This is a genomic window from Brevundimonas sp. ABV4_179 (assembly GCF_056311945.1).
Window position 1 is genome coordinate 1,343,640 of sequence record NZ_CM149976.1, and the last position, 109,729, is coordinate 1,453,368.

Annotated in this window: 112 protein-coding genes and 1 pseudogene (2 of these 113 only partly in view); 68 read left to right on the top strand and 45 right to left on the bottom strand. The window is 67.8% G+C overall.

The annotated features are described in order from the left end of the window. Positions 1 to 142, top strand: partial view of a methyl-accepting chemotaxis protein gene (locus ACYX4P_RS06480; RefSeq protein WP_248117708.1) — the end only. It extends 1,352 nt beyond the left edge of the window; only the last 142 of its 1,494 coding nucleotides appear in the window; the start codon falls outside the window, past its left edge; its stop codon occupies positions 140 to 142. Positions 143 to 184: 42 nt separating this feature from the next. Here the strand turns inward: ACYX4P_RS06480 and ACYX4P_RS06485 are convergent, their stop codons facing one another. Continuing rightward, on the bottom strand, positions 185 to 1,087 hold the full coding sequence (locus tag ACYX4P_RS06485) for an EamA family transporter (RefSeq protein WP_248117706.1): 903 nt from the start codon (positions 1,085 to 1,087) through the stop codon (positions 185 to 187). Positions 1,088 to 1,171: 84 nt separating this feature from the next. Here ACYX4P_RS06485 and ACYX4P_RS06490 point away from each other — a divergent pair, with 84 nt between their 5' ends. The 7 genes from ACYX4P_RS06490 to ACYX4P_RS06520 all read left to right on the top strand — a co-directional run bounded on the left by ACYX4P_RS06490 (position 1,172) and on the right by ACYX4P_RS06520 (position 6,226). Beyond that, complete coding sequence (locus ACYX4P_RS06490) at positions 1,172 to 1,654, top strand: Lrp/AsnC family transcriptional regulator (RefSeq protein WP_476070228.1); 483 nt, start codon at positions 1,172 to 1,174, stop codon at positions 1,652 to 1,654. 122 nt (positions 1,655 to 1,776) lie between these two features. Then, positions 1,777 to 2,757 (top strand): cysteine synthase A, encoded by a 981-nt coding sequence (gene cysK, locus ACYX4P_RS06495; RefSeq protein ID WP_248117702.1) that lies wholly within the window; start codon positions 1,777 to 1,779, stop codon positions 2,755 to 2,757. 173 nt (positions 2,758 to 2,930) lie between these two features. Next, positions 2,931 to 3,491 (top strand): hypothetical protein, encoded by a 561-nt coding sequence (locus tag ACYX4P_RS06500; protein WP_248117700.1) that lies wholly within the window; start codon positions 2,931 to 2,933, stop codon positions 3,489 to 3,491. Then, entirely contained in the window at positions 3,488 to 4,132 is a 645-nt protein-coding gene (locus ACYX4P_RS06505; RefSeq protein ID WP_248117698.1) for an OmpA family protein, read from the top strand. The genes ACYX4P_RS06500 and ACYX4P_RS06505 overlap by 4 nt, the downstream gene beginning before the upstream one ends. Positions 4,133 to 4,134: 2 nt before the next feature. After that, on the top strand, positions 4,135 to 4,383 hold the full coding sequence (locus ACYX4P_RS06510; RefSeq protein WP_248117696.1) for a hypothetical protein: 249 nt from the start codon (positions 4,135 to 4,137) through the stop codon (positions 4,381 to 4,383). Positions 4,384 to 4,425: 42 nt separating this feature from the next. After that, positions 4,426 to 5,646: a DUF2336 domain-containing protein gene (locus ACYX4P_RS06515; protein WP_292046513.1), complete on the top strand. Its 1,221-nt coding sequence runs from the start codon at positions 4,426 to 4,428 to the stop codon at positions 5,644 to 5,646. Between the two features lie 151 nt (positions 5,647 to 5,797). Then, a complete protein-coding gene (locus tag ACYX4P_RS06520; protein WP_248117692.1) occupies positions 5,798 to 6,226 on the top strand; it encodes a Ros/MucR family transcriptional regulator in 429 nt (142 codons plus the stop codon). A 252-nt stretch (positions 6,227 to 6,478) separates the two neighbouring features. Here the strand turns inward: ACYX4P_RS06520 and ACYX4P_RS06525 are convergent, their stop codons facing one another. The 4 genes from ACYX4P_RS06525 to ACYX4P_RS06540 all read right to left on the bottom strand — a co-directional run bounded on the left by ACYX4P_RS06525 (position 6,479) and on the right by ACYX4P_RS06540 (position 10,929). Then, positions 6,479 to 7,594 carry a DUF2336 domain-containing protein gene (locus tag ACYX4P_RS06525; protein WP_248117690.1) on the bottom strand — a complete coding sequence of 372 codons (1,116 nt, stop codon included), beginning with the start codon at positions 7,592 to 7,594 and terminating at the stop codon, positions 6,479 to 6,481. Continuing rightward, the gene (locus ACYX4P_RS06530; RefSeq protein ID WP_248117688.1) at positions 7,591 to 8,583 is read right to left on the bottom strand and encodes a hypothetical protein; all 993 of its coding nucleotides are present in this window, start codon (positions 8,581 to 8,583) and stop codon (positions 7,591 to 7,593) included. Before ACYX4P_RS06530 ends, ACYX4P_RS06525 begins: the two co-directional genes overlap by 4 nt. Before the next feature lie 73 nt (positions 8,584 to 8,656). After that, a complete protein-coding gene (locus tag ACYX4P_RS06535) occupies positions 8,657 to 9,697 on the bottom strand; it encodes an ABC transporter substrate-binding protein (RefSeq protein WP_248117686.1) in 1,041 nt (346 codons plus the stop codon). Between the two features lie 44 nt (positions 9,698 to 9,741). Beyond that, on the bottom strand, positions 9,742 to 10,929 hold the full coding sequence (locus ACYX4P_RS06540; protein ID WP_248117684.1) for a TonB family protein: 1,188 nt from the start codon (positions 10,927 to 10,929) through the stop codon (positions 9,742 to 9,744). A 719-nt stretch (positions 10,930 to 11,648) separates the two neighbouring features. On the opposite strand from ACYX4P_RS06540, the gene ACYX4P_RS06545 reads away from it, so the two are divergent. Next, positions 11,649 to 14,540, top strand: coding sequence for a PAS domain S-box protein (locus tag ACYX4P_RS06545; RefSeq protein WP_248117682.1), 2,892 nt, complete (start codon positions 11,649 to 11,651; stop codon positions 14,538 to 14,540). Here ACYX4P_RS06545 and ACYX4P_RS06550 read toward each other — a convergent pair. Next, positions 14,537 to 15,505 (bottom strand): alpha/beta hydrolase fold domain-containing protein, encoded by a 969-nt coding sequence (locus ACYX4P_RS06550; protein ID WP_248117680.1) that lies wholly within the window; start codon positions 15,503 to 15,505, stop codon positions 14,537 to 14,539. The genes ACYX4P_RS06545 and ACYX4P_RS06550 overlap by 4 nt on opposite strands. 89 nt (positions 15,506 to 15,594) lie before the next feature. Continuing rightward, positions 15,595 to 17,409 carry an ABC-F family ATP-binding cassette domain-containing protein gene (locus tag ACYX4P_RS06555; RefSeq protein ID WP_248117678.1) on the bottom strand — a complete coding sequence of 605 codons (1,815 nt, stop codon included), beginning with the start codon at positions 17,407 to 17,409 and terminating at the stop codon, positions 15,595 to 15,597. An 83-nt stretch (positions 17,410 to 17,492) separates the two neighbouring features. On the opposite strand from ACYX4P_RS06555, the gene ACYX4P_RS06560 reads away from it, so the two are divergent. Together ACYX4P_RS06560 and ACYX4P_RS06565 are read left to right on the top strand one after the other, a co-directional pair. Next, positions 17,493 to 18,071, top strand: a complete 579-nt coding sequence (locus ACYX4P_RS06560) for a TetR/AcrR family transcriptional regulator (RefSeq protein WP_045810458.1) — start codon at positions 17,493 to 17,495, stop codon at positions 18,069 to 18,071. Next, on the top strand, positions 18,068 to 18,406 hold the full coding sequence (locus ACYX4P_RS06565; RefSeq protein ID WP_045810457.1) for a DMT family transporter: 339 nt from the start codon (positions 18,068 to 18,070) through the stop codon (positions 18,404 to 18,406). Before ACYX4P_RS06560 ends, ACYX4P_RS06565 begins: the two co-directional genes overlap by 4 nt. A 95-nt stretch (positions 18,407 to 18,501) precedes the next feature. On the opposite strand, the pseudogene ACYX4P_RS06570 reads toward ACYX4P_RS06565, so the two are convergent. Then, positions 18,502 to 18,732: pseudogene (locus ACYX4P_RS06570) on the bottom strand (endonuclease domain-containing protein); the annotation flags it as partial. Between the two features lie 102 nt (positions 18,733 to 18,834). On the opposite strand from ACYX4P_RS06570, the gene ACYX4P_RS06575 reads away from it, so the two are divergent. The 9 genes from ACYX4P_RS06575 (at position 18,835) to ACYX4P_RS06615 (ending at position 25,695) form a co-directional block, all read left to right on the top strand. Next, positions 18,835 to 19,296, top strand: a complete 462-nt coding sequence (locus ACYX4P_RS06575; RefSeq protein WP_248117676.1) for a YcgN family cysteine cluster protein — start codon at positions 18,835 to 18,837, stop codon at positions 19,294 to 19,296. A 23-nt stretch (positions 19,297 to 19,319) separates the two neighbouring features. Beyond that, a complete protein-coding gene (locus ACYX4P_RS06580; RefSeq protein WP_248117674.1) occupies positions 19,320 to 19,859 on the top strand; it encodes a hypothetical protein in 540 nt (179 codons plus the stop codon). Next, positions 19,747 to 20,997: a DNA-packaging protein gene (locus ACYX4P_RS06585; RefSeq protein WP_292074565.1), complete on the top strand. Its 1,251-nt coding sequence runs from the start codon at positions 19,747 to 19,749 to the stop codon at positions 20,995 to 20,997. Before ACYX4P_RS06580 ends, ACYX4P_RS06585 begins: the two co-directional genes overlap by 113 nt. Before the next feature lie 162 nt (positions 20,998 to 21,159). Continuing rightward, positions 21,160 to 21,447 carry a spike base protein, RCAP_Rcc01079 family gene (locus ACYX4P_RS06590; RefSeq protein ID WP_292048302.1) on the top strand — a complete coding sequence of 96 codons (288 nt, stop codon included), beginning with the start codon at positions 21,160 to 21,162 and terminating at the stop codon, positions 21,445 to 21,447. Continuing rightward, complete coding sequence (locus tag ACYX4P_RS06595; RefSeq protein WP_314136459.1) at positions 21,447 to 22,574, top strand: SGNH/GDSL hydrolase family protein; 1,128 nt, start codon at positions 21,447 to 21,449, stop codon at positions 22,572 to 22,574. The genes ACYX4P_RS06590 and ACYX4P_RS06595 overlap by 1 nt, the downstream gene beginning before the upstream one ends. A gap of 38 nt (positions 22,575 to 22,612) precedes the next feature. Beyond that, entirely contained in the window at positions 22,613 to 23,683 is a 1,071-nt protein-coding gene (locus ACYX4P_RS06600; protein WP_292048316.1) for an acyltransferase family protein, read from the top strand. A gap of 151 nt (positions 23,684 to 23,834) precedes the next feature. Then, the gene (locus tag ACYX4P_RS06605; protein ID WP_292048326.1) at positions 23,835 to 25,007 is read left to right on the top strand and encodes a phage portal protein; all 1,173 of its coding nucleotides are present in this window, start codon (positions 23,835 to 23,837) and stop codon (positions 25,005 to 25,007) included. Beyond that, positions 25,004 to 25,237, top strand: a complete 234-nt coding sequence (locus ACYX4P_RS06610; protein WP_292048334.1) for a hypothetical protein — start codon at positions 25,004 to 25,006, stop codon at positions 25,235 to 25,237. Before ACYX4P_RS06605 ends, ACYX4P_RS06610 begins: the two co-directional genes overlap by 4 nt. 14 nt (positions 25,238 to 25,251) lie before the next feature. Next, positions 25,252 to 25,695 carry an HK97 family phage prohead protease gene (locus tag ACYX4P_RS06615; RefSeq protein WP_292048340.1) on the top strand — a complete coding sequence of 148 codons (444 nt, stop codon included), beginning with the start codon at positions 25,252 to 25,254 and terminating at the stop codon, positions 25,693 to 25,695. Between the two features lie 219 nt (positions 25,696 to 25,914). On the opposite strand, the gene ACYX4P_RS06620 is transcribed toward ACYX4P_RS06615, so the two are convergent. Continuing rightward, entirely contained in the window at positions 25,915 to 26,718 is an 804-nt protein-coding gene (locus tag ACYX4P_RS06620) for a hypothetical protein (RefSeq protein ID WP_312571733.1), read from the bottom strand. An 89-nt stretch (positions 26,719 to 26,807) separates the two neighbouring features. On the opposite strand from ACYX4P_RS06620, the gene ACYX4P_RS06625 reads away from it, so the two are divergent. The 8 genes from ACYX4P_RS06625 to ACYX4P_RS06660 all read left to right on the top strand — a co-directional run bounded on the left by ACYX4P_RS06625 (position 26,808) and on the right by ACYX4P_RS06660 (position 30,562). Then, entirely contained in the window at positions 26,808 to 28,034 is a 1,227-nt protein-coding gene (locus tag ACYX4P_RS06625) for a phage major capsid protein (protein ID WP_292048352.1), read from the top strand. Positions 28,035 to 28,205: 171 nt separating this feature from the next. Further along, positions 28,206 to 28,472, top strand: coding sequence for a head-tail connector protein (locus ACYX4P_RS06630; protein WP_292048358.1), 267 nt, complete (start codon positions 28,206 to 28,208; stop codon positions 28,470 to 28,472). Beyond that, positions 28,469 to 28,765 carry a head-tail adaptor protein gene (locus ACYX4P_RS06635; protein ID WP_292048362.1) on the top strand — a complete coding sequence of 99 codons (297 nt, stop codon included), beginning with the start codon at positions 28,469 to 28,471 and terminating at the stop codon, positions 28,763 to 28,765. The genes ACYX4P_RS06630 and ACYX4P_RS06635 overlap by 4 nt, the downstream gene beginning before the upstream one ends. Next, positions 28,762 to 29,175, top strand: a complete 414-nt coding sequence (locus ACYX4P_RS06640; RefSeq protein WP_292048367.1) for a DUF3168 domain-containing protein — start codon at positions 28,762 to 28,764, stop codon at positions 29,173 to 29,175. Before ACYX4P_RS06635 ends, ACYX4P_RS06640 begins: the two co-directional genes overlap by 4 nt. After that, a complete protein-coding gene (locus tag ACYX4P_RS06645; protein WP_292048371.1) occupies positions 29,172 to 29,582 on the top strand; it encodes a phage major tail protein, TP901-1 family in 411 nt (136 codons plus the stop codon). The genes ACYX4P_RS06640 and ACYX4P_RS06645 overlap by 4 nt, the downstream gene beginning before the upstream one ends. Continuing rightward, positions 29,582 to 29,866, top strand: coding sequence for a GTA-gp10 family protein (locus tag ACYX4P_RS06650; protein ID WP_292048372.1), 285 nt, complete (start codon positions 29,582 to 29,584; stop codon positions 29,864 to 29,866). Before ACYX4P_RS06645 ends, ACYX4P_RS06650 begins: the two co-directional genes overlap by 1 nt. Beyond that, a complete protein-coding gene (locus ACYX4P_RS06655; RefSeq protein ID WP_292074568.1) occupies positions 29,863 to 30,039 on the top strand; it encodes a phage tail assembly chaperone in 177 nt (58 codons plus the stop codon). Before ACYX4P_RS06650 ends, ACYX4P_RS06655 begins: the two co-directional genes overlap by 4 nt. Continuing rightward, a complete protein-coding gene (locus ACYX4P_RS06660) occupies positions 30,029 to 30,562 on the top strand; it encodes a phage tail tape measure protein (protein ID WP_292074571.1) in 534 nt (177 codons plus the stop codon). Before ACYX4P_RS06655 ends, ACYX4P_RS06660 begins: the two co-directional genes overlap by 11 nt. Positions 30,563 to 30,665: 103 nt before the next feature. Here the strand turns inward: ACYX4P_RS06660 and ACYX4P_RS06665 are convergent, their stop codons facing one another. The 3 genes from ACYX4P_RS06665 to ACYX4P_RS06675 form a co-directional block, all read right to left on the bottom strand. After that, positions 30,666 to 31,373, bottom strand: a complete 708-nt coding sequence (locus ACYX4P_RS06665) for a DUF805 domain-containing protein (protein ID WP_292074575.1) — start codon at positions 31,371 to 31,373, stop codon at positions 30,666 to 30,668. Positions 31,374 to 31,485: 112 nt separating this feature from the next. Next, positions 31,486 to 31,608 (bottom strand): hypothetical protein, encoded by a 123-nt coding sequence (locus ACYX4P_RS06670; protein ID WP_292046011.1) that lies wholly within the window; start codon positions 31,606 to 31,608, stop codon positions 31,486 to 31,488. Between the two features lie 2 nt (positions 31,609 to 31,610). After that, on the bottom strand, positions 31,611 to 32,114 hold the full coding sequence (locus ACYX4P_RS06675; protein WP_292046010.1) for a DUF805 domain-containing protein: 504 nt from the start codon (positions 32,112 to 32,114) through the stop codon (positions 31,611 to 31,613). Between the two features lie 84 nt (positions 32,115 to 32,198). On the opposite strand from ACYX4P_RS06675, the gene ACYX4P_RS06680 reads away from it, so the two are divergent. The 9 genes from ACYX4P_RS06680 (at position 32,199) to ACYX4P_RS06720 (ending at position 43,013) form a co-directional block, all read left to right on the top strand. After that, positions 32,199 to 32,813 carry a DUF2460 domain-containing protein gene (locus ACYX4P_RS06680; protein ID WP_292046009.1) on the top strand — a complete coding sequence of 205 codons (615 nt, stop codon included), beginning with the start codon at positions 32,199 to 32,201 and terminating at the stop codon, positions 32,811 to 32,813. Between the two features lie 32 nt (positions 32,814 to 32,845). After that, positions 32,846 to 33,532: a baseplate hub domain-containing protein gene (locus ACYX4P_RS06685; RefSeq protein WP_292046007.1), complete on the top strand. Its 687-nt coding sequence runs from the start codon at positions 32,846 to 32,848 to the stop codon at positions 33,530 to 33,532. Beyond that, positions 33,529 to 34,017, top strand: a complete 489-nt coding sequence (locus ACYX4P_RS06690) for an NlpC/P60 family protein (protein ID WP_312571741.1) — start codon at positions 33,529 to 33,531, stop codon at positions 34,015 to 34,017. The genes ACYX4P_RS06685 and ACYX4P_RS06690 overlap by 4 nt, the downstream gene beginning before the upstream one ends. Positions 34,018 to 34,021: 4 nt before the next feature. Next, on the top strand, positions 34,022 to 37,753 hold the full coding sequence (locus ACYX4P_RS06695) for a baseplate multidomain protein megatron (RefSeq protein ID WP_476070229.1): 3,732 nt from the start codon (positions 34,022 to 34,024) through the stop codon (positions 37,751 to 37,753). 87 nt (positions 37,754 to 37,840) lie between these two features. Beyond that, positions 37,841 to 38,773 (top strand): DnaJ C-terminal domain-containing protein, encoded by a 933-nt coding sequence (locus tag ACYX4P_RS06700; RefSeq protein ID WP_248117671.1) that lies wholly within the window; start codon positions 37,841 to 37,843, stop codon positions 38,771 to 38,773. Positions 38,774 to 38,796: 23 nt separating this feature from the next. Then, positions 38,797 to 39,951 carry a phosphoserine transaminase gene (locus ACYX4P_RS06705; protein WP_248117669.1) on the top strand — a complete coding sequence of 385 codons (1,155 nt, stop codon included), beginning with the start codon at positions 38,797 to 38,799 and terminating at the stop codon, positions 39,949 to 39,951. A 129-nt stretch (positions 39,952 to 40,080) separates the two neighbouring features. Continuing rightward, positions 40,081 to 40,716, top strand: coding sequence for an NYN domain-containing protein (locus ACYX4P_RS06710; protein WP_248117668.1), 636 nt, complete (start codon positions 40,081 to 40,083; stop codon positions 40,714 to 40,716). 121 nt (positions 40,717 to 40,837) lie between these two features. Continuing rightward, positions 40,838 to 42,133: an adenylosuccinate synthase gene (locus tag ACYX4P_RS06715; RefSeq protein WP_248117666.1), complete on the top strand. Its 1,296-nt coding sequence runs from the start codon at positions 40,838 to 40,840 to the stop codon at positions 42,131 to 42,133. 73 nt (positions 42,134 to 42,206) lie between these two features. Further along, positions 42,207 to 43,013 (top strand): response regulator, encoded by an 807-nt coding sequence (locus ACYX4P_RS06720; RefSeq protein WP_248117664.1) that lies wholly within the window; start codon positions 42,207 to 42,209, stop codon positions 43,011 to 43,013. 22 nt (positions 43,014 to 43,035) lie between these two features. Here ACYX4P_RS06720 and rpoH read toward each other — a convergent pair whose 3' ends face one another. The 3 genes from rpoH to ACYX4P_RS06735 form a co-directional block, all read right to left on the bottom strand. Beyond that, positions 43,036 to 43,923, bottom strand: coding sequence for an RNA polymerase sigma factor RpoH (rpoH, locus tag ACYX4P_RS06725; RefSeq protein ID WP_087120666.1), 888 nt, complete (start codon positions 43,921 to 43,923; stop codon positions 43,036 to 43,038). A gap of 251 nt (positions 43,924 to 44,174) precedes the next feature. Next, complete coding sequence (locus ACYX4P_RS06730; protein ID WP_292046003.1) at positions 44,175 to 44,480, bottom strand: GNAT family N-acetyltransferase; 306 nt, start codon at positions 44,478 to 44,480, stop codon at positions 44,175 to 44,177. A gap of 13 nt (positions 44,481 to 44,493) precedes the next feature. Further along, positions 44,494 to 45,540 (bottom strand): RluA family pseudouridine synthase, encoded by a 1,047-nt coding sequence (locus ACYX4P_RS06735; protein ID WP_374322059.1) that lies wholly within the window; start codon positions 45,538 to 45,540, stop codon positions 44,494 to 44,496. A gap of 64 nt (positions 45,541 to 45,604) precedes the next feature. Here ACYX4P_RS06735 and ACYX4P_RS06740 point away from each other — a divergent pair, with 64 nt between their 5' ends. After that, positions 45,605 to 46,240 (top strand): DUF2799 domain-containing protein, encoded by a 636-nt coding sequence (locus tag ACYX4P_RS06740; RefSeq protein ID WP_248117662.1) that lies wholly within the window; start codon positions 45,605 to 45,607, stop codon positions 46,238 to 46,240. Positions 46,241 to 46,246: 6 nt separating this feature from the next. On the opposite strand, the gene fba is transcribed toward ACYX4P_RS06740, so the two are convergent. The 3 genes from fba to gap form a co-directional block, all read right to left on the bottom strand. Next, positions 46,247 to 47,332 carry a class II fructose-bisphosphate aldolase gene (gene fba, locus ACYX4P_RS06745; RefSeq protein WP_248117661.1) on the bottom strand — a complete coding sequence of 362 codons (1,086 nt, stop codon included), beginning with the start codon at positions 47,330 to 47,332 and terminating at the stop codon, positions 46,247 to 46,249. Positions 47,333 to 47,477: 145 nt separating this feature from the next. Next, entirely contained in the window at positions 47,478 to 48,674 is a 1,197-nt protein-coding gene (locus ACYX4P_RS06750) for a phosphoglycerate kinase (RefSeq protein WP_248117660.1), read from the bottom strand. Between the two features lie 619 nt (positions 48,675 to 49,293). Next, positions 49,294 to 50,301 (bottom strand): type I glyceraldehyde-3-phosphate dehydrogenase, encoded by a 1,008-nt coding sequence (gene gap, locus ACYX4P_RS06755; protein WP_248117659.1) that lies wholly within the window; start codon positions 50,299 to 50,301, stop codon positions 49,294 to 49,296. Between the two features lie 257 nt (positions 50,302 to 50,558). Between gap and ACYX4P_RS06760 the strand changes: the two genes are divergently transcribed. From ACYX4P_RS06760 to ACYX4P_RS06810, 11 genes are all read left to right on the top strand, one after another. After that, complete coding sequence (locus ACYX4P_RS06760) at positions 50,559 to 50,711, top strand: hypothetical protein (RefSeq protein WP_248117658.1); 153 nt, start codon at positions 50,559 to 50,561, stop codon at positions 50,709 to 50,711. 90 nt (positions 50,712 to 50,801) lie between these two features. Beyond that, the gene (gene ilvD / locus ACYX4P_RS06765) at positions 50,802 to 52,541 is read left to right on the top strand and encodes a dihydroxy-acid dehydratase (protein ID WP_476070230.1); all 1,740 of its coding nucleotides are present in this window, start codon (positions 50,802 to 50,804) and stop codon (positions 52,539 to 52,541) included. A gap of 4 nt (positions 52,542 to 52,545) precedes the next feature. Then, complete coding sequence (gene ilvC, locus ACYX4P_RS06770) at positions 52,546 to 53,559, top strand: ketol-acid reductoisomerase (protein WP_248117655.1); 1,014 nt, start codon at positions 52,546 to 52,548, stop codon at positions 53,557 to 53,559. 15 nt (positions 53,560 to 53,574) lie between these two features. Beyond that, complete coding sequence (gene ilvG / locus ACYX4P_RS06775; protein WP_313432028.1) at positions 53,575 to 55,302, top strand: acetolactate synthase 2 catalytic subunit; 1,728 nt, start codon at positions 53,575 to 53,577, stop codon at positions 55,300 to 55,302. Continuing rightward, positions 55,302 to 55,553 carry an ACT domain-containing protein gene (locus ACYX4P_RS06780; protein ID WP_248117653.1) on the top strand — a complete coding sequence of 84 codons (252 nt, stop codon included), beginning with the start codon at positions 55,302 to 55,304 and terminating at the stop codon, positions 55,551 to 55,553. The genes ilvG and ACYX4P_RS06780 overlap by 1 nt, the downstream gene beginning before the upstream one ends. A 61-nt stretch (positions 55,554 to 55,614) precedes the next feature. Then, positions 55,615 to 56,574 carry a branched-chain amino acid transaminase gene (locus tag ACYX4P_RS06785; protein WP_248117651.1) on the top strand — a complete coding sequence of 320 codons (960 nt, stop codon included), beginning with the start codon at positions 55,615 to 55,617 and terminating at the stop codon, positions 56,572 to 56,574. Then, a complete protein-coding gene (gene leuC, locus ACYX4P_RS06790) occupies positions 56,567 to 57,973 on the top strand; it encodes a 3-isopropylmalate dehydratase large subunit (protein WP_374322070.1) in 1,407 nt (468 codons plus the stop codon). Before ACYX4P_RS06785 ends, leuC begins: the two co-directional genes overlap by 8 nt. A 149-nt stretch (positions 57,974 to 58,122) precedes the next feature. Further along, the gene (gene leuD, locus ACYX4P_RS06795) at positions 58,123 to 58,707 is read left to right on the top strand and encodes a 3-isopropylmalate dehydratase small subunit (RefSeq protein ID WP_248117649.1); all 585 of its coding nucleotides are present in this window, start codon (positions 58,123 to 58,125) and stop codon (positions 58,705 to 58,707) included. After that, positions 58,707 to 59,813: a 3-isopropylmalate dehydrogenase gene (leuB, locus tag ACYX4P_RS06800; RefSeq protein ID WP_248117647.1), complete on the top strand. Its 1,107-nt coding sequence runs from the start codon at positions 58,707 to 58,709 to the stop codon at positions 59,811 to 59,813. Before leuD ends, leuB begins: the two co-directional genes overlap by 1 nt. 218 nt (positions 59,814 to 60,031) lie before the next feature. Beyond that, entirely contained in the window at positions 60,032 to 61,375 is a 1,344-nt protein-coding gene (locus ACYX4P_RS06805; RefSeq protein WP_282438802.1) for an ammonium transporter, read from the top strand. Positions 61,376 to 61,453: 78 nt separating this feature from the next. Beyond that, positions 61,454 to 62,149, top strand: a complete 696-nt coding sequence (locus ACYX4P_RS06810; RefSeq protein ID WP_248117645.1) for a TorF family putative porin — start codon at positions 61,454 to 61,456, stop codon at positions 62,147 to 62,149. A gap of 57 nt (positions 62,150 to 62,206) precedes the next feature. Here ACYX4P_RS06810 and ACYX4P_RS06815 read toward each other — a convergent pair whose 3' ends face one another. The 4 genes from ACYX4P_RS06815 to ACYX4P_RS06830 are packed head-to-tail and all read right to left on the bottom strand — an operon-like array spanning position 62,207 to position 69,094. Further along, positions 62,207 to 64,579, bottom strand: coding sequence for a glucan 1,4-alpha-glucosidase (locus tag ACYX4P_RS06815; protein ID WP_248117643.1), 2,373 nt, complete (start codon positions 64,577 to 64,579; stop codon positions 62,207 to 62,209). A gap of 8 nt (positions 64,580 to 64,587) precedes the next feature. Then, positions 64,588 to 65,529 carry an alpha/beta hydrolase gene (locus ACYX4P_RS06820; RefSeq protein ID WP_248117641.1) on the bottom strand — a complete coding sequence of 314 codons (942 nt, stop codon included), beginning with the start codon at positions 65,527 to 65,529 and terminating at the stop codon, positions 64,588 to 64,590. Then, the gene (locus tag ACYX4P_RS06825; protein WP_248117639.1) at positions 65,526 to 67,031 is read right to left on the bottom strand and encodes an MFS transporter; all 1,506 of its coding nucleotides are present in this window, start codon (positions 67,029 to 67,031) and stop codon (positions 65,526 to 65,528) included. The genes ACYX4P_RS06820 and ACYX4P_RS06825 overlap by 4 nt, the downstream gene beginning before the upstream one ends. Next, positions 67,028 to 69,094: a glycoside hydrolase family 97 protein gene (locus tag ACYX4P_RS06830; RefSeq protein ID WP_248117637.1), complete on the bottom strand. Its 2,067-nt coding sequence runs from the start codon at positions 69,092 to 69,094 to the stop codon at positions 67,028 to 67,030. Before ACYX4P_RS06830 ends, ACYX4P_RS06825 begins: the two co-directional genes overlap by 4 nt. Positions 69,095 to 69,197: 103 nt before the next feature. Here ACYX4P_RS06830 and ACYX4P_RS06835 point away from each other — a divergent pair, with 103 nt between their 5' ends. Further along, positions 69,198 to 70,223, top strand: coding sequence for a LacI family DNA-binding transcriptional regulator (locus tag ACYX4P_RS06835; protein ID WP_248117635.1), 1,026 nt, complete (start codon positions 69,198 to 69,200; stop codon positions 70,221 to 70,223). Positions 70,224 to 70,228: 5 nt separating this feature from the next. Here ACYX4P_RS06835 and ACYX4P_RS06840 read toward each other — a convergent pair whose 3' ends face one another. Genes ACYX4P_RS06840 through ACYX4P_RS06850 form a run of 3 tightly spaced genes read right to left on the bottom strand, consistent with a single transcriptional unit; the run spans position 70,229 to position 73,967 of the window. Further along, positions 70,229 to 71,872, bottom strand: coding sequence for an alpha-amylase family glycosyl hydrolase (locus ACYX4P_RS06840; protein WP_248117633.1), 1,644 nt, complete (start codon positions 71,870 to 71,872; stop codon positions 70,229 to 70,231). After that, entirely contained in the window at positions 71,869 to 73,677 is a 1,809-nt protein-coding gene (locus ACYX4P_RS06845) for an alpha-amylase family glycosyl hydrolase (protein WP_248117632.1), read from the bottom strand. Before ACYX4P_RS06845 ends, ACYX4P_RS06840 begins: the two co-directional genes overlap by 4 nt. Further along, complete coding sequence (locus ACYX4P_RS06850) at positions 73,674 to 73,967, bottom strand: hypothetical protein (protein WP_248117629.1); 294 nt, start codon at positions 73,965 to 73,967, stop codon at positions 73,674 to 73,676. The genes ACYX4P_RS06845 and ACYX4P_RS06850 overlap by 4 nt, the downstream gene beginning before the upstream one ends. On the opposite strand from ACYX4P_RS06850, the gene ACYX4P_RS06855 reads away from it, so the two are divergent. From ACYX4P_RS06855 to ACYX4P_RS06865, 3 genes are all read left to right on the top strand, one after another. Further along, positions 73,966 to 75,042 (top strand): TonB-dependent receptor plug domain-containing protein, encoded by a 1,077-nt coding sequence (locus tag ACYX4P_RS06855; protein ID WP_476070231.1) that lies wholly within the window; start codon positions 73,966 to 73,968, stop codon positions 75,040 to 75,042. The genes ACYX4P_RS06850 and ACYX4P_RS06855 overlap by 2 nt on opposite strands. A 32-nt stretch (positions 75,043 to 75,074) precedes the next feature. Next, positions 75,075 to 76,805, top strand: coding sequence for a TonB-dependent receptor (locus ACYX4P_RS06860; RefSeq protein ID WP_476070232.1), 1,731 nt, complete (start codon positions 75,075 to 75,077; stop codon positions 76,803 to 76,805). Between the two features lie 190 nt (positions 76,806 to 76,995). Then, positions 76,996 to 78,270: a sugar MFS transporter gene (locus ACYX4P_RS06865; protein ID WP_248117625.1), complete on the top strand. Its 1,275-nt coding sequence runs from the start codon at positions 76,996 to 76,998 to the stop codon at positions 78,268 to 78,270. A 74-nt stretch (positions 78,271 to 78,344) separates the two neighbouring features. On the opposite strand, the gene ACYX4P_RS06870 is transcribed toward ACYX4P_RS06865, so the two are convergent. After that, on the bottom strand, positions 78,345 to 78,809 hold the full coding sequence (locus ACYX4P_RS06870; protein ID WP_476070233.1) for a TetR/AcrR family transcriptional regulator: 465 nt from the start codon (positions 78,807 to 78,809) through the stop codon (positions 78,345 to 78,347). 275 nt (positions 78,810 to 79,084) lie between these two features. Here ACYX4P_RS06870 and ACYX4P_RS06875 point away from each other — a divergent pair, with 275 nt between their 5' ends. From ACYX4P_RS06875 to ACYX4P_RS06890, 4 genes are all read left to right on the top strand, one after another. Beyond that, positions 79,085 to 80,287 carry an efflux RND transporter periplasmic adaptor subunit gene (locus tag ACYX4P_RS06875; RefSeq protein ID WP_248117621.1) on the top strand — a complete coding sequence of 401 codons (1,203 nt, stop codon included), beginning with the start codon at positions 79,085 to 79,087 and terminating at the stop codon, positions 80,285 to 80,287. Positions 80,288 to 80,290: 3 nt separating this feature from the next. Then, positions 80,291 to 83,569, top strand: coding sequence for an efflux RND transporter permease subunit (locus tag ACYX4P_RS06880; protein WP_248117619.1), 3,279 nt, complete (start codon positions 80,291 to 80,293; stop codon positions 83,567 to 83,569). Then, positions 83,569 to 85,002 carry an efflux transporter outer membrane subunit gene (locus tag ACYX4P_RS06885; protein ID WP_248117617.1) on the top strand — a complete coding sequence of 478 codons (1,434 nt, stop codon included), beginning with the start codon at positions 83,569 to 83,571 and terminating at the stop codon, positions 85,000 to 85,002. Before ACYX4P_RS06880 ends, ACYX4P_RS06885 begins: the two co-directional genes overlap by 1 nt. A gap of 152 nt (positions 85,003 to 85,154) precedes the next feature. Then, a complete protein-coding gene (locus ACYX4P_RS06890; protein WP_248117615.1) occupies positions 85,155 to 85,361 on the top strand; it encodes a hypothetical protein in 207 nt (68 codons plus the stop codon). Here ACYX4P_RS06890 and ACYX4P_RS06895 read toward each other — a convergent pair. The 7 genes from ACYX4P_RS06895 to ACYX4P_RS06925 form a co-directional block, all read right to left on the bottom strand. Continuing rightward, positions 85,358 to 85,534 (bottom strand): hypothetical protein, encoded by a 177-nt coding sequence (locus ACYX4P_RS06895; RefSeq protein WP_248117613.1) that lies wholly within the window; start codon positions 85,532 to 85,534, stop codon positions 85,358 to 85,360. The genes ACYX4P_RS06890 and ACYX4P_RS06895 overlap by 4 nt on opposite strands. Positions 85,535 to 85,599: 65 nt before the next feature. Then, positions 85,600 to 86,694 (bottom strand): HlyD family secretion protein, encoded by a 1,095-nt coding sequence (locus ACYX4P_RS06900; RefSeq protein WP_248117612.1) that lies wholly within the window; start codon positions 86,692 to 86,694, stop codon positions 85,600 to 85,602. Positions 86,695 to 86,717: 23 nt separating this feature from the next. Beyond that, positions 86,718 to 88,421, bottom strand: a complete 1,704-nt coding sequence (locus ACYX4P_RS06905) for an MFS transporter (RefSeq protein ID WP_248117611.1) — start codon at positions 88,419 to 88,421, stop codon at positions 86,718 to 86,720. Then, entirely contained in the window at positions 88,421 to 88,996 is a 576-nt protein-coding gene (locus ACYX4P_RS06910) for a TetR/AcrR family transcriptional regulator (RefSeq protein ID WP_292047373.1), read from the bottom strand. The genes ACYX4P_RS06905 and ACYX4P_RS06910 overlap by 1 nt, the downstream gene beginning before the upstream one ends. 208 nt (positions 88,997 to 89,204) lie before the next feature. Beyond that, positions 89,205 to 89,714 (bottom strand): GNAT family N-acetyltransferase, encoded by a 510-nt coding sequence (locus tag ACYX4P_RS06915; protein WP_248117609.1) that lies wholly within the window; start codon positions 89,712 to 89,714, stop codon positions 89,205 to 89,207. Further along, positions 89,711 to 91,786 (bottom strand): S46 family peptidase, encoded by a 2,076-nt coding sequence (locus tag ACYX4P_RS06920; RefSeq protein WP_248117608.1) that lies wholly within the window; start codon positions 91,784 to 91,786, stop codon positions 89,711 to 89,713. The genes ACYX4P_RS06915 and ACYX4P_RS06920 overlap by 4 nt, the downstream gene beginning before the upstream one ends. A 173-nt stretch (positions 91,787 to 91,959) precedes the next feature. After that, positions 91,960 to 94,053, bottom strand: coding sequence for a S46 family peptidase (locus ACYX4P_RS06925; RefSeq protein ID WP_248117607.1), 2,094 nt, complete (start codon positions 94,051 to 94,053; stop codon positions 91,960 to 91,962). 224 nt (positions 94,054 to 94,277) lie between these two features. Between ACYX4P_RS06925 and ACYX4P_RS06930 the strand changes: the two genes are divergently transcribed. From ACYX4P_RS06930 to ACYX4P_RS06940, 3 genes are read left to right on the top strand one after another with little or no spacing between them, the layout of a single operon-like run. Beyond that, positions 94,278 to 95,444, top strand: a complete 1,167-nt coding sequence (locus tag ACYX4P_RS06930) for an ABC transporter permease (protein WP_248117605.1) — start codon at positions 94,278 to 94,280, stop codon at positions 95,442 to 95,444. Next, a complete protein-coding gene (locus tag ACYX4P_RS06935) occupies positions 95,441 to 96,196 on the top strand; it encodes an ABC transporter ATP-binding protein (RefSeq protein WP_248117603.1) in 756 nt (251 codons plus the stop codon). Before ACYX4P_RS06930 ends, ACYX4P_RS06935 begins: the two co-directional genes overlap by 4 nt. Positions 96,197 to 96,223: 27 nt before the next feature. Continuing rightward, positions 96,224 to 97,237: an HlyD family secretion protein gene (locus ACYX4P_RS06940; protein ID WP_248117601.1), complete on the top strand. Its 1,014-nt coding sequence runs from the start codon at positions 96,224 to 96,226 to the stop codon at positions 97,235 to 97,237. A gap of 72 nt (positions 97,238 to 97,309) precedes the next feature. Here ACYX4P_RS06940 and ACYX4P_RS06945 read toward each other — a convergent pair whose 3' ends face one another. Both ACYX4P_RS06945 and ACYX4P_RS06950 read right to left on the bottom strand, forming a co-directional pair. Further along, positions 97,310 to 98,125: a crotonase/enoyl-CoA hydratase family protein gene (locus ACYX4P_RS06945; protein ID WP_248117599.1), complete on the bottom strand. Its 816-nt coding sequence runs from the start codon at positions 98,123 to 98,125 to the stop codon at positions 97,310 to 97,312. Positions 98,126 to 98,242: 117 nt separating this feature from the next. Next, the gene (locus tag ACYX4P_RS06950; RefSeq protein WP_017505113.1) at positions 98,243 to 98,395 is read right to left on the bottom strand and encodes a hypothetical protein; all 153 of its coding nucleotides are present in this window, start codon (positions 98,393 to 98,395) and stop codon (positions 98,243 to 98,245) included. Positions 98,396 to 98,551: 156 nt separating this feature from the next. Here ACYX4P_RS06950 and ACYX4P_RS06955 point away from each other — a divergent pair, with 156 nt between their 5' ends. Further along, complete coding sequence (locus ACYX4P_RS06955; RefSeq protein WP_248117597.1) at positions 98,552 to 98,779, top strand: DUF1289 domain-containing protein; 228 nt, start codon at positions 98,552 to 98,554, stop codon at positions 98,777 to 98,779. A 58-nt stretch (positions 98,780 to 98,837) separates the two neighbouring features. Next, positions 98,838 to 99,356: a retropepsin-like aspartic protease family protein gene (locus ACYX4P_RS06960; RefSeq protein WP_248117595.1), complete on the top strand. Its 519-nt coding sequence runs from the start codon at positions 98,838 to 98,840 to the stop codon at positions 99,354 to 99,356. On the opposite strand, the gene pgsA is transcribed toward ACYX4P_RS06960, so the two are convergent. Genes pgsA through ACYX4P_RS07000 form a run of 8 tightly spaced genes read right to left on the bottom strand, consistent with a single transcriptional unit; the run spans position 99,353 to position 104,812 of the window. Continuing rightward, positions 99,353 to 99,982 carry a CDP-diacylglycerol--glycerol-3-phosphate 3-phosphatidyltransferase gene (pgsA, locus tag ACYX4P_RS06965; protein ID WP_248117593.1) on the bottom strand — a complete coding sequence of 210 codons (630 nt, stop codon included), beginning with the start codon at positions 99,980 to 99,982 and terminating at the stop codon, positions 99,353 to 99,355. The two genes, ACYX4P_RS06960 and pgsA, sit on opposite strands and share 4 nt — an antisense overlap. Continuing rightward, positions 99,979 to 100,428: a PIN domain-containing protein gene (locus tag ACYX4P_RS06970; RefSeq protein WP_248117591.1), complete on the bottom strand. Its 450-nt coding sequence runs from the start codon at positions 100,426 to 100,428 to the stop codon at positions 99,979 to 99,981. The genes pgsA and ACYX4P_RS06970 overlap by 4 nt, the downstream gene beginning before the upstream one ends. After that, a complete protein-coding gene (locus ACYX4P_RS06975; protein WP_248118052.1) occupies positions 100,425 to 100,673 on the bottom strand; it encodes a type II toxin-antitoxin system Phd/YefM family antitoxin in 249 nt (82 codons plus the stop codon). Before ACYX4P_RS06975 ends, ACYX4P_RS06970 begins: the two co-directional genes overlap by 4 nt. A gap of 36 nt (positions 100,674 to 100,709) precedes the next feature. Further along, on the bottom strand, positions 100,710 to 101,333 hold the full coding sequence (locus tag ACYX4P_RS06980; RefSeq protein ID WP_248117589.1) for a carbonic anhydrase: 624 nt from the start codon (positions 101,331 to 101,333) through the stop codon (positions 100,710 to 100,712). 21 nt (positions 101,334 to 101,354) lie between these two features. Then, positions 101,355 to 103,220 carry an excinuclease ABC subunit UvrC gene (gene uvrC, locus ACYX4P_RS06985; RefSeq protein WP_248117587.1) on the bottom strand — a complete coding sequence of 622 codons (1,866 nt, stop codon included), beginning with the start codon at positions 103,218 to 103,220 and terminating at the stop codon, positions 101,355 to 101,357. A gap of 16 nt (positions 103,221 to 103,236) precedes the next feature. Further along, on the bottom strand, positions 103,237 to 103,683 hold the full coding sequence (locus ACYX4P_RS06990) for a DMT family transporter (RefSeq protein ID WP_248117585.1): 447 nt from the start codon (positions 103,681 to 103,683) through the stop codon (positions 103,237 to 103,239). After that, positions 103,680 to 104,288, bottom strand: a complete 609-nt coding sequence (locus ACYX4P_RS06995) for a hypothetical protein (protein ID WP_248117583.1) — start codon at positions 104,286 to 104,288, stop codon at positions 103,680 to 103,682. Before ACYX4P_RS06995 ends, ACYX4P_RS06990 begins: the two co-directional genes overlap by 4 nt. Before the next feature lie 50 nt (positions 104,289 to 104,338). Next, positions 104,339 to 104,812 (bottom strand): NUDIX domain-containing protein, encoded by a 474-nt coding sequence (locus ACYX4P_RS07000; RefSeq protein ID WP_248117581.1) that lies wholly within the window; start codon positions 104,810 to 104,812, stop codon positions 104,339 to 104,341. Between the two features lie 276 nt (positions 104,813 to 105,088). Between ACYX4P_RS07000 and ACYX4P_RS07005 the strand changes: the two genes are divergently transcribed. The 6 genes from ACYX4P_RS07005 (at position 105,089) to ACYX4P_RS07030 (ending at position 108,515) form a co-directional block, all read left to right on the top strand. After that, positions 105,089 to 105,700, top strand: coding sequence for a nucleotide-binding protein (locus ACYX4P_RS07005; protein WP_248117579.1), 612 nt, complete (start codon positions 105,089 to 105,091; stop codon positions 105,698 to 105,700). Positions 105,701 to 105,842: 142 nt separating this feature from the next. Continuing rightward, positions 105,843 to 106,604, top strand: a complete 762-nt coding sequence (locus ACYX4P_RS07010; protein ID WP_248117577.1) for an SDR family oxidoreductase — start codon at positions 105,843 to 105,845, stop codon at positions 106,602 to 106,604. A 5-nt stretch (positions 106,605 to 106,609) separates the two neighbouring features. Beyond that, positions 106,610 to 107,008, top strand: a complete 399-nt coding sequence (folB, locus tag ACYX4P_RS07015) for a dihydroneopterin aldolase (RefSeq protein WP_248117575.1) — start codon at positions 106,610 to 106,612, stop codon at positions 107,006 to 107,008. Positions 107,009 to 107,101: 93 nt separating this feature from the next. After that, a complete protein-coding gene (locus ACYX4P_RS07020) occupies positions 107,102 to 107,764 on the top strand; it encodes a hypothetical protein (RefSeq protein ID WP_248117573.1) in 663 nt (220 codons plus the stop codon). 13 nt (positions 107,765 to 107,777) lie between these two features. After that, the gene (locus tag ACYX4P_RS07025; protein ID WP_248117571.1) at positions 107,778 to 108,161 is read left to right on the top strand and encodes a hypothetical protein; all 384 of its coding nucleotides are present in this window, start codon (positions 107,778 to 107,780) and stop codon (positions 108,159 to 108,161) included. 57 nt (positions 108,162 to 108,218) lie between these two features. Continuing rightward, positions 108,219 to 108,515 (top strand): GNAT family N-acetyltransferase, encoded by a 297-nt coding sequence (locus ACYX4P_RS07030; protein ID WP_248117569.1) that lies wholly within the window; start codon positions 108,219 to 108,221, stop codon positions 108,513 to 108,515. 109 nt (positions 108,516 to 108,624) lie between these two features. On the opposite strand, the gene ACYX4P_RS07035 is transcribed toward ACYX4P_RS07030, so the two are convergent. Both ACYX4P_RS07035 and ACYX4P_RS07040 read right to left on the bottom strand, forming a co-directional pair. Continuing rightward, entirely contained in the window at positions 108,625 to 109,605 is a 981-nt protein-coding gene (locus tag ACYX4P_RS07035) for an SDR family oxidoreductase (protein ID WP_248117567.1), read from the bottom strand. 66 nt (positions 109,606 to 109,671) lie between these two features. Next, positions 109,672 to 109,729 carry the 3' portion of a hypothetical protein gene (locus tag ACYX4P_RS07040; RefSeq protein WP_248117566.1) on the bottom strand. It continues 260 nt past the right edge of the window, so the window shows 58 of its 318 coding nt (coding positions 261–318); the start codon falls outside the window, past its right edge; it ends in the stop codon at positions 109,672 to 109,674.

The following is a 109,729-nucleotide window of genomic DNA, read 5'->3' on the forward strand; positions in this document are numbered from 1 at the left end:
AGGAGAGGCCCCGCCGCGCGTCCACGATCTGTCGCGCGGCGCCGGCCCCATTCCCCTGGCTCGCGAACGCGCCCGCATCCGCGCCTACGCCACCGGAAGCGCGGCGACGGCGACCGTCAGCGACGGATGGGAGGAGTTCTGAGGCGGCTTTCAGCCGTCATTTTGCGGCGCCCTTAGGACGAAACTAAACCGGCTCCGGCCCTGTCTGCGGCTCGCGCGTCGTGGCGATGGCGCCGACGGAGGCGGCGACGATGGCGGCGATGGCCAGCCATTGCTGTCCCGTCAGATGCTCGTGCAGGATGATCAGGCCGGCCAGGGCGCCGACGGCCGGTTCGGCGCTCAACACCACGCCGAAGGTGCGTTTGGGAATGGCGCGAAGGGCCACCATCTCCAGCGAATAGGGCAGGGCGCTGGAGAAGATCGCCACGGCCACGCCCGCCAGCACGATGGCCGGGTTCAGCAGGGCCATACCGGCGTGGGCCACGCCGAACGGCACGACGACCAGGGCCGCCACGCTCATGCCCAGGGCCACCGACTGTCCGGCGTGCAGGTGCGACAGCCGCTTGCCGAACACGATATACAGCGCCCAGCACAGGCCGGCGAATGCGGCCAAACCCATTCCCACCGGATCCAGCGCGCCCACGCCGGTCTTCAGCGGCAGCAGCAGCCCCAGGCCCAGGACGGCGAAGCCGATGCAGACGAAGTGCACGGCCTTGCGCGAATGCAGCAGCGCCAGGGTCAGCGGTCCCATGAACTCGATGGCGATGGCCAGCCCCAGCGGAATGGTCCGCAGCGACATGTAGAAGCTGAGGTTCATCGCCCCCAGCACCACGCCGTACATAGCCACGGCGCCCAGATCGGCGCGCGTCAGGCGGAACCGCCAGGGCCGGAACACCGCGACCAGAATGACGGCCGACAGACCGACCCGGTAGGCGGTCGTTCCCTGCGCCCCGATCACGGGGAACAGGGTCTTGGCGAAGGAGGTGCCGCACGCCAGCGTCATCATGCCGCCGAACAGCGCCAGATAGGGGATCAGCCGCGCCATCAGCGGCGAGGACAGGTGCGATTTCAGGGCCACGGCGGTCATGGCCGATGACTAGCCCAAATAAGGTTGCGCTTCCCGGCGATTTCCGGCCTGAATGCGGCTGAATCCGGCATAGAAGGGTATCAAATGACGAATTTCGTCACGCTGGATGCGTTCGACCACAGGCTGCTGGATCGCGGCCGTCGCAACAATCAGGAACCGGCGCGGGTGACGGCCGAGGCGGTGGGTCTGTCGGAATCGGCGGTGCTGCGGCGATTGCGGCGGCTGCGAGCCGAGGGGGTGATCGTGCGCGACGTGGCCATGATCGATCCGGCCCGGATCGAGCCGCGCATCGTCCTTCATGTCCAGGTCGAGATGAACACCCAGGACCGCAAGATGATGGACGCCTTCCAGCGCGCCATGAAGGCCAGCCCCGAGGTTCAGGGCTGCTGGGACGTGACCGGCGAGACCGACTATCTGCTGACCGTCGCCGTCCGCTCCATGCAGGATTACGAGGCGTTCGGCATTCGCGAATTGGTCCCCGAAAAAGGCGTGCGCGGCTTCAAGAGCATGATCGTGATCCGCGAAGTGGTCGCCTTCGACCCCGCTCGCGCGGTGCTGGGGCGCTAGAGGCGGACGGTCGAAAGGCAGCCGCTCTGAAGGTCTCGCGCAGAAATGATCGTGCGCGGCCCCTTGCGCTGGGCCCTCAGGCCTTATCTGTTACGGGCCGCAGTTTCACGGAGACCTTCCTCATGTCCGACTTCAGCTATGACGCCGCCCGCCACCTGAAGAAGGGTCGGGGCAAGGTGTATGATTCGATCATCGACACCATCGGCGACACCCCGCTCGTGCGCCTGCCGCGCCTGTCGGCCGAATACGGCGCCAAGGCCACGGTGCTGGCCAAGCTGGAGTTCTTCAATCCCATCGCCTCGGTCAAGGACAGGATCGGCGTGGCCATGGTCGAGGCGCTGGAGCAGGCGGGCGAGATCGACCAGAACACCGTGCTGATCGAACCCACCAGCGGCAACACCGGCATCGCCCTGGCCTTCGTCGCCGCCGCCAAGGGGCTGAAGCTGATCCTGTGCATGCCCGAGAGCATGTCGATCGAACGGCGCAAGATGCTGGCCCTTCTGGGCGCGCAGCTGGAGCTGACGCCGGCCGAGAAGGGGATGAAGGGCGCCATCGCCCGCGCCCAGGAACTGCTGGATTCGACCCCGAACGCCATCAGCCCCTCGCAGTTCGAGAACCTGGCCAACCCCGCCATCCACCGGGTGACGACGGCCGAGGAAATCTGGAACGACACCGACGGCGCCGTGGACATCATCGTGGCGGGCGTCGGCACCGGCGGCACCATCTCGGGCGTCGGCCAGGCGTTGAAGGCCAAAAAGTCGTCCGTCCAGATGATCGCGGTGGAGCCCGAGGCGTCGCCTGTGCTGTCGGGCGGCCAGCCGGGACCGCACAAGATCCAGGGAATCGGCGCCGGCTTCGTGCCCGCCATCTATGACCCCTCGGTCGTGGACGGGGTGGAGCAGGTGTCCAACGACGACAGTTTCGACATGGCGCGCAAGGCCGCCCGCGTCGAGGGGATTCCGGTCGGCATCAGCTCCGGCGCGGCCCTGACGGCGGCCTTCCGGCTGGCGGCGCGCGACGAGAATGCGGGCAAGACCATCGTGGTGGTGATCCCGTCCTTCGCCGAACGCTATCTTTCGACGGCGCTGTTCGAGGGCCTTTAGTCGGCGCTTGTTTTCCGCTTTCCGACGACGCCGCCGCCGCGTGGCGCTGTCGGAAAGCGACCGATCGCCAAGCGGAGCCTTTTCGCCGTTCGCGTGTTCGATAGCGGACGCGCGTGCGGCTCCGCTTGGGAGGCGGGCGGACGCGCGTTGGATCAACAACGCCGGAGCGTTCCATGCCTGTCGCCCTTCGCCTGATCGCCGCCGCCGGGGTGTCCGCCCTGGCCCTGGCCGCCTGTTCGAACAACGAGGACAAGGCCGACGCCGCCATGTCCCCCGAACAGCAGGCCGCCGCCGCCGCCAACACCCCCGTCACCGCTCAGCCGCGCCAGACCCGCACCGTGCCGGTCGATGTGCAGGGCGTGACCGAGGTCGGGGCCACGGTGCGGGTCAAGAACGTCGATCTGGCCGAGGACGCCACCATCCTGGACGTCAGCATCTCCTTCGCCAGCGACATGACCAACAATGTCGAGATGGCCACCGCCGCCACCTATATCGAACTGCCCAACGGTCAGAAGCTGCGTCTGAAGCCGCCCGAGGGCAATCCGAACATGAACATCGTCAAGGGCGACACCATGAACGGCCGCCTGGTTTTCATGGGCGCCGTTCCGGCGGGGACGCCGCAGATCTCGCTGGTGTTCAACGAGGGTTCGACGTCGGACAGCATCATCGGCCCGTTTCTGCGCATGACCATTCCGCTGACGGCCCAGGCGGCGAGCGCAGGAGCCGCCGGATGACGGGCCGGCATGCGCCCGCCATGGCGGCCGCCCTGCTGGCCGCCGGTCTGGCGCCCTGCACGGCCTCGGCCCTGACCGTGCGGCTGATGAGCGGCAGCGCCATCGGCATGAAGTCCACCTTCGAAAAGGTGGAGACCCCGCGCTCCACCTTCGACAAGGCGGGACCGGACAGCGAGTTGCAGAGCGTCTTCGTCTCGTCCGAGGTCGCGCCCGAGCGGGTGGAGACGACCCGCACCCTGCTGAGCGAACTGAATGCGCGGCGCAGCGACGGCGTCATCGTGATCGACCTGCCGGCCGACGTCCTTTTCGACTTCGACAAGGCCACGATCCGACCCGATGCGGAACCGGCTCTGGCGCGGGCGGCCGAGCTGCTGAAAAGCTATCCGCGCGCCCAGGTCAGCATCGGCGGCCATACCGACGCCAAAGGCGATGACGCCTATAACGAGGGTCTGTCGCTGAGACGCGCGCGGGCTGTGGCGGATCGGCTGCAAGGCCCCGCCGGCCGGTCGCTGAAAGCAGAGGGCTTCGGCGAACGTCGCCCCGTTGCGCCCAACGTCAGGCCGGACGGCGCAGACGACCCGGCGGGCCGTCAGAAGAACCGGCGCGTCGAAATCCGCATCACCCCGCAGGCGGGGGGTTGATCATGGCGCTGATCCCCTGTCCGGCCTGCGCGCGTCAGGTGTCCGAGGCGGCCGTAGCCTGTCCCAACTGCGGCCATCCGATCGCGGGCGGCCAAGGCGGCACGTTCAAACAGGCCCTGACCCGGCCCGAGGCGGTGAAAAGCGGCTTCACCGTTCTGGGCGTCTTCGTCGCCGCGCCGTGGATCGCGCGCATCCTGGCGTTGATCCTGTTCGTCATCCTGGCCATCGTGGTGGTGATCAACAAGAGCTGAGGCCCTCACGCCCGGTTAACCGCTCGCGCCTAGATTGGGCGAATGGGCGAACTGACAGCCATGATCGGGCATGAGCAGGGCGGCGACACGCCGCTGCGGGCGCGCCGGGCGCTGCTGAGGCGTCTGGCCGATGTGGTGTCGCTGCCCGCCAGCCGGATCAACGCCTTCGAACGCGCGGTGACGGGCGATCTGCTGGTGGAGATGCTGCGTCTGGCCTCGCGCGAGGAGCGTCGGCGCGTCGCCGCCCGCCTGGCGCCCCTGGCCGAACTGCCCAACAGCGTGGCGCGCATCCTGCTGCGCGACGAGGTGGAGATCGCCGGGCTTCTGATCGAACAATGCGCGTCCCTGAGCGACGCCCTCATCGTCGGCTGCGCGCGCGACGCCAGCGCCGACCATCGCCTTCTGATCGCGGCCCGGCGCGGCCTGTCCGAGATCGTGACCGAGACCCTGTTCTCCTTCGGCGAGATGGCGGTGATGGAGGCGGTGCTGCGAAACCCGACCGCCCGCCTGTCGCAGGTGGGGATCGAGGCGGTGGTGGGCCTGAGCCGACAGTCGCCGGGCCTGTGCGGCCTTTTGCTGAAACGCCCCGAACTGAGGCCGTCGGGCGCCTATATCATGTTCTGGTGGTGCGGGCCGGACGACCGTCGCACCATCCTGCAGCGGTTCGCCGTGTCGCGCGAGGTGATGCAGGAGGCGTCCGAGGATGTGTTCGGCATGGCTGCGGCCGAGGACTGGTCCGACCCGGTGGCGCGCAAGGCCCTGCAGTTCATCGAGCGGCGCCAGCGCAATCGCGGCGCCATCGCCAAGAGCCCCTTCGACAGCCTGGAACAGGCCGTCATGGTCGCCGGCCGCGACGGGCTGACGCGCGAGACGGCTTCGGAGATCGCCTTCCTGTCGGGGGTCAAGCCGCTGACGGGCGCCAAGCTGCTGGGCGATCCGGGCGGCGAGCCGCTGGCCATATTGTGCAAGGCCACGGGTATGTCGCGCGCCGACCTGACCAGTCTGTGGCGCTCGATGCGGCGGCCCGAGACGACGGCCGATGGTCACGTGCATCCCGATTGGGAGCGGGTGCAGATCACCTATGAGATGCTGGCCGTGGACCGGGCGCAGACGGTTCTGCGTTACTGGAACTGGTCTCTGTCCTCGGCGCTGACGCCCAGTCTGTTACGGGCCATACGCGACGGCGAGGACGATGTGGTCGACGAATATTCGGCGCCCGAACGCGCGGCGATGATGGTTCTGGCCGAAGACTTCGGCCGCTGAGCTTCACCACTACAGATATATGCAGTAACGTGCATAGATCGGTCATGACGTACGGATTTGCTTTCGAACCCGAATAACTCTATTACCCGACGCAGGATGTTTCGGCTGGACGTTCGGTCGAACGCAATAGATCAGGAAAGCGAAGACGCGAATGGAAGATAAGCCCGAACTGCTTGAGATGACCGCAGACATCGTGTCCGCCTATGTGGGCAACAATACAGTCTCGGCCGAGACCCTGCCGTCGCTTATCGCCAGTATCCACGCCGCCCTGTCGGGCGTTTCCAATGGCCCGGTCGAGGCCGAGCCGGAACCCAAGGAACCGGCGGTGCCGATCCGCAAGTCGATCGCGCCCGACTTCCTGATCTGCCTGGAAGACGGCCGCAAGTTCAAGTCGCTGAAGCGCCACCTGCGCACCAAATACGACATGAGCCCCGAAGAATACCGCGCCAAGTGGGGTCTGCCGAAAGACTACCCGATGGTCGCTCCGAACTACGCCAAGGCGCGTTCGGAACTGGCCAAGTCGATGGGCCTGGGCCAGGGCGGCCGCAAGCCGGCCCGCACGCCGCGCGTCAAGAAATAAGCCGGATCCTTTCGGTATAGAGACGCCCGCTTCCGAAAGGAGGCGGGCGTTTTTGTTTTGGGGGGGCGCACAATCTTCTCCCTCCCCGTTCCGGGGAGGGTGGTCGCGCAGCGACCGGGTGGGGGCGGCCCGGCAGGGGCGCGCTTGCCGGAAACTCCAAGTGTCGTGGGACGTCGCTCTGCCGTCCCCACCCCGCTTCGGCTGCGCCTCAGCCACCCTCCCCCGCAGGGGGAGGGAGAAGTCAGTAGTGCGTTACGCCGCCTGCGCCGTGCGGCGCATCCGCCAGAAGCGCAGGGTGCGCAGGGCGGCGTCGCGGGTCAGTTCGCCGTACATCCGGCCATAGGCGGCGGCCTTGCCCATCGGATTGTCCTCGGACCCCAGCACGGCGACGGCGTAGGTCAGATAGACGGCGCGGTCCATGTCGGCCGCCTTGCAGACCACGGACAGGGCGTCCAAATCCTTGCGCTCGACGATGCCGCGCGCGGTGTGGAAGTCGATGTCCGCCAGCTTGGACAGGGCGATCAGGAAGGGCGTCCGACCATTCGAGCGCAGGAAGCGGATCAGCACCTGGGGCGTCAGTTGGCCGGCCGCGTGCAGTTCGTTCACATAGGCCAGGTTCTCGGCGTAGTCGGCCGGCAGGGCGCCGTCGTCGGTGGCGACCCGGGTGCGGCCGGCGGCCAGCGCCGCCTCCAGCAGTTCGGGGTCCATCCGCGCGTTCTGTTCCAGAATCTGGTGACGCAGCCGGGCCTCGACGACGAAATACATCTCGTTCAACAGGTCGACCGGCAGGCTTTGGCGCTCGATGGTGGCGGCGTGCAGGGCGGGATTGGCCTTGGCCCGTTCGACGGCCGTCTCGGACGCCGCGCGCGACAGGCGGGCGCCGTCGTTGCGCAACAGGGCGCCCAGGGTGTCGTCGTCGCCGCGCTCGACGATGATGTCCGACACCGCCTCGGACACCACGGCGCGGCCCGACACGGCGCGCAGATGACCCTGGCTGCGCCGGCGCACCACCTGCATCAGGTCGTCCTCGGTCAGGACCGCAGAGGCGCGCAGGACCGGCTCCGACACCTCCAGCTCGTCATCGGCGAGGCGCCGGATCAGGCTGTGCGGCGCATTGGCGGCGGGGGCGAAGCGGGCGGCCAGCTCGACGCGCACGGCCTGCTCCATTTCGGCGGACAGCTTGGCCAGGACGGCGCCGTACAGGGCGGTCTCGCTCGGGCTGTGCTCGGGGGCGCCGAAGAAGTGGCTCGTCAGTTCGCGCAGCAGCAGGCGGCGCTTGTCGCTGGATTCCTCGCCGGCCAGGGCGATCAGGTCGGGCAGGCGCGACGCCGAGACGACGGCGGTCTCGACCATGGACGTGTCGCTCATGGAAGGTCGTCGGCCTGGGTCTGCGGCACGGCGCGCAGCGAGCCGTTGGCGTTGCGGATCAGGGCGGGCGGGCCGTCGGGCTGGGCCAGGTCGTCGGACTTGGGCGTCTGGGTCATCTGCACGGGCAGGGCGTCCAGATAGGTCGGCTGGGGCGTGACGATGGTGTCCGGGTGGCGGCCGGCCTGGCGGTGGACCGAATAGTAGCGGGCGGTCTGCTCGCCGGGCGGCAGCTGGGCCGCCTGCTGGGCGCCGGCGACGGCCGCGCCGTCCAGGGCGACGCCGCTCTGGGGTCGCATCAGACGATAGATGGGGGCGTCGCGGCGCGGGGCCATCGGGTCGGCGGCGGTCTGTCCGGCGACCTGGGCGGCCGGGGTCTGGTCGGGCGTCGGCTGGACGGCGGGCGTCTCTGCGGGCGCGGGCTGGGGGGAGGGGGCGGGCTGGGGGGAGAGCGGCGGGACGGGTTGCGCTTCGGCCATGGCGGCAGGCGTGGGTCCAGGCGCCGGGGGCTGGCTGACCGCGACCGGCTGCGGGGCCGGCTGATAGGGAACGGGGGCGGGCGTTTCGGCGGCGGTCGAGGCCGGAGGCGGGATGGGCGCCCCGGCGGGGCGAACGGGGGCCAAGGTCGGATAGGCTTGCGGGACGTTGCGGGCGGCCTGGGGGTTGGTCCAGTCGCTGGCGGGCGTCAGACCTCGGCGAGGCGAGGGCGATGGCGACAGCGCAGGGGAGGGCGGCGTGTCTGCGGGCGACGGGGCCAGACGCGCCAGGGGCAGGGTGCGGCTGGCGGCGACGACGGTCGGGGCGGCCTCGGGCGAGGCGGGCGTGCGGATCGGCGCGGGGGCGGGCGCCAGGCGGGCGCCGACCGGCGGCTTGCCGGGCCAGGACAGATAGCGCAGCCCCGCGCCATTGGTCGGCGCCGACTGGGCGACGGCGCCGCCGGCAAGGGCGCTGGCCGCTGTCAGGACGGTCGTGAGAACGAGGGCGCGGCGCAAGGCGGCTCTCCGGCTTGGATTATCCAACCATCAGGATAGGCGTCAGCGCTTAACCCCGCGCTAACGGCGCAGGTCAGCCCCGACCAGGCAGATAGTTGTCGGTGAAGGCGTCGCGCCAGTTCAGGCCGGGCTCATAGACGCCCGCCTTAGAGGTGACCTCGAAGAAGGCCTGCCAGCGCTCGGCCGTCAGGGCGCCCAGGCCATAGAGGGCGGCGTCGCCACCATCCACCACGGCCTTGTCGCGCAAGCGCTCGCGCGCCTGGTCCAGCTGGGCCTGGCTCAGGTCGGGATTGTCCCGACGGATCAGGGCGTCGCCAGCCGAGGCGTCGCCCCGGATATAGTCGCGCCAGCCCTCGGCCGAGCCGGCGATGAAGCTGCGCAGGGCCGCCGCATTGTCGCGCGCGAAGGCGTTGGGGGCCAGGACGATGGCGCCGTAGGATGGATAGCCCTCGTCCGCCAGGAGGAAGACCTCGGGATCGAAATCGGCCGCCTGCTCGACCGTATAGGGATCGCTGGTCAGGAACCCCTGCTGCACCGCGCGCGCATTGGCGATGAAGGGGGCGGGGTCATAGGCGTAGGGCCGCAGCTGGGCGTCGGTGAAGCCATAGGTCGCCTTCAGCCAGACCCAGAAGGTCTCGATCCCCGCCTGGGCGATCAGGAACGGGCGCTCGGCCAGGTCGGCGATGGCGCGAAGCGCGGCGTCGGGGTGGGCCATCAGGATCTGCGGATCCTTCTGGAAGAAGGCGGCGACCGCCCGGACCGGCGCGCCGGATGCGACCAGGTTCATCGGGGTGAAGCTGTTGGAGGCCATGCCCAGCTCGACCGACCCCGAGGCCAGCAGTTGCGGCACGTTCACCGCCGGCCCGCCCTGGACGATCTGGACGTTCAGGCCGCGCTTCTCATAGGCGCCGCTGGCCAGGGCCTGATAGAAGCCGCCGTGATCGGCCTGGGCCCGCCAGTCCAGGGCGAAGCGCAACCGCACGCGGCCCTGTTCGTCCACCGGCGCCTCGGACCGGCCGCAGGCGCGCAATCCCACCGCCGACGCCCCCACGGCCGCAGCCCCCGCGATCAGGGCGCGGCGACGGGTCAGGAACCGATTCCCCGATAAGCTCATGCGCCTGACTTACGGGCGGATGGCGGCGTTGGAAAGGCGCGGCGTCAGTCGGCGGCGCCATCGGCAGCCGTCCCGCTGGCGTCGGGCAGGCGGTAGCGGATCGGCAGTACGCAGCGGACCGCGCCGGTCAGGGCCGGCTCGGTGCGGGCGGAGGCGACCAGGCGGCTGGCGTCCTCGCCGAATACGGCCGACGGCTGGGCGTCGATCACCTCTATCGCGCCCGTCTGGCCCCAGGTCGCCAGATCGAACCGCACAAGGGCCCAACCCTCGATCCGGCGTTTGGCGAAGGCGGGCGGAAAACGCTCGGGCGCGATATTCAGCCGCAGCCGGTCCGAGATGTCCGCCGGGCAGGACTGCTGCGGGTCCTCTTCGCGCCGGGGTAGATCGGGCGGCGTCAGCGTCTCGCCCGCGCGGTTGAAGTTGAAGACGCAGCCGGTCAGGGGCGCGCCCGGCCGCAGGACCGTCTCGGCCATGGCGCGACGGGCCTCACGATCCAGATCGGCGTCGCCGGACGAGCCGAGAGTCTGGACGCCCGTCGCCCGCCCCTGGGCGTTCACGTTCCAGCGCACCACCGACCAGGACCGGCCGCCCGGCGGCGGGCGCCGGCCGATCATGAAGTCGGGGACGCTGATGGTGCGCGCGGCGCGTCCGCCGCGACCGTCGCCGCCACAGTTCGCATCGGGGCCGCCCAGGCGCCTGGCGACGATGTCGCGCAGCGCGCCGCGCGTGCGGGTGACGGCGAAATAGCGCAGCAGATCGTCGGTGGTCGCCGCCTCCAGCGGCTTGGCCGAATAGCGGATCGTCGCCCGGCAATCGGCGCGCGGTCCTGCCGGGAAGCGCCAGGCGGCCAGGGCGGCCTGCTCCTCCTGGGCGGGGCTGAGCGCCGAAATGACGATCGGGCCTGACGGTGTCGAGGGGGTGTCCCGGACCGGCCGAATGTCGCGGGTGCGGCCCTGTTCGTCCACCGAAAAGGCCAGAATGACGGCTGGCCTTTCATGGCTGGCGCTGAGGGCGGCCCCTATGGCCAGATCGTCGGCGTAGAGAGGTTGGATCGGCTGGCCGCCGCAGGCGATCTCGGTCGTGGGAACCTGCAGCAGCGACGAAGCAGCCGAGAAAATACGCCCCTCCCGGACAGGCGACACCTGAATAGGCTCCAGCGCCTGGTCAGAGGCCGCCGCCAATGCGGGGGGCGTGGTCAGGGTCAGGCCGAGGGCGATCAGGGCTGCGCGCATGGGTGTCTCCGTCTGCATCTCATGGGTGCAGGCCGGGCGCGGTTTGTCTAGCGTGATCGTGTGACGATGCGGATAGGATCAGCCCCAACTGAGCGAGGGGACGAAGCGTGCGGGCGGACCCGCGTGCTTCGTCCCCTCGCCAAGTCCGGGTTGGACTTGGCCTTTCGGGTCAGGGCCCTGGCCTGGGCGTCGTCGCGGGCGAACCCGAAAGGACGGTCGGCTGTATCCTGTCGCGCTCCTGGTCGTGGGCGTTCTGCGGCATTGCGACCGCATCGTCCCTCGATCCCGATCCGGTTCCCCCTTCATCGTCGATCCGAAGACCGTCGAGGATCGGAGCCTGGATCCCGCCTGCCGCACGTTACGATCCGAAGACCGCCCGAAACGCCGGGTCGGAGAGCCGGGCCGGTTCGCTTGATCTTCCAGGGTCTCCCCCGGATTTCCGCGCCGCCGTGTCCCTTGGCCTGTTGACGTTCGGACGAAACCGGCTATGAGGCAAGCGCCCGATCCCGCCCTGATGTGCACGACTGGCCCGGCGGCGGTAGACAAACCTGTGAACATTGGTGGACGAATCGAATTCGCATTTGCGGATCAGCGCGTTGCGTTGTCCACAGGAACGCGCCGAGAAACACTTATGTCCGGTGACGAACACAAGATCGGCTGCAACAACTTCACCGGCTGGGGGTTCTGTGGTCGCAGACGTCAGACTCTGAGGAAAAGGCTTGTCCATCACTGTCTCCGAAGGCGCCTCCGTCGCTTTTAACCGCGCCCAACTGGTGCAGATGTTCGCCCATGCGCCGGGGTTCATGGCGCTGTTGGTCGGGCCCGACCATCGTTTCGAACTGATCAATCCAAACTATCGGACCCTGATCGGTCATCGGTCGGTAACGGGACGTGCGCTGGCCGAGGTCCTGAGGGATGCGGTCGATCAGGGCTATCTGGCGCTGCTGGACCAAGTGTATCGCACCGGCGAGGCCCATCACGCCGAAAGCGCCCTGTACGCCATGCAGGCCGTTCCAGACGGTCCGATCGAGGAACGTTACGTCGATTTCGTCTTCCAGCCGATGAAGACCGAGGACGGACAGGTCTGGGGCATTTCAATCCAGGGTGTGGACGTCACCGAACGGATGCGCGCCGACCAGGCGCTGGCCCTGAGCGAAGCGCGCTACGCCGCCCTGTTCTCGGCCATGGCGACCGGTTTCTGCGTCATCGAGATGAAGTTCGACGCCGAGGACCGGCCGGTCGACTACAAGATCGTGGAGGGCAATCAGGCGTTTGAGGAGATGACCGGCCTGGTCGACCCCTATGGCAAATGGGTGAGCGAGATCGCGCCGGGGCTGGAGCAGCACTGGTTCGACCTGTATGGCGGCGTGGCGCGCACGGGCGAGCCCGTGCGGTTCGAGAACCCGGCCGACATCTTCGGCCGCTGGTACGACGTGCAGGCGTTGAGGATCGGACGTCCGGGCGCCTATCAGGTCGCCATCCTGTTCAACAACATCACCGAGCGAAAACAGAGCGAAGCGCGTCAGGCGGCCCTGTTGGAGCTGAACGACGCCATTCGCGACCTGACCGACGCCGGCGAGATCGCCCAGGCGTCGGCGCGGGTGCTGGCCCAGGCCATGGGCGTGAGCCGGGCCGGATACGGGACGGTCGACACCGTCGCCGAGACCATCACCATCGAGCGCGACTTCAACCAGCCCGGGGTGACCAGCATCGTCGGCACCCTGTCCTTCCGCGAGCACGGCTCCTACATCGAGGACATCAAGCGCGGCGAGACGGTGGCCATCGCCGATGTCACGCTGGACCCGCGCACTGCGGCGACGGCGGACGTGCTGAAGCGGATCAGCGCCGGCTCCTTCGTCAACATGCCGCTGATGGAGCAGGGTCGGGTCGTGGCCATGGTCTTCGTCAACAATGCGACGGCGCGCCAATACAACGAAGGCGATTTTCAACTGATGCGCGACGTCGCCGAACGGGTGCGAATGGCGACACAGCGCGCCAGGAGCGAGGCGGCCCTGCGGGAAAGCGAAGCCCAGTTCCGGGTCTTCGCCCAGGCCACGCCGATCCAGATCTGGGCCAGCTGGGCGGACGGGGCGCTGTATTGGTTCAATCCCCAGGTCTATGCCTATACCGGCCAAAGGCAAGGCGAGCTGGACGGTTCGGACGGTTGGCTGGCGAACCTGCATCCCGAGGACGCCGACCGCGCCGCCGAGACCTGGGCGCGCGCCGTAGCGAGCGGCCAGGTCTATGAGACCGAGTTCCGCGTGCGGCGGCACGACGGCGTGTACCGCACCTTCATGGTGCGGGCTGAGCCCGTTCACGACGAGGAAGGACGGATCGTGCGCTGGGTCGGCTCCAACACCGACATCGAGGACCTGCGCAGTCAGTCGGCTGAACTGGCCCGGTTCAACGAGACGCTGGAGGAGCAGGTCGCCGAACGCACCAGCGCCCTGATGCAGGCCGAGGAGGCCCTGCGCCAGAGCCAGAAGATGGAGGCGGTCGGACAACTGACCGGCGGCATCGCCCATGACTTCAACAATCTGCTGGCCGGGATAACCGGCAGCCTGGAGATCATCGGTTCGCGCATCGCCCAGGGCCGGTTCGGCGACGTCGAGCGGTTCTCGGCGGCGGCGCAAGGGGCGGCCAAGCGGGCGGCGGCCCTGACGCACCGGCTGCTGGCCTTCTCGCGACGCCAGACCCTGGACCCCAAGCCGACCGATCCCAACCGCCTGATCCGGGGCATGGAGGATTTGATCCGCCGCACGACGGGGCCGGGGATTCAGCTGGAGGTCGTCGCCGGGACGGGGCTGTGGCCGGTTCTGATCGATGCGAACCAGCTGGGAAACGCCGTGCTGAACCTGTGCATCAACGCCCGCGACGCCATGCCCGACGGCGGTCGACTGACCATCGAGACCGGCAACCGCTGGATCGATCCGCGCGTGGCCCGCACGCAGGACCTGGAGCCGGGGCAGTATGTCTCAATCTGCGTCAGCGACACCGGCGGCGGGATGTCGCCGGACGTGGCGGCCCGCGCGTTCGAGCCCTTCTTCACCACCAAGCCGATGGGGGAAGGCACGGGCCTGGGCCTATCCATGATCTATGGCTTCGTGCGTCAATCGGGCGGACAGGTGCGAATCTATTCCGAGCGGGACGAGGGGACGATGGTGTGCCTGTATCTGCCGCGCCATCTGGGCGCGGTGGAGGACGAGCCGACGCCCGAGATCGCCCACGCCCCGCGCGCCCAGGCCGGCGAGACGGTGATGGTGGTGGACGACGAACCAACGGTGCGGATGCTGGTCGCCGAGATCCTGCACGAACTTGGCTATCAGTGCATCGAGGCGGCGGACGGGGCGTCGGGGCTGAAACTGCTGCAATCCGATGCGCGCATCGACCTTCTGGTGTCGGACGTGGGGCTGCCGGGCGGGATGAACGGGCGCCAGATGGCGGACGCCGCGCGGATCGACCGACCGGATCTGAAGGTGCTGTTCATCACCGGCTACGCCGAGAACGCCGTGGTCGGAAACGGCCAGCTGGACCCCGGAATGCACGTCATGACCAAACCCTTCGCCATGGAGGCCCTGGGCACGCGCATCCGCGAACTGATCGAAAGCTAAAGCCTGGCGTCCAGCCATGTGCGGATGGCTCTGCGCGCGCCACGCGCGGCGGGGCCGCCGAAGTGCAGGAAGCCGTGCGGGACCTCGGGCACGCGGATCAGGTCGGCGTCCGACGCCTCGCCCCAGCGCGTCGCCATAAGCAGGCTGTCCTCGAACAGCGGATCATATTCCCCGGCCAGGAACAGGGCGGGCGGCAGGCCGGTCAGGTCGGCGTAGAGGGGCGAGACGTCGGGCTGGCGCAGGCCCGCCTCGTCGCGGTCGGGGGCCAGACGCGCCAGATCGGCCTGCATCGTCGGCCCGTTGAACAGCAGGGTCTCAGGCCCGGCGGACCGCACGCTTTCGGTACCGGACAGATCGAAGACGCCGTAGGTGAAGACGCAGCCCTTCACCAGGTCGATCAGCCCCTTGTCGCGCAGGGCCACGGCGGTGAGGGCCGCCAGATGGCCGCCGGCGGATTCGCCCGCGATGAACAGGGTCGCGGCGCCCAGCCGATCCACGTTCGTCACGGTCCAGAAGGCGGCGGCCAGACAGTCGGCGATGGCGGCGTCGACATAGACCCGGCGACGCTCGGACAGCAGACGATAGTCGACCGAAACGATGCAGAAGCCGTGATGCGCCAGATGGGCGTTCAGCCGGTCGTTCAGCCCCGCGCTGCCCATCACCCAGCCGCCGCCGTGAATGTCCAGGATGACGGCGCGGGGCGCGCCCGGCGGATGCAGGAGGCGCAGATTGACCGGGTGGTCGCCATCCGTCTGGACGATCTCGACCGTGACGCCGCGCTTCCTGAGGCGAGGCGTGGTGACCCGCCCGGCGGCCGCGTCCAGCCACAGCGACAGTCGCTGGCCCGCATCGATCCGCCAGCCGTCGGTGCGCAGACGCGGCGCGCGGGTGAGGACGTCGTTGATGCGCCGGACGGCCGCCTGCTGAGGCGGGGCGAATTCGACGAGATGGCTACGCAGGGTCATGAAGCTTGAGTGTGCGCCGACGGGTTTGGTTTCAAGAGGGCAGACGTTCACCCTTCGCGTGAACCCTAGGGTGACGTCGTCTCCTGCACCTAACCCGCCAGACTAGCCTTCTTCTCCTCAAGCTCCAGCCATTCCATTTCAGCGGATTCCAGGTCGGCGCGGGCTTTTTCGGCGGCCTTCATGGCGGCGTCGAAGGCCTTGGGGTCGCGGGTGTAGAGGGCGGGGTCGGCCAGGGTCGCGTCGTGTTTGGCGATGGTCGCGGGCAGCGCATCGATCAGGGTTTCGAGCTCCTTCAGGCGGTGGGCGTCCTTGAAGGAGAGTTTGGCGGTCTTCTTGACCGCAGCAGGGGCGGGGTTGGCGGCGGCGCGCTGGGCGGCGGCCTTGTCCTGGGGGCGGGGATTGGCGCCGGGTTGCAGGAAGCCGGGGTTCTGGCGGATGAAATCGGTCCAGCCGCCGGGCGTCTCGACGATGTCGCCGCGCCCGTTCAGGGCCAGGGTCGAGGTGGACAGGCGGTCGATGAAGTCGCGGTCGTGCGACACCAGGATCAGGGTGCCGTCATAGCCCTCCAGCAGCTCCTCCAGCTTGTCCAGCGTGTCCATGTCCAGGTCGTTGGTCGGTTCGTCGAGGATCAGCAGATTGGCGGGTTTCGCCAACGCCCTCGCCAGAAGCAGGCGGTTTCGCTCGCCCCCCGACAGGGTCGAGATCGGCTGACGCAACTGGGCCTCGGAGAAGAGGAATTCCTTGGCGTAGGCGGCGACGTGTTTGGAAAAGCCGCGCACGATGATGCTGTCGCCGCCGCCCGGCGTCAGGGCGTCCCACAGGGTCATGTCCGACTTCAGCCCCTCGCGCGACTGATCCAGATAGACGGGCTCCAGATTGGCGCCCATGCGGACCGTGCCCTCGTCGGGCGCCAGTTCCCCCAGCAGGGTCTTGACCAGAGTGGTCTTGCCCGCGCCGTTGGGACCGACGATGCCCAGACGGTCGCCGCGCATGATGCGGGTGGTCAGGTCCTTGAACAGGGTGCGGCCGTTGTAGCCCTTGGACACGCCCTTGATTTCGGCGACCAGTTTGCCGGACGTGGCGCCGGAATCGACGCCCAGCGACAGTTCGCGCGGCACGTCCTTCATCTTCTCGGCGCGTTCGGCGCGCAGGGCCTGAAGCGAGCGGGCGCGGCCCTCGTTGCGGCTGCGGCGGGCGGTGATGGAGGAGTAGAAGGTGGCGGTCTCGCGCTCGATGGTCTTGGTCAGACGACGCAGGGATTCGGCCTCTTCCTCCAGCACCTTGGTCGACCATTCGTCGAACTCGACGAAGCCCTTGCTGAGGGTGCGGACGCGACGGCCCTCAAGCCAGTGGACGGTGTTGGTGACGCGGTTCAGGAAGGCGCGGTCGTGGCTGACGACCAGAAGGGCGAACCGGGCCGACAGCAGCTCGTTCTCCAGCAGTTCGATGGCCAGGATGTCCAGGTGATTGGTCGGCTCGTCCAGCAGCAGCAGGTCGGGCTCTTCGGCGAAGGCCTTGGCCAGGGCGGCGCGGCGGGTTTCTCCGCCCGACAGGCCTTGGGTGGACTTGGCGGGGTCCAGGCCGAAGGTGGCCAGCCAGGCCTCGGCGGTCCAGCTCTCGGCCTCGCCGGAAGAGGCGTAGTCCAGCAGAGTCTCGCCCGTGATGACCGGCTCCTGCGGCACATAGGCGAAACGGGTGGCGGACTGGACCGAACGGTCGCCGCTGTCCGGTTCGATCAGGCCCATGACGACCTTCATCAGGGTGGACTTGCCCGCGCCGTTGCGACCTACCAGGGCGGCGCGGCTGCGCGGTTCGACCGCCAGATCGACGCCGTCGAACAGGGGGCGCTGGCCGTCCTGAAGACGGACGTCCTTGAGTGCGACGAGAGGGGGTCTGGCTGCCATGGGCGGCCATATAGAGGAGGGGAAGTCGAACCGCCACGACCTTTGAGATTTGACAGTTACCGTCCGGTTGGTATGTAGTCGAAATGGACACGATCACACGCCGCCGCGCGCCCGACGACACCCGGGCCGAAATCATCGAAAAGGCGCTGGAGGTGGCGGCTGAACTGGGGGCGTCGGGCTTTACCCTGGATGCGGTGGCGGGTCGCACGACGGTCAGCAAGGGCGCCCTGCTGCACCATTTTCCCAGCAAGATCGCGCTGCTGGAAGGAATGATCGATCATTTGGGACAGATGCACCGGGACATGATCCTGGCCGAGGCCGCGCGCGATCCCGAACCCTATGGCCGCAATGCGCGGGCCTATCTGAGGGCGACGGTGAACGAGCCGGTGACGCCGCAGAACATCAGCATCGGGCGGGTGATCCTGGCGGCCTGCGCCATCGATCCAACCTTGTCGCAACGCTGGAACGGCTGGATCGACCAGGTGAAGAACGACGATCCCAGCGATCCGGTCGGGGCCGACGACGCCCTGATGCTGAGGCTGATCGCGGACGGGCTGTGGATGTCGGATCAGTTCGGCACGCACCGGGTTTCGCCCGAGCAGAGACAGGCGCTGCTGTCGCTGCTGACGCCTGGTCATCCGATCACGGCCAATGACGCATGAGCTCCGTCACCTGGGCCGCGCTGCTGGGCGCCATCGGGCTGGAGGTGGCGGGGACCAGTTTGCTGCAGGCCTCTGACCAGTTCACGCGGGCCTGGCCCACGGCGGGAATGGCGGTCTGTTACGGCCTGGCCTTCTACCTGCTGTCCATCGCGTTGAGGCAGATGCCGGTGGGGATCGCCTATGCGATCTGGAGCGGGCTGGGGGTGGTGCTGATCTCGGTGATCGGGGCGGTGGTTTTTCGCCAGAGGCTGGACCCGCCGGCCATCGCGGGCCTGGCGATGATCGTCGGCGGGGTGGTGGTGATCAACCTGTTCTCCAGAACCGTGGGGCATTGAAACGATCCTCCCCTGCGAAGCGGGGGAGGGGGACCGCGCAGGACATCGGTCGCGGCGATTCGGACGGTGCGGACGCCGCGTTCGGCGAGATAGGCGTCGCGGCGGCTGTCGTAGGCAGGATCGTGGTGCTGTCCGTCGATCTTGATGCACAGCCGATCCCTGGCGCGATAGAAGTCCAGGATGAAGGCGTCGAAAGCGTGCTGACGGCGAAAGCCGTGGCCGCGGATACGCTGCCAAATCAAGACTTCCGGCAAAGACATCGCCCGACGGAGACTTCTGGCGCGTTTTTGGGTAAGGACCGGCGCTCTCATGGAGTGCATCACCATCACAAGCTGCGCCTTTGGCAAGGGAATGCGTCGCGCGTCGTTCGGCCTTCGCCCCCTCCACCCCTTCGGGGTCCCCCTCCCCCGCAAGCGGGGGAGGAGCTGATGGCGGCCTACTGGGAAACCAAGACCCTGGACGAGATGTCGCCTTCCGAGTGGGAGGCGTTGTGCGATGGGTGCGGCCTTTGCTGCGTGATCCGGTTCGAGGACGAGGATACGGGCGAGGTCATTCCGACGCGGGTGCACTGCAAGCTGTTCGATTCGAAGGCCTGTTCCTGCTCGGACTATGCGAACCGCAAGGCCCAGGTGCCGGACTGCATCAAGCTGACGCCCGGCAATATCGAGGCGCTGGCGTGGATGCCCAAGTCCTGCGCCTATCGCCGGCTGCACGAGGGGCGGACGCTGGCGAAATGGCATCACCTGATCTCGGGCAGTCGTGAGACGGTGCATACGGCCGGGGTGTCGGTGCGGGGACAGACGATTTCGGAGCTGTCGCTGGCCGAGCCGGAGGATGCGCTGGACTTCGAGGCGCCGGAATGGGCGGTCGAGCGTGGGCGCGAGCGATAGGGAAGCACCCCCTAGCCAGCGCAATGTCGCTGGTTGAAATCGATATAAAACAAATCGTTGGCGAATTATGTAGGCGTTCTTCCGGCCTGAGGACGCTGGTGCGCTATGGTTTGGGCATGGCGGGAAATCGGGATGACGACGAGGGCGGCGGGGACGGCGCTCGCAAAACGGCTGCGTCCTGCGCCGGCTGGATGGAGCCGCTGTTCCTGAAGATGAAGGCCAAGATCGAAGAGGCGACCGAGAGCGTCTGCAAGACGGAGGTCACAGAGTCCGGAGCGGCCGAAAAGGTCGCGCGCCAGATCGGCGTGATCGCGCGCTCGGCCAAGGCGGTCGAGGCGATGCGGCTGCTGTGCCTGAGCGACAACGAAGAGGACGAGATGGGTGGACGGACCTACGATCCCGCAGACGACGAGCGAATCCGACAGGAACTGCTGGTCGAGCACGCGCGGCTTGATCGGATTCTGGAAGAAAAGAACGCCGAGGCTGCTGAAAGAGCACGGGCTAAGGCTGCATCGCAGCCACTGTCGGATCGCCAAGCATCAGTGTCCGCCGACGGACGATGACCTGCGGACCTGGCTGCTGCTGGGCGGGCGAGGGTCGGGCAAGACCTTCGCCGGGTCGGTCTGGATCGACATCATGGCGCGCGAACTGCCCGGCATCACGCTGGGGCTGGTCGGCCCCGCCCTGCACGATGTGCGCGAGGTGATGGTGGAGGGGGCGTCGGGGATCAAGGCGCTGGCGGAGCCGGGTGACCGGCCGCGCTGGGAGGCGGGGCGGCGTCGGCTGGTGTGGGACAATCAATCGGCCGCCTATGCGTTTTCGGCCGAAGACCCCGACAGTCTGAGAGGGCCGCAGTTCCACGCGGCCTGGGCCGATGAATTCTGCGCCTGGCGGCGGCCGGATCTGGTGCTGTCGAACCTGAGGTTCGGGTTGCGGCTGGGGACCGAACCGCTGCTGGCGGTGACGACGACGCCCCGGCCGATCCCGGCGCTGCGCAAGCTGATGGCCGAGAGCGGGACGGTGACGGAGCGGGCCGAGACGGCGCTGAACGCGCACAATCTGTCGCCGGGGTTCCTGGCCCATCTGAACGATGTCTATGGCGGCACGCGACTGGCGGCGCAGGAGCTGGAGGGGCTGGTGGTCGAGGGCGAGGGGGCCTTGTTCGCCATCGAAGAGTTGAAGCGGGCCAGGGGGGCGCGGCCGCCCGAACTGGACCGGGTGGTGGTGGCGGTCGATCCGCCGGCGACGGCGCGGGGCGACGCCTGCGGCGTGGTGGTGGTCGGGCGACGGGACGGGAAAGCCTTCGTCCTGGCCGACCGGACGGTCAGGGGGCGCTCGCCCAGCGGCTGGGCCGCCGTGGTCTGTCAGGCGGCGCGCGAATTCGGGGCGCACGAGGTGATCGCCGAGGGCAATCAGGGCGGCGACATGGTGCGCGCGGTCCTGGGGGCCAGCGACTGTCCAGCCAAGATCGAAATGGTCCACGCTGCACGCTCAAAGGCCGCGCGGGCCGAGCCTGTGGCGCTGCTGTACGAACAGGGGCGGGTGATCCACTGCGAAGCCTTTTCGGCCCTGGAGGAGGAGATGCTGGCCCTGGGGTCCGAAGGCGGACCCAGCCCCGACCGGGCCGACGCCCTGGTGTGGGGGATCACGCGGCTGATGCTGGAGGCGCGCTCGGCCGGGCCGAGGGTGCGCGGGCTTTAGCGGGTCACGACCCGTCATTCCGGCGTGTTCGAAGGACGAAATCGGCACCCCGGGCGCTTTTGAAAAGGCCGGGGTCAGCGCCGAGAAGCGGCCCAGGCTTCCGGGTTCCGCACGGGGCGCAGCCCGGAATGACGACCGCATTTATTGCATAGGAGAGACGATATGCCGGCCATTCCCGAGCGGGACGGATTGCTGAACCATGGGCGCGAGGCCGCAGGGCCGGCCAGGCGCGCGGCGGCGGTGACGCCCAGCGATGCGGCGGACCTGAACGCCTACGCCAAGGCGCTGTATGTCGGGGCGGCGGGCAATGTCCGCGTACTGACGGTCGGCGCCGAGGATGGCGAGGCCGTGACCTTCGCCAACCATCCGGTCGGATGGCTGCCGGTGCAGGTGCGCCGGGTGCTGGCGACCGGGACGACGGCCGGCCAGATCGTGGGGGCGTTCGACTGATGCCGGGTTTGGGGGTCGGGGCGACGTCGGCGGCGCCGGGCGGTGTGCTGGGTCGTCCGCGGTTCGCCGTGCCGGACCTGCCGGCCTGGTCCGCAGCGGTTCGGACCATGCAGGCGGGCGGACGCGAGGCGCGGCTGCTGTGCATCGGCGACAGCGTCACGCAAGGGTTCGGCGGAGCCGCCGGCGGCTGGACGCCCAATGCAAGGGCCGGCGCCTGGCCCGAACGGCTGGCGGCCCTGATCGCCGGGCGAGGGCTGCCGGCGTCGGCGGCGTCCGTAGCGGGCGCGGGCGCGGCGGATGGGGCGAGCGGCGGCTATCCGGCCTATGATCCGCGTGTGGGCCTGGGCGGCGGGTGGAGCGTCAATACGCTGGCCGGGCTGGGCGGCAAGCTGTTTTCCGGCGCTGCGGGTTCGACCGGCGGATGGAGTTTCCAGCCCGACGGGCCGGTCGATCGGTTCGACCTGTGGGCGGTGACGAACACGGCGCTGGGCGTCCTGACGATCGAGACGGACGGGGGTGTGCGGGCCACGGTCAGTACGACCAAGGCGGCGGCGATGGAGGCGACGACCGTCGCCTTTCCCCAGACCAGCGGGCCGGTGACGGTGCGCTGGGCCTCGGGCGGGGCGGTGTTCGTGGCGGGCGGCGTCGCCTGGCGGTCGGACGCGAAGCGGGCGCGGGTGATCAACGCCGGCTGGGGCGGGTCGAAGGTTTCGGACTGGATCACCACGGACCAGCCATACCGCGCCTATGGCGCGCTGCCGGTCGCGGCGCCGGACCTGACGGTGATTGGTCTGACGATCAACGACTGGAATGCGGGGACGGCGCCGGCGACCTATAAGGCGCAGCTGGGGGCGCTGGTCGACCGGGCGGCGGCGACGGGAGATGTGCTGCTGATGACCGGCTGTCCGTCCGATCCGGCCCAGGGCAAGGCGCCCTATGCGACGCAAGATGCGATCCACGACGCGGTGTTCGAGGTGGCGGCGGCTAAGGGGCTGGCCGCGCCCATCGACGGGGCGGCACTTTTCGGCGGGGCGTTCGCCGGCGGCCTGATGTTCGATGCGGTCCATCCCAATGCGGCGGGTCAGGCGCGGATCGCCGAGGCCGTGCGCGCGCGGGTGATGATCTGAGATTGTCCATCCGTCGCGCTGGGTGATAGGCGTGGCGGATGGGGGAGCGGTTTTACGGGGTGCAGGCGCTGCGGTTCGCGGCGGCGACGGCGGTGGTCGCGGCCCATGCCGTGGACCTGGCGGGGAAGCGGCTGGGCCTGGAGACGCTGGCCGGCGACGGGCCGCTGGCGGATTTCGGCGCCGTGGGCGTGGACCTGTTCTTCGTCATCAGCGGCTTTGTGATCGCCACGACCACGCGGGGGCGGTCAGGTCTGGCGGCGGCGGGCGAGTTCCTGTGGCGGCGGTGTCGCCGGGTGGCGCCGATCTATTGGCTGGTGTCCTTGCCGATTCTGATCGGGATGGCGCGGGGCGGGACGCTGAGCGCTGAGGTGGCGGCGGCGACCTTTCTGTTCTGGCCGTTCAGCGGACTAGAGATGACGTTTCCGGCGCTGGGGCCGGGATGGACCCTGTGTTTCGAGATGCTGTTCTACGCCGCTTTCGGCCTGAGCCTGGCGGGCGGTCGGCGGGTCGGATGGGGGCTGGCGGGGGCCTATGCGGTTCTGATCGTCGGCGGATTTTTCGCAGCGGCGCCGGTGCTGAGGTTCTGGGGCGCGCCGATCATTCTGGAGTTTCTGTTGGGCGTCGTGATCGCCCGGACGTGGCGGTCGGCGCCGCGATGGGCCGGGCCGTGGGCGATGGGCCTGGGGCTGGCCGGCCTGGGGCTGACGCTGGCGTTCGGATATGGGCGGATCGACGGGGTGGAGGCGCTGAACGATCCGGCGACGGGGATGGCGCGGGTCCTGATCTGGGGGCTGCCCAGCGCGTTGGTGGTGTTCGGCGCGGTGCGGTTGGAGCGGCTGGACCGGGCGCCGGGAGGGCTGGGCCGAGCGGCGGCCTTCATGGGGGATGCGTCCTATTCGATCTATCTGATCCATGTGTTGGTCATCCGCGGGCTGGGGCGGCTTTTCGAGACCGGGATGGTCGCCCTGGCGGGGGATGCGGTGGTGGTGCTGACGGTCGCGGCGAGTTTGGCGGCGGGGGCGGTCGTCCACGTCTGGATCGAGCGGCCGTTGTTGACGGTGATGACGCCCTCTCCCGCTGCGAGAGGGCTTGAGCGTCCGAGAGCGTAGCGATCGGTCAACGCGACCCGAAGGGCGGCGCGAAGCAGCCAAAGGGTGAGGGTCGCGCTCATGCGAACTGGCCCGCCAGCCGACCCTCATCCGGCTCTTCGAGCCACCTTCTCCCACTGGGAGAAGGGACGGGAATTCTTGGGAGATTGCGATGGTTTCGATCCGATGGCCGTTCGGTCAGGCGGGGCGCAGGGGTGCGCCTGAGGCGAAGGAGAGCCGGGCGGGCGGGGTGATCGCCCTGTCTGGCGCAGGGCGGCCGCGCTGGACGCCCAACGACTACGCCAGCCTGGCGCGCGAGGGCTATCAGAAGAACGCCGTGGCCTATCGCTGCATCCGCATGATCGCCGAGGCGGCGGCGGCGGCGCCGTTCGCGGTGTTTGTGGAGGGGATGCGCGACGACGCACACCCGCTGGCCAAGCTGATCCGGCGGCCCAATCCCGAACAGTCGGGGGCGGAGTTGATGGAGGCGGTCTATGGGGCGCTGCAGGTGTCGGGCAACGCCTATGTCGAGGCGACCGGCGATGCGGACGGGGACGGGGCGCCGGACGAGCTGTGGGCGCTGCGGTCGGACCGGGTGAAGGTGGTTCCCGGCCGGTCGGGCTGGCCCGAGGCGTGGGACTATTCCGTCGATGGGCGTTCGGTTCGGATCGGGCGGGCGGCGGACGGCTGGGCGCCGGTTATGCACCTGAAGCTGTGGCACCCGCTGGACGACTGGTACGGGCTGTCGCCGCTGGAGGCGGCGGCGCAAGGGGTGGATGCGCACAATGCGGCGGGCGCCTGGAACAAGGCCCTGCTGGACAATGCGGCGCGGCCGTCAGGGGCGCTGGTCTACGGCGCGCGCAACGGCGAGCGGCTGACGGACGGGCAGTTCGAGGCGCTGAAGGATCAACTTGCAGGTGTTTATGCCGGGGCGACGAACGCCGGGCGGCCGATCCTGCTGGAGGGCGGGATGGACTGGAAACCGCTGAGCCTGACGCCGGCGGAGATGGATTTCACGGCGGGCAAACACGCGGCGGCGCGCGAGATCGCCCTGGCCTTCGGGGTTCCGCCGCAGCTCTTGGGCATACCGGGCGATGCGACCTACGCCAACTATCGCGAGGCCAATGCGGCCTTCTGGCGACAGACGGTGATCCCGCTGGTGCGGAAGGCGGCCGGGGCGATGACGGGCTGGCTGGGCGAGCGGTTCGTGGGGTGCGAGATCCGCGCGGACCTGGATGCGGTCTCGGCCCTGCAGCCCGAGCGGGATGCGCTGTGGGCGCGGCTGGATGGCGCCAGTTTCCTGACGGAGGAGGAACGCAGACGGATGGCGGGGTTGGAGGGATGACCGAACATCAAATCCGGCGCGTGCCGACCGCCCTGCTGATCGCGGTGGTCGTGCAGACGGTGGGCGGCCTGGTCTGGGCCGGGGGCGCGGCGGCGCGGATCGCGACGTTGGAGCAGCGGGTCGGGGAGCAGCGGCTGGTCGCCGAACGTCTGGCGCGGCTGGAGACGCAGGGCGAGGCGACGGCGGCGGCCGTGGAGCGGATCGAGCGGCGGTTGGAGGGCGGTTCGTGAGTGGTGAATCGGGGGTGAGTAATAGCGCGCAGTCACGGCTCACGAGTCACCCTTCACACCTTCGGATCGAAGGCTACGCCTCCCTGTGGGGCGTGGCGGACCTGAACGGGGACGTGGTTCAGGCGGGGGCGTTCGCCGAAAGTCTGGCCCGAACCGGCGCCGGGGGCGTGCGGATGCTGAACCAGCATGATGCGCGGGCGCCGGTGGGGGTGTGGGATGAAATGATTGAGGACTGGCGCGGCCTGTTCGTGCGGGGGCGGATCGAAGACTGGTCGGCCGAGGCGCGCTTCGCCGGGGCGCTGAGCCGGGCGGGGGCGCTGGACGGTCTGTCGATCGGCTATCGCACCGCGCGGGCGCGGCGTCAGGGACGGTTGAGGGTGCTGAGCGGCGTGGACCTGTGGGAGGTGTCGTTGGTGACGTTTCCCATGCTGCCGGGCGCGCGGTTCAGCGTGGCTTGAGGGTCGAGAAACAGATCGCGAGCGATAACGACCGGAGGTGCGTCCGTGGTCTCTCCGCGATGCTGACCGGCGATGACGCGCACCGCGACGGGGCGCCCATCGTCCGAGCGTCTGGGATGAAAGAACAGTCCGAACATGGCGACCTCCCGGCATCAGCTTGACGTGGGAAGCGAACGCGGGTCTGCAAGTGTCGAACGGCGTGTTCCGACAACTGCCGGTTCAGCGTGGCTTGAGGGCCTCAAATGCTCCGTTGCGGTCCAGGCGGTCGGCGAGGTCGGCCATCTTGGCGCGGCCCTTGGGACTGTGGATGTAGCGGAGCGCCCAGACGGCGACGATCAGGGCGAAGAACCAACCTGTGTGCAGGGCCATCCTGGTGAACAAAACGGCCAGCAGAATGAGGACGTAGGCGCCGAAATAGACCAGTGCCAGCTTGCCGCCGCGCGAGACGGCGGGGTTGGAGACGCCGGCGAGCATCTCCGCCACGCTGGGCGGGGCGGCGGCGACGGGCAGGGCGTGGTCCGCCGGTTTCGGCACTGGGGTCTTGATCGGGATTTGAGGGCGCGGCTGGGCCGGCGCCGCCGGTCGAGCGGCGGCTTTCGGTCGGGAGACGACCGCCTCGGGCGCGCGGCGGGCGGGGCGGTAGAGGACGGACTGACCGCGCTCGTCGATGGTGAAGATTTCGCCGAAGGGCGTGTTGGAGAAGTCGATGGCGCGGGTGTCCTGGCCGTAGCTCTGGCCGTGCAGGGCCGTCAGCCGGCCCTGGCGCAACTCGATCTGGAAGCCGATGGGATCGGGCAGGTCCGCCACCGTCGCATGGACCGTGCCGAACAGGCCGGTGGCGTCGGGGTTGGCCGTGCGACGGTTCGCGTCGACCAGGAACTGGGAATAGAGGCCGGCGCCCGTGTTGCGGCGCAGGCCAGGCGAACTGGACGCCGCCTGGGCGGCCAGATCGGGCACGCTGTCGCCCATCTGCCAGGCCATGGCCTCCATGACGGCGCTTTCAAGAGGCGTCAGGTGGGACATTAGGCGATGTCTCGAACGACAAAATTATCAAGAAGGCGGTTCACGCCTCGACCCTAACCGCAACGCGCGGTTCTTCAACCGGAGAGATCATGAAAGAGACCAAACAGGCGTCGGGCCAGCCCGAGGCGCGCGATGTCGTGCGCGAGATGATGACGGCGTTCGAGGCGTTCAAAGGGGCGAACGACGCCCGGCTGGACGAGATCGAGAAGAAGGCGGCGGCCGATGTGCTGCTGGAGGAGAAGGTGGCGCGCATCGATCAGGCGGTGGCGGCGGCCCAGGCGAGGCTGGATCGGGCGATGAGCCAGAGCCGGCGTCCGGTGATTGGCGGCGAGCCCGCCGAGCCGACTTCTGCGCCCGAGGCCAAGGCGGCGTGGGACGGCTATCTGAAGACGGGCCAGTCTGGCGCGCTGGAGGTCAAGGCGGGTCTGTCCGGCGGCGCGACCTCGGGCGGCTATGTCGTGCCGTACGAGACCGAGCGCGCCATCGAGCGGCGTCTGATGGCGGCGTCGCCGATGCGCGAGATCGCCACGGTGCGGACCGTGGCGGCGGGCGTGTTCCGAAAGCCGGTGTCGACGGCGGGCGTGGCCTCGGGCTGGGTGGCGGAAACCGCCGCGCGACCGGAGACGGACCCGGCGACCCTGGCCCTGCTGGAGTTTCCGTCGGCCGATCTGTACGCCAATCCCGCGGCGACCCAGGCCCTGCTGGACGACGCCATGGTCGATCTGGACGAATGGCTGGCCGCCGAGGTCGAGGACGCCTTTGCGGCCCAGGAGACGGCCGCCTTCGTCAATGGCGACGGGGTGAACAAGCCGAAGGGCTTCCTGGCCTATCCGACCGTGGCGGATGCCGGTCAGACCTGGGGGCAGATCGGCTATGTGGCGTCGGGCGCGGCGGGTGGCTTCGCGACGTCCAATCCGGCGGATCGGCTGATCGACCTGATCTATGCGCCCAAGGCCCAGTATCGTCCGAACGGGCGGTTCGTGATGAACCGCAAGACGGTCTCGGCCGTGCGCAAGTTCAAGGATGCGGACGGGAACTACATCTGGCAGCCGGCGACGCGGCTGGGTGAGACGGCGTCGCTGCTGGGCTATCCGGTGACCGAGATCGAGACCATGCCCGATGTGGCGGCCAACAGCCTGTCGATCGCGTTCGGGGATTTCCAGCGGGGCTATCTGATCGTGGACCGGGCGGGGGTGCGGGTGCTGCGCGATCCCTATTCGGCCAAGCCCTATGTGCTGTTCTACACGACCAAGCGCGTGGGCGGCGGGGTGCAGAACTTCGACGCTTTGAAAGTCATGAAGTTCAGCGCGAGCTGATTTGATCGTCTCCTCCCTGCGGAGCGGGGAGGTGGCGCGGCGCGTCTTCGCACCGTGACGGAGGGGCTCTGACCGCGCGAGCTGTGCGATGGAAAGAGCCCCTCCACCCCTTCGTGGTCCCCCTCCCCATTGCATGGGGAGGAGACGTGATTTCTGACAATGGAGATTGCCATGGCGCAACCGGTGACGGCGGCGGAGGCGAAGCTGTTTCTGCGGGTCGAGCATGAGGCCGAGGACGGGCTGATCCAGACCTTGATCGAGGCGGCGCGGGCGCGGGTGGAGGCGGATGTGGGGTTGAGCCTGACGTCCACCTCGCCCGCGCCGCTTAGGCTGGCGATCCTGATGCTGGTGCTGCGGGCCTATGAGCGGGGCGATCCCGACATGGCGGTGGAGCCGGTCGAGGCGTGGATCGCGCCCTATCGCGTGGTGCGGCTGTGAGTGTGCTGACGGGGCTGTTTCAGCCGGTGGAGGCCGAGACGCCGTACGGCGGGCGCAGCGTGACGTTCCAGCCGCTGGGATCGGTCTGGCTGAACGCCGGGACGCGGCGACGGGTCGAGCGCGGCGAGGGCGATCAGCGCCGGTCGGCCGAGACGATGCGGGCCGGGACACGGGCCGATCCGAGGCTGGCGGTCGGACGGGTGCTGCGGTTCGGCGGGGCGGACTGGACGATCCGGCTGATCGCCGAACCGCGGCCCGGACGGGTCGAACTGGAGCTGGAGCGGACGCGATGACGGATCACGAAGGCGCGCTGCAGAAGGCGATGGTGGCGGCGCTGAAGGCGGATCCGGCGCTGTCGGCCCTGATCCAGGGGCGGGTTTACGACCAGGCGCCGGAAGGGGCGCTGTGTCCCTATCTGGCGCTGGGGCGGTGCGAGAGCCGGCCGGTGGCGGCGGACGGGGGCGGAGTGGAGCAGCGGTTGACCCTGACCGGCGTGTCGCGCTTCGCCGGATCGGAAGAGGCCAAGGCGATGGCGGCGGCGATGCGGGCCTGCCTGCACGAGACGACGTTGGAGGCCGACGGCGTGCGGACGGCGACCCTGAGAGCGACCTTCGCCGATGTCTTTCCGGCCGGGGACGGGCGGCGGACCTATGCGGTGGTGCGGCTGAGGGCGGTGACTGAGGAAGTGGGAGAAGGTGGATGACGGCACAGGCCGGCAAGGACATGCTGCTGAAAATCGAGGGCGCGCCCGGCGCGTTCACGACAGTGGCGGGGTTGAGGGCGCGGACGATTTCGCTGAACGCCAAGACGGTGGACGCGACGGACGGCGACAGCGCCGGGCGGTGGCGCGAGCTGCTGGCGGGGGCGGGCGTGAAGTCGGCGGCGGTATCGGGGCAGGGCATCTTCCGCGATGCGGCGTCGGACGCCTTGGTGCGCGAAGCCTTCTTCGATCAGGCGGCGAAGCGGTGGCGGCTGATCGTGCCGGACTTCGGCGTGCTGGAGGGGCCGTTCCTGGTCGCGGCGCTGGAATATGCGGGCGAGCATGAGGGCGAGGCGACGTTCGCCCTGAGCCTGGCCAGCGCAGGCGCCATCGGCTTCAGCGTGATCTGATGGCGGCGAACGGGGCGAGGGGCGAGGTCGAGGTGGTTCTGGCCGGCGAACGGCGTCGGGTCTGCCTGACGCTGGGGGCGCTGGCGGAGATCGAGACAGGGCTGGGCGTCGATGGGATGGCGGCCGTCGCCGAGCGGATGAAGACGCTGTCGGCGCGCGATCTGATGGTGGTCTTGGCGGCGGTGTTGCGCGGGGGCGGGGAGACGGCGCCGGATGTGGCGGGCGTTGATCCGCGCGAGGCGGCGGTCGCGGTGGCGCAGGCGTTTGCGGCCGCCGCACGATGACGCCCTGGGGCGAGATGCTGGGGCTGGCGGCAGGATTGGGCGTGGCGCCGGAGGCGTTCTGGCGGCTGTCGCTGAAGGAATGGTGGATGCTGACGCAAACGGCGCGTGGGACGGCGCCGCTGGGGCGCGAAGGGCTGGCGCGATTGATGGAGGTTTGGCCGGATGGCGGATGAGTTCGGGCGGGACGGGATCGATCAGGTCGCGATCAAGGCCGCCGAGGCCGGGGCGGCGCTGGAGGCGCTGAAGGCGCCGGCGAGGGAGGCGGCTGACGCTATCCAGGACGCCTTCGGACGGGCGGGCGACAGCCTGACGCGGTCGCTGGCGCGGGCGGCGGCGGACGGGGAAGTGTCGCTGGCCGAACTGGCGCGGACGATGCTGAATGCGGTCAATGCGGCGGCGGGGGCGCAGGGCGGCCCGGGCGGCGGACTGAGCAGGGCGATCCAGGCGGCCATGTCCAGTTTCGGCGGGGCGAGGGCGGACGGCGGGCCGGTGCTGGGCGGCGGCGCCTATCTGGTCGGCGAGCGCGGGCCGGAGGTGTTTCGGCCGGCGACGGGCGGCGAGATCGGGCCGGTTTCCGGCGGTGGGGTGACGGTCAATGTGGCGGTGGACGGCGGGGCGCCGGCCCTGCTGCGGTCCGAGGCGCAGATCGCCCAGATGCTGGCGCGTGCGGTGAGCTTGGGCGCGCGGCGGATGTGATGACGGGTGAAAGGTGAATGGTGAATCGTGATTGGGGATGCGGCGTTGGCAAGTGCGCCGCCTTCCGCTCACGATTCAGGCATCACCATTCACCCGTGCTAGCTCACTCGCCCTTGGGGTTCGGGCCGAAGCGGTTTTCGCCCTTCTGGCTGTCGACCAGACCGATCCACAGCAGGAAGGCCAGGCCCAACAGGCCGGCGATGGCGAACAGGCCGAAGGCCGGGCCCATCAGAGCGAAGACGGCGGCGGGATTGCCCTCGTAATAGTCTTCCGAATAGCCGTTCGCGACGGCTGCGGCGATGACCATGGCGAAGCCGGCGGCGAAGGCGATGACCGAGCCGACCCAGGGGATGGCGATCAGCCAACCGGTCTTGCCCATGTCGTGCAGGCGCTTCACCGAAAGGGCCAGGTTCGGCCAGATCAGGACGACGCCCAACAGATTGATGATCGGAATCCAGCTGATGACGATGTTGACGCCGAACAGGATCAGCCAGCCGATCCAGAAGTGCGAGCGGCGCAGGCGGCCTTCGAACGACAGCATGGCGGACTGGAAGTCGAAGCCCGAGCCTGGCGCGCCCACGGCGGCCGAGGCGGCGTAGCCCCCGGCCACGCCGGTGGCGGTGGGGGCGCCGGCCAGGATCAGGATCTGGGTGGCGACGGCGCCTTCGGGCACGAAGTCGACGCGCACGCCGGCGGCGGGCACGGCGGGCGACTGAAGCGCGTCGGAGGTGAAGTCGTAACGCGCGCCGTCGTCGCCGCTGATCAGACCGGCGCCGGTGACGGCGTCGTAGCTGAGAATTTCACCGCGCACGGAGGTCTCCTTGATTGTCGCCGCCGAGCGGCAGTTTGCGAACATCGCCGGACGACGTGCGCCGGGAAAGACTGGAAGGTCAAGCTTGGCGAAGGGTTCCTGAGAATTTCTCTCAAAGCCGGATTTGACCCATGCCTTTCGGCGGCGCGCCGTGGAGGTTCACGCACGGCTGAGACGGCAGCAGACTGACGATGAAGACGAACAGGCCGCCCACATAGGGAATGAGGCCGATCATGATCATCCAGCCGCTGAAACCGACGTCGTGAAATCGGCGGATTGTGACGCAAACCCCGGAATGATAAGGCCGAAATAGACCAGGGCGACGATGCAGATCCAGGCGACGGCCCAGATTTCGATGCCTGTCCCCGCGTCGGCGTCGGCGATGGCCAGGCCGACGATCGGGATGAACGAGAGCATCAGGATCAGGAACTGAAACAGAGCGAAGGACCAGTATTCCTTGCGCCGGGCGCGGCCCTCGCCCTCGATATAGAAGTCGGTGACGCAGCGGACGAAATAGCCCCACAGGCCGAGGTCCGGCTCGGGCGCATGGAGGGCGGGCGGCAAGGGCCCCTCGCGCAGCACCATCAGGCTGACAGCCCGGTCGTCCTGAACGACGAAATCAACGCGGCGACCGGGTTCGAGATCGGCGGTCGTCGATGTGAAGGCGTAGCGCAGAAGGTCGTCGCCGCTGATCAGGCCATCGCCGGTCAACGGATCGTAGCTGAGGATTTCGCCGCGCAAGGTCTGGGGTCCCGAGAGGGCGGCCCGAGCGCCGCCGCCAAGGATTGGACCGGGAAGGCGGCGTTGCACAACAGGAGAGTGACCATGGGCGCCTTTCACGAGGTGCGGCTGCCGGCGCGACTGGCGTTCGGCTCGACCGGCGGGGTGGAGCGTCGGACGGAGATCACGACGCTGGCGTCGGGGTTCGAGCGGCGGTCGACGCCGTGGGCGCTGGGGCGCAGGCGGTATCTGATCGGGGCGAACCTGAGATCGCTGGACGACATGGCGGAATTGACCGCCTTCTTCGAGGCGCGGCGGGGGCGGCTTTACGGATTTCGGTTCAGGGATTTCGCCGACTTCAAATCATGCGCGCCGGGCGGGACGCCGGCGCCCGAAGACCAGGCGCTGGGCGTGGGGGATGGGGCGCGGACCCGCTTCGACCTGGCCAAGGCCTATGGCGACGTGGCGCGGGCGATCACCAAGCCGGTCGCGGGGTCGGTGCGCGTCGCCGTCGGCGGGGTCGAGACCACGGCGTTCACGGTCGATGTCGCGACGGGACGGGTGACGCTGGCGAGCGCGCCGGGGGCGAGGGCGCCGGTGACGGCGGGCTTTGTATTCGACACGCCGGTCCGGTTCGACACGGACCGGATCGAGACGACGCTGGAGAGTTTCGAGGCCGGGCGGATGGCGGCCGTTCCGCTGATCGAGGTGCGGGTCTGAGGCTCGCCGCTGACCACTGAGCGAAAGCGAACATGAGACACATACCGGAAGATTTGGCCGCCCGCGTCGAGAGCGGGGCGGCGACGCTTTGTCATGTGTGGCGACTGAGGCGCGCGGACGGCGCAACGATGGGGTTCACCGATCACGACCGCGATCTGGTGGTGGACGGGGTGGTCTGTCGCGCCGCCAGCGGCTGGACGGCGGGGGCAGGCGAGAGCGCCGTGGGGCTGGCGGCCGGATCCGTATCGGCGGCGGGGGCGCTGGACGATGCGGCGATCACCGAGGCGGACGTGGCGGCGGGACTGTACGACCAGGCGTCGGTCGAGCTGTGGCGCGTGGACTGGACGCAGACGACGCTGAAGGTGCGGCTGTGGGTCGGAACGCTGGCGCGGATCAGGCGCGAGAACGCCCTTGAGGGCTATCGTCCTTCGAACGGCCTGAGCGCAGGGACGTTCGTCGCCGAGCTTGAGGGGCCGCTGGCCAGGCTGGAGCGGGTGGTCGGGCGGACCTATGGGCGGATGTGCGACGCGCGGCTGGGGGACCAGCGGTGCGGGGTCGCGGAGGCGGCGGGGCGGGTCTGCGACAAGCGGTGGGACACCTGCGTCGGGACGTTTGCGAACGGCGTCAACTTTCGCGGCTTCCCCGATGTGCCGGGCGACGATTTCCTGACGGCCTATCCGGCGGGCGGCGCGCGGAACGACGGCGGGAGCCGGCGGTGAGGGGCGGCGCTGAGGTCGCCGCCGCCCGGTCGTGGCTGGGGACGCCCTATCGCCATCAGGCCAGCGTGAAGGGCGTGGGCGCGGACTGTCTGGGGCTGGTGCGCGGGGTGTGGCGCGAGGTGGTGGGCGAGGAGCCCGAAGCGATCCCGGCCTATTCGGCGGACTGGGCCGAGACGGGCGGGCGCGAGACGCTGCTGGAAGCGGCGGGGCGGTGGCTGAGGCCGGCGGCGATCGACGAGATGCGGGCGGGCGACGTGCTTCTGTTTCGGATGTCGCCGGGGGCGGCGGCGAAGCATTGCGCCATCCTGAGCGACGCCGGCGGCCCGGAGCCGAAGATGATCCACGCCTACTGGGGGCGGGCGGTGGTCGAAAGCTGGATGGGGGCGTGGTGGCGAAGGCGGCTGGTCGCCGTGTTCCGCTTTCCTGTTCCCGGTTCGGCGTCGGCGGCGTGCGCCGCCTCGTTGACCGAGGATGAGGGAGTTTAAAAGCATGGCGCAAGTCGTACTGAGCGCGGTCGGGCAGCAGGTCGGGGGCGGGATCGGCCGGGTGATCGGAGCGACCATCGGCCGGGCGATCGACAATCGCGTGGTCGGATCGCTGGGGCCGGCGCGTCAGATCGGGCCGCGCATCGAGACGCTGAAGGTGCAGGGGACGGCGGAGGGATCGCCGATGGCCTGCGTCTTTGGTCGGGCGCGGGTGACAGGCCAGGTGATCTGGGCCGCGCGGTTCCTGGAAGGCAAGACCAAGGGGCGGGCGGGCAAGGGCGGGCCCAAGACGGTCGACTACACCTATTCCCTGAGCTTCGCCGTGGCCCTGTGCGAGGGCGAGATCGACGGGATCGGCCGGGTCTGGGCCGATGGGCGGCCGATGGACATGAACGGCGTCGTCATGCGCGTGCATCGCGGAGGCGAGGACCAGACGCCCGATCCGCTGATCGAGGCGGTGGAAGGCGCTTCTCAAGCCGGATCCACAGGCGGATCCGGTGGGGCGCCCGCCTATCGCGGCACAGCCTATGTGGTGTTCGAGGACCTGCCGCTGGGGCCGTTCGGGGACCGTGTTCCGCAACTGAGCTTCGAGGTGTTTCGGCGACCCAGGGGGGCGGCGCCCCGGTTGGAGGATTTGCTGGAAGGCGTGTGTCTGATCCCCGGCGCGGGGGAGTTCGCCCTGGCGACCGAGGCTGTGCTGCGCCGCGAGGGGCTGACGCGGACGACGGCGGAGAATGTGCACAACGGCGAGGGGCGGGCGGACCTGCTGGCATCGCTGGATCAGCTTCAGGCGCAACTGCCGAACCTGAAGCGGGTCAGTCTGGTGGTCGGCTGGTTCGGCAGCGATCCGAGAGCGGGGGAATGCCGGGTGCGCCCAGGCGTGGAGCGACGCGACAAGCCGACCGAGCCGCACGCCTGGTCGGTGGCGGGGCTGGCGCGCGAGGACGCCTATGTCGTCAGCCAGGTGGGCGGGACGCCGGCCTATGGCGGGACGCCGTCGGACGACAGCGTGCGTCAGGCGATCCGGGAGCTGAAGGCGCGGGGGCTGGAGGTGACGCTGTATCCGTTCGTCTTCATGGACTGCCCCGGATATCCGTGGCGGGGGCGCGTGGCGGGCCAGGACGGCGCCGGAGCGACGGCCGAGATGGCGGCGCTGTTCGGCGGGGTCGATGACTGGGGTTTGCGACGGATGGCGCTGCACTATGCGCGGATCGCTGCGGAGGAGGGGGCGGACGGCCTGCTGATCGGCTCTGAGATGCGGGGCGTGACCGGGACGCGGGATGCGGACGGGGGCTTTCCGGCGGTTCGGCAGTTCCGGGCGCTGGCGGCGGAATGCAGGGCGGTGGTCGGGGCGGGGGTCAAGCTGTCCTATGCGGCCGACTGGAGCGAATACTTCGGATGGCAGCGGGGCGGGGAGGTGGTGTTCCATCTGGATCCGCTGTGGGCCGATCCGAACATCGATTACGTCGCGATCGACTGGTATCCGCCGCTGAGCGACTGGCGCGCGGGCGAGGGCGGGGTGGATGCGGGCGCTTGGACGGGGGCGGCGGACGCGGCCTATCTGGCGGCTGGCGTCGCGGGCGGCGACGGGTTCGACTGGTTCTACGCCAGCGATGCGGATCGGGCGGCGCAGGCAAGGACGCCCATCGTCGATGGGGCGCATGGCGAAGACTGGGTGTTTCGGCCCAAGGACCTGATGGGGTGGTGGTCGAACTGGCGCCATGATCGGCCGGGCGGGGTCCGAAGCGCGACGCCCACGTCCTGGGTTCCGGGAATGAAGCCGATCCGGCTGTCGGAGTTCGGCTGCGCGGCGGTGGACCGGGGCGGCAATGCGCCGAACCTGTTCCAGGACCCCAAGAGCCGCGAGAGCCAGCTGCCGCCGGCCTCGACCGGCGTGCGCGACGATGGGGTGCAGAGGGCGGCGCTGGAGGCGGTGCTGAGGCATTTCGGCAAGGCTGAGAACAATCCGACATCGGCGGTCTATGGCGGGCGGATGCTGGAGGCGGCGGACGCCTGGTGCTGGGACGCCAGGCCCTATCCGGCGTTTCCGGCGCGGGCCGACGTCTGGGCCGACGCAGGGGCGTGGCGGGCCGGACACTGGCTGAATGGACGGCTGGCGGGCGATGGCTGCGACCTGATCGCGGCGGTGCTGGCGCGGGGCGGCCTGGGGCCGGACGAAATGTCGGTCGAGGGCGTCCAAGGGGCGGCGGCCGGCTATGTCATCGACCGGCCGATGCGGACGCGCGACGCGCTGGAGCCGCTGCTCGCCGCCTTCGATGCGGTGGCGGCGGAACGGGCCGGGCGGGTCGCGGTCAGGGGGCGGGGGCCGGTAGAGGGCGAACTGACGGCCGATGCGCTGGCCCTGCCCGAGCGCGGCGCATCGGTCAGCGCGACCAGGACGCTTGAGGCGCGGCCTTCGACAGCGCGGGTGCGCTACATCGACGAGACGGCGGACTATCAGACCGGGGCGGTGGTGGTGCGGTCCGACGACGCGGAAGCAACCGGGGGCGGGGTGGACCTGGATTTGCCGGTGGCGTGCGGCGGCGGCCTGGCCATGGCGGCGGCGCAGGACGTGCTGGCGGGGGGCGGCTTGGAGGCCGTGACCGTGGCGCTGGGGCCGCTGGAGGCGATGCAATTGGAGCCGGGGGACGTGCTGCGGCTGGAGGGGCGGGCCGGCGACTGGCGGGTGGTGCGGACGACGGCGGACGAGACGCCCTCTGCCGAGTTGGAGCCGGTGACGGACCGGGCCCAACAGGAGGACGATGGCGGCTGGCGCGGCGGCGAGGCGCCGACGGTGGTCGGGGCGCCTTTCCTGAAACTGCTGGACCTGCCGCCGCTGATGGGGATGGAGGACGACGGGCGGCCCCTGGTCGCGGCGGCGGCGGACCCCTGGCGGGCGATGCGGCTGCACGCCGGCGCAAACGCCGATGTCCTGACGCCGCGCGCCGACATGGAGGCGTCGGCCATGGTGGGGACGCTGGCTCAGGCGCTGGCGCCTGGCGTGCGTCATCGTTGGGACGCGGCCAATGCGGTGGTCGTGCGGATCGAAGGCGGGGAGCCGGAAAGCGCGGTGGAGACGGCGGTGCTGGGTGGGGCCAACGCCCTGGCGGTCGAGACGGCGGCGGGGTGGGAGGTGATCCAGTATCTATCCGCCGCCCTGGTCGGGCCGGGAACGTGGAGGCTGACGAACCTGCTGCGGGCGCAGCAGGGAACCGAGGTCGAGATGCGAGCCGGAGCGCCGCAAGGGGCGACGGCGGTTTTTCTGGATGGTCGGCTTGCGCGGGCCGAGATCGGGCGAAACGAGCGGGGGCTGCCGTTGGTCTGTCGCGCAGGACCGGCGGGCGCGGCGCCGGGCGGCGGCGGGTTTCGGGAGATCGACTTCGCCCCGGGGGGCGTCCATGCGCGGCCGTGGTCGCCGCGCGCTCCGGCGGTCGAGGCGACCGAGGCTGGGCGGATCGTGCGCTGGACGCCGCGCGTGCGCCTTTATGGCGACGGCTGGGACGGGGAGCCGGCCGAGGTCGATCCGCTGCGGTTCCGGGTCAGGGTGCTGGACGGCGACGTTGTGGTGAGGAGGTTCGAGGTGGAGGGGAGCAGCCTGCTGTATCCGGCGGCGGCGTTCGCGGCGGACTTTCCGCAGGGGGCCGGGAGCGAGGCCCGGATCGCCGTCGCGCAATGGGGCGGTGGCTTTGGCTGGGGCGTGGAGGCGTCGGTCGCGCTGGAAATCGGGCCCCTCTGACGAAATATGACGGACCCGGCCCTTTGCGGAGGCGGGGGCATGGCTTAACTGACGGCCCATCGGTTTTCAGTTGGAGCGACAACGGACGTGGCAGGCGACCCCTATAAGGAACTGGGCGTTTCGAAGGGCGCGAGCGCGGACGAGGTCAAGAAGGCGTACCGCAAGCTCGCCAAGGAACTGCACCCCGACAAGAACCCCGGCGACAAGATCACCGAGGACAAGTTCAAGCGCGTGACCGCCGCCTTCGACATCCTGGGCGACAAGGACAAGCGCGCCAAATACGACGCGGGCCAGATCGACGGCGACGGCAACGAACAGTATCGCGGCTTTGGCGGAAGCGGCGGGGGACGCGCGGGAGGCAATCCGTTCGGTCAGGGGGGCGGTCCCTTTGGTCAGGGCGGCGGGCCGGGCGGGCGCGCCAACTTCGAAGGCGTCGATCTGGACGATCTGTTTGGCATGTTCGGCGGCGGGGGGCGTCAGCGCGGGGCGCGGGATTTCACCGCGCGCGGCCAGGACGTCAAGGCGACGCTGGACATCAGCCTGGAAGACGCCATCGCCGGGGCGACGCGCCGGATTCAGTTCTCGGACGGGCGCACGCTGGACGTGACCATACCCAAGGGGGCGTCGGACGGCCAGACCATCCGTCTGCGCGGGCAGGGAGCGCCGGGGCGCGGGGCCGAGAACGGCGACGCCCTGATCGAGCTCAAGATCGAGGCGCACCCGATCTATCGCCGCGAAGGCGCGGACCTGACGATGGATCTGCCGATCTCGGTGCCCGATGCGGTGCTGGGCGCCAAGGTGCGCGTGCCGACGCCGGAAGGGGCGGTGCAGATGACGGTCCCGGCCGGCTCGAACTCGGGCAAGGTGCTGCGGCTGAAGGGGCGCGGCGCCTTCGCCCAGGGGCGGCGCGGGGATCTGTTGGCCAAGCTGGTGGTCACGCTGCCGGACGAGCCTGACGCCGCGCTGACCCAATTCGCCGAGGACTGGCGCGCCAAGCGGCCCTATACGCCGGGGCGTTGAGCGCGCCGGGCGAGGAGACGATCATGACTGTGAAGCCCGATGTGAAGCCGGCGCGGCCGTGGTTCTCGGCCGGACCGACGGCCAAACGCGCGGGCTATGCGCTGGGCGGCCTGCCCTCCGACCTGCTGGGGCGCGGCATCCGCGCGCCGGAGGTGGTCGAGTGGTTCGCCCATGGTCTGCGCCTGACGCGCGAGGTGCTGGAGGTCCCCGACAGCCATGTGATGCTCTATACGCCGGGGTCCGACACGGGCGCGGTCGAGGCGGCGCTGTGGGGGATGCTGGGCGCACGGCCGGTGCAGGTGGTGGCCTATGAGAACTTCGGCCTGACCTGGCTGGCGGACGTGAAGGATCATCTGGGGCTGGAGCCCGAGGCCCTGACCGCGCCGTGGGGCGAACTGCCCGACCTGTCGCGCGCGGACTGGTCCAAGGACGTGATCTTCCCCTGGAACGGCACGACGTCGGGCGTGCGGGTGCCCGACGCGGACTGGATCGCGGACGACCGCGAGGGGCTGGCCATCTGCGACGCCACCTCGGCCGCCTTCGCCATGCCGCTGCCGTACGACAAGCTGGATGTGGTGACGTTCAGCTTCCAGAAGGCGTTGGGCGGCGAGGCGGGCATCGGGGTGATGGCGCTGTCGCCGCGCGCGGTGGAGCGGCTGGACACCTATCGACCGGATCGGCCGATTCCCAAGCTGCTGCGTCTGACCGATGGTCAGGGCCGGTTCGACCGGGCGCTGGCGGATGGGGTGGCGATCAACACCTTCTCGGTTCTGACGCTGGAAGACTGGATCGACGCCCTGGGCTGGGCGCGCGACATCGGGGGCTTGAGCGAACTGATCCGGCGGACGGACGCCAACTATGCGGCGCTGGCGGCGTGGGTGGATAGGACCGACTGGATCGACTTCCTGCCCGAACGGCCCGACATCCGCTCGACGACCTCGGTGTGCCTGAAGTTCGTCGATCCGCGCGTGACCCGCCTGGATGACAAGGCGCAGAAAGCCTTCGTCTCGCGCTTCAAGGCCCTGCTGGAAAACGAGGCGGCCGTGTTCGACATGGAGCCGCACCGCAATGCGCCGCCGGGCCTGAGGTTGTGGTGCGGATGCACGGTCGAGACGGCCGATGTGATCGCGGCGACGCCCTGGCTGGAATGGGCGTTCGAGACGGCGATAGGTGTTTAAATTGAAGTTGATTATCAGACGTTGGATTGCCATATAGCGGCTATCACTTTTTCCCCGCCGGACACGCCTCGCAAGAGGCCTCTGGCGGGGTTATTGATTTTTGGGTGCAAGTTTCGCAACTCTTGCGATATGGCCCAGCTTCCACAGACAAAACGCGCCGTCGCATTTTTCGACGGTCAGAATCTGTTTCACAGCGCAAAAGCCGCCTTCGGCTATCCGTTTCTAAACTACGACCCCGTCGCCCTAACGAAAGCGGTATGTGCGGGTCAAGGTTGGCAGGTGGAGGGTATGAGGTTTTACACCGGGGTTCCGGATGCGGCAGACAACCCTTTTTGGCATCATTTCTGGACGGCCAAAGGCGCGCAGATGGGACGTGAAGGCGCCTATATCTGCACCAGACCGCTACGATACCGAAACAAGCAGGTGAAGCTGCCTGACGGCACGATTCATACGTTTCTGGACGGCGACGAGAAGGGTATAGACGTCCGGATTGCATTGGACGTGATCCAGATGGCGCATCGGAATGCCTATGATGTGGCTCTGCTGTTCTGTCGCGATCAGGACCTGGCTGAGGTCGCGTCGGAAATAAGGTTAATCGCCGACGAGCAGGATCGCTGGATCAAGATGGCGTCCGCCTATCCGTTCAGTCCAGCGACCAAGGGATGGCGGGGTATCAACAAGACGGACTGGATCAAGATCGACCGGGCCACATACGACGCCTGTATCGACAAGCGCGACTACCGGCCCAAAAAGTCAGCACCCTGAGGGGACATTCGGCGATTCCCCGGCTATAGGCTGCGCCCGCGTTCGGGTCGCCGCGCCGTTGCCGCGTTCCCGATGATTTTGACGCATTCTCTTAAGGAGAGTGCTTGGGCGGAGAAGTGCTTTGGCGAACGTGGCGGTGGTCGGCGCTCAGTGGGGCGACGAGGGCAAGGGCAAGATCGTGGACTGGCTGTCCAACCGCGCCGACATGGTGGTGCGGTTCCAGGGCGGGCATAACGCGGGCCATACGCTGGTCGTGGACGGCAAGGTCTATAAGCTGGCGCTGCTGCCTTCGGGCGTGGTGCAGGGAAAGCCATCGATCATCGGCAATGGCGTGGTGGTGGACCCCTGGCATCTGGTCGGCGAAATCGAGAAGATTCAGGCGCAAGGGGTGGCGATCACGCCCGACATCCTGACCATCGCCGACAACGCCTGTCTGATCCTGCCGGTTCACCCCGCATTGGACGTGGCGCGCGAGGCGGCGGCGAGCGCGCCGGGCGCCAAGATCGGCACGACCGGACGCGGCATCGGCCCGGCCTATGAAGACAAGGTGGGCCGTCGCGCCATCCGCGTCTGCGACCTGGCCAACGAAGACGATCTGAAGGTCAAGATCGACCGCTTGCGCTCACACCACGATCCGCTGCGCGCGGGCCTGGGGCTGGAACCCATCGATCCCGAGGCGCTGCTGGGCCAGCTGCTGGAGATCGCGCCCAAGATTCTGCCCTATGTGAAGCCGGCCTGGCGCGTGCTGGATCAGGCGCAGAAGGACGGCAAGCGCGTGCTGTTCGAGGGGGCGCAGGGCGCATTTCTGGACGTGGATCACGGCACCTATCCCTATGTCACGAGCTCCAACACCGTGGCGGGACAGGCGGCGGCGGGGTCGGGCGTCGGTCCACGCGGCGTCGGCTATGTTCTGGGCATCGTGAAGGCCTATACGACGCGGGTGGGCGAGGGGCCGTTCGCCTGCGAACTGGACGATGAGGTCGGCGAGCATCTGGCGACCGTGGGCCGCGAGGTCGGGGTGAACACCGGGCGCGCGCGCCGCTGCGGCTGGTTCGACGCCGTGCTGGTGCGTCAGTCAGTGGCGATCAATGGCATCGACGGGATCGCCCTGACCAAGCTGGACGTGCTGGACGGGCTGAAGACGCTGAAGATCTGCGTCGGCTACAAGGTCGATGGCGAGGTGCTGGACTATCTGCCCTCCAGCCTGAAGGCCCAGGGCGCCGCCGAGCCGGTGTTCGAGGAACTGGAAGGCTGGAGCGAAAGCACGGCCGGTGTACGCAGCTTCAAGGACATCAACGCCAACGCCATCAAATATGTGCGTCGGATCGAAGAGCTGATCGGCGCGCCGGTGGCGTTGTTGTCGACCAGCCCTGAGCGGGACGACACCATACTGATGCGCGATCCGTTTCAGGGCTGATCGGGCGTAACGGCGGATTCAACAGGCTTTAACCCAGGGGCGGTAAGCATAAGGCTCCAACCCGGAGCCGGACGTGTTCTCAACCAACGCCAGAACCCTGAGCCGCATAGAGCCCGCGATAAGGCGGGTGGTGATCGTCGATCCCAATGCGTCGGCCGTCCGGTTGCTGACCGACATCATCAAGGGCATGGGCGCGCGCGAGGTCTATAGCGAGAGCGACGAGGAACGGGCGCTGGAGCTGCTGCGCGACGTCGAGCCGGGCGTGATCTTCACCGAAAGGTCGGGCGAGACGCTGAACGGCGAGACCCTGACGCGGCGCGTGCGGCGCTCCAGCATGTCGTGCCGGATGTCGCCCATCATCATGGTGACGGGCGAGGCGACGGCCGCCGCCATCAAGGGCGCGCGCGACGCCGGCGTCCATGAGTTTCTGAGAAAGCCCTTCACGACCGGCGACCTGTTCAAACGGGTCGAGAATGTCGCCCTGAAGCCCCGCCCGTGGATCGAGGCGGTCGGCTATGTCGGGCCGGATCGCAGACGCTTCAACTCGGGCGAATACACCGGGGCCAAAAAGCGCCGTAGCGATGGCGCGGCTGGCGGGGCGGCGGAAATGCGCGATCAGGCGACACGTATCCTCGTCTCCGCCCTGTCGCAGTTCGAGCAGGATCCGTCCCAGGCCACGCGCGCCATTCGCCAGCAGGCCGAGACGTTGAACAGTCTGGCGATCAAGGCGTCGGACGCCAAGCTTGTGATGGTGGTGGCCACGCTGCAGGCCTATCTGGCGACCGGGCAAGTGACCAAGGCCGGATTGCTGCAGCCGGTGAATGCGGTGGTGAACGCCGCCCGCGCCGCAGACGCCCAGCCGATGGCCAAGGCGTCCTGAGGCGCAGGCGACAGGCTTAAGGTCAGGCGTCGACCAGGTTCCGCTCTTCGGCGGCGGCGCGCATGGCCTTTTGCAGTTTCTCGAAGGCGCGGACCTCGATCTGACGCACGCGTTCACGCGACACGCCATACTGACCGGCGAGTTCTTCCAGAGTGACCGGATCGTCCTTCAGGCGGCGTTCGGTCAGGATGTGCTTCTCGCGGTCAGTCAGCTCTTCCATGGCCTCCTGAAGCAGGCTCATGCGGATGCCCTTCTCCTCGTCGTCGGCGAGTTGGGTCTCCTGAGAGACGGCCGTGTCGTCCGCCAGCCAATCCTGCCATTCGCTTTCGCCATCGGCGCGAAGCGGCGCATTGAGCGAGGCGTCGCCGCCGAGACGGCGGTTCATGTTGGTCACCTCTTCCTCGGTCACACCTAGCTTGGTGGCGATGGCGGAGAGGTGTTCGGGGTGCAGGTCGCCTTCCTCGAAGGCCGAAATCTGGCTCTTGGCCTTGCGCAGATTGAAGAACAGCTTCTTCTGCGCGGCGGTCGTGCCCATCTTCACGAGCGACCAGCTGCGTAGGATGTATTCCTGGATCGAGGCGCGAATCCACCACATGGCGTAGGTGGCCAGGCGGAAACCCTTGTCGGGGTCGAACTTCTTGACGGCCTGCATCAGACCGACGTTGCCCTCGGAAATCACTTCGCCGATCGGCAGGCCGTAGCCGCGATAGCCCATGGCGATCTTGGCCACGAGACGAAGGTGCGAGGTTACAAGGCGGTGGGCGGCCTCGGGGTCCTGATGCTCGGACCAACGTTTGGCGAGCATGAACTCCTCGTCCTTGGTCAGCATCGGAAACTTGCGGATTTCCGTCAGATAACGCGACAGGCCCTGTTCAGGCGACATCACCGCGAGCGTACTATTGGCAGCCATATAATGGTCCCTCCGACCGTCTTGAACGAGCGGGCTCTTCGTCCTCGACCACCGCATGTGCGCCGAAGCCTCTCCCCTCAACCAACCAGATGGTGATGAGTTGCCCCTATTTTTAGAGGCGAATGGTCACACGAAAGCGTGACAGTCGCCGCCACGCCGCGCCGCACCGGGACCATCAACGGGCTCATATAGGGTTGGTAAGTTTCTATTCAAGACCTACTTGGCGACAAGTCACGATGTGGATAGGCGGGTCAGAGGCCCAGAATGGTGCGATAGGTGGGGTGAACCACCTCCGCGAGTTCAGGGTGTTTCTGGAAATAGGCGGCGAAGAAGGGGCAGACGGGCAGGATCAGCAGTTCGCGCGCGCGGGCGTCCTCGATGACGTGCTTGGCAAGGCGGCTGGCGATGCCGCGACCTTCGAGCGGCTGAGGCACCAATGTCTCGGTGATCATCAGATTGGGCGGCGACAGATTGTAGGTGACGACGGCGATCTCGCCCTCGACGGGCAGTTCGTACTGATGACGGTCGGCGTTGTCGCGGATTTCTGTGTCGGCCATCGGTCGGCGCCTTTCAGAGCGTGGTCAGAAGGGTTTCGAGCATCTGCATATCAGCCGGGGGCGGGGTTTCGAAGCGGAGCGGTTGGCCGGTGACGGGGTGGACGAAGCCGAGCACGGCGGCGTGCAGAGCCTGACGAGCCAGCCCAGCTTCGGCGATGGCTGCGCGGACGGGGGCGGCGGGGCTGCCGGAGCCATAGACCGGATCGCCGAGCAAGGGCGAACCCTTGGACGCCATGTGAACGCGGATCTGATGGGTGCGTCCGGTGTGCAGGGTGCAGGCCAAGCGGGCGGCCATTGGCGCGCCGCCAGCCTTGGCCGGTTCTCCGAAGACGGCTTGGACGACATAGTCGGTGATCGCCTCACGCCCCCCGGATTTCAGCACGGCCATCTTCTTGCGATCGCCATTGGAACGGCCGATGCGGGTTTCGATCCGGCCTTTTACGGGCGAGGGAGCGCCGCGCGTCAGGGCGATGTAGGTGCGCTCGATGTCATGGGCGGCGAACAGGGCGGACAGGCCCTGGTGAGCGCGATCGGTCTTGGCGGCGACCATGACGCCAGAGGTGTCCTTGTCCAGACGGTGAACAATGCCGGGGCGGGCGACCCCGCCGATGCCCGAAAGGCTGTCGCCGCAATGGGCCAGAAGGGCGTTGACCAGCGTGCCGGTCTCGCAGCCGGGCGCCGGATGGGCGGCCATGCCCGCAGGCTTGTCGATGACGATCAGGTCGGCGTCTTCGTAGAGGACGGTCAGGGGAATGGCTTCCGGCTGGGGCGTGGCGGGCGCGACGGGCGGCAGGGCGACGGCGTAGAGGCCGGGTTGGGCCTTGGCCGACCCGGTGGTCAGGGCCACGCCGTCACGGCTGACGGCGCCTTCGGCCAGCAGCGCTTGAAGCCGTGCGCGCGACAGGGTGGGAAAGGCCGTGGTCAGCGCCTTGTCCAGACGGACGCCGGATACCTCGATCCGCGCCTCCAGCACTTCAGCGGCTGCGGCGTCTTCGTCGTCGGGCAGATCGGGTTCGGGCAGGTGTTCGGGCAAGGCGGTCTCCAGCTGCGGATGTAGCACGTCGAAGCGCTTGCGCGACGGTGCGGCGTCGTCTGATAGTAGGCCGGGGCGTAGGGGATTTCCGATGAGACGTTTTTTGATCGTCAGCGTCGGGGCGGCTGCGGCGGCCCTGCTGACAAGCTGCACGACCATGAGCAAGGACGAGTGCCTGGCTGGCGCCTGGGGTGAAAAGGGCTATGCCGATGGGGCGTCAGGCTATCCCGTGACGCGGCTGGAAGACCACGCCAAGGCCTGCGCCAAATATCAGGTTGCGCCCAATCCCGGCGCTTATCAGTCCGCGCGCGAGGATGGATTGCGGAGCTATTGCACCTTCCAGCGCGGCTGGAGCGAGGGCAGGGCGGGAAATACCTACTACGGCGTCTGTCGCCCGGAAGAAGAAGCGGAGTTCTTGCCCGCCTATCGTGACGGACGACGCCTGTATGAGGTGGTGACGGCGGTTGAATCCGCCCAGAGCGCGCTGAACAGCGCCATTTCGCGGATCGAGAACCGCGAGGACAAGCTGGAGGCCAAACAGGCGGAACTGCGCCAGAACGGCTTATCCGACGAGGAGCGCCAGAAAATCCGAAATCGTATTCAGGAAGTGCGCGGGGAAATCCGCGATGCACGCCGCAATGCGCGTGACGCCAGCGACGCCCTGGACATGGCGCGGCGGGAAGAAGACCGGGTGCGGTACGAACTGTCGCGCCGCTACCCGGTCTGAGACTTATCAGGCAGCCTTGACGGCGGCGCCGCGGAACGATGGATCAAGGTCGCCCGCGGCGTAGCGCTTGGCCATCTGAGCGGTGGAGAGCGGGCGGATCTTGGCGGCCTGACCCTCGCAGCCGAACTGCTGATAACGCTCCATGCAGAGCTTCTTCATCGCCTCCTTGGCAGGCTTCAGATAGTAGCGGGGATCGAACTCGCCCGGCTTCTCGATCAGCGCCTTACGGATGGCGCCGGTGATGGCCATGCGGTTGTCGGTGTCGATGTTGACCTTGCGCACGCCGTGCTTGATGCCGCGCTGGATCTCCTCGACCGGCACGCCCCAGGTCTGGGGCATCTCGCCGCCATAGGCGTTGATGATGTCCTGCAGATCCTGCGGCACGGACGATGAGCCGTGCATCACCAGGTGGGTGTTGGGCAGGCGGCGATGGATTTCCTCGATCACATTCATGGCCAGGACGTCGCCGTCCGGCTGGCGCGTGAACTTGTAGGCGCCGTGGCTGGTGCCCATGGCGATGGCCAGGGCGTCGACCTTGGTGGCGGCGACGAAGTCGACGGCCTGATCCGGGTCGGTCAGCAGTTGCGAGTGATCCAGCTTGCCTTCGAAGCCGTGGCCGTCTTCGGCCTCGCCCATGCCGGTCTCCAGCGAGCCCAGGACGCCCAGTTCACCCTCGACCGAGACGCCGCAGGCGTGGGCCATTTCGGTGACGCGACGGGTGACGTCGACATTGTATTCGTAGGAGGCGGGGGTCTTGGCGTCCTCTTCCAGCGAACCGTCCATCATGACGCTGGTGAAGCCGTACTGGATGGCGGTGGCGCAGGTCGCCGGGCCGTTGCCGTGGTCCTGGTGCATGCAGACCGGGATGTGCGGATAAAGCTCGGCCAAGGCGTCGATCAGCTTGGCCAGGACGATGTCGTTGGCGTAGTTGCGGGCGCCGCGCGAGGCCTGAATGATGACGGGGGCGTTGACATCATGGGCCGCCTCCATGATCGCCAGGCCCTGCTCCATGTTGTTGATATTATAGGCCGGCAGGCCGTAGTCGTTCTCTGCCGCGTGGTCGAGCAGCTGTCGCAGCGTGATGCGCGCCATGATAATAGTCTCCTGAGCCGAATAGTCTTTTTTAATTGGGCGCGAGACTAGCCGTGAGACGCGCCGAAGTCACGCCGTGTTACAGCGGCCGCACGGGCATTTCGCAGGGAACGATGCAGGCGTGATCCGCCTGCATCGCCGCCGATCAGGCGCGCAAAGCCTCGACGCCCGGCAGGGGCTTGCCCTCCATCCATTCCAGGAAGGCGCCGCCGGCCGTCGAGACGAAGGTCAGGTCCGCCGCAACGCCCGCATGACCGACAGCCGCGACGGTGTCGCCGCCGCCCGCCACCGCGATCAGGGCGCCGGCCTTGGTGCGTTCGGCGACGTGCTTGGCGGCGGCGACGGTGGCGGCGTCGAAGGGCGGAACCTCGAACACGCCCAGCGGACCGTTCCAGATCAGGGTCTTGGAGGCGTCGATGGCGGCGTTCAGGCGGGCGACGGTGTCAGGGCCGGCGTCCAGGATCTTGTCTTCGCCGGACAGGGCTGCGCCGGTCTTGACCGTGCGGGCCTCGGCGCCGGGCTTGACCTCGGTCGCCACGACGACGTCGACGGGCAACAGGATGTCGCAGCCCTTGGCCTGGGCTTCCGCCAGGATCTCGCGCGCGGTGTCGGCCATATCCTTCTCGGCCAGAGAGCCGCCGATATCGATCCCTTGTGCATAGAGGAAGGTGTTGGCCATGCCGCCGCCGATGGCCAGCGTATCTAGCTTGCCGACCAGGTTCTTCAGCAGGTCCAGCTTGGTCGAGACCTTGGAGCCGCCGACGATGCCGACGACCGGCTTTTGCGGATTGCCGAGCGCGGCGTCGAGTGCGTCCAGTTCGCGACGCATGGATTCGCCCGCATAGGCGGGAATGTGGTGCGCGATTCCTTCGGTCGAGGCGTGGGCGCGGTGGGCCGCCGAGAAGGCGTCGTTGACATAAAGGTCGCCGAGGTCGGCCAGCTTTTGGGCGAAGACCGGATCATTGGCCTCTTCCGCCGCATGGAAACGCACGTTTTCCAGCAGGACGACGCCGCCCGCATCCAGATCGCGAATGGCCGCCACGGCGGGGCCGCCGATGCAGTCGTCGGCGAAGCGGACAGGCGCGCCCAGCACGGTCTCCAGCGGCTCGACGACGGGCTTCAGGCTCATGGACGGAACGCGCTGGCCCTTGGGGCGGTCGAAGTGGGCCAGCAGCACGACCTTGGCGCCCGCGTCGCGCAGGCGTTGGATGGTCGGCAGGGCGACCCGCAGCCGGGTGTCGTCCGTGACCTTGCCGCCCTCCATCGGGACGTTAAAGTCCACGCGGACCAGGGCCGTCTTTCCGGCGAGGTTCTTTGCATCATCGAGAGTGCGGAAGGTCATTGTAGTATCCTAGCTTACGGACATTAGCCGTCGAAGTTCGATAGCCCGCTTATCTCTGCTGGCCAGAAAAATAGAACGGAAAGCTGATTGCGGATCGAGCGCTGGATCCAGGTATCGCCACTCTAGCTTGTCGAAATCGGTAGGCTTGGCTGGCGGCGCCATGTCGGGGCTCCATCCATACCGACTCCACGCATGATACTGCAGATAGCCTACAAGCGGACCCTTCTTGTCTGAAAGGCTGCCGAAGAATTCCGGCATCATGCAGAGATTAGCCAAATGGGTGTAGGCGTGGTGGGGATGCAGAGCTGCGGTTGAACGATCCCAGACGTGGGCAAAAGTCCACCCGTGCGCGCGGGGCAAGCTCTTGATCCCGTGTGACCACAGTAGAGCCCAACGCGGCGTAGTGTTGTCGTCGAACATCACGGCTTGACCACCGCGATCTTCGACCTGCCCACGTCTGCGAGCGTCTCTGACTGAAGGAAAAACGGCGTGTGGGAACGCTGACACCACATCGGGGTGAGGCATCAAGCAATGTCGGATCGCGATCGTTACGAGCGCGATCCGGTCATCGCCCAGGTCTTGCAACGTTGGTTTCAAAACGTCTGCGGGCACCCTGGTCTTAGAGGAACTTCGCCATCACCAGGGCGGTGTCGCTCATCCGCGTCGCGAAGCCCCATTCGTTATCGTACCAGCTCAGCACGCGGGCCAGTTTGCCGTCGACGACCTGGGTCTGGGGCAGGGCGGCGGTGGAGGAGGCGGCGATGTGGTTCAAGTCGTGCGACACCAGCGGGTCGGTCGTGGTGAACAGGACGCCGTTCATGGGGCCGTCGGCGGCAGCCTGAAGCGCGGCGTTGATTTCCTCGACGGTCACGTCGCGGGCGGCGACGACCTTCAGGTCCACGACCGAGACGTTCGGGGTCGGGACGCGGATCGAAGAACCGTCCAGCTTGCCCTTCAGTTCCGGCAGGACCAGGCCCAAGGCCTTGGCGGCGCCGGTCGAGGTCGGGATCATCGACAGGGCGGCGGCGCGGGCGCGATACAGGTCCTTGTGCATCGTATCCAGCGTCGGCTGATCACCGGTGTAGGAGTGGATGGTGGTCATATAGCCGCGCTCGATGCCGAACAGGTCGTTCAGCACCTTGGCCACCGGAGCCAGGGCGTTGGTGGTGCACGACCCGTTCGACACGACGATGTCGTCGGTGGTCAGGGTTTCGTGGTTGACCTTGAAGACGATGGTCTTGTCGGCGCCGTCGGCGGGGGCCGAGACCAGAACGCGCTTGGCGCCGGCCTTCAGGTGGGCGCTGGCCTTGTCCTTGGACGTGAAGATGCCGGTGCATTCGAAGGCGATGTCCACCTTCAGCTCGGCGTGCGGCAGGTTGGCGGGATCGCGCTCGGCCGTCACCTTGATCTTGCCCGTGCCGACGTCGATCCAGTCCTCGCCCGACGTCACCGTGCCGGGGAAGCGACCGTGGACCGAATCGTAGCGGAACAGGTGGGCGTTGGTCTCGACCGGCCCCAGATCGTTGATCGCCACCACTTCGATGTCCTTGCGGCCATGCTCGACGATCGAGCGAAGGACGAGACGGCCGATGCGGCCGAAGCCGTTGATGGCGACGCGGACGGTCATGATGGAAGGCTCCTCTGAACGGATAGGTGTGACGCTTATATAGGTGGGCGTCTCAATGGAGCGCTCGGGCGCGGCTTGCAACCCTGAGCCTGTAACATGATGTGATGAACGGTTACGCTTTGTCGGCTCTCTGTCTCGTGTTGCGGCAAGAAACACCTCTTCAAGGTCTTTGCGGCTCCCATTGAGCAAAATTTTTGCGACAGGGCTTGTGCCCGTCCGGGCGGTATGGTTTCTTGGCGTCAGACAAGGAGCCGCCCGTGGCCACGATGATGCGCGACATGATGAAGGGAAGCACCGCCAAGGCGGTCGCGGCCATTCGCGCGCCTGTCGGCCTGCAAAGCCCCGTATTCCTCATTACCCTCGTACTTCTCGGCCTGCTTACGCAAGCGGCGTGGATGCACGTGACCTGACCTAAACGCACTCAGGATCGCCTCGCACCACCCCGCCTCCGAAAGGAAGCGGGGTTTTTAGTGCGCGGCGGTTCGAAATGAACCGGACCGATGACGCAAGATTCTACCTCTCAGCCCAAGAAGCCCAATGCGCGCAGCGCGGCGGTGACGGCCGGCCCGAACCGGGCCGCCGCCCGCTCGTATCTGCGGGCCGCCGGCATGCAGGACGCCGATTTCGACAAGCCGATGATCGGCATCGTCAACACCTGGTCGACGGTCACGCCCTGCAACATGCACCTGGACCGCCTGGCCAAGGACGTGCGCGCGGGCATCGTGGCGGCGGGCGGCTATCCGGTCGATTTCAACACGATCGTCGTGACCGACGGCATCTCGATGGGCACGGCGGGCATGAAGGCCTCGCTGATCAGCCGGGAGGTTGTCGCCGACTCGATCGAACTGGCCATCGAGGGCCACCAACTGGACGGCGTGGTCTGCATCGTCGGCTGCGACAAGACGATCCCGGCGGCCGCCATGGCCCTGGCGCGGATGGATATCCCCGGTCTGGTCTATTACGGCGGCACCATCATGCCGGGCGTGATCGGGACCAAGGAGGTCTCGGTCCAGGAGGTGTTCGAGGCCATCGGCGCCCACTCGGCCGGCGCGCTGGACGATGCGGGCCTGAAGGCGGTCGAGAGCGCGGTCTGCCCCGGAGCCGGCGCCTGCGGCGGGCAGTTCACGGCCAACACCATGGCCATGGCCCTGTCGGTCATGGGCATCAGCCCCATGGGCGCCAACGACGTGCCGGCCGTCGATCCGAACAAGGGGGCCGAGGGCGAACGCTGTGGACGCCTGATCGTCGAGCGCGTCTTCGCCGGCGATACAGCCCGCAAATACATCACCCGCGCCAGCCTGAAGAACGCCGCCGTGGCGGTCTCGGCCTCGGGCGGCTCCACCAATGCGGTCATGCATCTGACGGCCATCGCGGCGGAAGCCGGCGTCGATTTCGGCGTCGAGGATTGCCACCAGGCCTGCGTCGAGGCGCCGGTCATCTGCGACCTTAAGCCGGGCGGTCGTTTCCTGGCCTCGCACCTGTTCGCCGCGGGCGGCACGCGACTGGTCACCCAGCGGATGGCCGAGGCCGGCAAGATCGTGAACACCCCGACCGTCAGCGGCCGCAGCCTGTTCGCCGAGGCGGCCGAGGCCGAGGAGACGCCGGGCCAGGTGGTGGTCACGTCCTTCGAGGCTCCGGTGATGGAACGCGGCAGCTTCGCCGTCAGCTACGGCGATGTCGCTCCCGAAGGTGCGGTCATCAAGTTGACGGGTCACAAGGTCGATACGTTCGAAGGCCCGGCCTGCGTCTTCGACTCAGAGGAAGACGCCTTCCACGCCGTTCAGGACGGAACGGTGGGCGAAGGAGACGTCATCATCATCCGCTATGAAGGGCCCAAGGGCGGTCCCGGCATGCGCGAGATGCTGCAGGTCACCGCCGCCCTGAAGGGCCGCAAGATCGACAACGTCGCTCTGCTGACCGACGGCCGTTTCTCGGGCGCCAGCTACGGCTTCGTCGCCGGACACGTCTCGCCGGAAGCCGCCGTCGGCGGACCGATCGCTCTCATTCGCGATGGTGACCGCATCACCATCGACGTCACCAACCGCCGGATCGACGTCAACGTCGACCTGGCGACGCGCCGGGCGGGCTTTACGCCCCACGTAGTCCGCCCGGCGCGAGGCGTCTTCGCCAAATACCGCGCTTCGGTGGCCTCGGCCGCTCAGGGCGCCGTCACCATCCCCAACCCGCCGCCGGCTCAAGTTCCGGCATCCCATAAGACCAACGCTGCTCAGGACGCCTGATCCCATGGCCATCACCATCTACACCAACGAAGACATCAAGCCGGGCGCCATCGCCGGTCAGCGCATCGCCATCATCGGCTATGGATCGCAAGGCCGCGCACACGCCCAGAATCTGCGCGACAGCGGCCATGACGTGGTCGCCGGCGTCCGCCACGGCGGCACGGGCTGGAAACACGCCACCGAGGACGGCATCCCGACCGCCGAGCCGGCCGAGGCCGTCAAGGGCGCCGACATCATCGCCATCCTGACGCCGGACATGGTTCAGGGCGACGTCTATCGCGAGGTCATCGAGCCCAACGCCAAGGAAGGCTCGGCCCTGCTGTTCGCCCACGGCTTCTCGATCATCTATGAACGCATCACGCCGCGCCCTGATATGGATGTCATCCTGGTTGCGCCCAAGGGGCCGGGCGATCTGGTCCGTCGCGAGTTCCAGCGCGGCCGCGGCGTGCCTTCGCTGTTCGCCATCGAGAAGGACGTGACCGGCAAGGCGCGCGACCGGGCCATGGGTTACGCCAAGGGCAATGGCGGCGCGACCGGCGGTCTGCTGGAAACGACCTTCCGTGAAGAAACCGAGACCGATCTGTTCGGCGAACAGGCCGTTCTGTGCGGCGGCGCCAAGGAACTGGTCATGCAGGGCTTCAACACCCTGGTCGAGGCCGGTTACCAGCCCGAGATCGCCTATTTCGAATGCCTGCACGAGTTGAAGCTGATCGTGGACCTGTTCTACGAAGGCGGCATCTCCAAGATGCACCATTTCATCTCGGAAACGGCCAAGTACGGCGCTGTCGCCAGCGGCCCGCGCGTCGTCACCGAAGAGACAAAGGCCCGCATGAAGACCATTCTGGACGAGATCCAGAGCGGAGCCTTCGCGCGCAACTGGATCGCCGAAAACGAAGCCGGCAAGCCGCAGTACGAAGCCTGGCTGAAGGCCGACCGCGAAAGCCAGATCGAGCAGGTCGGCGCGCGTCTGCGCGAGCGCATGGCCTGGCTGAATACGCCCAAGTCCGAAGCGGCCTGATCCAAAAAAGACCGGATGACCCTGATGACCGCCGCCGCCTTGAAACCCTCCGCCGAGGTCGCCCAGTCGGGCGCCCGCCTGCTGGTCTCCACTCTGGAGCGGCTGGGGGTGGAGGTGGTGTTCGGTTATCCGGGCGGGGCGATCATGCCCATCTATGACGCCTTGGCCGGTTCGAAACTGCGGCACTATCTGTGCCGCCATGAACAGGGCGCCGCCTTCGCCGCTGATTCCTATGCAAGGGTCAGCGGCAAGGTCGGGGTCTGTATGGCGACCTCGGGGCCCGGTGCGACCAATCTGGTCACGGGCATCGCCAACGCCATGCTGGATTCCGTGCCGATGGTCTGCATCACCGGCAATGTCGCCCAGGGCGTCATGGGCACGGACTCATTCCAGGAAGTCGACATCCTGGGGGTCACCCTGCCCTTGGTGAAACACTCCTATCTGGTTCGTCAGGCTGCTGACATTCCGGCCATCATCCAGGAGGCCTTCCACATCGCGCGATCAGGTCGTCCGGGGCCGGTCCTGATCGACCTGCCCAAGGATGTTCAGTTCGAACTGACCAGCGAGCCGCGCGGCCTGCATCTGCCGAACGAAATCGCTGTCGCGGAGCCTTCGGTCATCGCCGAGGCCGAGGCGGCGATCCGGGCTGCGCGCCGTCCGGTGCTGTACGTCGGCGGAGGGGCCAAGATTTCGGGCGCCGTGGACGCTGTTCGCGATTTCGCGGCGGCCACCGGGATTCCGCAGGTCTCGACCCTGAATGCCTTGGGCACGATCCCGACGGGTCAGGACAACTATCTGGGCATGCTGGGCATGCACGGAACGCCTGCCGCCAATGAGGCGGTTCAGGAATCGGACCTGCTGATTGTCGTCGGCGCCCGTTTTGATGACCGCGCCACGGGAAAGCTGGTCGAGTTCGCGCCCAAGGCCGGCGTCATCCATTTCGACATCGACCCGTCCGAAATCGGCAAGCTACGTCCAGTCGCCGTGGGCGTCGTCGGCGACCTGAAACCCAATCTGGAGGCGCTGAACCGGCGTCTGGCCGATGGTCCCGCTATCGATGTTTCGGCCTGGGCCGACCGATGGCGCGCGCGTTCGGCCGAAACAGAAGTTCGTTATGATGCGCCGGGCGACAAGGTCTATGCGCCCGCCCTGCTGAACGAGCTGTCGCGTCTGGCTGGGCCCGGCTTCATCGCCGCCTGCGATGTCGGCCAGCATCAGATGTGGGTCGCGCAACACTGTGAGTTTTCGCGCCCTGAGGCGCACATCACCTCGGGCGGTCTGGGCTCGATGGGCTTTGGCCTGCCTGCAGGCATTGGCGCCAAGCTGGCCGAGCCGGATGCTGTGGTCGTCACCATCAGCGGCGACGGCGGCATCATGATGAACATTCAGGAACTGGCGACGGTCAACCGCTTCGGCATTCCGTTGAAAATCCTGCTGCTCGACAACTCGCGTCTGGGCATGGTGCGCCAATGGCAGGAGTTCTTCTTCGAGCGGAACTTCTCCGAGGTCGACCTGTCCGACAACCCCGACTTCGTGAAGGTCGCCGAAGCCTTCGGCATCGAAGCCTTCCGCATCGAACGCCGCGATCAGGTCACGGCCGGGCTGGAGCGCCTGCTGAAGACCGAAGGGCCGATCCTGGCCCACGTCATCATCGACCCGGCCGAAAACGTCTGGCCGCTGGTGCCGCCGGGCAAGAACAACGCGCAGATGATGCACGCTGCCACTACTGAAGGAGAACTGTGATGACCGACACCATCCACATCCAGATCGACCGGGCCGATGGCTCGCTTCAGCGTCTGATTGGTCTGGTGGAGCGCCGGGGCTTCCACATTGACGGCATCAGCATGGCCGATGAGGGCGCATTCCGCCGCATCGCCCTGACGCTGCGCAGCCGGGACGCCGCCCGTTGCATGGACAATCTGGGCCGCCAGATTGATCGTCTGTTCGGCGCGCGTCGCATATCAAACGACATGATCCAGTCCGAGGCCGCCTGATCGCGGTCTCGCGGCGCTCAGTGGTCGAGCGCCAAGCCAAGACGTAAGAAGGAAGACGTGCATGCAGCCGCTGGCTGAGAACATCTGGGTCAATGGCCAACTGACGCCATGGGCCGACGCCAAGATCCATGTGATGAGCCATGCGCTCCACTATGGCACCTCGGTGTTCGAAGGCATTCGCGTCTATGACACGCCCAACGGCCCGCGCGGCTTCCGTCTGCGTGAGCACGTCCGTCGCCTGTTCGACAGCGCGCGCATCTATCATATCCAGTTGCCCTATACCGAGGATGAGCTGGTCGAGGCCTGCAATCTGGTGGTGCGGACCGAGGGGCTGCGCTCGGCCTATATCCGCCCGATCGCCTTCCTGGGTCAGTGCGGCATGGGCGTGACGCCTCAGCCGCAAAACATGACGGTCGACATCGCCATCGCCGCCTTCACCTGGGGCGCCTATCTGGGCGAAGAGGCGCTGGAAAAGGGCGTGGACGCCTGTGTCTCCAGCTGGAACCGCATCGCGCCGAACACCACCCCGTCGGCGGCCAAGGCCGGCGGCAATTATCTGTCTTCCTATCTGATCGGCCGCGAAGCGCGCGTCGGGGGTTTCGGCGAGGGCATCGCCCTGGGTGTCGATGGCCGTCTGTCCGAAGGGGCAGGGGAGAATCTGTTCGTGGTCAAGGACGGCAAGGTCATGACCCCGCCCGCCGCCAACTCCATCCTTATGGGCATCACCCGCGACAGCGTCATCAAGCTGGCCAGGGCGCAGGGGTATGAGGTCATCGAACAGGCCATGCCGCGCGAGGCCTTGTATCTGGCCGACGAGATTTTCATGACCGGCACCGCCGCAGAGATCACGCCGGTGCGTTCGGTCGATGGCATAACCACCCGCGCCGCTGGACCTGGCCCGGTGACCAAGGCGATCAACCACGCCTTCCGCGGCCTGTTCACGGGCGAGACGCCGGACACGTTCGGCTGGCTGGAGCCGATTGACGCGCCCGCAGAGAAACGGACGCCTGAATATGCCTAAGACCCTGTTCGACAAGGTCTGGGACGCTCACGTCGTGCGGTCGGAAACGGCCGAGACGCCGGGGGTTCTGTATATTGACCTGCATCTGGTGCACGAAGTCACCAGCCCCCAGGCCTTCAGCGAGATCGAGGCGCGCGGACTGAAGGTTCGCCGTCCCGACCGCACCTATGCGACCCTGGACCATTCGACCCCGACCCTGCCTGCGGGGCTGAACGGCTTGAAACCCTATGTCACGGCCCAAGCGGAGGCCCAGGTGCACACGCTGGAGCGCAACTGCGCCGCCCACGGCGTGCCGCTGGCGGGATGGGATTCGGATGATCGCGGCGTGGTTCACGTCATGGGGCCGGAGCTGGGCCTGACCCAGCCGGGCATGACGGTGGTTTGCGGCGACAGCCACACGGCGACGCATGGCGCCTTCGGCGCCCTGGCCTTCGGCATAGGCACCTCGGAAGTCGGCCATGTGTTGGCGACCCAGTGCCTGTTGCAGCGCAAGGCCAGGTCGATGCGTGTCACCGTGAACGGTCAACTCCAGCCCGGCGTGTCGGGCAAGGATGTCGCCCTGGCCGTCATCGCCGCCATCGGCTTCGGCGGCGGCACTGGCTATGTCATCGAATATGCGGGCGAGGCGGTGCGGTCGCTGGACATGGAAGGGCGCATGACCCTGTGCAATATGTCCATCGAGGCCGGTGCGCGCGCCGGCATGATCGCGCCCGACCAGACGACCATCGACTGGCTGCGCGGCCGCAAGAATGTTCCAGCGGACTATGAGGCGGCGGCGGCTGATTGGCTGAAGCTGGCGTCTGATCCTGACGCGGTGTTCGATGCCGAAGTGGTGCTGGACGGCGCGGCAATCCGCCCTATGGCGACCTGGGGCACGACGCCGGACGCAGGCGCCCCTATCGGTTCACCGGTGCCGCAGCCTCAGTCGGACAGCGACCGCAAGGCCATCGCCTACATGGGCTTCACCGCAGGCGAGGCGACGACCAGCCAGCCGGTGGATGTGGTCTTCATCGGCTCCTGCACCAACGGCCGTCTGCCCGATCTGCGGGCCGCCGCCGATGTGTTGCGAGGCCGCAAGGTGAAGCCGGGGCTGCGGATGTTGGTGGTGCCGGGGTCCGAGGCCGTGCGTCGCGACGCCGAGGCGGAAGGTCTGCACGAAGTCTTCATCGCCGCCGGGGCCGAATGGCGCATTCCCGGCTGTTCGATGTGCATCGCCATGAACGGCGATTTCGTCGCGCCGGGGCAACTGGCCGTATCCACGTCGAATCGCAACTTCGAAGGCCGTCAGGGCAAGGACGCCCGCACCATCCTGGCCAGCCCGGCCACGGCGGCGGCGACGGCGGTGGCGGGCGTTCTGACCGACCCGCGCGTCTATCTGAACGAGGCGGAGCATGTCTAACGCTGCATCCTTCCGCTCATCCCCGCGAAAGCGGGGACCCAGTGCTTTCGCCAAGCGCCGCGCGCTGGATAGACGCCAGGGCTGGACGGGTGGCGCCCGTCGCCCACAGAACTGGGTCCCCGCTTTCGCGGGGATGAGCGGAGATGATTATGTCTGAGCCCTTCAAGGTCCTGACGTCGAAGACGGTCACGCTCAGCCAGGCCAATATCGACACGGATCAGATCATCCCCGCGCGCTTCCTGACCACAACCACGCGCGAAGGGCTGGGCAAGGCCGCCTTCTATGACTGGCGTTACGAAGACGACGGATCGGAAAAGCCCGAGGCCATTCTGAACCGCATCGATCCGGCGGAGCACCGCATCCTGTTGGCGGGCAAGAATTTCGCCTGCGGGTCGTCGCGCGAACACGCGCCCTGGGCCTTGCTGGACTATGGGTTTCGGGCGGTGATCTCGACCGAAATCGCTGACATTTTTACATCGAATGCGTTGAAAAACGGCCTTTTGCCCATCGTCGTCAGCCAGGCCGTTTGGGACGATCTGGCGTCCCAGCCGGACCAGCCGGTCACGATCGACCTTCAGGCCAATCAGATCCAGCGCGGCAATGCCGAACCGGTGCCGTTCAGGGTCGAATCCTTCGCCCGCCAATGCCTGCTGGACGGGGTGGACACCCTGGGCTGGCTGCAATCAAACATGACCGAGATCGAAGCCTACGAGCGATCGAGAGAGACCACCTGATGACCACCGCCGCCCCCAAGACCTACAATATCGTCGTCCTGCCCGGCGACGGCGTCGGACCCGAGGTGGCGGGCGCCGCCCGCCAGGTATTGTCGGTCATCGCCGACTTCTACGGCCACCACTTCGCCTTCACCGAACATCTGATCGGGGGTGCGGCCATCGATGCCACGGGCGAGGCTCTGCCCGACGTCACCAGCGCCGCCTGTATCGAGGCCGACGCGGTTCTGCTGGGCGCGGTCGGCGGGCCCAAGTGGGACGGCGCCAAGGTGAGACCCGAACAGGGGCTGCTGGCCATTCGCAAGGCCATGGGGCTTTTCGCCAATCTGCGCCCGCTGCAGGTTTCGCCGGTGATGGCGCACCGTTCGCCGTTGAAGAAGGAGATCGTCGAGGGCGTCGATCTGATCGTCTTCCGCGAACTGACCGGCGGCGTCTATTTCGGCAAGAAGACCCGCGACGAGAAGGGCGCCACCGACCTGTGCGAATATACGGTGGTGGAGATCGAGCGCGTCGCCCGCGCCGCCTTCCAGACCGCGCGCCAGCGTCGCGGCAAGGTGACGTCGGTCGACAAGGCCAATGTCATGGAGACCAGCCGCCTGTGGCGCGAGGTGGTGAGCCGCATCCATGCCGAGGAATTCCCGGACATCCAACTGGAGCACGCCCTGGTCGATTCCATGGCCATGCACCTGATCCGCAAACCGCGCGACTATGACGTCATCCTGACCGAGAACATGTTCGGCGACATTCTGTCGGACGAGATTTCGGTGCTGGGCGGCTCAATCGGCCTGCTGCCCTCCGCCTCATTGGGAACCCAGGGGCCCGGTCTGTTCGAGCCGATCCACGGTTCGGCGCCCGACATCGCCGGTCAGGACCTGGCCAATCCGGTAGGGGCCATCCTGTCGGCGGCCCTGCTGCTGCGCCACAGTCTGAAGATGGAGGACGAGGCGGATTCCATCGAGGCCGCCGTCGCCGCCGTCCTGGCCGCCGGCGCCGTAACCGCCGATCTGGGCGGCGAACTGGGCACGCGCGCCGCGACCGAAGCCGTCATCGACGCCATTCGCGCCATCCACTGGGCGGCCGCGCACCGGGTGCAGATGCACTGGGCCTGAAGTCGGCCGGCAGGGGCTGAAAATCTTTGCGTTAAGCTTGGCCTTTTCGGCGGTATGAATCCATGTTTCTGACGAAAGATCGAATGATCTTTCGTCTTTAACTTTTTGTGACCAGACCGTTGCAAGAATGTTGCGCTGTTCGCGCGCTTGCCTCTTGCGCGTTTCGCAATTGCGGTAAAACCTTCGCAACTGCGAGATTGCATAGGGGGTACTATTTCATGTCGCAGCTTGGAAACCGACTTATCGGGGCCGCGGGCCTCGTCCTTCCCACACTCTGTCTTATCGGCGCCGGCGCGGCCCAGGCGCAGGCGGCGGCGCCCACGCTTCTAGGCCACCAGGCTCCGCTGGTGCTGGACAGCGCCGGGGCCTCCTGGCTCGGCACCTCCACCGCCCTGGTTCTGCTGATGACCCTCCCCGGTCTGGCGCTGTTCTATGGCGGCATGGTGCGCAAAAAGAACGTGATCGCCACCATCACCCAGTCCGTCGGCGTTTTCGCGGTGGTGTCGCTGGTGTGGTTCATCGCCGGCTACAGCCTGGCGTTCGGCAAGAACGGAAGCGCTGGCCTTCAACCCTTCATCGGCAGCCTGGACATGCTGTTCCTGAACGGCGTGTCGCTCCAAACCGCCAACGCCCTGTTGCCGGGCATTCCCGAGTTCCTGTTCATCTCCTTCCAGATGACCTTCGCCATCATCACCCCGGCGCTGGTCACCGGCGCCTTCGCCGAGCGGATGAAATATTCGGCGCTTCTGCTGTTCACCGCCCTGTGGTCGCTGCTGGTCTATGCGCCGATCTGCCACTGGGTCTGGGGCGGCGGCTTCCTGGGTTCGGCCGGCGTGCTGGACTTCGCCGGCGGCGCGGTGGTTCACGTCAACTCGGGCGTCGCGGGTCTGGTCTGCGCCATCGTCCTGGGCCGTCGCAAGGGTTATGGGATCGAGCCGATCCTGGCGCACAATCCGGTCCTGACCATGATCGGCGCCAGCCTGCTGCTGGTCGGCTGGATCGGCTTCAACGCCGGCTCGGCGGGCGCGGCCAACGACCTGATGGGCGTGGCGCTGCTGAATACCCTGCTGGCCGCCGCCGCCGCCGCCCTGACCTGGAAGATCGTCGAATATATCGAGAAGAAGAAGGTCTCGCTGATCGGCATGTTGTCGGGCGTGGTCGCGGGCTTGGTCGCCATCACCCCGGCGGCCGGCTTCGTCGATCCCAAGGGCGCGGTGATCATCGGTCTGATCGCCGGTCCGGCCTGCTACGCCTCCTCGGTGTGGGTCAAGAAACTGCTGCGTTACGACGACAGCTTGGACGCCTTCGGCATCCACGGCGCCGGCGGTCTGATCGGCGCCCTGCTCACAGGCGTCTTCGCCACCACCGCGATCAACAGCCTTTCGGAAGGCGCCAACGTCGGCGCCCAGGCCCTGGGTCTTCTGTGGACCATCGTCTACAGCGCCGTGGGCACGCTGATCATCCTGATGATCTGCAAGTTCACCACGGGCCTGCGGGTCAGCGAGGCGGAAGAGGCGGCCGGCCTGGACACCTCGCTGCACGGCGAAGCGCTGGAACACTGATCCGGCGACCGGGCGCGGCTCCATTCCCGCGCCCGGCCATCGCCGCCGGTTCATCAATCAAAACAAGGGGATAAAACTATGATCAAGAACCTGTTTCGTGCGGCCGCCGCCGGCGCCCTCGCCACGGCCCTGATCGGCGTGTCCAGCCCGGCCTCGGCCCAGAGCGACGTCAAGGTGGCCTGGAACGTGGGCGTCGTCAGCGACTACATCTTCCGGGGCTTCAGCCAGACGGGCGAGGACCCGGCCATCCAGGGCGGTGTCGATCTGACCTCAGGCAGCTTCTACGCCGGCGCCTGGGCCTCCAACGTCGATTTCGGCGACGACACCGATGCGGAGATCGACGTCTATGGCGGTTATCGCACCGAGGCGGCGGGCTTCGCTTGGGACTTCGGCGTGATCGGCTACCTCTATGCGGGCGAGCCCAAGGGCGCGGACTATAACTACGCCGAGTTCAAGGCCGCCGCGTCGCGCGCCGTGGGTCCCGCCACTGTCGGCGCCGCCGTCTATTACTCGCCGGACTTCTACGGCGTGGATAAGGAGGCGACCTATGCCGAGATCAACGGCGCCTTCGCCCCGGCGCCCAAATGGACCGTCTCCGGCGCCGTCGGCCATCAGTGGCTGAATGTCAGCAGCGACTACACCACATGGAACCTTGCCGTCGGCTACGCCCTGACCGACAATCTGGGGCTGGACGTGCGCTACTACGACACCAACGTCAAAGGCGTTCCGGCCGCCGACGACCGGATCGTGGGCGGCCTGAAGCTGACCTTCTGATCCACCAAAGCCCAGAGGTGAAAGGCCCCGGAGATCGCTCTCCGGGGCCTTTTTCGTTCAGCGGGCGTAGCGGTCGTGGACGGGATCGTAGCTGTCCCAGACCTTGCCGTCGGCCAGCGACCGCAGCAGCTTCAGATATTCCGCGTGGGTCCAGGCCAGGGGGGTGGCCGAGTCGGTGTTCTGGCCCAAGGCGTAGTCGCGGGCCGTGGGGTTGCCGACCCCGTCCCAGACCTGTTCGGCCAGCATCAGGCCGTCGTTGGCGAACCGCTCCATCCCGCGCACATAGGTCTGGCGGATGGCGGCGATGTCGGCGGCCGAGGGCGCGCCCTTCACGCTGGCGCGCGCCAGTTCGTAGTGACCGCGTTCGCCGGTGAAGAAGGGCCAGACGCGGCCGCGCTGACCGGGGCTCATCTCGCCGCCGACGCCATAGTTGGCGCCGGTGACATGATCCTCGCCATAGCCGTCCACGCCGTAACGGCGCCAGCCCGGCGTCTTGTCGCCCTCGGGGCCGAAATCGAAGCGGACGCGATACAGGTCATCCAGCCCCTGGTCGTCATAGACGGGCAGGGTGGCGACGATGTGCGGATCGTCGGCCTTGCGCACGCCGTAGCGGACCAGCTCCAGGAAGCCGCCGTCCACCACCTTGTCCTCCGCCGGGGCGACCTGGCCGTTGGCGGCGCCGATCGGGGCCTTGTCGTTGGGGTTCTCGTTCTGGGTGATGCGGATGAAGTAGCGGCCGTCGCCGAAGTCGCCGTTGGTGGTGAACATCCGCTCTTCGATCTTGGAGGCGTAGTTGTCGGCCGCCGCCTGATAGCGGGCCGCCCCGGCGGCGTCGCCCGAGGCGCGGGCCATTTCTGCGGCGACCGTCAGGCCCGCGACCACGGCGGCGGTCGATGACGGCGAATAGCCCTGCTGCTCCTCCCAGCGTTCCTGCTGGGTGAAGGGCGGCTTGATCTCGGCATCGTTCCACAGCAGGCCGACCTTGCCGCCATCGACCAGGAAGTCGGCCGCCGGCTTCAGCATGGATCGATAGTGTTCGGTCATCTGGGCGTCCGACAGCCAGCCCATTTTCCACAGACGATAGCCCAGCATGATCGGCATGGCCGTCTGGTCCAGCTGGACCGCGACCCATTCCAGTTCGCCGTCCACATGGGTCTTCTGCAGGAACCAGCCGCCGACGCCGGTGTTGCCGGGCGTATTTGCGCCCACCTGGACCTGGGGCAGATAGTTGAAGGCCGCCAGCGGCGTCTCCCTGTCGCCCAGCGCCGCCAGAGCCATCGCCACCTGATAGAAGTCGCGCGGCCAGACGGCCTTGTAGCCGGTCGAGGATTTCGAGGCGTCCACCGTGTCGCCCCACGGGTTGGACAGGCTGGCGATCAGGGCGCCGGCATGGGTGCGATCTTCCTGAACCTTCAGCATCAGGGCCGAGGCGTAGGCCAGCTTGCCGCCGTCCGTCGCCTGTTCGGCGATGCGCGGCAGTTCGGTTAGGGAAGCGACATAGTCCTCCCAGCCCACGCGCTCGCCCTCGCCGTTGAAGCGCGCCAGCACCTCGTCCAGTCCCGTGGCGAACGATCCGTCCGCCGCCGCGCGCGCCTCGGCCTCGCTCTGACCGAAGCCGATGACGAAGTCCCGCGTGATCTGGGTGCTTTCGCGCATCCGGGGCAGGGCGCCGGTCATCATGGTGTTGCCCGCCTGGTCGCCGGTCGAGGCGTATGTCCAGTCCAGCTTGCCGTCCTTCAGATCGGTCAGACCGTCTGAGGTTCCGACGAAGCCGACGCTGGCCTTTTCGAACGCCTGGCTGGGCTTCAGGAACAGATGGGTGTCGCCTTCCCAGGCGTGGAAGCCGTCGCGCGTGACCTGGCCACGGTCATCGACGCCGGTGTTTGCGATGTGCGGCTCCAGCATCAGATAGGGCGTCACCTCGCCCTTCAGCGCCGTGATCGTGACGCGCAGAACCAGGGCGTTGCGGTCCGGGTCGCTGAAGATCTGCTTCTCGATCTGGAAGCGGCCGTTCTTGTCGCGGGTGGTGATGCGATAGGCGGGCGACAGCGGCCGGCCTTGCGCGTCCACGTGCAGATATTCAGTGCGGCTGGTGGTGTCCGGGCCTTCGACGACCAGGCCGTCTTGGGTGACGCCGGCGAAGCGCAGGGCCTTGATCTGGGCCTCATGGATCAGGCCGTACATCGTCTCGGTCAGGACGCCGTCAGCGATGGAATACCAGACCTTGGACACCGCGCCGGTCGGGCCGCCGTCGCGATACTGGCCATCGACATAGGCTTCGTAGGACGATCCGGCGCCGGTCTTGGCCGCGCTGGACCAGACGGGCGGCGCGCCGGGGGCGCCGGGGGCGACGCCCGACTGGGCGGTCGCTGCGGAAGCGAGGGCCAGGCCGGCGGCGCCAGCGAGGCAGAAGGTACGGAAGTGACGCATTGTGGTCCTCACGGGTTGCGCGTGGGGGCGGGGGAAAGAAGGAAGGTCAGAGGCGCGTCCAGACGCTGGTTCCACGACGCCTCGGTGTGCTGGGCGCCGGGGAAGACCAGGCTCTGGAAATCGCCGGGGGCATAGCCGCGACGACGGAACGACTGGTCCACCTGGGTCTGGAAGTCGGCGTAGAACTGATCCAGCGTCTCGTCGCCCCGGTCGAAATAGAAGCGGTGCGCGCCCGGCGCCGGCAGGCCGCGTTCGATCACGCCGGTCCAGGCGGCGACCAGTCGCTCGCGCCAGGCGTCCAGCGCCGCGCCCGCCTCCAGCCCCTCGACCTTCAGCGGCCAGTGGGTGGACAGACAGGCGGCGGCGGAAAAGACGTCGGGCCGCTTCATCACCGCAGCCATCGAGATCAGACCACCCATGCTGGACCCGGCGATCATCGTATCCTGAGGCCCGGTCAGGGTGCGATAGGTCCGGTCGACGAAGGGCTTCAGTTCCTCGGCCAGGAACCGCAGATAGCCGTCGGACAGCGACGGGCCGCCATAGATGGCCTGAACCTCTTCGCGCATATCAACGGGCAGGGCCGCGATCAGGTCGGCCGGCACATATTCCCTGAGGCGCAGATCGGTGTTCCACACGCCGACGACGATGGGCGCGCGCACCTGACCGCCCGCGATCAGGCGTGTCAGATGCTCGTCCACGCCCCATTCGCCGAAGTTGGCCGTGGCCGCATCGAACAGGTTCTGGCCGTCATGCATATAGAGGACCGGGTGGCGGGCGTCCGCCCCCTCGTATCCCGGCGGCAGCCAGATGGAGACCTTGCGCGCCTTCGCATGGGCTGAAGCCATGTCTGGGTGGACGATCAGGCGCCCGCCCGCGATGGGGCCCTCGGCGCGGGCCGCGCCGGCGAAGGGCAGGGCGGCCAGCAGGGCCAGCAGGCTTCGCCGGTTCATGCCCGATGCTCCTTGACCAGCAGGGCGCTGGCTGCCGCAAGCACGAAGGAGCCCGCGCCCAGCACCAGGGCCCATATGGCCTGGCCGTCGAACAGGGTCTTCAGGATCAGGCCCAGGACCGTGGCGGCCAGCAACTGCGGCACCACGATGAAGATGTTGAACACCCCCATATAGACGCCCATCTTTCGGTCCGGGACCGCCGCCGACAGGATGGCGTAGGGCATGGAGACGATCGACGCCCAGGCGAAGCCGACGCCGATCATCGGCAGCCACAGCAGGCCCGGCTCACGAATGGCGAAGACGCCAAACAGGCCGGCCGCGCCCAGCAGCAGCATCAGCGCATGGGTCGCCCTGCGCCCGATCCGCTTGGCGATGACCGGCAGGGTGAAGGCCGCCAGGGCCGCCACGCCGTTATAGACGCCGAACAGCACCCCCACCCAGTCCGCGCCGGCCGCATAGGCGGCGGATGTCGTGTCGGTCGCGCCGTAATGGACGCGGGTCACGGCGGCGGTGGTGTAGATCCACATGGCGAACAGGGCGAACCAGCTGAAGAACTGAACCACCGCCAGGCCGCGCATCGTCTGCGGCATACGGAAGATGTCGTTCAGAATCTCGGTCGCGGCGTTGACCACGCCCCGCCGCTGCATCATGCCGACGGCGATCATCAGAAGGCCAAATCCAGCGACAAAACCGCCCAGGATCAGCAACTCCTTCTCAAGCCCCAGCGCCGCGATCAGGCCAAGCGCCAGAACCCCCAGCACCAGGCAGATCAGGCCCGATCCCAGCCAGCCGCGCACCGACCGGGCCGGCGCTTCAGGCGCGTCATCGGCGACCGGCGTGCCGGCCCGTTCGAAGGCGGCGATCTGTTCGGGACTGTATTCCCTGGTCGACAGCACAGTCCACAGAACGGCTGCGAACAGGCCCACGGCGCCCACATAGAAGGCGATCCTGACCGACAGGGGCACGACGCCCGCCTCGGCCGTCGAGGCGACGTGGAAGACGTTGGACAGCAACCACGGCAGGGTCGAGGCGAAGACCGCGCCCGCGCCGATGAAGAAGCTCTGCATCGCATAGCCGGCGGTGCGCTGCTCCTCGGGCAGGTTGTCGCCGACGAAGGCGCGGAACGGCTCCATTGTGATGTTGATCGAGGCGTCCATGATCCACAGCATGGCGGCGGCGAACCACAGGCTGGGGCTGTTGGGCATGGCGATCAGCGCCAGGGTCGTGGCGATGGCCCCGATCAGGAAATAGGGCCGCCGCCGCCCGAACCGGGTCCAGGTCTTGTCGCTGAAATGGCCGATGATCGGCTGGACCAGCAGACCCGTCAGCGGCGCGGCGATCCACAGGATGGCCAGCGTATCGACCTCGGCCCCCAGGGTCTGGAAGATGCGGCTGGTGTTGGCGTTCTGCAGGCCGAAGCCGATCTGGATGCCGAAGAAGCCGACGCACATGTTCCAGATCGCCAGGCCGGACAGGCGCGGGCGGTGGGAGAGGAGGGTCATCTCCGACGCCCCCGGCCCATCGGCACGAACCGGATCGCCTGGCCGCCGCCGGGGGCCAGGGCCAGTGTCAGGACGTCGCCGGATGTCACCTCGCGCTGCTCGATCACGATGTCCTCGCGCTTGACCCTATAGTCGGCGTCCGGGCCGTCGCGGTAGATTTCGGCGCGATAGCGGCGGCCCGCGTCCAGGAAGTCCAGCGGCGCGTTCAGGACGCGCGGATGCTCGTCGGTGACGGCGCCCAGGGCCCAGACGTCGGAGGCGCGGTCCTTTCTGGCGATCACGACATAGTCGCCCATCTCGGCGGCCAGCACGCGGGTCTCGGCCCAGTCGCACGGCACGTCCTTGATGAACTGGAACGGGCCGGGATTGGCCTCGTAGTTGACCAAGAGGTCCGCCGCCATCTGGATCGGGCTGTAGATGACGACATACAGGGCCAGCTGTTTCGCCCAGGTCGTCTGCACACCGCCTGGGCTGCGCGTCTCCATGCCGAAGATGCCGGGCGTATAGTCCATCGGCCCGGCCAGCAGGCGGGTGAAGACCAGGTTCGGTTCATGCTCGGGCGGATTGCCGGGGTTGCCCCAGGCCGAATATTCCATGCCGCGCTGGCCCTCGCGGCTGATCATATTGGGATAGGTGCGGCGCAGGCCGGTATCCTTGAACGGCTCGTGGGCGTTGACGGCGACCTTGTGCCGGGCGCCGGCCTCGATCACGCGCATATGGTGCTGGGCCATCGGCTGGCTTTCGTGCCAGGCCATGACCATCCGGCCGTCCGGCCCCGCCACGCGCGCCCCGCCCGCATCAGCGACATAGCCGGTCTTGACCGAATGGACGCCCAGCCGCTCGTACAGCGCCATCGCCGGCTCCAGCTGCTGCTCGTAGTGGAAGGCGTTGCCGCCGGTCTCGTGGTGGCCGATCAACTGCACGCCCTTGGAGCGCGCATGGGCGCAGACCGCCTCGATGTCGAAATCGGGATAGGCCTCGGTGAAGCTGAAGTCCGCGCCGTTGGCGAACCACTGGCCGTCCCAGCCCTTGTTCCAGCCTTCGACCAGCACCCCGCCCAGGCCGTGTTTGGCGGCGAAGTCGATGTGTTTGATCGTATTTTCTGTGGTGGCGCCGTGCTTGGGGCCAGCGTTCCAGGTCTTCAGCTCCAGGTGCATCTCCCACCATACGCCGAAATATTTCATCGGCTTGAACCACGACACGTCGCCCAGCTTGTTCGGCTCGTTCAGGTTCAGGATCAGGCTGGATTCGATCAGTCCCGCCCCATTGTCGGCGATCTGCAGCGTGCGCCACGGGGTGTTGAACGGCGCCTGGCGCACCACCGCCGCATTGGTCAGGCCGGGCGTCAACTGGGCCCGGAAGTTCGTTGCCTCTGAGCGACGCAGATTCATGCCGGCGTAGTCGATGCAGGCCGCCTCGTGGATCGAGACGTGCAGGCCGGACCGCCCCTTGACCGTCATCGGCGTCTGGGCGCTGCCGACCGCGTCGATGGGGGTGCGGTCGTAGAGGTATTCCTCGCGATTCCATTCCCAGGCCGGGCACCACAGGGCCTCGCCATTTTCCGCCAGATTGAACTCGGTCAGTTCCGAGCCGATGCGGACGGTCTTCAACGCGGGCTGATCCGGGAATTCGTAACGGAAGCCCAGGCCGTCGTCATACAGGCGGAACACCACGTCCACACGGCGTTGCAGGCCCCCGGTCTCGGCATAGACGACACGCCATTCGTTGTAGTGGTTGCGGATGAAGCGGCGCTCGCCCCACGGCTGCTCCCAGGTGTCATCCACCGTGACCGGCTGACCGGCGGTGATCGCCAGACCGCGCTCAATGGCGGGGGCGTCGGTCAAGAGGAAGCCCAGCTTGGACGGCGCCACCACGACCCGGCCCTGGCGCAGGACCGAATACATCGGCCGCCCGTCATTGTCGGTGAAGGCCTCGACCGTCAGCACCCCGCCCGGCGACGAGGCGCGGGCATGGGCGGGCGTTGTCTGGGCCCGAACACCCGTCGCCCCGAACGCCAGGATCGACACGCCGCCAAGGGCCAGAAAGGATCTGCGCTGCATCATGGGAACTCCGTTACGCCGCCTCTTGCCAACCGCCGCGAACGGTGGCTGAAATATTTGCAGAAAAATTTGCAGCTTCACCATGCTGCCGTAAGGACCCGCGACCTTGAGCCGCAAGACCACCCGTCTGGAAGACATCGCCCGCCTGGCCGGGGTGTCTATCGCCACCGCCTCGCGCGCCCTGAACGACAGCCCCGCCGTCAACGACCGCACCAAACAGACGATCTGGAAGCTGGCCAAGGAGCATGACTATCCGTTCCGCCGTCACATGCCGGCCGGCCCCATCGGCGCCCAGGGCACCATCGCCCTGGTCGTGCCGCGCCCGCAGGGGCGGGAAGGGCGCCTCAGCGACCCCTTCTTCCTGGAACTGCTGGCCGGGGTGGGCGAGGCGGCGCGCGAACGCGGCTGCGACCTGCTGATGAGCCATATCTCGCCCGCCAACTATGACGAACTGTCGGCGGCGTTGAACACCAGCCGGGCGGACGGGGTGATCTTCCTGGGCCAGTCCAGCCTGCATTCCGCCTTCAACCGGCTGGTGGACGCCGACCACCGATTTGTCGTCTGGGGCGCCGAACTGCCGGATCAGGATTACTGCTCCATCGGCTCGGACAATATCTCGGGCGGACGCCGCGCGACCCTGCATCTGGCGCGGCTGGGGCGAAAGCGCATCGTCTTCCTGGGCGACCTGGATCCGCCCGAGGCCATGCAGCGGCATCGCGGCTATCTGGACGCCCTGACCCAGGCCGGGCTGGAGGCGAACGCCGAACGGATCGTGCCCGCCCATTTCGAGGTCGAATCGGCAGAGGCGACCGTGGACGCCCTGATTCGACGCGGCGTCGCCTTCGACGGGGTGGTGGCGGCGTCCGACCAGATCGCGCTGGGGGCCGTGCGCGCCCTGCTGCACGCCGGCGTCGATGTGCCGGGTCAGGTCTCGGTCATCGGCTTCGACAATGTGCCCTTCAGCCGCTATTCGCGCCCTGCGCTCAGCACCATCGCCCAGGACACGATGAAGGCCGGTCGGCTGATGGTGTCCAAACTGCTGGATCACGGCGGCGCGTCGACGGGCATGGGCGCGGGCCGGTCCGAGCGCGTTCCGACCGAACTGATCGTTCGCGAGACCTGCGGCGGCTGAACCCCTCATCCGGCTTCGGCGAAGATCAGGCCGGCCAGCGGCTTCAGCGCCGCGCCGTCCGCTTCCGTCCAGTTGACCGCCGCGATCGGGCGCGCGCCGACGGGCGGGGACCAGTCCAAGGCCTCGAAGCCCAGGTTGAACACACACAGCAGGCGCTCGCCGCCCGCAGTCCGTTCGAACCGGCGGAAGACCACGAGGTCGCCGGCGCTTTCGATCTCCAGCCCGCCGGTGCGCAGCGCCGGGTGGGCATGACGCAGAGCGATGATGCGGCGCGCAGCGTGCAGGACAGAGTTCGGGTCCGCCTCCTGCGTATCGACCGACAGGGACAGGTGGCGTGGATCGACCGGCAGCCACGGCTCCACCGTCGAAAATCCGGCGTTGGGTGCGGTCTCGACCCAGGGCATCGGGGTGCGGGCGCCGTCGCGTCCCAAGGTCTGGGGCCAGTTGGCGATGGCCTCGGGGTCGACGAGCCGTTCGAACGGCACCTCGGCCTGCGGCAGGCCCAACTCCTCGCCCTGATAGACGAAGACATTGCCGCGCAGGCTCATCAGCAGCAGCAGCGCCATCTCCGAAAACGCCTTCTCGTCGCGCCCTTTGGCCCAGCGCGACACCGCGCGTGGCGCGTCGTGGTTCGAGAAGGTCCAGGACGGCCAGCCCTCGCCCTGCTGGTCCGGCCACATCTGGTCGCCCTGGCCGATCAGTTCGCCCTTCAGCGTGTCGGCGTAGAGGTAGAGAAAGCCGTAGGCCGAGTGCAGCCTGTCGTTCCCGGCGGTGAATTCCTTCATCTCGCGGTCGGCGTGGTCGCCGCCGACCTCCGCCACGGTGAACCGGGCGTCATAGCTGTCGGTCAGGGCCCGGATGCGGTTCAGGAAGCCGATGATGTCGGGATGGGACTGGTTGTAGATCTTGTCCTGAAAGTCGAACGGCCGTGTCCGCTTCTTACCGTCCTGGATCGGCGGATTGTCCTTCAGCGACGGGTCGTGGATGGCGAAGTTGATGGCGTCCAGCCGGAAACCGTCCACCCCCCGATCCAGCCAGAACCGCGCCGCCGCGATAAGGGCGTCCTGCACCGCCGGGTTCCTGACGTTCAGCTGAGGCTGAGAGGCCAGGAAGTTGTGCATGTAATACTGGCCGCGCCGCGCATCCCAGGTCCAGGCCGGGCCGCCGAACACCGACTGCCAGTTCGACGGGGGCGAGCCGTCCGGCTTGGCGTCCGCCCAGACATACCAGTCGGCGTATTCGCCATTGCGGCTGGTGCGGCTGGCGGTGAACCAGGGGTGTTCGTCCGAGGTATGGGAGAAGACCTGGTCGATGACGACCTTCAGCCCCAGCGCCTGGGCGCGCGCCATCAGGGCGTCGAAATCGGCCAGGCTCCCGAAGATCGGATCGACGTCGCAATAGTCCGACACATCATAGCCGAAGTCCTTCATCGGCGACTTGAAGAAGGGCGACAGCCACACTCCGTCCACGCCCAGGCTGGCGACGTGGTCCAGATGCGCCGTGATGCCCCGCAGGTCGCCCACGCCGTCGTCGTTCGCATCGGCGAAGCTGCGCGGATAAATCTGGTACAGGACCGCGCCCCGCCACCAGTCGTGGCCGAGTGCAGGGGCGACGGCCGCCGGGGAAAAGTCGATGGGCTGGGCGGTCACGGCACGCTCTTGCAGACAAGGTAATCGAGAGGGGGAACGCGAACGGCGACGCTGGCGGGCGCCGACGAACGGGCCGCGCAGTCGCCGCGCAAAGCCTGCCACCGAAGCGAGCCGGGCTCCACCTCGACCTGGGCGCTGACGGGGGCGGTCGAACTGTTGAACAGAACCAGCACCTCGCCGTCGTCGTCGGTCAGGCGAGACAGGGCGAACAGACCCGGCTTGTCGCCATAGGCCCGAACGACCTGACGACCGCGACGCAGCGCCGGTTCGGCGGCGCGCAGACGCGCCATTTCCGCTATGGCCTTATACAGCGGCGCCTCGGTCGAATAGGCCGCTCGGCGGCCGCCGACGGGCGTCTCGTTCGCATAGATCGGCGTGCGGCTGGGCCACATGTCCTGGCGTGAGTTTCCGTATCCGCCCGCGCCGGCGAAGCCCTGCTCGTCGCCGTAATAGAGGGTGGGCACGCCTCGGCTGAACATCATAAGCGCATGGGCCAGTTTGATACGGGCCAGCAGTTCGGCGTCGTCTGCGTTCGGGTTCGCCTGTTTCACGAAGAAGCCGATCCGGCCCATATCGTGATTGCCCAGGAAGGTCGGCAGGATGGCGGCCGTCTCGGCGCCGTTCGCATAGATCGCATCGGCGTCGAAAAGCTTGGCCAGGGCGTCGGTCCCGACCTTGCCCGCCGCCACGTCGGTCGCCTGTTTCTGGAACGGGAAATCCAGCACCGCCGGATACCCATCGACCCGCGTAAACCGCGCCGTCACCGCCGGATCGGGGTCATAGACCTCACCGAAGATGTGGAAGTTGGGAATGCCCTTGGCGGCGGCGCGGGCCGTCATGGCGGGGATGAAGGCCTGCCAGAACTCGGGGTTCACATGGCGGGCGGTGTCGATGCGATAGCCGTCGATGCCGTATCGATCGATCCAGCCGCCGAAGATGTCGATCATGCCCTGCACGACCACCGGATCCTCGGTCAGCAGGTCGTCCAGACCGGCGAAGTCGCCGTCCAGGCTGCTTTCGCCCGAAAAGGTGCTCTCGCCGCGGTTATGATAGCGGATCGGATCGTTCAGCCAGGCCGGAACCTTGGCGTTCTCCTCGCCCGCCGGGACGTAAGGGCTGTAAGCATAGTCGGGCCGGATCAGGCGCGAAAAGTCACGTCCGTCGAAGCTGTCGTTGATCGGCGCGCCGTCCACCCCGCCCTTGCGCGTATAGGGATAGTCGGCGCGGCTGCGATAGGCGCAGTCGTTCTGCGGGCATTCGCGGTAGCGGATGACGTCGGCGGTGTGGTTGGCCACAATGTCCAGATACACCTTCATGCCGCGCGCATGGGCCGCATCGACCAGGGCGCGCATCGTCGCCTCGTCGCCGAAATGGGGATCGACCGTGGTGAAGTCGGTGATCCAGTATCCGTGGTGCGCCGCGCCGGTGTAGTCGCCATGCGTCTGGACCGGCTTGTTCTTGAAGATGGGCGCCAGCCACACGGCCGTCGCGCCTAGACCCTGAATATAGTCCAGCCGCTGGATCACGCCCGCCAGATCGCCGCCGTGATAGAAGTCGGTGTCGGTCGGATCGAAGCCGCTGACCAGCCGCTGAGGGGCATAGCCGCCGTGGTCGTTGGCCGGATCGCCGTTGGCGAACCGGTCGGGCAGCAGGAAATAGATCACCTCGTCCTGGGGCGGGCGCTGGCGCAGCGCCTTCAGCCCGGCGGGCGTCGGGGCGGTCTGGGCCAGGGCCGAGCCGGCGGACATCAGGGCGGCAGCGGCCGCAGCCGCGCGCCATCTGTTTCGTGTCTTGGCGGTGTTCATGGTCGTCGCTCCCACACGTCTGGCCGATGCAAAGCCTTCCAGATCAGTTTGCAAGATTTTGCAGCAATGGCCCCGGCTGTCAACGCGGGTTGTTTTTGCTGCGATGCAAACACTATGCGTGCCTTAAAGCCGCTATCAGGTGTTGCAGCTGCAAAAATCCCGCCCTTGTGAAGGCCGTAAGGCGGCGGCAACATTAACTGCTTGCAAGGTCCGCGAAGATTTGCATATTTTTGCGACGGCTTAGGGTCGCGACGTTCAGAAATGCGATCAGCCCCAGGGAGGATGATCATGTTCCAACGTCTCAACCGACGCGCGCGTCTGCTGTCCGGTGTCGCCTTCGGCGCCGCCGCCGTCATGACGGTCGGCTCGGCCCACGCCCAGACCACCGCGACGACCACCGCTCAGGCGGGCGACCAGCCGACCGAAGTCGGCGAAATCGTCGTCACCGGCATTCGCCGCTCGATCGAAGCCTCGATCTCGGCCAAGGCCAACAACACCTCGATCGTCGAGGTCATTTCCTCCGAGGACATCGGCAAGCTGCCGGACGTGTCCATCGCGGAATCCCTGGCGCGTCTGCCGGGCGTGACGATGCAGCGGCTGGACGGCCGCAGCCAGGCGATCTCGATCCGGGGTCTGGGCCCCGACTTCACCACCGCCCTGCTGAACGGCCGTGAGCTGGTCACCACCGGCGACAACCGCGGCGTCGAGTTCGACCAGTTCCCCGCCGAACTGCTGTCCAGCGTCGTCGTCTACAAGACCCCGGATTCGGCCCTGATCGGCCAGGGCCTGGGCGGCACAGTCGACCTGCGCACCGTGCGCCCGCTGGCCTATGGCCGCCAGGCCATCGCCCTGAACTATCGCCACGAGTGGAACGACATCGGCGCCCTGAACTCGGGCACCACCGACAAGGGCGACCGCTACACCGTCTCCTACGTCGATCAATTCCTGGACGGCACCCTGGGCGTGGCCCTGGGCTACGCCCACATGAGCTCGCCCTATCAGTCCGAGCGGTTCAACGCCTGGGGCTATCCCAACTACAGCGACGGAAATCTGCTGACGGGCGGGGTCAAGCCCTACGTCATGTCGTCGGAGCTGGAGCGCGACGGCTATATGGGCGTGCTGGAATGGCGCCCGAATGACCGTATCCACTCGACGATCGACGCCTTCTATTCCGAGTTCAAGAACACCCAGGTTCTGCGCGGCATCGAATTCCCGCTGGCCTGGGGCGGCCTGGCTGAAAATCTAACCGCAGCACCAATCCTGTCGTTCTGGGCGGTTGTCAGATCACCAACAACGTCGCGACCCCCAACGTCTGCCGTCCGGCGCCGTCGCTGCGTCCCGGTTACACGGTCGAGGATGGCCTGATCGTCGCGGGAACCTGGGACAACATCAAGGGTGTGGTCCGCAACGACCTGAACAAGCGCGACAGCAACATCACGGCCCTGGGCTGGAACACCGAGTTCACGCTCAGCGACGACTGGTCGGCGAACCTCGACCTCAGCTATTCGAAGGTCGAGCGTAACGACATCATCCTGGAAACCAACGCCGGCACCGGCCGCAACATCAACGGCGCCCTGGACACCCTGGGCTTCCAGCTGACCGGCGACGGCGTGACCCGCTTCACCAGTCGTCTGAACTACGCCGATCCGACGCTGATCAAGATCACCAGCCCGCAGGGCTGGGGCGGCGACGTGATCCCCGAGGGTCAGGCCGGTTATCTGAACACCCCGTCCATCGAGGACGAGCTGAAGGCCGCCCGCTTCTCGGTCACGCGCCAACTGCACCAGAGCCCGTTCAAGTCGATCGACTTCGGCTTCAACTACACCGAACGTCAGAAGACCTTCGTCAACGATCAGTATTATCTGGGCGTCCCCGGCGGCGGCGATCTGACCGTGCCGACCGCCTTCCTGCTGGACCCGACCGACCTGGGCTATCTCGGCATCTCGCAGGTGCTGAGCTATGACGCTCTGGGACTGCTCAACAGCGGCGCGCTGAACCGCATTCGCAACCCGAACGCCGATGTCATCTCGGGCAACTGGGAGGTGACCGAGAAGGTCTCCACCGCCTATGTCCGCGCCAACATCGACCACAACCTGTTCGGCCTGCCGTTGACCGGCAATGTGGGCATGCAGTTCGTCTATACGGACCAGAGTTCCACCGGCTTCTCGGCCCGTCAGGCTGGACTCGGGGTATCGGAAACGGTCGCGGTGTCGGGCGGGAAGGATTATCTGGAGATCCTGCCCAGCTCGAACTTCATCCTGCAGGTTGCGGACGATGCCTTCGTGCGCTTTGCGGCCGCCCGCACCCTGGCTCGCGCCCGCATGGACGACATGCGCGCCTCGCGGAACTATTCGTTCGACAACGGTAAGAATAATGGCAATGCGTCGGCCGACCAGAACTCTCCCTGGAGCGCCTCTGGAGGCAATCCGACGCTGACCCCCTATATCGCTGACGTGGCGGATATTTCGTTCGAGAAGTATTTCGCCAATCGCAAGGGCTACATCTCGCTGGCGGCCTTCTACAAGCATCTGGAAAGCTACGTTTATAACCACGATCAGATCTTCGACTTCACCGGCTATCCGACCGGCGGCGTGACGCCCGTCATCAACTTCGGCAAGTCCTCGGCCCCCGACAACGGCGAAGGCGGTTGGATCAAGGGTCTGGAGCTGTCGATCTCGGCGCCGTTCGACATCTTCCATCCCGCGCTGGAAGGTTTCGGCGCCCAGTTCAGCGCCTCGACGACGGACAGCGAGGTCCAGCCCGATCCGACCCAGGCGCCGACCGCCCTGCCGGGTCTTTCGGAGAATGTCATCAACGGCTCGCTGTATTATGAGCGGTACGGCTTCCAGTCGCGGATTTCGGCCCGCTATCGCTCGGACTACCTGGGCGAGGTCGCCGGCTTCGGCAACGGCCGCACCCTGCGTTCTGTGGCGGCGGAAACCGTGGTCGACGCCCAGATCGGCTACGAGTTCCAGTCTGGCGCGCTGGAGGGTCTGTCCGTTCTGGCCCAGGTCAACAACCTGACCGACGAACCGTTCAAGACCTTCCAGAACGGTGATGAGCGTCAGACCATCGACTACCAGCACTATGGCCGCACCTTCGCGGTCGGTCTGAACTACAAGTTCTGATCCTTTTCTCTCCGAGCAGACTGAGGGCCGTCCCGTTCGCGGGGCGGCCCGTTTTTCGTGCGGCGGCAAAAGTTTGGTTACAGGGCGCGCTTTTCGGCTGGACGCACGGCCTGCGATGTCGGAACCACGTCGATCTGAAGAACCGCGCGGCGCAGCGCGGCCTATGACGCCTCTGGGGGATCTGACTTTCATGACCACGACGGACGCTGGAAAACGCCAGGGCGCAGGCCTGGCCTTCGCCTATGTCACCACCCTGTTCTTCGCCTGGGGCTTCGCCACCTCGCTGATCGATCCGCTGATCGCGGCCGTGAAGCGGGTGTTCGACCTGAACAACGCCGAAGCCTTCCTGACCACCTTCGCCTGGTTCATCGCCTATGGGCTGATGTCGCTGCCGGCCGCCTCGGTGCTGAGCAAGCTGGGCTATAGCCGCTCGATCATCGGCGCCCTGATCGTGATGGTGGCGGGCTGCTTGATCGTGCCGGCCGCGACCGCCGCCGACTGGTATCCGGGCGTGCTGATCGCCCTGTTCGTGATCGCCTCGGGCGTCACCCTGCTGCAGGTCGCCGCCAATCCGCTGGTCGCCGAGCTGGGCAGCCCCAAGGGCGCCTCCAGCCGTCTGAACCTGTCGCAGGCCTTCAACTCGCTGGGCACGACGATCGGGCCTTGGCTGGGGTCGCACGTCCTCTTGACCGGCGGGGTCTTCGCCGCCGGCGCGGTCGTGACCGCCGCAACCCGCACCCAGTCGCTGCGCAGCATCGACATGGCCTTCCTGGGCATGGGTTCCTTCTTCGCCCTGGTCGCCGTCTTCATCTTCACGGCGCGCAAGAAGATCAACGCCGCCGCCCCGGCGACGACCGAGGCCGTGTCGCCGCTGAAGGCCCTGTCTTCGCCCTGGGCGATCTTCGGCGCCCTGGCCATCTTCCTCTATGTCGGGTCAGAGGTGGCCATCGGCGGGATGCTGACCAACTTCTTGGAAAGCCCTGAAATCCTGAACGCCCCCATCGAGACGGCGGGCAAGATGGTCGCCCTGTACTGGGGCGGCGCCATGGTCGGCCGCTTCATCGGCTCGGCCGTCCTGACCAAGGTGCGCCCTGGTATCGTCCTGGCCTTCTGCACGGTCGCGGCCGCCATCCTGTGCCTGACCGTAAGCCAGCTGGGCGGACCGACGGCGGCCTATGCCGTCCTGTCCATCGGTCTGTTCAACTCCATCATGTTCCCCACCATCTTCACCCTGACGCTGGAGCGGTCCACCGCCCCGACCTCGGCGACGTCGGGCCTGCTGGTGTTCGGCATCATCGGCGGCGCCCTGCTGCCGCAGGTGGCGGCGCGCATCGCCGACGCGGCGGGCAATTTGCAGCCGGCGTTCATCGTGCCGATGCTGGGCTACGTCGGCCTGACCATCTTCGCCATCGCCTGTATCCGCACCAAGGCGAGGACAGAGGTGACGACGACCGCTTCGCACTAAGGAGCGAGACGCCGGACAAGACAAAGGGCGCGGAAGGGAGACCTCCGCGCCCTTCTGTCATTCCGCCGCGACGATCAGCCGTCGATCAACGCCTGAAGAATGGGGGCCAGCCGGTCGCGCATCTCTTCGCACTGGGCCGGTTCGATGTTGAAACTGCCCCCGCCCAGCTCGCGACTGACGGACATGCCCATGATGAAGCCGGCCAGCAGCCGCGCGCGCACCGTGGCGTTCGGTCCGCTCAGCCACTCCTCCAGGGGGCCGAAGAAGCGCGCGGTGCAGGTCGTCTGCACCATCTCCGCCGCCTTGTTCGAGCCGATGGAGCGCAGCATGATCGACATGCCCTTGAGCTTTTCGGCGGTCTTGGGCTCGAACACGATCTCGTTGGCCACGCGCGCGCCGAACTCGGACTTGTCGCCCGACATCAGGCTGCTGCCGTCGCCGCAGCTGTCCAGCGTGGCCAGAAACAGATCGTCCTTGGAGCCGAAATATCGGCTGATCAGGGCGGCGTCGACCCCGACGTCGCGGGCGATGTCACGCATGCCGACGTCGTCATAGCTCTCGGCCGCGAACCTTTCGCGCGCTGCATCGAGAATGGCCGTGCGCGTGGCGGCGGCGTTTCTCGGGCGTGGGCCGGGACATAACAAGGGTGTGACACTCCACAGAACAATAACCGTAGCTCCCATATGGCTTTGTCAACGCGTGTTGACAAGCGCCACGGCTCCGACCATCAAGTCACCATGCGTTGACAAGGCCGACTCCCCATTGGCCTCTGTCCGCTCGACAGGAATTTACCTCCGACAGGGAGATTGCGCAGATGCGCGGGCTGAAGATTGCGGCGGTATCCGTCATGGTGACGGGTGCGCTTTATGGTTGTTCGCCTAAGGCGGAAGCGCCGGCGCAAGGCGCGCCTCCGGTGACGGTCGCGACGCCCCTGCAGCAGCAGGTGCGCGACTGGGACGAGTTCACCGGCCGGTTCGAGGCGGTGGAGACGGTGGACGTCCGCGCCCGCGTCGGCGGCTATATCCAGGCCGTCCACTTCCGCGACGGTCAGATGGTCCAGCGCGGCCAGTTGCTGTTCACCCTGGACCCCCGCCCCGCGCAGGCCGCCCTGGCCCAGGCCCAGGCCCAGGTCGCTCAGATGCAGTCGCAGCTGACCCTGGCCCGCGCCAACCTGGCCCGGAGCGAGACGCTGCTGGCGTCCCAAGCGGTGTCCAAGGCCGAGTATGATTCCAACAAGGCCGCCGTCGATGCGGCCCAGGCCAATCTGGCGGCCGCCAACGCCGCGGTCCGCAATGCGCGCCTGAACCTGGACTACACCCGCGTCACGGCGCCGACCTCGGGCCGGGTGTCGGACCGTCGCGTCGATCCGGGCAATGTCATCGCCGGCGGATCGTCGGCGGGCGACGTCCTGACCACCATCATCTCGGGCGGGCCGATCCACTTCGTCTTCGACGGTTCGGAAGCGGTGCTGCTGAAGTACCTGCGTGAGGGCGGCGCCAACCAGGGCGCGACGGTCAACGTGCGCCTGCAGGACGAGAGCACCTACAAGCACACCGGCCGTCTGGACTTCTCGGACAACGCCGTGGACACCGCTTCGGGCGTGATCCGCCTGCGCGCCATCCTGCCCAACGCCGACGGCTTCCTGCGCCCCGGCATGTTCGGCAGCGCCCAGGTCGCCGGCGCTGGGGCCTATAACGCCCTGCTGGTGCCGGATTCGGCCATCGGCACGGATCAGACCCGCCGCACCGTCGCCGTGGTCAACGCCGACGGCACCGTGACGAACAAGGCGGTCCAACTGGGCCCGATCGTCCAGGGTCTGCGCGTCGTCCGTTCGGGCCTGGCCCCGACCGACCGCGTCATCATCGCCGGCCTGCAACGCGCCGCCCAGCCGGGGTCCAAGGTCACCCCCAAGAACGGCAAGATCGAACCCGTCGCCGCCGACGCCTCCCAGGCGCCGGTCACCCAGGCGGCGCCAGCGTCCAGCGCCTCGTTCGCCAACTCCATTCCCGCTGGCTAAGCCATGAACATCTTCCGTTTCTTCATTGATCGGCCGATCTTCGCGGCCGTGATCGCGGTGGTGATCTCCATCATCGGCATCGCGGCCTATCCGCTGCTGCCGCTGTCGCAGTATCCCGAGATCGCGCCCCCGACGATCACCATCAACGCCGCCTATCCCGGCGCCTCGGCCGAGACCCTGGCCGAGACCGTCGCCGCGCCCATCGAGCAGGAGGTGAACGGCGTCGAGAAAATGCTCTACATCACCTCTTCGTCCACCTCGGACGGGGCGGTGGCGATCACCGTGACCTTCCAGCCTGGAACCGACCTCGACGCGGCTCAGGTGCTGGTCCAGAACCGGGTCGCCCTGGCTGAACCCCGCCTGCCCGAGGCGGTCCGTCAGACCGGCGTGGTCGTCAACAAGGCCGAAAGCGGCTTCCTGATGATCCTTGGCCTGACGTCGCCCGACGGCACGCTGGATAACGACTATGTCGGCAACTACGCCAACTCGACCCTGCGCGACCGCCTGCTGCGGATCGAGGGCGTGGGCGCGGTCCAGGTGTTCGGCGGCGGCAACTATTCGATGCGCGTCTGGATCGACCCGGCCAAGGCGGCCGAGCGCGGTCTGACGGGTCCCGAGATCGTCTCGGCCCTGCGCGCCCAGAACGTCCAGGCGGCCGCCGGCTCCATCGGCCAGCCGCCCTTCGCCAACAGCGCCGCCGCGTTCCAGCTGCCGGTCCAGGTTCAGGGCCGCCTCAGCGATCCCGAAGAGTTCTCCAAGGTGATCCTGAAGACGGACGCTCAGGGGCGCGTCACCTATCTGCGCGACGTGGCGCGGATCGAACTGGGCGCCCAGGATTACGGCATTCGCGGCTTCTTCGACGGCCAGCGCGGCGTCGGCATCGCCATCGTGCAGCAGCCCGGCGCCAATGCGCTCGGCACCGCTGACCGCGTCCTGGCCGAGGTCGAGGCCCTGAAGGCCGATCTGCCGGCCGGCATGAACATCTCGGTGCCCTACAACCCGACCGAATTCGTCGCCGCCTCGGTGGAGTCGGTTCAGCATACGCTGGTCGAGGCCGTCATCCTGGTCGTCATCGTCATCATGGTCTTCCTGCAGACCTGGCGTGCGGCCATCATCCCGATCATCGCCATTCCCGTGGCCCTGGTCGGCACCTTCGCGGTGCAGTTGGCGCTGGGTTATTCGATCAACTCCCTGTCCCTGTTCGCCCTGGTCCTCGCGGTCGGCATCGTCGTCGATGACGCCATCGTCGTGGTCGAGAACGTGGAGCGGGCCATCAGCGAGGGTCTCAGTCCAAAGGAGGCCGCCTATCGCTCGATGCAGGAGGTGTCCGGCGCCCTGATCGCCATCGGTCTGGTGCTGATCTCGGTCTTCATCCCGACCATGTTCGTGCCCGGCATCCCCGGCATCTTCTACCGCCAGTTCGCGGTGGTGATCGCCTCGGCCTCGGTCATCTCCCTGTTCGTGTCGCTGACGCTGTCGCCGGCCATGGCCGCCCTGCTGCTCAAGCCGCACAAGAAGGACCACGAACACGCCCGCAAGCCGGGCGTCCTGGGCGCGGTCGTCTATTACGGCGGCTGGGCCGGGCGGAAGTTCAACGAGGGCTTCGACTGGCTGTCGGATCGCTACGGTCGTCTGACCGCGCGTCTGGTGCGTACGGTCGGCCTGGTGCTGATCGTTTATGCCGGCCTGCTGGGCCTGACCGCCTGGCGCCTGATCGACACCCCTTCTGGCTTCATCCCCGAACAGGATCAGGGCTTCCTGATCGGCGTGATCCAACTGCCCGCCGGCGCCTCGCTTGATCGGACGGAGGCCGTGATGACGCGCGCCACCGACATCATCCGCAAGACCGACGGCGTGAACGGCGCCATCGCCTTCGCCGGCCTGGACGGCTCCAGCTTCTCGTTCGGCTCCAACGCCGCCACCATCTTCGTGCGCCTGAACCCGTTCGAGGAGCGCTCGAAGCAGGAGGCCGCGACGGCCCTGGCCGGGGCCATCACCCAGGCCACGGGTCAGATCGAGGACGCGCAGATCTTCGTCATCGCCCCTCCGGCGGTTCAGGGTCTGGGCACCGGCAACGGCTTCTCGATGATGATCCAGGATCGCGAAGGCGCCGGCTATCGTCCGCTGGAAGGCGCGACCTTCGCCATGATGGGCGCGGCCGCCCAGGCGCCGACCGAGGTGAACCAGGTCTTCTCGACCTACAACACCGCCTCGCCGCGCATCACCGCCGACGTCGACCGCGACAAGTCGCTGATGATGGGGGTCCAGCCCAGCGCCGTGTTCGACACCCTGGGGGTCTATCTCGGCTCGTCCTACGTCAACGACTTCAACATGCTGGGCCGCACCTTCCGGGTGACGGCGCAGGCGGAGCCGCAGGCGCGCGACGACATCGCCGACATCGCCAATCTGAAGACCAAGTCGGCGTCGGGGGCCATGGTGCCGATCGGTTCGGTGGCCAATCTGACGAACGATTCGGGCCCGTCGCGGATCGTCCGCTACAACCTGTTCCCGGCGGCCGAGCTTCAGGGCAACGCCGCGGCGGGCGTGTCGTCGGGCGAGGCGCTGCAGGTCATGGAGCGTATGGCCGCCCAGACCCTGCCGCAGGGCTTCTCCTACGAATGGACGGGCCTGGCCTATCAGCAGAAGGCGGCCGGTTCCGGCGCGACGGTCATCTTCCTGATGGCGGTGGTGTTCGTCTTCCTGGTGCTGGCGGCGCAGTATGAGGCGTTCACGCTTCCGCTGGCGGTCATCCTGATCGTGCCCATGTGTCTGCTCGCCGCCATCGTGGGGGTGAACCTGCGGGGCCTGGACAACAACATCCTGGTCCAGATCGGGCTGGTGGTGCTGATCGCCCTGGCGGCCAAGAACGCCATCCTGATCGTGGAGTTCGCCAAACAGGCCGAGGAAGAGCAGGGCATGAACCGGTTCGACGCGGCGGTCGCCGCCGCCAAGACCCGCCTGCGTCCGATCCTGATGACCTCCTTCGCCTTCATTCTCGGCGTCGTGCCGCTGATGCTGGCGTCGGGTCCGGGCGCGGAGATGCGTCAGTCGCTGGGCACCTCCGTCTTCTCGGGGATGCTGGGCGTGACCTTCTTCGGCCTGATCTTCACCCCGGTCTTCTATGTGGTCTGCCGCTGGCTGTCGTCCAAGCTGCCGCAGGGTCACAAGCCGGGACCCAAGCCGACCTCGACCCCTGATCGGATCGAGGGTTACGACGAAACCAGCGACCTGACCGATCCGAACGCGCCTGCGCCCGTGACCGGCCGGGGAGGGGACATCTGATGACCCGCAGAACTACGCTCAGCCTCCTGACCGCCGCAGCGTCCAGCGCCCTGCTGGCCGCCTGCGCGGTCGGGCCGAAGGCGCCGACGGCGGACCTGCCGACCGCCGGAACCGGCGCCTTCGTCGGTTCGACCAGCCCTACCGTCTCGACTGCTCAGGCGCGCGACGACTGGTGGCGGCTGTACGACGACCCGCAACTGGACGCCCTGATCCAGCAGGCCTTCGCCGAGAACAACCAGCTCGAGGCCGCCTTCGCCAATCTGCGCGCCGTCCGGGCGTCGCTGTCAGAGGCGCGCGTCGGCCGCTTCCCGACCACGACGACCAGCGCCCAGGCCCAGCGCAGCCGCGCCTCGGCCGCCACCGTCCCCGGCCTGCCGGCGGGCGAAAAGGCGCCCGAGGTCGACACCTACGACGTCGGCATCCAGGCGGCCTATGAGGTCGATCTGTTCGGCCGGGTGGAATCGACCATCCGGACAGCCCGCGCCGACACCCGCGCCGCCGAGGCCGCTCTGGCTACGGTTCAGGTGACGGTCGCGGCCGAGACCGCCCGCGCCTATGCCGACGCCTGCTCGGCCAACGCCCAGATCGCGGTGGCCGAACGGACGCTGGAGCTGCAACGCAACACCGCCAGCCTGACCCAGACCCTGCTGGACGGCGGGGCCGGCACAGGGCTGGACGTGGCCAGCGCCCGCGCGGCCGTGGCCCAGACGGCGGCGACCCTGCCGACCCTGCGCGCCGCCCGCAACGAGGCGCTGTTCCGCCTGTCGACCCTGATCGGCCGCACCCCGGCCGAGGCCAGCCAGGCGGCGGCGTCCTGCGTGCGTCCGCCGCAGCTGTCCCAGCCGATCCCGGTCGGCGACGGCGCCGCGCTTTTGGCCCGGCGTCCCGACGTGCGCCAAGCCGAGGCGGAACTGGCCGGCGCGGCCGCTCGCGTGAATGTGGCGACCGCCAACCTGTTTCCTCGCATCAGCCTGGGCGGCTCCTACGGCTCGACCGCGCTGAAGTCCGGCGATCTGGGCGAAGACCAGAACTTCCGCTTCAGCTTCGGCCCGCTGATCAGCTGGTCCTTCCCCAATGTCTTCGCCGCGCGGGCTCAGATCAAGGCGGCCGGCGCGCGGTCGGACGCGGCCCTGGCCACATTCGACCAGACGGTGCTGACCGCCCTGCAGGAGACGGAGACGGCGCTGAGCAACTACGCCAACGAGCTGGACCGCCGCGCGGCCCTGACCGAGGCGCGCGATCAGGCGGCCCGCGCCGCCGACCTGTCGCGCCTGCGCTTCAACGCCGGCGCCGACAGCTTCCTGTTGGTGCTGGACGCCCAGCGCACCCAGGCGGCGGCCGATGCGGCCCTGGCCCAGTCCGACGCCCTGGTCACCACCTATCAGATCGCCCTGTTCCGCGCCCTGGCCGGCGGCTGGCAGGCCGACAGCTGATCCTGCAGCGATCCTGAAACAGAAGGGCCGGGCGACGCATCGCCCGGCCCTTTTTTCGTTCGTCCACAGGCTGACGATCGACTCGGTGTTCCTCATTTGTTCCGGCCATGCTCTAACCGTCTGCGGCGGTCGGCGGCGTGATGGAGGATCAGATGAACGATGCAATCCTGGCCCGGATGATGGCCGAACTGGACGCCGAGCTGGCGCGGGCCGAGCCGTCCCTGCCGGCCTGCCCGGAACACGCACGCCAGACCGAGGTCATGCGCGCCCTGGCGCTGGGCCTGGGCAATTTCGAGCGGATGCGGGCGCATGACGCCCACCTCCTGGCGGCGCAGCTGTCTGCGCGCCGCGCCGCCTAGGGCTTGCGCTTGAAGGTGTCGCCGATGACCGAGGCGTCCGGGCCGTCCGGCCCGGCGCTCTTCTGCTCGGCCTGACCAACACGCTTCACCGCCTTGTCGGAAGTGGCCCCATCCGGTTTTCCGGCAGGGTCTGCGCCGTTCTTTTCGCGCCCTTTGGTCTGTTCGCGGTCCATGATCTTCTCCTTCTTGTTGGAGAGGGAGCGCAGCGCGGGCGAACCTGTTCCTTGGCGTCCTGAGATCAGCCTGCCGTATCCACCTTGGCCACCACCGACATCCCCGGCGCCAGGCGCTGCGCGGCCTCTTGCCCCGGATCGATACGGATGCGGACGGGGATGCGCTGGGCGACCTTGGTGAAGTTGCCGGTGGCGTTGTCCGGGCGGATGACGCTGAACTCCGAGCCGGCGGCGGGGGCGATGCGCTCGACGCGGCCGCGCAGCGTCTGGCCGCCCAGGGCGTCGACGGTCAGGGTGACGGGCTGGCCGACGCGGATATTGCGCATCTGCGTCTCCTTCATATTGGCGGTGACCCAGACCACGTCGGGCACCAAACCCATCAGCTGGGTGCCAGCCGTGACATACTGGCCCTGACGCACCCCGACCTCGCCCAGCCGACCGCCGCGCGGCGCGACGATGCGGGTGTTGGCCAGGTCGATCTGGGCCAGGCGCACGGCGGCGCGGGCGTTTTCCACGGCGGCGGCCAGGCTGTCGCGGCCGACCACGGCGGACGTGACGCCGGTCTGGGCGATGCCTTCGGCGGCGCGGGCCTGGGCGACCTGCGCCTGGGCGCTGCGCAGGGCGGCCTCGGCGATGTCGACATTGGCCTGGGCGACCCAGCCGCCGGCCTTCAGGGTGCGGGCGCGATTGGCGTCGGCCTGGGCCCGCGTCAGCGTCGCCTCGGCGGCGGCGATGGAGGCGCGCTGCTGGGCCACGGACCCCCGCGCGGACGCCTGGGTCTGGGTCGAGTTGGACAGAGCCGCCTCGGCGGCGTGCAGACTGGCCTCGGCCTGCTCCAGCCGCTGGCGATAGATGCGGTCGTCCACCTGGGCCAGCAGTTGGCCCTGCTGCACCGTCTGGAAGTCCTGAACCGGAACCTGGGTGACATAGCCGCTGACTTGTGGGCTGATCAGCGTCACCTGACCCCGCACATAGGCGTTGTCGGTCCGCTGGATATGGCCTGTGAAGGGCGGCAACTGCCAGGCGTAGAGCACCAGGCCGATGGCCAGCACAGCGATACAGGCCGCCACTACCGACCACAGGACGCGCTTCTTCGGCTCGGCGGGCGCCGGGACGGGTTGAGGAGCAGGAGCGGAGGTCGGGGCGGTGGTGTCGGTCATGTCGGTTCGGCTCTCGGTAGGTTTCAGTCGACGGCGGCGGCTGCGGCGGCCTGTTGCGCCGCCAGCCGGGCGTCTTGGCGCGCCTGTTTGCGGGCCTTGAAGCGGGGAAGAAGGTGGATGACCGTGACCCAGGCGCAGCCCAGGGCGGCGATGACGGAAATCAGCAGGAAGACGTCGTTATAGGCCAGGATATTGGCCTGCTGCGTCACCTGCCGGCTCAGCAGGGCCACGCCCTCGGCCTTCAGAAGCGCTGGGTCGCCGACGACGTGGCTATAGGCGCCGGACAGCTGGGCCAGGCGTTGCACGACCAGCGGGTTCATGGCGTCGATCCCGGCGGCCAGTTCGTTGGAATGGAACTTCTCGCGCAGGACCTGGACCGTGCCGACCAAGGCCGATCCGGCTAATCCCCCCACGTTCTGCAGCACGCTGAACATGACGATGAAGCTGATCAGATTGCGTGGATTGGTCTGCAGCACCCGTCCCACCCCGATCAGCAGGGCCGGTCCCACGAACATGGCCGAGGCGAAGGCGACCAGGGCTTGGCTGAAATACAGCTGCGCCGGGCGGGTCAGGACGGTGGCGTGGCTGTCGATGAAGGCGCCGATGGCGATCAGACCCAGGGCGATGGCGATGGGCTTGTGCAGCTTGGTCATGTTGAGCGTCAGGGCGCTGACCGCCGTGCCCGCCACCATCGACAACAGGATCAGCAGGAACAGGCCGTGAAGCTGGTCTTGGCCCAGGCCGACGACGGTCAGGAACCCCACCGCGCCCGAGGTCTGTTCCGACAGGGTGACGCGGATCAGGATGACGGCCCCGAACAGGCGCAGCACGTCCTTGCCGGTCAGCCAGCGGGTGTTGATCAGCGGATTGGCGCGATTGTGCTCGATCGCCAGAGCCACGCTCAGCAGGATGATCGACCCGACCAGGGCCCAGCCGATCCACGCCGCCTCGGTCCACCAGACGATCCGCCCCAGCCCCAGCGCGGCGGCCAGAAGCGCCACGCCCGGCGCGAACAGGGCGAAGGTCAGGAAGTCCAGCGGCTCGAACAGTTTCAGCCGCTCGGCCGGCGGCAGACGCAACACCTGCACCGCCGCCCAGGCCAGAAGCGCCATCCCCAGCTCGAAGGTGTAAAACGCCTTCCAGTCGTTCAGTTGCAGCAGGGTCGGCATCACCAGGCGCGCGATCGGCACGGCGAAACTGGCCAGGCCGATGCCGATCACCAGCCCCTTCAGGCGGTGTTTGGCAGGAAAGGCCTGGATCATATAGAGGAAGCCCAGGCTGCTCAGGCCTGCCGCCGCCATGCCCGCCGCCGCCCGAACCACCAGGGTCGATTCATAGTTGTCGACCAGCAGGTGCGCCGCGCAGGTGGCCACGAAGGCGCCCAGGCAGATCTGGGTGAACAGGCGCAGGCCGTATTGCTGACGGAACTTGACCAGGATCAGGTTCATGCAGGCGTTGGTCATCACGAACACGACCGGCAGCCACGCCGCCTCGGTCAGGGTGATCCCCAGCGACCCTTGCAGGCTGGTGATGTTGGCGGTGACGGCGGCGTTGCCCAGCGCGCCGACCATGGCCACCAGAACCCCGGTCAGGGCGTACTGCACCCTCAGCCAGGGCGCGTGATCCGGCGTGGCGGGCGAGCCGGGCAGGGTGGGCAGTTCGTGCGGCTTCAGCGTCGCGACATACTGGTCCCACGGCAGATGCCAGTGACGGTCGGCGCGGGCCATCAGAACGCCTCCTCACGGGGCTTCAGCCCGTCCAGGATGATCTCGCGGGTGCGCAGGGACACGGCCTCGCGCTCGGCCGCGTCGGCGCCCTGGAAACCGGCGCCCAGCAGGGTGGCGATCAGACGAATGTCCATCGGCCGCATATCCTCCCGCACCAGACCGGCGGCCTGGGCCCGCTTCAGCGATGCGGCGCCCGCCTCCATCAAGCTCTGCCGCAAGGGAGTAAGCGCGTCTGGCGACCGCACGTTCCGCACCAGGCCCGCAAGGCCCGCATTGCGGATCATGTCCTCGGCCAGCCGGTCCAGGAACCAGAAGAAGACGGCCGGGTCGTCGCCCTGTTCGTCGGTGCGTCGCCCCAGGTCCGCGACATCGGCCTCCAGCACCGCCAGCGCCAGTTCGGTGCGGTCGGCGAAATGACGATAAAGCGTGCCGCGCCCGACCCCGGCCTTTTCCGCGATCAGGTCTAGCGGCGCGTCCAGCCCCTGTTCGGACAGCACGACGCGCGCCGCCTGCAACAGGGCGGCGCGGTTCTGAACGGCGTCCTTTCGGACAGGTCTGGGGGCAGGGCGCGACATGGTGACGCGCTTAAATGGACAGTCGTGTCCGTTTTGCAAGAGGCTGCGAACATCTTACCTGCTTCCGTTGGGAGAGGGCTTGAACGCACGCTGGCGACAGCCGGCGTTCCGGCGCGAAAGGATGAGGGTCGGGTGCTACGACCTGGCCCGTCGCTCGACCCTCATCCGGCCCTTTAGGCCACCTTCTCCCACACGGAGAAAGACAGGTTCAGAGCCCCTTCTCCAGCACCACGAACGCCAGTTCGGGCCGGGGCGGATCGACAGGGAAGGGGCGGGTCTCGCCGGTCGGGGCGTAGCCGCGCCGCGCGTACCAGGCGATCAGTTCCGCGCGGCGATGGATCACGGTCATCTCCATGCGCCGCGCCCCGAACCGGGCGACGGCCTCGGCCTCTGCGACGGCCAGCAGACGACGCCCCAGGCCGGACGCCTGCAGCGTCGGCTCGACCGTCAGCATCCCCAGATAGGCCCGGTCCTCGCCGGCCCGGGCGACCTGCACGCATCCGACCAGATCGTCGGCGTCGTGCGCCAGCAGGATGACCCGATCGGGATCGGCGATCAGACCCGCCAACTCCTCGGCGCTGGTCCGCCTGTCGAACAGCAGGTCGGCCTCGTGCGTCCATCCGGCCTTGGCCGTCTCGCCGCGATACGCCCGTTCGATCAACGGATGCAGGGCGGCGACATCGTCGGACGTCGCCGCCCGAAAGGCGATCCGGCTCAATGGCGGACGCCCAGCTCCGTCAGCAGGTGGTCCATCCCATAGACATCGCGCAGGGCCACCGTCACCGCCTGGGTGGTCACGATCACGCTGCGGTTGGTGTTGCGGTCGTAGCCATAGGCGTTGCGCTGGGTCAGGACGGTGGAATCGAAGTTGGCCCCGACGATCTCGCCCTTGGCGTTGACGGCGGGCGAGCCGGATGAACCGCCGATGGTGTCGGTGGACACGGCCATGTCCATCACCGCGTTCGGGTCGATCCGGTCCTTGGCGGCCATCAGCTTGGGCGCGACCTTGAACGGCTCGGCGCCGGTGGCGCGGTCCCACAGGCCGGCGAAGGTGGTGAAGGCGCCGAACCGCTGGCCCGGCACGTCGGAGCCTTCGACCTTGCCATAGGTCAGGCGCAAAGTGCCGGTCGCGTCGGGATAGACCGCGTCGCCATAGGCGGCGAAGCGGGCGGCGGCCAACTGTTCGGAAGCGCGGTCGGTCGGCGCCTTGACCTTGTTCTCCCACTCGGCGCGGGCGGCCCGGGCGTCGGCGTCGATCGACAGCACATATTGGATCATCGGATCGTCGGACGCCTGAACCGCCGCCAGACCGCCGGTCCACAGGGCGCGACGCACCGCCGGATCGGCCAGCCTGGTGCCGGCGACGACGCGCGCCGACAGGTCCTCGGGGCTTTCCTTGCCCAGCAGGGTGCGAACGTAGGGGCTGTCGACCGTCAGCCATTCGCGGGTCTTGGACAGCCACCATTCCAGCCGGATCTGCTCCAGTTCGGGATAGGTGGGCTTTTCAGCGAACAGGCCGGATTCGACGCCGGGCAGGCGGCTGTCGGCGAACTCGGCCAGACGCTGGTCCGACGGCTTGGCCCGCTCCTGCGCGCCGCGCACGATGGCCTTGGCCCACTGGAACAGCTGCGATCCGCCCGCGACCGAGGTCGTGCCCATGGCGGTGCCGCCCTCCAGCAGGGCGGTGGGCGCGTAGAGTTCGCGGGCCAGCGGCTGAATGGTCTTCAGCGCCTCCCACGGGTTCGAGCCGTTGGCGTCGGCGGCGGCGTAACGCTGCATGAAGTCGGCCTCGGCCGCCGCCTTGGCCTGGATGAAGTCGGCGTCGGTCAGGGCGCGCATCCGGCCCAGGCCGCGCTTGTAGGTGTTCTCCACGCCGACGATGGGGTCCATGGCGATGAAGGCCTGGTCCTCGCCCTCTTCGGAATAGCGGATCAGACGACCGCGCAGTTCGGATGCGATCAACTGATCCAGCGGCAGGACCACGTCGCGGATGGTGGCCAGCTGATCCATGGTCAGCAGGCGCTGCGTCGCGCCCGGATTGCCCGAAACGAAGACGGCCTCGCCCTCGGTCGGCTTGTCGGCGTTCCAGACGAAGTGGGTCGGGGTCTCGACCGGCTTTCCGTCCTCGTACAGGCGGATGAAGGCCGCATCGATGGCGAAGCGCGGGAAGGAGAAGTTGTCCAGATCGCCGCCAAAGGTCGCGGCGCGGTCTTCCGGCGCCCAGGCTAGACGCACGTCGGTGTATTTGCGGAACTTATAGAGCTTGAACTGGCCGCCGCGATAAAGGCTGACGACCTGGCAGCGGATCTTGGGGTCGGCGCCGCAGGCCTCGGTCTCGATGCGCCCGGCCTCGGCCTCGCGCGCCTGGGTGAAGGCCTGGCCGTCCAGGCCCTCGCCGGCCTTGTGCATCCGCTCGGTCACGTCGGAGATGTCGGTCAGGATTTCGGCTGTCGCGCCGGGACATTTGCGCTCTTCCTCGCGCGTCTTGGGCGTAAAGCCCGTCTCGCCGTACTGCTGTTGCGGCGTGGACAGGTTGGCGACGCAGGTGGCGACGCAGTGGTTGTTGGTCATGACCAGCCCCTGGCCCGACACCACCCCCGCCGAACAGCCGCCGAACTTCACCGACGACAGCCGCACCCGATCCAGGAAGGCCTGGTCGATGTTAGTTCCCAGCGTCTGGTTGGCGCGGGCGATCGGGAAGTTGTCGTAGGTCCACATGCCTTCCTCCGCGCGCGCCGACGTGGCGGCGAAGGCGATAAGGGCGGCGGAGGCGAGGAGAAGAGGGCGCATGGAGCGATCCTTGAAGTCTCTCCCCGCTGTGCGGGGAGGTGGCGCGGCGCTTCTTCAGCGTCGTGACGGAGGGGCTCTGCGACACATGACAGGCCCCGGCGCGGTAGTGAAGAGCCCCTCCACCGCTTCGCGGTCCCCCTCCCCGCAAAGCGGGGAGGAGACTCCGTCCTTGATCAGCGACGCACGCCCAGTTCGCGCAGCAGGCGCGGCTGGTTGTAGACGTTGCGCAGGGCCTCGGTGATGGCGGCGGTCGAGACCGTCACCGTGCGGTTCAGCTCGGGGTCGTAGCCGAAGCTGCCGCCCAGCGAGTGGATGTTGCCGTCGAAGGCCGCGCCGATGACTTCACCCTTGGCGTTGATGACCGGCGATCCCGAGTTGCCGCCGATGATGTCGTTGGTCGAGACGAAGTCATAGACGGTCGCCTTGTTCACCTTGTTCTCGGCCGCCAGCCAGTCGGTCGCCGCATTGAACGGTTCGGCGCCGGTGTTGCGCTCATACAGGCCGCCGATCTGGGTGAAGGGCTCCACCGTCACGCCGCGATAGGTCCAGCCCTTCACCTGGCCATAGGACAGGCGCAAGCTGAAGGTCGCGTCGGGGTACAGGTTGGTCCCGTAAACCGCGAACCGGGCCTGGGCGATCTTTTCGCCCGCGCGGCTGGTCGGGCCGGACACGGCCGATTCCCATTGGGTGCGCACGGCCTGGGCTGCGTCGTCATTGGCCAGGACGAAGGCGATCAGCGGATCGCCCGAAGCGGCCAGTTGCTCCGGCGTCATGGCCAGGGCCTGGGCGCGGAAAGCTGGATCGGCCAGGCGCGTGCCGTCGATCAGGCGCTGGGCCACCTGCTCGGGGCTTTCCTTGCCCAGCAGCGCCTTAACGTTGGCGTTATCGACGGTCAGATACTCGCGGGTCTTGGACAGCCAGAAGTCCAGGAAGATCTTCTCCAGATCGGTCGAGATCGGCGTCTCGGTCGCCAGGCGGCGGCCCAGCGAGGCGATGTCGGCGTCGGAATAGCCGGCGCGGCGCTCAGCGACCGGCTTGGCCCGCTCTTTGGAGGCGCGGACGATGGCCTTGGCGTAGCTGTACAGCTGCGACCGCTGGCCCGCCGCCGATTCCAGCTGGCGATAGGGCAGATACAGGTCGCGTTGCGCGGTCGAGACGCGCTCCAGATCGGCCCAGGGGTCGCCGATGCGCTGGGCCAGGGCCGGGTCGGCGGCGACGCGCTGACGCAGTTCCTGCTCCTCGCGGCGCTTGGTGGCCATGAAGGCCGGATCGGTCAGGGCGCCCTGCTGGCCGTAGAAGACCTTGAAGCTGTTCTCCAGGCCGAACAGCGGATCGACGGTGACCCGCTTGGCCTCTTCGCCCGCGGTCGAATACTCCAGCAGGCGGCCGCGCAGTTCGGACGACTGGATCAGGGTCAGCGGCATCTGCTGATCGCGCAGCGCCTCCAGCTGGGCCACCGTCAGCAGGCGCTGGGTGGAGCCGGGATTGCCGGCGACGAAGGTGACGTCGCCTTCCTTGGGTGCATTGGCGTTCCAGGTCAGGTGGTTCGGCGTAGCGACCGGCTTGCCGTCTTCGTAGATCCGCAGGAAACCGGCATCCAGGGCGTAGCGGGGGAAGTTGAAGTTGTCCGGGTCGCCGCCGAAGAAGGCAGCCTGAAACTCGGGCGCGAAGACCAGGCGCACGTCGTCATACTTGCGGAACTTGTACAGCTTGTACTGGCCGCCCCGATAGAAGCTGATGACCTGGCAAGTCAGCTTCTGGTCGTCGCCGCAGACCTCCTTCTGGATTTTGTCGATCTCGGCGGCGCGCGCCTGGACGAAGGCGGCGCCCTCAAGCCCGGCGCCGGCGCCGACGACCCGGTCGGTGACGTCGGTGATGTCGGTCAGGATTTCGGCCGTCTGGCCGGGGCACTTCTTCTCTTCCTCGCGGGAGCCGGGCATCCAGCCGTTCTTGACGTAGTCGTTCTGGGCCGTGGACAGGTCCTGCACGCACGAGACGACGCAGTGGTGGTTGGTCAGCACCAGGCCTTCGCCCGACACCAGCGAGGCCGAGCAGCCCTGAAGGCGCACGGCGGCGTTGCGGACCCGGTCCAGCCAGGCCTGATCGATGTTGGTCCCGTACTTCTGGTTCACCGTAGCGATGGGGAAGTTGTCGAAGGTCCACATCCCCTCGTCGGCCTTGGCCGGAGAAGCGGGCGCCGACAGCACGGCGGTCGCGGCGCCGAGCGCGGCGAGAGAGGCGGTGAGACGAAGCGAGGGCAAGGACATGGCGGCGTGTTTCCCGGAACGTGGGACAGCCTGTCCCATCTGTTATGTTGTAACTAACGCCGACGATGGGCCGGCGCCAAGGGCTGCACGGGCCTTAATCTCGTGTTCAATACGGCGCAACCGATCAGGCCCGCTCGAACACGACCCCAGCCTTACTGCGATTTAACTTGGCGGTGCGATGGCTCGCGGTCAGATAGCGCCCAGTTCGGGGGAACCGCCGGTTCATGTCGCTTGCACTTTCAACGCTGCTCTACGAATGGCGCCGCTACATGGCCGCCATCGTTGCGCTGGCCTTTTCGGGTCTGCTGGTCCTGGCCCAGGTCGGCATGTTCATGGGCATCGGCAAGGCGTTCACGGCCCAGATCGACCGTGCGCGCGCCGACATCATGATCCTCAGCCCCGGCGCAACGGCCCTGTTCAACGGCGGACCGTCGGGCGTGCCCCGCCGCATCATGCCGGTGGTCTATCAGCACCCTGAGGTGATCGCCGTCGCCGACCTGGATGGTTCGGGCGGTCGTTGGCAGAACATCGTCAAGAACCAGGATACGCAGGGCAAGGCGTCCGAGGGCGCCAAGAAGATGGAATTCGTCAATGTCACCACCATCGACGCCGTGCCCGGCGCGGTGACGGTGCCGACCGACTATTCCGACGACCTGGTCGAGGCCCTGCGCCAGCCCTACGCCGTGGCGGTCGACCAGACCGCCCTGGGACGTCTGGGCGTCAAGCTAGGCGACCAGGCGTCCTACAACGGCAAGACCGTGCGGGTCGCGGCCGTGACCCAGGGCTATCCCAACATGATGCAGGCCACCGTGGTCATGTCGCGCGACACCCTGCGGATGCTGGGCGAGGCCAACACCGGCGAGCGGGTCGGGCCGCTGATGGTGCAGATCAAGAACCCGGCCCGCGCGGCTGTCGTGGTGGCCCAGCTGAACGCCATCGCAAACGGCCAGTTCAAGGCCTGGACCCGTCAGGACCTGGCCAAGGCCAATGAGGGCGCGATGATGAAGGAGAGCTTCATCGCCATCATGCTGGGCTTCTCGCTGTTCCTGGGGATTCTGATCGGCGTGGCCATCACCTGGCAGACGCTGCGCGGCGCCATCATGGCCAACATCAAGGAGTTCGCCTCGCTGCGGGCGTTGGGCGTCTCCATGGGGTCGCTGCGTCGGATCGTGCTGGAGCTCAGCTTCTGGGTCGGCATCGCGGGCGTGCTGGCGGCCTATGTCCTGACCTGGCTGGTCAGCCTGCTGGCGGCCGGCACGGGCCTGACCATGTCCTTCCCGCCGACGATGGTGCTCATGGTTTCGGCCATGCTGGTGCTGATCGCCCTGGGCTCCGGCTTCCTGTCGCTGGGCGTCCTGAAGAAGAGCCAGCCTGCGGATCTGCTGCGATGACCTCTCATACCACCACGCACGGCAAGCACGGCGATTTCGCCATCGAGGCCAAGGGCTTGGTCAAACGGTTCAAGACCGGCCGCAGCTGGGTCGAGGTGCTGAAGGGCGTAGACTTCGACGCGCGGCACGGCGATCTGACCATGGTCATGGGGCCGTCCGGCTCGGGCAAGTCCACCCTGATCGCCAATCTGTCGGGGCTGCTGAAGCCCGAGGAGGGCCGGGTCGACATCCTGGACGTCGACGACCTGTGGAAATACGGCGCGGGCCGGATCGACAAGTTCCGCCTGGACCACTGCGGATTCATCTTCCAGGGCTTCAACCTGTTCCCGTCGCTGACGGCGCTGCAGCAGGTGATGACGGTCCTGAAGTATCAGGGCCTGTCCCAGTCCGAAGCCAAGGCGCGGGCGACTACGGCTCTGGAGGAAGTGGGGCTGGGCCATCGCCTGAACCAGCGGCCCAGCGCCCTGTCGGGCGGCGAGAAGCAGCGCGTGGCCATCGCCCGCGCCCTGGCCAAGAACCCCCAGATCCTGTTCGCCGACGAACCAACCTCGGCCCTGGACGGCGAGAACGGCCAGGTTGTGATCCGTCTGTTGCGTCGCGCCGCCACCGAACACGGCGCGGCCGTCATCTGCGTGACCCACGACCCGCGTCTGGAAGCCTGGGCCGACCGCGTCATTCACATCGAGGACGGCAAGATTCTGGACGATCAACGCCGCATCCCCAATCCCGACGCCCAGCTGGCGTCCCACTAAGCCCTCTCTCGAACGGACCCTGCCGTCATGCCCGCCTTCCTCAAGAACAAATGGCTCTGGATCGGACTGGTCCTGATCGTGCTGCTGGCCGGGGGCTTCATGGCCTTCTCCAAGGCCGGGGCCGCCAAGAAGGCGCAGCAGGAGAAGGAGGCGTCCCAGAAGATCGACAGCCCCTACGCCGCCATCGCCAACGGCAAGGCCGACGTCGAGGGCGGGGTGATCAAGGTCGCCGCCCGTCGCGGCGGCGTGGTGCGCGAGGTTCTGGTCAATGAGGGCGACCGCGTCGTCGCCGGCCAGATCCTGGCCCGCCAGGAAGACGACGAGACGCGCCTGGCCGCCCAAAGCGCCGCCGCCGCCGTCACCGAGGCGCGCGCCCAGCTGGGGATGTCGCGGGTGGAACTGACCACGGCGCGGCGCGAATACGACCGCCTGTCGAAACTGTCGGCCACCAACAATGTCGCGGCCCAGCGGCTGGACCAGGCGCGCGATCAGATCGCCCAGGCCGAGGCGCGCATCGCCTCTCAGGACGCCGCGATCCAGACGGCCCAATCGCGTCTGGCCGAGGCCCGCTACAATCAGGAACTGACCGTCATCCGCGCGCCGATGGACGGCCGGATCGCCCGCCGCTACGCCCAGCCCGGCGCCGGCGCCTCGACCCTGAACGTAACGGCCATGTTTGATCTGGAGCCGGACACCGCCCGCATCGTCCGCGCCGAGATCGTCGAGGCCGACATCCCCAATGTCACGGTCGGCCAGGAGGTCGAGCTGACCCCGGAAGGCGATCCCACCAAGATCACCGTGGGCCGCGTGCTGCGCCGCGCCGCCGTGTTCGGCGCCCGTCAGCTCCAATCCGAAGACCCCTCGGCCCGCACCGACGAGCGGGTGGTCGAGGTGGTGGTCTCGGCCGACGACACGCCCTTCCTGATCGGCCAGCGCGTTCTGGTGAAGTTCATGAAGCCCGGTCAGAAGGCCGGCGTCGCCCGCCCGGTCCAGGCCGGCGTCAGCCCGTCCGCCGCCATGCGTCCGGCGGGGCAGAAGTAACCGACGCCGCCGATCGGTCGTGGGAAGGGGCGCTGCGGCGCCCCTTTTTCGTTTCGGGGCCGCCAGCCCCGTTCAGTTTCCTTTGAAATCGCCTGGTCGCTTTTCCAGCACGGCGGCGACGCCTTCCTGGTGATCGTCGGTCAGATGGGCCAGGGCCTGCATGGCCGCCGACATCTCCAGCATCTGGTCGAAGGTCGTGTCGCGGCCCTGGCGCAGCAGGGTCTTGGCCATGCGCAGCGCCTGGGGCGGCTGGGCCGCGATCTGAGCGGCGGTGGTCAGGGCCTCGTCCATCAGCCTGTCATGCGCGACCACGCGGTTGACCAGACCCCATTCGGCTGCGGTCGCGGCGTCGATGGACCGGGCGGTGAACAGCATCTCGGCGGCGCGGGCGTAGCCGATGTTGCGCGGCAGCAGCCACGACCCGCCGTCGCCGGGGATGATGCCCAGCTTCAGGAAGGGCACGCCGAAGCTGGCCCGCTCCGAGGCGATGCGGATGTCGCCCAGACCCGCGATATCGCAGCCCAGTCCCATCGCCGGCCCGTTGACGGCGGCGATCAGCGGAACCTCCAGCCCATACAGGGACCGCACGATCCGGTGCACGAGGCGGCGATAGCGTTCGCGGATCGCCGCGCCCGATCCCTCGAACAGATCGCGCCGGTCCCGCATGGCCGTCAGGTCGCCGCCGGCCGAGAAGGCGCGCCCCGCGCCCGTCAGCACCACGCAGCGGACCGATGGATCGGCGTTGACCCGCTCGCACGCCGACGCGACCTCGTCGCCGTCGCCCAGGTCCGGCAGGGCGTTCAGTCGCGCCTCGCGGTCCAGCGTCCAGATCAGGATCGCGCCTCTTCTTTCCTCAGCGATCAGGCGCTCTTCGGCGATCAGGCCCATGTGTCGTCTCCGATGTTCGCGCCCGTCATCGACCGGCGCCGCAGGGTTAGGCAAGGGCGCAATTGCAAAAGCCCCGGCGAGACCGGGGCTTCCGCAGGCTTGGGCCGCACAGGGCCGTCAGCGTTTCTTGATCGTATACGGTACGAAGTTGGACGGATGGCTGACCACCCGGCCCGAGTTCGACGGCATGTGCCGACTGTTCACCAGCATCCCGCCCCACAGGGCGAAGGACATCATGGCGTGTTGGAGGTTACGCTCCTTATCGTTCATCTTGGCGTCTCCTTTCGCAGAACGATGAAAAGAGACGCGTCGTACCAATGGGATTCCACCGTCAGTCGTTTCGCGTCATCGGACAACATAAGACAGTTTCGTGAATTTGCAAATTTATTCGTCAGGAGTCGGAATGATTTTCGTTCGGACGTCACAATGACCCCGCCCGATCCCGCTCCTCCCGGTCCCCCCAAGGCCATCGCCAGCCCCTGCGTCATGGTGTGCGCGGTGGATGGCGAAAGCGGCCTGTGCCTCGGATGCTTTCGCACCCTGAAGGAGATCGCCGGCTGGCGGGCCCTGAGCGACGACGCGCGTGCGGCGGTGATGGCCGACCTGCCATCGCGCCGCGACCGGATTGATCCGGCGAAGCTGGGCGGGGTTTAAGCTTTCGTCAGCCACGTCGTTTCACGGCATCCAAAGATCGCCTCGCTAGACAGGGGGCATGATCCGCATCGATTTCCAGTCCATCACCGTGTTCGGCGTCGCCCTGACGGCGTCCTTCGCCACGGCGCTGACGATCCGGCATCTGGAGGGCGACGGGGCGGCCCAAGCGGCGACCGCCCCCGCCGCTGTCGTGGCGCCCGCCGCAGTCGGCACGGCCGCCCAGGTGGTCAAGGCCGACGACGGCCACTACTGGGCCCACGCCCGGATCGACGGAAGGGCGGTGCGGGTGCTGGTGGACACCGGCGCCAGCGTGGTGGTCCTGACGCGGGCCGATGCTCGTCGGCTCGGGGTCCAGCCGGAACCAGCGAGCTTCACCGGCCGGATCCAGACGGCGTCGGGCATGGTGCGCGCCGCGCCGGTTCGGCTGAACACCGTCTCGGTCGCCGGGGCGCGGGTCGATCAGGTCGAGGCGCTGGTGGTCGAGCAGGGGCTGGAATACTCCCTGCTGGGCATGAGCTACCTGGGTCGCTTGTCGGCCTTCGAGGCCACGCCGACGGGCCTGACGCTGAGGCCCTAGAGGTCCCGCATCTGGCGGCGGGCTTCGTGGAAATACTGCCAGCCGGTCCACAGGGTGATGATGGCGGCCAGCCAGATCAGCACGTCCGAGAAGAACTGGAAGTTGTCGAGCCAGTCCAGCGACAGGCCGAAACCGTCCCAGTTGCGGGCGAACAGCTGACAGCCCAGGGCGACCAGTTGCAGCGTGGTCTTCCACTTGGCCGCCAGGGTGACGGGCAGTTCGATCCGCCCGGCCATGGTCTCGCGCAGGGCCGAGACGGCGAACTCGCGGAACAGGATCAGGCCGCAGGGGATGATGATCTGCGGCACCGAGCCGGACGTCAGCACGCCCAGGATGGCGCCGGTCACCAGAACCTTGTCCGCGATGGGGTCCAGGATCGCGCCCCAGCGTGTGGTGGCGTTCCAGCGCCGCGCCAGGAAGCCGTCGATCCAGTCGGTAGAGGCGGCGATGACGAAGATCCAGAAGGCGACGCGGTAAAGGGCGAACTGGTCGTCGGGGCTCATCCACTGATCGGCCAGGGGGAAGCCGCTGGTCGCGCCCGCCAGGATCAGGAACATCACCACCCCGGCGGCCAGGCGCGCGCCGGTCAGGATGTTGGGAATGGGGTTGGCGCGGTGGGCGGTCATGGCAGGGTCTCCAGCAAGGACGCCAGCAGCGGATGCGGCGTCTCTGCGAACGGATTGGCGACGGTCACGCCTCGATAGACGAAGCCGTCCTGCATGTCTTCGGAAAGCAGAAGGCCGCACCCGGCTTCGGCGGCGGCGGAAAGGATGATCGCGTCGAATATCTTCAGTCGATGAAGATCGGCTAGCGCCGTAGCCTCAGCCAACAGGCCATCCGTCGTTGGAACCGTCTGATAAAAGCCGGCCAGTTGACCCGTGAGGCCGCGCGCTTCGGATGCTGGAATGCGCGCTTTCAGGGTCAGGACGTTGAAGAATTCCGCCAGAACCTGGACCGGCACGACGGCGTCGGTCTTCAGTCGGTCCATAAGGAGACGGGCCGTTTCGCCCTTGTGGGCGCCGCTGACGCCCTCGGCATAAACGAGGACGTTGGTGTCGATGGCGACCTTCACCGCTCGTAAAGCTCGTCGCGCGTCCAGGGTCCAATATCGATGACGGGACGTTGGGCGGCGCGAGCCAGATAGGCCTTCAACGCCGCTTCACGCGCCTTGCGCGCATCGGCCTCCTGATCGGCGGGCACTATGCGAGCCACCACCTTGCCGTGTCGGGTCACCGCCACAGTTTCCCCGCCCTCCACCTGCCGGAGCAGTTCGGAGAAGTGCCGGTTTGCGGCGGAAGCGGTGACGGTTTGGTCCATGCTCAAAAAGTAGTGACTTTCACTACTTTCTGCAAGTCAGGCCAACGGTTCGAACCGGGGCTGGTCGGTCAGGGCGGTCAGGGCGCCGTCGGCGATGCCGAAGTGAAGACCGCTGAGCTGAAGCTCGCCCTTGGCCTCGCGTTCCGCGATCCAGGGGAAGGTGCGCAGGTTTCGGATCGACAGGCGCACGATGGCCTCCTCGGCCGCGCGCTCCAGCTGGTCGGGGGCGACAGTCTCTGCGACGTGCTGGACGACGGGCGCACCTTGCGCGATCCACGGGGCCACGAAGTCGGCGACGATCTCGGGCGCGCCGTGGATCATGGCGTTGACCCCGCCGCAGTGGGCGTGGCCCATGACCACGATCCGCTTGACGCCCAGCACCTTGACCCCGAACTCCAGCGCCGCCGACACGCCGTGCAGCTTGCCGTCCGGCTCGTATGGCGGGACCAGATTGGCCACGTTGCGGACGACGAACAGCTCGCCCGGCTTGGCGTCGAAGATCAGGGCCGGATCGGCGCGGCTGTCGGAACAGGCGACGATCAGGGTGTGCGGCTTCTGGCCCTTGGTGGCCAGGGTTTCATACTCGGCGCGCGCGGTCGGCCAGTGGTCGGCGCGGAAACGGCGATAGCCGGCGGTCAGTTCGTCTTCGATGTCGCTCATGACGGGGTCTTTACATCCGGCTCAGTTTTTACGGAAGAAGGCGTGGATGCGTTCGGCCAGGGGCTGGCTGACGCCGTCCACCTTGACCAGATCGACCACGGAGGCGCGGCTGACGCCCTTGGCGGAGCCGAAGGCGTGGAGCAGGGCCTTCTTGCGGCCGGGGCCGACGCCTTCGATCTCGTCCAGCGGGTTCTTCTTGATGTCCATCGAGCGGCGCTTGGCGTGGGCGCCGTTGGCGAAGCGGTGGGCTTCGTCGCGCAGTCGCTGAAGGTAGTAGAGGGCTGGAGACTTCAGGGGCAGCATGAAGGGCGCCTTGCCCGGCATGAAGAACTTCTCCATGCCGGCATCCCGATCCGGCCCCTTGGCCACGCCGACCACGGCGATGTCGTCCACGCCCATCTCGGCCATGACGGCCAGAACCTCGGCCAGCTGTCCCGCGCCGCCGTCGATCAGCAGCAGGTCGGGGCGGACGACGTCCTCGCCTTCCTCCTCGTCCTTGACCAGGCGGGCGAAGCGGCGGCGCATCACCTCGCGCATCATGCCGTAGTCGTCGCCGGGGGTCAGGTCTTCGCCCCGGATGTTGAACTTGCGGTACTGGGACTTCTGGAAGCCCTCCGGCCCCGCCACCACCATGCCGCCGACGGCGTTTGTGCCCTGGATATGGGCGTTGTCGTAGATCTCGATCCGCTCGGGCCGGGCCTCCAGGCCGAAGGCCTCGCACACCTCGTCGAGGATCTTGCCCTGGGCCGAGCTTTCGGCCAGGCGGCGGCCCAGGGCCTCCCTGGCATTGGTCAGGGCGTGGTCGACCAGGGCCAGCTTCTCGCCGCGCTGGGGCCGCGCGATCTCGACCTTGCGATCCGCCTTCATCGAGAAGGCTTCTTCCAGCAGCTCCAGCTCGTGCGGGCGGACGTTGGACAGGATCAGGCGCGGGATGGGCTTGTCCTCGTAGAACTGGCCCAAGAAGGCGGCCAGGATCTCCGGGTCCGTGTCGGACTTGTCCACACGCGGGAAATAGGCGCGCCCGCCCCAGTTCTGGCCAGCGCGATAGAAGAAGACCTGGACGCAGGCCTGACCGCCATCGGAATGCAGGGCGAAGACGTCGCCTTCGGCCACGCTGTCGGCGCTGACAGAGTTCTCCATGGCGATGGCCGACAGGGCCCGGATGCGGTCGCGCACGCGGGCGGCCTGTTCGAAGTCCATGGCGTCCGAGGCGGCCTGCATCTCGCCCGACAGGCGGCCGATGACGGCGCGCGACTTGCCACGCAGAAAGGCCTCTGCCTCATCGACCAGTTCGCCGTAATCCTCCAGCGAGATCAGGCCGGTGCAGGGCGCCGAGCAGCGCTTGATCTGATGCAGCATGCAGGGGCGGGTGCGGGTCTCATAGACGCTGTCGGAACAGGACCGCAGCAGGAAGGCCTTCTGCAGGGTGTTCAGCGTGCGGTTGACCGCCCAGGTCGAGGCGAAGGGGCCGAAGTAGTGGCCGGGCGTGGTGTGGGCGCCGCGATGCTTCTTGACCTGGGGGGCGCGGTGGTCGCTGCGGATCATCAGTTCGGCGAAGGATTTGTCGTCGCGCAGAACCACGTTGTAGCGCGGCTTCAGCTTCTTGATGAAGTTGGATTCCAGCAGCAGGGCCTCGGTCTCGGACGCCGTGACCACCAACTCCATCGACCGGGTCTGGGCCACCATCAGGCCGATGCGCTGGGTGTGGAACCGCCCTTGCGCATACTGGACGACACGCTTCTTCAGGCTGCGGGCCTTGCCGACGTAGAGGCACGACCCGTCCTCGCCATACATGCGATAGACGCCCGGCTTGTCCGGCGCGCGCCGCGCCTCGTCGGCGATCAGGGCGGCGGCGGTCAGTTTCGAATCGGGGGGCTCCGCGGTCATCGGGCGGGATATAGGGTCAGGAGCGCCGGACCAGAAGGACGCCGGCCAGAACCAGGCCCACGCCGGCGATCCGGCCCAGGTTCAGCGGCTGGTGCGGCACGCCCAGGGCGCCGAAATGATCCAGCGCCAGGCTGAGCATCAACTGGCCCCCGACCATCAGGGTGATGGTCATGGCCACGCCCAGACGCGGCACGCCCCAGGCGGCCGCGACCACGAAACAGGCCCCGTAAAGCCCGCCCAGCCAGGCGTACCAGGGCAGGGCGCGCACCGCCGTCATATCGGGCCGGGTGTGCAGTATGGCGGCCAGCACCCCCAGCACCGTGGTCCCCACCGCGAACGAGATGAAGGCGGCGTTGACGGGCGAGGCCACGGCGCTGGCCAGCCGGGCGTTGGTGGGCGCCTGGAGCGCGGTGGCGCCCCCGGCCAGGACGACGACGAGGATGGCGAACAGGGACGGGTTCATGGCCCCTGGCTAGCACGGCTTTCATGGCTTGCGGAGGGCGGCGTTCGGCGATGGGCGCGACGCAGGCGGCGGCGCTCGGCCCGGTTGAGGGGCGCCTGGGGACCGTCGGCGTCGGCCGACGAAGAAACAGGGTGCAATGGGTGCACTTCGTCCGGTTCGGTCCCAACGTCGGGGGCTGTGGCGGGGATTGCGGTCGGATCGCCCTGATCGGACGGCGGGGGCGCGAAATCAGGGTGCAATGGGTGCACATCGCCGGCTTCGGCCGCCAGGACGGACAGGGTTTCGAAAATCTTCAGCCAGCGCTGGGCCTCGGTCGCCTCGCCGTCCATCAGGGCCAGTTGCAGGCGACGGCGCGCCGAGGCCGCCATGTCGGAAAAGGCGACATCCTCGACCGCCTCCAGCGCCAGGGCGGGGTCGTAGAGATCGGGGTCGTCCTGATCCTGGCGTCGCCAGCCCGCCTTGCGGGCGCGGATGCGAAAGGCCGACAGCCCCAGGTCATAGCGGCGGCAGACGATGCGCGCAGGCTCGCCCGCCAGATAGTCGTCGCGCGCCAGGTCCCAGACCTGCTGCGAGCGGACGCGATAGACGGGGGCGGCCTGGGTCATGGTCGCACGCTGCCATGGTCGTGCGTCAGATGCGGACGTGACGCCAGGGCCTACCAGTCGGCGTCGACCGGCGCGCCGTCGAAAATCTCCGCCAGACGCGCGCGACAGCCCCGATTGACGTCGGCGGGCAGGGCGGCAGGATCGAACCAGCCGACCTCGGCGATCTCGCCGTCGCGCGGCGCATCGGGACCCGCCTCGAAGGCGTCGATGCGAAAGACCGCCACATGGTCGCCGGGAAAGAAGCGGTCGTTCGAATGCAGGGAGATCAGACGCGGCGCCCCGCGCGCGATCAGTCCGGTCTCCTCGCGCAGTTCGCGCACCACGGCGGCCTGCGTCGTCTCGCCCCGGTCCACCCCGCCGCCCGGCAGCCACCAGCCCGCCAGATAGGTGTGCCGCACCAACAGCACCCGCCCCTGCGCATCCACCGCCACCGCCCGCACGCCCAGCGTCTTGCCCCGCGTCAGCCGCGACCAGGCGAAGAAGAGCGGGCGGGTGAAGGGTTCGACGTGGATGCGCCAGGTCATGGGTGGGGCAAGGCCTCTGAGTTGCGTTTCGTGCTCGGATTACGGACAGCCAAGTCTTGCGCGCCGGACGAAGATGCATGATCTTGATCCTATGGCGAAGTCACCTGCGCAAAACCCGAAGATCGCCCGTAACGCCTCCACCGGACGTTACGTGAGCCTCGGACGGACCTCGGACGGGGTCACGGTGCTGAAGTCGTCCAAGCCGTCCAACCATTTCACCGTTCGTGAAGCGAGGGGCGCCATCGCTGCGCGTCTCGAAGCGACGTCTCAAAAATAGTGGCGTCCTTCGCTCGGGACGTCTTTATCAACTGCCCGTTCGATTCCGCTTATCAGACGATGTTCCGGGCGATGGTGTTCGCCATCACCCGGTCTGGTTTTCGCGCCCGATGCGCGCTGGAGGTCGATGACGCCAGCCAGAATCGCTGGGCCTCCATTTCAGACATTGTGGATCAGTGTCGATACGGGGTCCATGACATCTCACGCACGGAATCCGACGGTGATCCGCCCCTGCCGCGATTCAACATGCCGCTGGAACTGGGCCTGTTTCTAGGTGCGAAACGGTTCGGCGACGAGGTGCAGAAGCGCAAGCGCTGCCTGGTGATGGATACGGAGCGATACCGGTATCAAAGGTTCATCTCGGACCTGGCCGGCCAGGACATTCACGCCCACGGCGACGACCCTGCCGTCTGCATCGAGGCGGTCGCCAGTTGGCTGAGGGATCAGAGCCGGTCCAAGACCGTGCCGGGTGGACGGGCCATGGCCCGCGATTTCGAACAATTCGAAGCGCAGTTGCCGGCCCTTTGCCAGGGACTTCAGCTGGAGGTGGACGAGATGACGTTCGGAGATCTGACGACCCTCATGTCGGAATATATCGCCGCGGCGCTGTAGGCGCCCAAGACGGGCGCTTGAACCCCGCCCCATCCGGCTCTAAGCCAAGACGGACAACAGGAGCATTCCATGCTGGCGCTCGGCATCATCTTCGGCTTCATCGCCGTCATCGCGGCCTTCAATGTGTTCGAGTTCGGTCGGGTTGACTGAGGCTGTCGCTGGACCGGGGCGCGGCGTCGCCCTGGTCACGGGCGGGGCGCGGCGGATCGGGCGGGCCATCTGTCTGAGGCTGGCGCGGGCCGGGTTCGACGTGGCGATCCATCATCATGCGTCGGGCGACGAGGCGCGGGGCCTGGCCGACGAGATCGCGGGCCTGGGGCGGCGTGCGTGCCTGTTGCAGGCGGACCTGACGGACGAGGCGCGGGTGCGGGCGCTGATCCCGGCGGCGGTCGAGGCGCTGGGGCCGGTGACGGCGCTGGTCAACAACGCCTCGGTTTTCGAGGACGACCGGATCGGCGGGCTGGCGCGCGAAAGCTGGGATACGCATATCGAGACCAATCTGCGCGCGCCCATCGTGCTGGCCGAGGCGTTCGCGGCGCAGGCTGTCGAGGGGGCCATCGTCAATCTGCTGGACCAGAAGGTGCTGAAGCCGGATCCGCGCTTCTTCTCCTACAGTCTGTCGCGCAACGGGCTGTGGTGGGCGACCCAGACCCTGGCCCAGGCGCTGGCGCCGGGCATCCGCGTCAACGGGGTCGGGCCGGGGCCGACCCTGCCGTCCATCCACCAGACGCCCGAGGAGTTCGCCGCCGAGGCGCGCGCCACCCTGCTGGAAACGCCCGGCAGCCCGGAGGCGGTGGCCGAGGCCGTGCTGTGGCTGATTGACGCCCGGCTGGTCACGGGCCAGATGATCGCCGTCGACGGGGGCCAGCATCTGGCCTGGCGCACCCCCGACATCCAGGAGTAGGCTGCGTGGTCCAGTCGTCGCAGGTTTCGCCGTCGCCGGCGGACGATCGGTTGCGTTTCGAACGGTTGAGCGTCTTCGTGCGCGGACTGGAGGTCGAGGCGGGCATAGGGGTCTATGACCACGAACACGGGCGGCTGCAGCGGCTGGTGATCGATGTGACGCTGGAGCTGGAGCCGCGCCCCATCGAGCGGCTGGCCGACACCATCGACTACGAGACCGTGGCCCAGGCGGCGCGGGCCATCGCCGAGGCCGGGCACGTGGGTCTGGTGGAGACCTTCGCCGAACGGCTGGCGCGGGCCTGTCTGGAGGACGGACGGGTGCGGCGCGCGACCGTGCGGATCGAAAAACCCGGCGCCCTGGCCGCCGTGATCGCCCCCGGCTGCGAGATCGTGCTGGCGCGCTGAGGGGCGTCAAGCCCGGTTGCGTCCGGCCCGCCCGACCGCCATTGTCGGCGCCTTGAGTCCAGCCGGGCGTCCGGCGTGAGAGAAGCGTTGTTCATGGCCGAGCCCGGCGATCCCAAGACCCCCGCCCAAGCGCAAGACGAGACCGATCACGACGCCCATGTCGGCTTCGTCTCGCCCGCCTCGCTGGCCGGGCGGGCGCGTGCGCCGGAGCCGACGCCGGCGCCGGAACCGGACGACGAGCCGGACCTGTTCGATCCGCCCCTGGCGCCCCAGGCGGGACCGTTCGAGCGCAGCGAGGGGGTGCAGCCCGTCGCCCGCTTCGCCCCGCACCCGAAGCCGAACGCCGCCCCCCATGCGGTCATGCGCGACCGGATGCGGGCCGAAACGCCGCGCGCGTCCGAGCGGGTGGCCGAGCGCGCGCCCGGCCCGGCCGTGCCCATACGGCTTTATGCGGTCTATATGCTGATCCTGCTGGCGGTGCCGACCCTGGGCGCCTCGTGCCTGGTGGCGCTGCTGGCGGTGATGCGGCGCGATACGGCGGGCGACGCGCTGGAAGGCAGTCATGCCCTGTATCAGAAGCGCACCGTGTTCGGGGCGATCGGGGCGGCCGTGCTCGGCGCCGGGCTGGTGGTGGTCAATGTCGGGGTGATCGTCCTGTTCGCCGTGGCGATCTGGATACTGGCGCGCGGCGCCTATGGCGTGCTGAAACTGAAGAGCGGCCAGGCCGTTCCCCAGCCCCGCAGCTGGCTGTTCTGAACCAAGGATCATCATGACCGACGCCCCCGAATTCATCGCCGGACGCGAACCGGAAGGCAAGGTCGGCGCGCTGATCGCCTGGGCGCTGTTCATCCTGTCGATCCCCAGCGCCAATGTGCTGGTGCTGATCGGGCTGGTGGTGTCCTACGTCGCGCGGGGGACGGCGACGGGCGTGGCGCGCCAGCATATAGACGCGCAGATCGCGCTGTTCTGGTCGGTGTTCTGGTGGACCATCGCCGCCTGGGTCGGGATCGCGGTCAGCGCCGTGGCCTCGGTGGTGCTGATCGGCATACCGTTCCTGTTTCTGTTCCTGCTGATCTGGTTCCTGCTCAGCGTCTGGTTCACGGTCAAGAGCGTGCTGGGACTGATCAACCTGTTGCAGAACCGCCCGATCTGACGGGCGGGAACGCGGCGGGCCGGTCGGCGGTTGAGGCTTCGGAAACAGGAGCGAAACATGACCGACGGACAGGGCCGACTGATCGACAAGGCGGACGAGAACCGCTTCGAACAAGACTTCAAGAGCGACGGCGGAGAGGGCCAGGTCTGGGCCGATTACGCCGTGCGCGGCGACACCCGGATGATCCTGCACGTCGAGGCCGATCAGGCGTTGCGCGGGTCGGGCGCGGCGGGGCGGTTCATGCAGGCCCTGGCCGAACATGCGCGCGAGAGCGGGATCAAGCTGTTTCCGCAGTGCAGCTATGCGGTGGCCTGGCATAAGCGCCATCCCGATTACGACGACGTGCTGGCCTAGGTCGGCGCTTGGCGAAGGCTCGTCCTCCCCGCCCTCTTGGGGAGGACCTATAGGCCCGGTGTTTAGCGTGGCGCTCCCGTCGGATGAACTCGGCGGTGAGAGCGTTGCTTCAGCCGCCCGAATAGCCGCCGATGATCGGCAGGATCTCGCCGGTGATGAAGCTGGACATCTGGGGCGAGGCCAAAAAGACGTAGGCGGGGGCGATTTCCTCGGGCTGGGCCGGGCGTTTCATCACCGTCTTGGCGCCGAACTGGGAGGTGGCCTCGGCGTCCTTGTCGGCGGGGTTCAGCGGGGTCCAGACCGGGCCAGGGGCGACCACGTTCACGCGGATGCCGCGCGGCGCCAGATGCGTGCCCAGTGATCGGGCATAGGCGTGAATTCCGCCCTTGGTCAGCGAATAGTCCAACAGGTCCTTGTTGCCCTGAAGCCCGGTCACCGAGCCGGTCATGACAATGGCGCCGCCGGTCTTCATGTGCGGCACCGCCGCCTTGGTCATGTTGAAATAGCCGTAGAGGTTGGTCTTCAGCGTGCGGTCGAAATGGTCGTAGGTCAGGTCCTCGAAGGCGCCGACGTGTTCCTGGAAGGCCGCGTTGGGCACCAGGACGTCCAGCCGGCCGAAGGCGTCCAGCGTGGCCTTGACCGCCGCTTCGGCGAAGGCGGGGTCGGAGACGTCGCCCTTCAGCACCACGGCGCGACGGCCCTCGGCCTCGACGGCGGCACGGGTGGTTTCGGCGTCGGCGTCCTCGTCCAGATGGCAGATGACGACGTCGCAGCCCTCGCGCGCAAACAGGACCGCGACCGAGCGGCCGATGCCGGAATCGGCTCCGGTGATCAGGGCGGCGAACCCGTCCAGCTTGCCCGAGCCCTTCCAGAAGGGGGCGTCGTACAGCGGCGCGGGGTCCAGCGCGGCCTCGTCGCCCGGCTTTGTCTGATGCTGTTTGGGGAAGGGCGGTTCGGGATAGGGGCGGGCGCCGGCCTGGACCGCGCCGGAGGATGTGTCGTCGCCGGACGTCTTGTCCTTGGCGTCGATGTCGCGCTGGATGGCGCGTTCGTGGTCGGCGACGGCGTCGGCGCGGGCGGTGTCGGTCATCGAAGGCTCCTGAAGGACGGGACCTTCAGGAAGCGGACGAGGCGGACAGGCGTTCCCTGCGCGCGATCAGCTGACGCGGTGGATGATGGTCTTGATGGTCTCGGCGCGGTTAGGCAGGTCGGAG

What these genes read in the sequence shown, in the direction of transcription:
- ACYX4P_RS06980 (WP_248117589.1), bottom strand. Translation starts at nt 101,333, where the DNA reads ATGAGCGACATCGAAGACGAACTGACCGCCGGCTATCGCCGTTTCCGC.
- ACYX4P_RS06515 (WP_292046513.1), top strand. Translation starts at nt 4,426, where the DNA reads ATGGGCGAACTGACAGCCATGATCGGGCATGAGCAGGGCGGCGACACG.
- ACYX4P_RS06650 (WP_292048372.1), top strand. Translation starts at nt 29,582, where the DNA reads ATGGCGGCGAACGGGGCGAGGGGCGAGGTCGAGGTGGTTCTGGCCGGC.
- ACYX4P_RS06605 (WP_292048326.1), top strand. Translation starts at nt 23,835, where the DNA reads ATGGTTTCGATCCGATGGCCGTTCGGTCAGGCGGGGCGCAGGGGTGCG.
- ACYX4P_RS06575 (WP_248117676.1), top strand. Translation starts at nt 18,835, where the DNA reads ATGGCGGCCTACTGGGAAACCAAGACCCTGGACGAGATGTCGCCTTCC.
- ACYX4P_RS06610 (WP_292048334.1), top strand. Translation starts at nt 25,004, where the DNA reads ATGACCGAACATCAAATCCGGCGCGTGCCGACCGCCCTGCTGATCGCG.
- ACYX4P_RS06600 (WP_292048316.1), top strand. Translation starts at nt 22,613, where the DNA reads ATGGGGGAGCGGTTTTACGGGGTGCAGGCGCTGCGGTTCGCGGCGGCG.
- ACYX4P_RS06540 (WP_248117684.1), bottom strand. Translation starts at nt 10,929, where the DNA reads ATGCGCGCAGCCCTGATCGCCCTCGGCCTGACCCTGACCACGCCCCCC.
- ACYX4P_RS06940 (WP_248117601.1), top strand. Translation starts at nt 96,224, where the DNA reads ATGCCCGCCTTCCTCAAGAACAAATGGCTCTGGATCGGACTGGTCCTG.
- pgsA (WP_248117593.1), bottom strand. Translation starts at nt 99,982, where the DNA reads ATGACCGCCCACCGCGCCAACCCCATTCCCAACATCCTGACCGGCGCG.
- leuB (WP_248117647.1), top strand. Translation starts at nt 58,707, where the DNA reads ATGACCACCGCCGCCCCCAAGACCTACAATATCGTCGTCCTGCCCGGC.
- ACYX4P_RS06535 (WP_248117686.1), bottom strand. Translation starts at nt 9,697, where the DNA reads ATGAGCTTATCGGGGAATCGGTTCCTGACCCGTCGCCGCGCCCTGATC.
- ACYX4P_RS06695 (WP_476070229.1), top strand. Translation starts at nt 34,022, where the DNA reads ATGGCGCAAGTCGTACTGAGCGCGGTCGGGCAGCAGGTCGGGGGCGGG.
- ACYX4P_RS06640 (WP_292048367.1), top strand. Translation starts at nt 28,762, where the DNA reads ATGACGGATCACGAAGGCGCGCTGCAGAAGGCGATGGTGGCGGCGCTG.
- ACYX4P_RS06890 (WP_248117615.1), top strand. Translation starts at nt 85,155, where the DNA reads ATGAACGATGCAATCCTGGCCCGGATGATGGCCGAACTGGACGCCGAG.
- ACYX4P_RS06490 (WP_476070228.1), top strand. Translation starts at nt 1,172, where the DNA reads ATGACGAATTTCGTCACGCTGGATGCGTTCGACCACAGGCTGCTGGAT.
- ACYX4P_RS06630 (WP_292048358.1), top strand. Translation starts at nt 28,206, where the DNA reads ATGGCGCAACCGGTGACGGCGGCGGAGGCGAAGCTGTTTCTGCGGGTC.
- ACYX4P_RS06780 (WP_248117653.1), top strand. Translation starts at nt 55,302, where the DNA reads ATGACCGACACCATCCACATCCAGATCGACCGGGCCGATGGCTCGCTT.
- ACYX4P_RS06595 (WP_314136459.1), top strand. Translation starts at nt 21,447, where the DNA reads ATGCCGGGTTTGGGGGTCGGGGCGACGTCGGCGGCGCCGGGCGGTGTG.
- ilvD (WP_476070230.1), top strand. Translation starts at nt 50,802, where the DNA reads ATGACGCAAGATTCTACCTCTCAGCCCAAGAAGCCCAATGCGCGCAGC.
- ACYX4P_RS06955 (WP_248117597.1), top strand. Translation starts at nt 98,552, where the DNA reads ATGACCCCGCCCGATCCCGCTCCTCCCGGTCCCCCCAAGGCCATCGCC.
- ACYX4P_RS06625 (WP_292048352.1), top strand. Translation starts at nt 26,808, where the DNA reads ATGAAAGAGACCAAACAGGCGTCGGGCCAGCCCGAGGCGCGCGATGTC.
- ACYX4P_RS06590 (WP_292048302.1), top strand. Translation starts at nt 21,160, where the DNA reads ATGCCGGCCATTCCCGAGCGGGACGGATTGCTGAACCATGGGCGCGAG.
- ACYX4P_RS06830 (WP_248117637.1), bottom strand. Translation starts at nt 69,094, where the DNA reads ATGATGCAGCGCAGATCCTTTCTGGCCCTTGGCGGCGTGTCGATCCTG.
- ACYX4P_RS06880 (WP_248117619.1), top strand. Translation starts at nt 80,291, where the DNA reads ATGAACATCTTCCGTTTCTTCATTGATCGGCCGATCTTCGCGGCCGTG.
- rpoH (WP_087120666.1), bottom strand. Translation starts at nt 43,923, where the DNA reads ATGGCTGCCAATAGTACGCTCGCGGTGATGTCGCCTGAACAGGGCCTG.
- ACYX4P_RS06945 (WP_248117599.1), bottom strand. Translation starts at nt 98,125, where the DNA reads ATGGGCCTGATCGCCGAAGAGCGCCTGATCGCTGAGGAAAGAAGAGGC.
- ACYX4P_RS06785 (WP_248117651.1), top strand. Translation starts at nt 55,615, where the DNA reads ATGCAGCCGCTGGCTGAGAACATCTGGGTCAATGGCCAACTGACGCCA.
- ACYX4P_RS06875 (WP_248117621.1), top strand. Translation starts at nt 79,085, where the DNA reads ATGCGCGGGCTGAAGATTGCGGCGGTATCCGTCATGGTGACGGGTGCG.
- ilvC (WP_248117655.1), top strand. Translation starts at nt 52,546, where the DNA reads ATGGCCATCACCATCTACACCAACGAAGACATCAAGCCGGGCGCCATC.
- ACYX4P_RS06865 (WP_248117625.1), top strand. Translation starts at nt 76,996, where the DNA reads ATGACCACGACGGACGCTGGAAAACGCCAGGGCGCAGGCCTGGCCTTC.
- gap (WP_248117659.1), bottom strand. Translation starts at nt 50,301, where the DNA reads ATGACCGTCCGCGTCGCCATCAACGGCTTCGGCCGCATCGGCCGTCTC.
- ACYX4P_RS06905 (WP_248117611.1), bottom strand. Translation starts at nt 88,421, where the DNA reads ATGGCCCGCGCCGACCGTCACTGGCATCTGCCGTGGGACCAGTATGTC.
- ACYX4P_RS06555 (WP_248117678.1), bottom strand. Translation starts at nt 17,409, where the DNA reads ATGGCAGCCAGACCCCCTCTCGTCGCACTCAAGGACGTCCGTCTTCAG.
- ACYX4P_RS06930 (WP_248117605.1), top strand. Translation starts at nt 94,278, where the DNA reads ATGTCGCTTGCACTTTCAACGCTGCTCTACGAATGGCGCCGCTACATG.
- ACYX4P_RS06825 (WP_248117639.1), bottom strand. Translation starts at nt 67,031, where the DNA reads ATGACCCTCCTCTCCCACCGCCCGCGCCTGTCCGGCCTGGCGATCTGG.
- leuD (WP_248117649.1), top strand. Translation starts at nt 58,123, where the DNA reads ATGTCTGAGCCCTTCAAGGTCCTGACGTCGAAGACGGTCACGCTCAGC.
- ACYX4P_RS06525 (WP_248117690.1), bottom strand. Translation starts at nt 7,594, where the DNA reads ATGAGCGACACGTCCATGGTCGAGACCGCCGTCGTCTCGGCGTCGCGC.
- leuC (WP_374322070.1), top strand. Translation starts at nt 56,567, where the DNA reads ATGCCTAAGACCCTGTTCGACAAGGTCTGGGACGCTCACGTCGTGCGG.
- ACYX4P_RS06620 (WP_312571733.1), bottom strand. Translation starts at nt 26,718, where the DNA reads ATGTCCCACCTGACGCCTCTTGAAAGCGCCGTCATGGAGGCCATGGCC.
- ACYX4P_RS06520 (WP_248117692.1), top strand. Translation starts at nt 5,798, where the DNA reads ATGGAAGATAAGCCCGAACTGCTTGAGATGACCGCAGACATCGTGTCC.
- ACYX4P_RS06740 (WP_248117662.1), top strand. Translation starts at nt 45,605, where the DNA reads ATGAGACGTTTTTTGATCGTCAGCGTCGGGGCGGCTGCGGCGGCCCTG.
- ACYX4P_RS06510 (WP_248117696.1), top strand. Translation starts at nt 4,135, where the DNA reads ATGGCGCTGATCCCCTGTCCGGCCTGCGCGCGTCAGGTGTCCGAGGCG.
- ACYX4P_RS06500 (WP_248117700.1), top strand. Translation starts at nt 2,931, where the DNA reads ATGCCTGTCGCCCTTCGCCTGATCGCCGCCGCCGGGGTGTCCGCCCTG.
- ACYX4P_RS07020 (WP_248117573.1), top strand. Translation starts at nt 107,102, where the DNA reads ATGGCCGAGCCCGGCGATCCCAAGACCCCCGCCCAAGCGCAAGACGAG.
- ACYX4P_RS06850 (WP_248117629.1), bottom strand. Translation starts at nt 73,967, where the DNA reads ATGATCATCCTCCCTGGGGCTGATCGCATTTCTGAACGTCGCGACCCT.
- ACYX4P_RS06960 (WP_248117595.1), top strand. Translation starts at nt 98,838, where the DNA reads ATGATCCGCATCGATTTCCAGTCCATCACCGTGTTCGGCGTCGCCCTG.
- uvrC (WP_248117587.1), bottom strand. Translation starts at nt 103,220, where the DNA reads ATGACCGCGGAGCCCCCCGATTCGAAACTGACCGCCGCCGCCCTGATC.
- ACYX4P_RS06485 (WP_248117706.1), bottom strand. Translation starts at nt 1,087, where the DNA reads ATGACCGCCGTGGCCCTGAAATCGCACCTGTCCTCGCCGCTGATGGCG.
- ACYX4P_RS06995 (WP_248117583.1), bottom strand. Translation starts at nt 104,288, where the DNA reads ATGACCCAGGCCGCCCCCGTCTATCGCGTCCGCTCGCAGCAGGTCTGG.
- ACYX4P_RS06870 (WP_476070233.1), bottom strand. Translation starts at nt 78,809, where the DNA reads ATGCGTGACATCGCCCGCGACGTCGGGGTCGACGCCGCCCTGATCAGC.
- ACYX4P_RS07030 (WP_248117569.1), top strand. Translation starts at nt 108,219, where the DNA reads ATGACCGACGGACAGGGCCGACTGATCGACAAGGCGGACGAGAACCGC.
- ACYX4P_RS06655 (WP_292074568.1), top strand. Translation starts at nt 29,863, where the DNA reads ATGACGCCCTGGGGCGAGATGCTGGGGCTGGCGGCAGGATTGGGCGTG.
- ACYX4P_RS06845 (WP_248117632.1), bottom strand. Translation starts at nt 73,677, where the DNA reads ATGAACACCGCCAAGACACGAAACAGATGGCGCGCGGCTGCGGCCGCT.
- ACYX4P_RS06560 (WP_045810458.1), top strand. Translation starts at nt 17,493, where the DNA reads ATGGACACGATCACACGCCGCCGCGCGCCCGACGACACCCGGGCCGAA.
- cysK (WP_248117702.1), top strand. Translation starts at nt 1,777, where the DNA reads ATGTCCGACTTCAGCTATGACGCCGCCCGCCACCTGAAGAAGGGTCGG.
- ACYX4P_RS06730 (WP_292046003.1), bottom strand. Translation starts at nt 44,480, where the DNA reads ATGGCCGACACAGAAATCCGCGACAACGCCGACCGTCATCAGTACGAA.
- ilvG (WP_313432028.1), top strand. Translation starts at nt 53,575, where the DNA reads ATGACCCTGATGACCGCCGCCGCCTTGAAACCCTCCGCCGAGGTCGCC.
- ACYX4P_RS06885 (WP_248117617.1), top strand. Translation starts at nt 83,569, where the DNA reads ATGACCCGCAGAACTACGCTCAGCCTCCTGACCGCCGCAGCGTCCAGC.
- ACYX4P_RS06810 (WP_248117645.1), top strand. Translation starts at nt 61,454, where the DNA reads ATGATCAAGAACCTGTTTCGTGCGGCCGCCGCCGGCGCCCTCGCCACG.
- ACYX4P_RS06895 (WP_248117613.1), bottom strand. Translation starts at nt 85,534, where the DNA reads ATGGACCGCGAACAGACCAAAGGGCGCGAAAAGAACGGCGCAGACCCT.
- ACYX4P_RS06670 (WP_292046011.1), bottom strand. Translation starts at nt 31,608, where the DNA reads ATGATCGGCCTCATTCCCTATGTGGGCGGCCTGTTCGTCTTCATCGTC.
- ACYX4P_RS06815 (WP_248117643.1), bottom strand. Translation starts at nt 64,579, where the DNA reads ATGCGTCACTTCCGTACCTTCTGCCTCGCTGGCGCCGCCGGCCTGGCC.
- ACYX4P_RS06900 (WP_248117612.1), bottom strand. Translation starts at nt 86,694, where the DNA reads ATGACCGACACCACCGCCCCGACCTCCGCTCCTGCTCCTCAACCCGTC.
- ACYX4P_RS06505 (WP_248117698.1), top strand. Translation starts at nt 3,488, where the DNA reads ATGACGGGCCGGCATGCGCCCGCCATGGCGGCCGCCCTGCTGGCCGCC.
- ACYX4P_RS06950 (WP_017505113.1), bottom strand. Translation starts at nt 98,395, where the DNA reads ATGAACGATAAGGAGCGTAACCTCCAACACGCCATGATGTCCTTCGCC.
- ACYX4P_RS06805 (WP_282438802.1), top strand. Translation starts at nt 60,032, where the DNA reads ATGTCGCAGCTTGGAAACCGACTTATCGGGGCCGCGGGCCTCGTCCTT.
- ACYX4P_RS06935 (WP_248117603.1), top strand. Translation starts at nt 95,441, where the DNA reads ATGACCTCTCATACCACCACGCACGGCAAGCACGGCGATTTCGCCATC.
- ACYX4P_RS06855 (WP_476070231.1), top strand. Translation starts at nt 73,966, where the DNA reads ATGTTCCAACGTCTCAACCGACGCGCGCGTCTGCTGTCCGGTGTCGCC.
- ACYX4P_RS06680 (WP_292046009.1), top strand. Translation starts at nt 32,199, where the DNA reads ATGGGCGCCTTTCACGAGGTGCGGCTGCCGGCGCGACTGGCGTTCGGC.
- ACYX4P_RS06660 (WP_292074571.1), top strand. Translation starts at nt 30,029, where the DNA reads ATGGCGGATGAGTTCGGGCGGGACGGGATCGATCAGGTCGCGATCAAG.
- ACYX4P_RS06685 (WP_292046007.1), top strand. Translation starts at nt 32,846, where the DNA reads ATGAGACACATACCGGAAGATTTGGCCGCCCGCGTCGAGAGCGGGGCG.
- ACYX4P_RS06645 (WP_292048371.1), top strand. Translation starts at nt 29,172, where the DNA reads ATGACGGCACAGGCCGGCAAGGACATGCTGCTGAAAATCGAGGGCGCG.
- ACYX4P_RS07000 (WP_248117581.1), bottom strand. Translation starts at nt 104,812, where the DNA reads ATGACCTGGCGCATCCACGTCGAACCCTTCACCCGCCCGCTCTTCTTC.
- ACYX4P_RS06820 (WP_248117641.1), bottom strand. Translation starts at nt 65,529, where the DNA reads ATGAACCGGCGAAGCCTGCTGGCCCTGCTGGCCGCCCTGCCCTTCGCC.
- ACYX4P_RS06925 (WP_248117607.1), bottom strand. Translation starts at nt 94,053, where the DNA reads ATGTCCTTGCCCTCGCTTCGTCTCACCGCCTCTCTCGCCGCGCTCGGC.
- fba (WP_248117661.1), bottom strand. Translation starts at nt 47,332, where the DNA reads ATGGCGCGCATCACGCTGCGACAGCTGCTCGACCACGCGGCAGAGAAC.
- ACYX4P_RS06750 (WP_248117660.1), bottom strand. Translation starts at nt 48,674, where the DNA reads ATGACCTTCCGCACTCTCGATGATGCAAAGAACCTCGCCGGAAAGACG.
- ACYX4P_RS06550 (WP_248117680.1), bottom strand. Translation starts at nt 15,505, where the DNA reads ATGACCCTGCGTAGCCATCTCGTCGAATTCGCCCCGCCTCAGCAGGCG.
- ACYX4P_RS06990 (WP_248117585.1), bottom strand. Translation starts at nt 103,683, where the DNA reads ATGAACCCGTCCCTGTTCGCCATCCTCGTCGTCGTCCTGGCCGGGGGC.
- ACYX4P_RS06580 (WP_248117674.1), top strand. Translation starts at nt 19,320, where the DNA reads ATGTCGCTGGTTGAAATCGATATAAAACAAATCGTTGGCGAATTATGT.
- ACYX4P_RS06975 (WP_248118052.1), bottom strand. Translation starts at nt 100,673, where the DNA reads ATGGACCAAACCGTCACCGCTTCCGCCGCAAACCGGCACTTCTCCGAA.
- ACYX4P_RS07025 (WP_248117571.1), top strand. Translation starts at nt 107,778, where the DNA reads ATGACCGACGCCCCCGAATTCATCGCCGGACGCGAACCGGAAGGCAAG.
- ACYX4P_RS06710 (WP_248117668.1), top strand. Translation starts at nt 40,081, where the DNA reads ATGGCCCAGCTTCCACAGACAAAACGCGCCGTCGCATTTTTCGACGGT.
- ACYX4P_RS06565 (WP_045810457.1), top strand. Translation starts at nt 18,068, where the DNA reads ATGAGCTCCGTCACCTGGGCCGCGCTGCTGGGCGCCATCGGGCTGGAG.
- ACYX4P_RS06920 (WP_248117608.1), bottom strand. Translation starts at nt 91,786, where the DNA reads ATGCGCCCTCTTCTCCTCGCCTCCGCCGCCCTTATCGCCTTCGCCGCC.
- ACYX4P_RS06910 (WP_292047373.1), bottom strand. Translation starts at nt 88,996, where the DNA reads ATGTCGCGCCCTGCCCCCAGACCTGTCCGAAAGGACGCCGTTCAGAAC.
- ACYX4P_RS06705 (WP_248117669.1), top strand. Translation starts at nt 38,797, where the DNA reads ATGACTGTGAAGCCCGATGTGAAGCCGGCGCGGCCGTGGTTCTCGGCC.
- ACYX4P_RS07035 (WP_248117567.1), bottom strand. Translation starts at nt 109,605, where the DNA reads ATGACCGACACCGCCCGCGCCGACGCCGTCGCCGACCACGAACGCGCC.